The sequence below is a fragment of the Paenibacillus sp. E222 genome, assembly GCF_013401555.1.
Lineage (GTDB): Bacteria > Bacillota > Bacilli > Paenibacillales > Paenibacillaceae > Paenibacillus.
The window spans coordinates 2,479,869-2,595,211 of the sequence record NZ_CP058552.1; the positions used below are offsets into that span (position 1 = coordinate 2,479,869).

The following is a 115,343-nucleotide window of genomic DNA, read 5'->3' on the forward strand; positions in this document are numbered from 1 at the left end:
CAGTTGGCCCAAAGTCAGCAGATCATCCGATTCATACAGATAAACGCCGTCTTCTACGGTCAGCCTTACGCCGTTCTGCACTTTCTCAATGATTTCAGCCATTCTTTTGTCTGTGAACGGTGTTACCAATGTAGACATGTTGTATCCTCCTATTCTTAACCGGAATCGAGTTGTGTGTAGGACTTACTTACAGAACTACATAGAAAAGATGCGGTCATCTGCCGCTTCTTATTATGGACTAACTCTTATTTACCCGGTGCAGCCTTCGCTGCGTACGTAAAGCAAATTTTTCATCAAAATGAGTCTTGTGACTCTATATGCATTGGGGACTGCGAACAGTCTCGAAATGTGAAAAAAATTACAACTCTATATATGATCAACACTCGAATAAGTCATGACAAAATATCGACATTTCAAAGCGATCACCTACTCATTATAAACCTCGTGTCCCGGGGGTTCAATACACTGGGAAGAAAAAGGAGTTAAGGGGGAACGCGGAAACAGGCAAAGATGACTTGAGCCCCTTGACGGGGTGGAGTATAATTTAAAGAAGAGTTAACGAAAGTTTGTTCAAAAAGTACGCTTTTGATTACGAAGGATGCCTAGCGGCATCTCAGCGTCGAATATGGGATTCAGCCGAAATGTCCGTTGCTCACGTAGTTTTGCCTACGCTCCGCTACTCCATTTCTATCTTCATCCTATCTTCTTGGTACTGAAAAGCGCCCTTTTTGAACATGATTTTATATGAAAAAAGGAGAGTGACCTGGCATGATTAGCATCAGCGAAACAGCTGCAGACAGATTGAAAGAAATGCTTGCACAGCAAGAGACACCTGGTATGTTCTTGCGTCTGGGCGTAGCACCGGGAGGTTGTACCGGATTTTCGTACGCCATGGGCTTTGACGATAAAGAGTCCGATGAGGACCTCTATATGGATATTCAGAATATGAAGGTTGTTGTAGAGAAGGAAAACCTGAAGTATTTGAATGGACTGGAAATTGATTTTGAAGAATCCGGTATGTCCGGCGGTTTCACCATTCATAACCCCAACGCAGTAGCAACATGCGGCTGTGGTTCATCCTTCCGTACGAGAGAAGAAGCAGGCGTACCGGATAAAGATTGTTAATAGTTGTGAATCGCGACCTCTATAGCGGATTAGTCTTGTACTAATTACGTTATGGAGGTCTTTTTTTGCGTGGTGGTTTGGTATGTACTTTGGTTGTTCATATTAAGGGGGAACCTGGACGCTTTTTATAGAGAGGTGAAGTTGACAATTTATGTTGTAACTAATATAGTTACATTATGAAATTTAACAGAGCCTAATCACAAAGGAGAGATTATGATGAAGATTGGAATCATTGGCGCGACAGGCAAAGCAGGTAATTTGATTTTGAAAGAAGCGTTGGATAGAGGGCATGAAGTGACAGCAATCGTTCGTAATGCATCTAAGGTAGAAGATAAAAGTCTGAATGTACTTGAAAAGGATGTATTCGACCTCACGGCAGAGGATGCCAAATCATTCGACGTGATCGTTAATGCATTCGGTGCACCTGCCGGGAAAGAGAATCTGCATGTAGAGGCAGGACAAGCCTTGATTAACATTCTGAAAGAGGCGCCGAATACTCGTCTGATCGTTGTTGGTGGTGCAGGCAGTCTGTTCACGGATGAAACAAAAACATTGCGAGTAGTCGATTCTCCAGGATTCCCTGATGCATACAAAGCAACAGCAACCAACCAGGGTAAAAACTTGCAGGATCTGCAAGCTTCTTCAGGTATCCAGTGGACGTTCCTTAGCCCGGCGGGATTTTTTAATCCAGAGGGTGTACGCACAGGCAAATATCAATCGGGTAAAGATCAGATTCTGATGAACAGTGAAGGCAACAGCTACATCAGCTATGCTGACTATGCCATCGCTTTGATTGATGAGATCGAGAACCCGCAGCATCAGAACGAACGCTTTACGGTTGTAGGCGAAGTGAAGTAATTGAATTGAACTGAAAGATGAAAAATGGACGCCAATCATAATGATGATTAGCGTCCATTTTTTCTTATGAAGTTGTAGTTCAATAATTTTCGAAGCTAGTGAGGTGTAACATCATCTATATTTGGATTTGCTATCAATTCTACGGACTCTGCCGACTCGATACTTTCAACACCTTCTACAACCTCAACGAGTCCTACAGCCAATGTAGTGACTGCGGCAGCGGCAATTAGATTCTTGGCCCCGAGCTTTACTCTCTCCATATCCTCGTCTTTCATGCCAACAACCACATCTTTGCCACCGTTATACACATACTTAGCTGATAAAACTACGCCTTTAGCTGTATTAGAAACAGCTCCTCCAATATCGGCAAGTCCCGCATCTAACGTTGTATTGTCTTTTCTGATCACACCACTCGCCATATCATATGTACCGCTAGCAAGTTGTCCTACCGTTTTCCCTGTATTAATCGTAGCTTTTTCTACACCATTACCAATTTTTTTAATGAATGGACTCCCAGTAAGTTCTCCGGCCACTCGTACGGTGCCGCCAAGTACTTTTCCGGTAACTTCTCCAGCAAACTGACCCAATTCTTTTAAAAATCCCATATATTCCCCACCTTTGAAATAAGGTTGCACATGTGCTGTCTGAATCTTTTATCTTAATTATATAAGTATATGAGCGATAAGACTATTTACGTTCAGATTCATCAAGCGTTCCTAGTTAACAGAAACCAATCCAACGAATTCGATCTAACCTATCTAGCCGAACTGAACTAGCTTAACGCAACTACCCATACAAACTCACTACAACTATCAAAAAAAGGCGCTACTCCCCAACGGAAGTAGCGCTTTTTCTTTTTACTACCCCAAATTCCTACTTAACACATTTTAGAAGTGTCTCATAAGCAGCCAACGTAGTGAAGGGAACGGAATCGATTCTGAAGAAGCGGTAGCGTTCGCCTTTATCCCCGGATTTTGTCCTATGGAATAGGACATTCAAAAAATCGGGGGATAACAGTGATCGAAAGAACGATCCGTAACCGTAACGGCCACCTGCTGCTCACCAGTCACTTATTCCCGTGTTTAGTCGATAAATCCTTCCATTACTGCCGTTGGCATCATATTCGACTGCCATGCGCCTTTGCCGTACCCGCCGTTATAACCTGGTGTAGCCTGAGGCTCCCAGTAGAATACACCTTTACCTTTGCCATTAGGCAGGTTGCGGATTTGGTTTTTCATCGACGCAACGAAGCTTTTGCCTGCCGCTGCCTGATTATTATCCATGCCTATTTCAGAAACGATAATTTCCTTACCATACCGGTTGATCAGATCCTTGGCGTTGTTCACAGCATTGGTGACAGCGGTGTTCCAGCCGGAAGCGGAAGGATAGAGGGACATGGCAATCATGTCAAAGTTGGCACCGTTATTGATCAGTCCACCGATATTCCATACAAAGAGGGCATTATCATCTCCGCCCGCCAAGTGAACGATTGTTTTGGTGTTGGTGCTGATGGACTTCACGGCATTGTGGCCCGTGTTCACCAGCCATGCATAATTTTTCATGTTGGTGGATGCTTTTCCGTCTTCCCATAACATACCGTTGCTTGTTTCGTTACCGATTTGTACCCAGTCCGGGGTTACACCTTTGCTCTGCATGGCCATCATAACTTCACGCGTGTGATTCCATACAGCGTCCATCAGCTGCTGGAACGTGTAGTTTTTCCAGGCCGCAGGTTTCGTTTGTTGACCCGGGTCAGCCCAGGAATCGCTGTAGTGCAGGGTCAGCATGACACTCATGCCTGCATTTTTGGCACGCAGGGCCAGAGCAGCTGCACGATCTTTGTTCATGTAACCGTTTCCATAATCATTCGAAGGATTAACAAAGACACGAATACGAACGGAATTGATCTGGTAATCATTTTTCAAAATATCAATAATATCACGCTGCACGCCGTTTTTGTCTTTCCATTTGTAGCCTTGCGCTTCCATCCCGGGCACCCAACTGATATCGGCTCCTTTGGCGAAGCTCGGTGCTGCACTGGCATGCTGACCTGCGGGCAGCATAATGGAGGTGAATAACAAAACAAAGACCAGAGCGATGGATGTTTTGAAACCCCTTACATTTTTGAACATTACAATATGCCTCCTCGAATATGGGTTGAGTTGCAACCTAATTATAGCGAGTATTGTTTGCTCAGCTACAGGGTTCATTTCCAATATTTTGGTTGTTTTTTCAACCTCTCCCGAAAAAAGACAAAACAAAAAGCCGTCCGAAGACGGCTTTTCTACCCGTGGCGCTTTTTGAAACCTTGATCCGTATCCCGCGCCTCCACCAGAATCAGTTTATTTTGAGCTAGTGGATCGGGTAAGGGACACGTTCAACATGTGATTAGATATGTTGACGCACCTCCTTTCCTTGTGGCAAGAGTATACAACACTCTTTTCCGGAAAGCTAGTCTTTTTTTATATTTACGCAAAATTATTTTTCGGTTTGGAACATCGTGATATCCCGGTCATAATGGCTCTTCGTACCGTTATCGTTGCGAATTCTCACGCTGTCTTCGCTGATCTGCTCTACGATGCCACGACCCACTTCACAATATACGCCAGCCGGATCTTCCTGCCATGCAGTTACTGTGCATTGGGATAGTGCAGCTGTGAAAAACTCTATATTTTTTTGTAACGTTCTAGGTTTGTTCGATTTCATTATATACTCCTTTAACAAAAACAATTTTAGAATGTGGACAGTAACCGGACATTTTACACTGTAGATCACTTTACTCTGTCTCCTGCTCTTTGTAAAGGGATGGAAAAAGTTATCGGCATGAGGTATCATTTACATAAATTTTACATAGCGTTTACACTACGCTGACGCTTGTAGCCAATCACGAATAGTACAATTATATTAGCATCTATAAAAAATTGAACTAAACATTTACACGAGAACGGAGAGGACAGAAAAAACCTGTAGAAGCAAAGCGTTCGCCTTTATCCCCGGATTTTCTCCATTGAAAAAGGAAATAAAAAAATCTGGGGATAACAGCGATCGGAAGGTTGTTCTGTCATCGGAGTGGAAAGTGTAAATACTCTTTAGTTCAATTTATCTAACCAAGAATAGATATGTAACAAATTCGGAGGCCATACATGCATAGAGATGTCAAAACAGGTAACTACGTTAACCGTGATTTAAGTTGGGTGGAATTCAATCGTCGTGTGCTCCAGGAGGCTCAAGATCCAACGACACCTCTGCTGGAACGCATGAGGTTTCTTGGTATTGTTGCCAGTAATCTGGACGAGTTCGTAAGTGTAAGGGTAGCGGAGACGAAAGAGAAGATCAAGGCTGGATTTACGCAAAAGGATTTTACGGGCTACACCCCTTCCGGGTTGTACCGCAGATTGATTAAACGAACGGGGACCATGGTCGCCGAGCAATATAAAACCTATCGGGAGCTCATTCGTCTTCTCGCCAAGAAAGGCGTGCATTTTCAGGAATATACCGATCTGAATATGACGCAACAGCGAGCAATGGACCAATATTTTCATGATATCATTTTTCCGGTATTAACACCGATGGCGATCGATTCGAGCCGGCCATTCCCACTGGTACACAATAAGTCTGTATATCTTTCCGTGATGCTGCAGAAGGAAGAAGAGCAGGAGGGCGAGCCATTTTTGGCTATTGTTCAGGTTCCCTCTAATCTGCCGCGCGTGGTTCAGGTGCCTTTAAGGGCGAATAGTAAAAAGAAAACGTTCATTTTGATCGAAGATCTCATCAAACATCATATTCATACCTTATTCAGCGGATATGTGCCGCTGGCTGTTCAGGAATTCAGGGTGACCCGCAATGCGGATCTTTCCATTAATGAAGAAGAAGCCGAGGATTTACTTGAGGCGATCGAGAAGGAGCTGCGGCGCAGACGCCGGGGAGCACCAGTACGACTGGAAATTTGCAAGGATTTTCGCCCGGATGCGTTGCTGGAGCTGCAGGAAGAGTTCGATATTCAAGACCCTGTGTACGAGATCGATGGACCGCTGGATTTGAGCTTTCTGGCCGGGTTTGTAGATAGTTTGGATGGTTTCTCTCATCTGAAATATAGTCCGGTGCAGCCTGTGTATCCTCTGGAGTTTCTTCCTCGGGAAAGTCACTTCGAACTGCTGCGTAAACGGGACGTGCTCGTGCATCATCCATACGAATCGTTCGAACCGGTAACGGACTTTATTGTGGAAGCTTCGGAAGATCCACGCGTGATGGCGATCAAAATGACGTTATATCGGGTGAATGGGGATTCCCGTCTGATCCCTGCACTGGCTCATGCAGCCGAGAGCGGCAAACAGGTAACGGTTGTTGTTGAATTAAAAGCCAGATTTGATGAAGAGCGGAATATTGCATGGGCCCGCACGCTGGAGAAGGCAGGTTGTCATGTCGTATATGGATTGGTCGGCTTAAAGACCCATGCCAAGATTATTCTCGTCGTACGCAGGGAACAGAGTGGTCTGAGAAGGTACGTGCATGTTGGAACAGGTAACTATAATGAAAGTACAGCCAAAGTGTACACCGATGTAGGACTGTTTACCTCCAATCCCATCATTGGTGAGGACGCATCGGAATTGTTTAATGAGATTACCGGATATTCAGGACCCAAAGCGTTGCAGGCATTCCGCGTCGCCCCTGACGGCATGAAGGATGAACTGTTCGCGCTCATTCGTCGGGAAAGGGAACATGCCTTCAAGGGAAGACCGTCCAGAATTATTGCCAAAATCAATTCCTTATCCCATCAGGATATCATTGATGAATTGTATCTGGCATCTCAAGCTGGAGTGCAGATCGATCTGATCGTGCGCGGTGTATGCTGCTTGCGTCCGGGGGTAGAGGGACTTAGTGAGAATATTCGGGTGATCAGCATCGTGGATCGGTTTCTGGAACACTCCAGACTGTTTTATTTTGAAAATAGCGGGAACCCGGATGTGTATCTGTCCAGCGCAGACTGGATGACCCGGAATTTGAAGCGAAGAATAGAACTGATGTGTCCCGTGTTTGATCCGGAGCTGAAAAAGATGCTTGTCGACATATTGAATCTGTCGCTCATGGATAATGTGAAGGCCAGAGAGCTCATGCCTGGCGGCAATTATGTTTTTGTACAAAATGAAAAGCCCCCGCTGAGAAGTCAGACGGAGGCGATGGGCATTATCCCTTGGAAGCCTGCTGAATGGAGTGCGTTAACGTAACTCCCCAAGCTTCCTGTAAATCCTTGACGGCATCGTCAAGGCCACTGAGTTCCAGTAACGGCTCGGCTGTACAGATGAATTGCATCTGCAGCGAGTCGTTTTCTTTTGTTGCCTTTATAGCGGTAATACTTTCAGAACGATTAATCGCTTCAGTCACGCGCAGCAGAGAGCCTAAGCGATGGGCATGCCGTTCGTCCGAATCCTTGAGAATGTCCCTGTGCTTATGCAGCAGCTGGGGCGTTCTTTTTTTGGGATGATAATCGGCTGCAATGGCACTCAGGATGGTCTCCCGGTGAGATAGTCCGTAGATGCTTGCATTCATGATCCAATAGGCCGAGTGCTGGGGATACCGGAAGTAGTTAATCTGTTTTCCAGCCATGTGCAGCATGGAGACCGTGTACAGAATCCGGGCATCTGCTGGATCGGGAGCACTACCTTGCAGGGCAGTATACAGGGTGAGCGCATCATGGTGAATCCGATTCAGGCGTTTCTCCGGAATGGGTGGGCCAAAATGAATGAAGTTGCGAATGCTGTCCCGCAGCGCATCTGGCACGACCGGCTTACCTTCAGCCAGGAGATCCCTTAGCAAACCATCCCGTAATCCCGCTCCGCTCACGACATAACGATCCCCCTGGATGATTCGGAAGACCGTCCGCAATATGAGTACACCTGGAACAATAATGTCGGCACGATCCTTAGCCAGTCCGGGTACTTTCTTGCGCTGTGCCGAGGTTAGATGTGGCAAAGAACGAGCAATATTTTCCATCTCTTCTGCACCGATTTCATAATGATGCGTAACCGGTAATGAGTATTGCGTTCTCTTCTGCTCAATTTTGGCCAGTGTACGCATGGTGCCCCCAAGTCCAATAAGAGGTAGTCCGGGATGTTGTCTGATCCAATCCAGACCGCTCAATGCCTGTATAACTTCATTACATAGCGCAGCCGCATTTGCTTCAGTCCACTGATCTTCCCCACCATAACGGGCATGTGAGTTAACCGCACCGATAGGCAGAGAGATGCTGTGCAGTCTTGTTCGATTACGGAATACAGTGATCTCGGTACTGCCGCCGCCAATATCCACGACATAACCATCCGCGAGATCAATCGATTGGGTGACACCAAGGAAACCGTAATAGGCTTCCTGATCACCGGATACACATTCGATAGTAAGTCCCGTTTCAGCTTCCAACCAACCTATAATTTCTGGAGCATTGCCTGCATTCCGAATGGCAGCCGTCGCTGCAGCGCGGATAAGCTTGGTTTGATAAGCTTCGCAAGTAGCCCTGAATTGTCGCAAAATCGTAATGGCCTTGTCCAGTGAATGTCGCAGGATGGTTCCGTCTTGTTCAACCACATTGCTTAGACGAGCGGCATATTTGTCTTCATGAATGATACGGTAGGCTCCATCCTGATCGAGTTCATAAATAACCAGACGAATGGAATTGGAGCCGATATCGATAATTCCGAGTATTTCGTTATGTGTCATAAGAATCTCCTTCTACAGAGGTTAATCTACCCGATTTTCAGCAAGGCAGCCATGGCTTCCGGTGAACCCGGAGGCGTCGAGGAGAAGGGCGTGGTCAGCATGACCACAATGATGAAGACGATAAAACAAGCAAACAGAATACAACTTACAGCAAAACCGCGATTGCTTTTCTTCATAAACAGTCGAATACCTGTAACGAATAGAAGTACCGTAATGGCTACCAGAACGATAGAAATTGCAAAATAGGCTACGCCGTACAGTGATTTAAAAAATGATTCCATGTCTTCTGAACGCTCCTTAGATCCTCATATTTAAGCCTCTCCAAACCATTCCTTAGTAGCATACGATAGATTGATGCGTTTGAAAAGCAAACCAGGCGCCTGTTCCGGCCTTGAACCAAGCTGATGGACTATATCAACGGAAAAGGGGCCCCAGCCTTGGACAGACATCCAAGAAAGCACGGCTTCTGTTGAGTATGTATAAGGAAGGACTATTGTTCACGAAAGGAGATCAACCCATGTCGAGACAGCTTGCAAGCAAATGGCTGAAGACAGCGGCGCTGTTGAAATACCCGGTAGCTGCTGTCCACATTCCACAGACGAAGGCGTTCAACTCGGGGAATCTGCTAAACATGCTTAGTCATCATGGAATGGTGTATATCAAACCTGTTGTCGGTGGTGGTGGTTACGGTGTCATTAGAGTATCAGCAAGCGGAGGAACCTATCGGTACACCCATATGAAAATAACCCGTTCTTTTACTCAGTTTAATCAGATGTACCGCTCCCTAATCCGTGTAAAAGCCAGACGGAGATACCTGATTCAGCAAGGCATTCATTTGGCGACCATTCAAGGCAGACCTGTCGATTACAGAGTCAAAGTCGTCAAGACGGAAAGAGGCTGGGTATTCCGTTCTATGGTGGGACGGCTCGCTCGTCCAGGGCTGGTCGTGACCAATCTTAGCAAAGGAGGAACGATGCTGTCCGGTAGGAGAGCGCTCGCTCTGTCCCTACCTCATATTTCAGGAAAACATAAACGTCGCGAGATGCGTTCACTGACACTCACCTGTACGAATATCATGGAACGTCAGTTCCCGGGTGTGGGGCAGCTTGGTTTCGATTATGGACTGGATTATTCAGGGAAAATATGGATTTTGGAAGTGAACACCAGACCGCAATGAAAATGGTTCAAAAATCTAAAAAAATCCAAAGAAAATCCGATACTAATATAGTAGGAAACTAGAATGAAAAACGTTTGAATTTTAACAATTAAGGGTAATTTACTCGCATCAACTCTTGAAACTATGAATTTATTCTAAAAAAAATGCTCTGATAATCGTTCTGTTCGATAGGCTGCGGTCCTGTGTATAAATACTGTCCACACTATCCACGTTGATCAATCAACATTTTTACCATTTATCAACAAACTATACACAGGATTTCCACATGACATTGTGGATAACAAGAACGCTTGTTCTCTTTATAAATCTCTGATATGATAGTTTTGAGGAAAAAAAAGGAAAGGTTGTGGCGGGAAATGGCTATGTTATCCGATGAGATGTTGTTGGATTCCTACCATAAGGCGATTGAGTTGAATCTCGAACGAGATTTCATCGCACTGCTGTTGGCAGAAATCCATAAGCGCAAACTGGGTACCGACGTATCTGCCATTCTTCACTAGAGATCCTCATTGCAGGCAATGTTACAGGTTTCCGGACATGTCCCATAGATTGACAGGCCATAGCGTGCTTGTCTGACATTGGTGACAGTACATCATATGATTGCAAACGTTTTCGGCTTCGTCTGCCATGTCAGAGGAAGTGTGAATGACGTAGGGGCTGTACGGTCCGGTGTAATCGTCCAATTTGCCGCATTCTGACAGTCCCTGAAGGCAGTGGGGACAAGCCTGCTCCGGTACAACCAGACCGTTACACAGCGGGCATATATAAGACAAGGGTATCCCTCCTGATATTGAATTCATTCAGGAGTAAGATACCCTTTTTTGTGTCTTTTATGTTCTATATCATTCCATAAGGAATTAGCGCTTCATGTTACTGCTGTGTCCCGGGGACAACTTGGCGTCTGGGTCGAAGTAAACCTTGGCATTGTTAACTGCGGTTGGTGCTTCACCAAATCCGACAGCAATCAGCTTCAGCTTGCCTGGATAAGTTGTAATATCTCCGGCAGCATAGATACCCGGAATGGAAGTTTCCATGCGGGAATCGACTACGATGGAATTGCTATCAATTTCGATGCCCCATTCTGCGATAGGTCCCAGGGAAGAGACAAAGCCGAAATTGACGATTACATCATCGACTTCAATTTCCTGTGTTTCCTTCGTTTTGACGTGAGCCAAAGTAACCTTGGTAATGCTGTCTTCACCGTGAAGTTCCGTAATTTCGGTAGGTGTAACGATGTTTACCTTGGAATTCATCAGGTTTTCGACACTGTGCTCATGCGCGCGGAATTTGTCGCGGCGATGGATCAGGGTTACTTGCTCAGCGATCGGCTCGAGCATAAGCGCCCAGTCTACAGCGGAGTCACCGCCACCGCTGATCAGTACTTTTTTGCCGGCAAAGGCGTTCAGGTCACTGATGAAGTAGTGCAGATTGTTTTTTTCGAATTTGGCCGCACCCTCAAGCTCCAGACGACGGGGTTCAAATGCACCCACACCTGCAGTGATAATTACGGCTTTGGCGTGATATTCATTCACATCAGTTTTAACGACGAAGTGACGTTCTTCTAATTTCTCAACCGATACAACCTTTTCCTCAAGACGGATGTTCGGGTTAAAATGGCTCATTTGCTCCACCAGATTATTCACCAGCTCCTGAGCAGTAACTTTTGGGAACCCGGCTACATCATAGATGAATTTTTCGGGATAGAGGGCGGCAAGTTGTCCACCAAGTTGTGGCATACTTTCAACCAGCGTAACAGATGCCTGACGCATCCCTCCGTAAAACGCGGCGAACAGACCCGCAGGGCCGCCACCAATAATAAGTAAATCGGTCATGTCATGACCGGCAGTTTGTGCAGTCAAGAATCAACAACACCTTTCTTATTTTTAATAGGTAGGTAACAGAAATAATAAAGCCGGGTACGTATGGTAACCAGCGTTTGTTGCTGAACTGTCTTTCTCATTATAAACGGTGTAAACTGGGTTGCAAAGTTGGCAGTTTGATGAATCTGGGAACAATAGATGAAGATCAGGTGAGAATAGGATGAAATTGGAAATGAAAGGTTATGAAAAATAACAAAAAAAACCTTGATCTTTGCCAGAAATACAGATATCCTTGACCTGTACTATGTGTTTTTTTGTCTAATTTAGCCTCAATTTGTAATGTGAAGACAATACCCGCGTTTTGTTGAATCTTGTGTATAATTTCACAATTTTAATCGATAACTTGCATGCAAAAAGTTCAAATAAATTCGCGAAGTTAACATTTGTCGTCATAATGGATAAGACCTCATCAATATGGGTAAGTAAGAGCCTTTTTACAACAAAACAATCGAATGGCTGATGCAATGAAACCGGAAGGGGTATAGACATGAGCAGTATTCCCAAAATCGTCATCCTCGGCGCGGGCTATGGCGGGATTCTGACAGCCCAGCGGCTGCAGAAGGAATTGAACTATAACGAGGCCGATGTCACATTGGTGAACCGGCATGATTATCATTATATCACTACACATCTACATATGCCGGCTGCCGGCACAGATACCATTGAACATGCAAGGGTTCCGATTTCGAAGCTGATTGACGAGTTCAAGATTGATCTGGTCAAATCTTCGGTGAAGGAGATCCGCCTGCAGGATCGGAAGATTATTCTGGAGGATGGCACGTTATCTTATGATTATCTGATTATTGGATTGGGTGGAGAACCGGAGACCTTCGGTATTCCAGGCATGCTCGATCATGCCATGACAATTCGCAGCATTAACTCGGTCAGAATGATTCGCGAGCATATCGAATATCAGTTTGCCATGTACAAAAACGATAATAAACGTAACCGCATTCGTTTTGTTGTGGGTGGGGCTGGTTTCAGTGGTGTCGAATTCGTGGCTGAACTTGCGGATCGCATTCCTCAGCTATGCAAGGAATTCGACGTGAATCCCAAAAATGTGCACATCTATAATGTGGAAGCAGCGCCTTCAGCTCTGCCGGGCTTTGATCCGGAACTGGTTGAGCATGCAATGAACGTGCTGAAGAAAAAAGGTGTTACTTTCAAAATCGGTGTTCCGATCAAGCAATGTCTGCCAGACGGAGTCATTGTGGGCGAAGGAGAAAAAATCGATGCAGCAACGGTCGTATGGACCGGCGGTATTCGGGGAAATGCCCTGCTTGAGCAGGCAGGCCTTGAAGTGATGCGTGGACGGGTGAAGGTTGATGAATTCCTTCGTGCCCCAGGGCATGAGCATGTCTATGTCATCGGTGACAATTCACTGGTGTTCAACAACGAAGGGCGCCCATATCCACCTACAGCTCAGATCGCGATGCAGCAAGGTGTTAACTGCGCCAAAAACGTTGTCGCTGCCATCCGTAAAAAGCAGCCACAGCCTTTTGTGTTTACAAGTAAAGGTACAGTTGCGTCACTGGGGAAAGGCGAAGCTATCGCTGTCGTAGGCGGCAAGAAATACAAGGGATGGAAGGCGGCTCAGCTGAAAAAGCTGGTGGATCTCCGGTACTTGTTTATCATCGGTGGCATTCCCTTGGTACTGAAGAAAGGGCGGTTTTTTGGATGAGACATTGCAGTGTTCAGGTCAGAGGACTACTCACACGCGAAGAACTGGATCGGTACAACGCCCTGATGCAGGTTGGCGGTTATCTGGAGGAACAGGATCAGTATGATCTGGCTTATATCGTTCAGAAGGAAGTTGATATTCTCATTTTGCCTGCTATTGAGCGGCTTAAGGAGAAGGGACGTGACCGTGACCGGGCAACAGCTGAGTTTTTGGAGTCTCTGAAAGCGGTTGATGAAGAGGATCAGGATTAAGCAATCACGTTTATTCAAAAGAACCCGAGTCATCCATTTATGATTGAACATTTCATATTCATTCGAAAAAGTAAAAGCACCACTGACCCTATCCTTAATGGAGGTGTCGCGGTGCTTTTTGTGATTTATCCAATTTACAGCTTGAGCATATCTTCCAATGTTGCTTCGTTCAGCAGACTTCCCACATAGAACGAGCCGAATTCGCCATAACGGGCACTGACTTCGTCAAAGCGCATCTCGTAAACGAGCTTCTTGAACTGAAGTGCATCATCCGCAAACAACGTAACGCCCCATTCCCAGTCATCGAAACCAACGGAACCGGTAATGATTTGTTTCACTTTGCCAGCGTAACTGCGGCCAATCATGCCGTGGCTGCGCATCATCGTACGGCGTTCGTCCATCGACAGCATGTACCAGTTATCGTTCAGCTCACGTTTTTTGTTCATTGGGTAGAAGCAGATATATTGCCGCTGTGGCAGGACCGGTTTGAGACGAGCGATGATTTCCGGGTTCTGCATAGGGTCTTCGCCCTCTTTGCCAAGATAATTGCTCAGTTCCACTACACTGACATAAGAATATGATTTGGTGGTGTATTGGGCAAACATCGTTTTGTTGAACGCGTTCTCAACAGCCTTCAGATCTTCCAGCGTTTCACGCAAGTGCATCATGACAAGGTCAGCCTTCTGTCCCACAACGGTATATACGACAGTGCTTCCTTTGGATGAATCCTCTACTGCTTTCCATTCCTTCCAGAACGCCTGAAGCTCGTCCAGGGCTACGGCGCGTTCCTCATCATCGGCTGCTTTCCAGGCGGCCCAGTTAATCGAGCGGAAGTCATGCAGGGCGTACCAGCCCTCCAATGTTGATGCGGCTTCGTTCATTGAATTGATTCCTCCTGCAGGTTATATTTCCAAATCCCGGTAAGGGACGGTTGAGTACTTTATCGTCTTCATTGTATCCCAACAGGAAGCAGAAGGGCAAATGAAGAGAAGGTGAATATAGGGAAATTTGTCCAGAAAGTTCGTTGCTTCGCCACATTTTTTGCGGTACACTATCTACTATCCGTAGTAAGAGAAACCGATTCAGTGAAAGAAGAGGTGAACGTCACCCGATGCAGTTTATACCTGTGCTGGTATTGATGGTGTTATTTTTCGTTATGATGTTTGGTATCGGTTTCATTCTGAATATGCTGATGAAGACAACCTGGTTTCCTTCCTATCTGTTCATTATTGTCATTCTGCCTGTCGTCGTGTATTCCTTATGGGATCATACGGCATCGCTGATGTCGCATCTGGGTTCTTTCCATATTGTAGACTATATGACGGGCGTAGCTGGACTTGCTGGAGCGGTCATCAGTGGCTGGGCCATTCGCAAACTTCGCCTGGGTGGGTACAAAATGTTTTAATCAGCTACCCAAATGGCAGCAAACGCTGTACTGCATTTTCCATAAAGGTCTTGCCTTTGTCGTAAACGCTTACGAGTGCAAAGGGAAGGCTTTTTGGCATGCATCCCAAAAATGTGCATGATCATTCGGACATGTCTCATATATATGTGTATAACATTTTCTCCATATGTTCACTTGTGTTCTATGGCTGTAGCTTTTATAGTAATCTAGCAACTCTACGAAAACGTGAATGCTGTCGACCTAGGACGAAACGGAGCGAGAACAGGTCCGTTTTTTACCTGTTTTTGAGCATTTGAGGATCGGACATTTATGATAGAATAGATAAACATACTTTTGGGGAGAAGGAGATCAAGCTATGCGCATGAAGAATTTGCACCATTATACTGAACATCATCGCTATTGCGTATACAGGGAGTTTGGACTTAGTGCCCTGGATGACCGCATGCTCACCGGAGCGTATCAGCCAATGGTAGGTGCCTTTGCGATAGGCTTGTATCGATTGCTGTTTCAGCATCTTCCCGGTGAACAGGTCGGTTACTCGCCGCTTGAACAGCAACGGAGGCTGTTCATGACGCTGGGACTTGAGCCCAGCGAGAAAGGGCGCAAGTATTTGGTGGAGCAGGCATCCAAGCTTGAAGCCGTTGGTTTGCTTCAGACTTCACGGCTGTATATTCCGGAAAATGACGACTACATTTATGAATATGAGCTGCAGCCTCCGCTCTCTCCGGCAGAATTTTTCCGTACACAGCATTTGACACTGCTGCTTCGTGACAAAATTGGCAAGTTCGCCGTACTCTCACTGCGTTCCGGTTTTTCGGCGATAGAGAGCGGTGATGCGCCTTACCCGGCAGCGAATAAAGAGAATATTTCCGTTCCTTTTTACGATATATTTGAATTGAATACGCATGTCATCGATTATGAACTGGAGCAGGCGTTGTCGGAAGTGTCGACTTCGGCTCAGCGCAGCGGGATCAATGGAGCAGTTGAAGAGAACAGTCTGAATTATGCCGACATTATATTGCGTTTTCCGCGTGAGTCGGTCAATCGCCGTCATGTGGAGCAATTGCGGTTCGATCACGAACAGCTCGGCATTGTGAATTATGTCGTGAACAAATTCAATCTCAGCGTACAGGATGTATGTCGTTTGCTGGATGAAGATGATATCTTTAACTCACAAGGCCAGCTTGTGCTGGATGACCTTCAACACAAGGCAAGCCTGCAGTTCAGACAGACCAAGAAGCGACATGAGCAGCAGACGGTACAGGCAGCGAAGGTTGTTGCTCTCAGACAGCATATGGAGGAGCCTGAACGGAAAGAGGATTCCGGTGAACCGCCTGTTGAACATGTGGTACAGATGGAATATTACGTCGAAGTGCCTCCGCAATTTTCGACCAAGTGTGATATTCATCAATATAATATGATGCTGCGTAATGAGCCCTACACACGATTGCTTCAGACGTTCTTCCCTGGTGCCGTGCCGGACAACCTGGTGGACATTTTTGAGAAGATCGACCTCAGCTACAAGCTGCCAGGTGAAGTAATCAATGTACTGATTCATTACTTGATGGCATTGCTTGTATCCGGCGGCGAGCAAAGAATTAACCGTAACTTCGTTGAGGCTATTGCCTCCAACATGCTGCTCAAGCAGGTGAATTCCTATGAGAAGGCGGTACAATACATTCGAGACCAAGCCAAGGTCAAAGGCAAACAGGCTGCTGGTGCAGCTGGAACCCGTTCCCGTACATACGGCAAAGGAACCAAAGCCAAACCCGAAATTCCGATTGTACAAGACATAGGTGCCGACGGCGATGCCGTATCCGAAGAAGAGTTCGAAGAGATGATGAGGTTTGCCCAGCAGATGCAAGCAAGCAAACAAAAGGGAACTTCATAACAATTCATAATATACACCTAAAAGGCGAGTCACCTAAATCAAAGGAGACTTGCCTTTTATTCTTTCAAAGAAAAGAGGGACTCCCGATGGCAAAATGGGATAACATGCTGTCCATGCTTTGGATGCTGAGATCCGGAAGAAAGCTCACCGCCGCTCAGATCGCGGACAGTTTGGAGATTAGCGTCCGCACTGTGTATCGATATATCGACGCATTATGCGCAAGTGGCGTGCCGGTCGTTGCGGAATCGGGCCATGATGGTGGTATTCATATTCTGGAAAATTTCAAGGAAACGCCATTGTTCTTTAACGCTGTAGAGTTGAAGGCGCTTGTGGATGCGTTTAAATTTGCCCAAGGTGCTGGCTATCCTTATGTGCAAGAGCTGGAGTACGCGCTGAAGAAGGTGGAGAATGGACTGCACGAGGAGCAGCGCCACGATCTGTCACGCAAGCAGAGCAGCTTGGACGTGGTCTCTTCAGCGCGTCCGCCTTCAGTCGTTCCGTTGTTGCGGGAGTTGGAACAAGCGACGAATGACGGGCGAACGGTCCGTATCTTCTATCGGAAAGCGAATGCGGAGCAGGCTTACGAACGTGAAGTCGATCCATATGGGCTAGCGTATGACCGAAACGAATGGTACGCTGTCGCGTTCTGCCATCGGTCGCAGGCAATGCGGACGTTTCGCGTCGAACGAATCGAACGACTGGAGACAACCGAAGTTAGGTTTGACAAGCCGGAGACTTTCTCTGCGTCCGCGTTTTTCTGTGAGCAGTCCAACCAGAGACGGGAGGCAGATGGACCGTTGACGGTAATCCGTATTGAGGGACAGCCTGACACGCTTAATGCGGTTTGCGGCCACTGGCATCTGCGCCACTATTTGACGGAACGAACCGATCGGGAGGCACGGTTTCTGATCGATGCTCCGACGATGAACAAGTACCTTCCGACATATCTCATGACCTTCGGCACGGGCATTCGCATCCGCGAACCACTGGAGTTGAAGCAGCGGATTCAGGAAATGGCATACGGTATCGCCAAACATTATGAAAACGATGCGGATTGAATTTCTGGATGGAAGTTCGCTGACAACAGCTGTCAGCGAACTTATTATACGATTGAGTCAATTCTAAGGAAGCCAAGCGCCAAACCATGCGAAGAAGGGAAAGGTGAATTTATCGATGCTTCAACAACCATACCGACTGTATGACTATCATGTTTGGGCAAACGATCGATTGTTTGCACACCTGGAGCAACTCCCGAAGGAAGTATTCCATGCGGAAGTGACGAGCGTGTTCCCATCCTTAGCACAAACATGTGCACATATGTACTTGTTTGAACAGCTCTATATGCTCGTGCTCGCGGAAGTTCCGAACGAGGAGATTTTCCCGAAAATCTCAGGCTGGACAGAGGAAGCACAGGGCAAAACCGTGAATGAGATGCGGGAGCTGTTTGGCAGCGTTGCCGAACGTTTCCGCGATTTACTACGGCATACGCCTGACCCGGACAAAAAAATGACAATCGAGCATCCGAAATACGGTAAAATGGAAACACGTTTTTCCGACATTCTACAGCATGTTGTCAACCACGGGACGTATCACCGGGGCAATGTGACCGCGATGTTGAGACAGCAAGGTTATAGCGGTGTGCCAACCGATTATATATTTTATTTGTTGGAACAGCAGAAAGTTCAAGGGTAGTGCCAAACATAAATTAGGCCCTTCCGACTTCCTGTAGGGAAGCGAAAGGGCTGGATTTTTCTATTGTTTTCTCGGCGCCTAGAAGTCGGTTTAACCTTGTGACCTTTTATCGCAGAATTGTCGTTGCTTTATTGCCGGCATAATCTTCGATAACGAGCTTCAGGGAGCTGGTGCTGGACGCAGGCGTGAATGTCAGTTCGCTCAGCTTCGTTCTGCCCCGAATGATATAAGGGAATTTCTGTGAAACGTAAGTTACTCCGAATTCGCGTGCCACCTCATTTTCATAGACATAGATTTTGTACCAATCCTCCAAATCAGGCAATGCGAGGGTGTACTTTCCATCCTTTACCGTCACCTTTTCCTTGGCATATGGTGTAATCTGAGTATCTGCCAGTTGTCCGGTCGTTGTGACTGGATTCTGTTTGCCAATGGCAATATCCAGGACGTAATGTTCACCATTGGTCGGAAGGCCTGTCAGAATGGCAGACTGTTTTCCTTTTTTGACCTGAAGTGTCTTGGTGAAAGGTTCCTTCGTGTACTCCGTTTGGAGTGTAAGCTGAATCGGATCTTTACCTTGGTTCTTCTTCGGGTTTTTCCAACGGACAATAGCATCGCCATTGTTCTTGAATTTCACATCAATGTCCTGAACAGCTGCATTCAGATCATAGGACAGGACGGTTGCTTCACTCTCGGTACCATCTGCGCCTACAGCACGAATGGACAGTTCGCCAGCGGGATGTTTGAGCGTTTTAATATAAAATGTGGAGTCATACACGCCGCCGACATAAGCGCCGTTCTCATACAGATTATATTGCTTAACCTTCGAATAGTCCTCGATATCCCATTCGACAACCAACTCATCGGTGTTGGTCAGTGCTTTGGTAATATGGAATCCCGTTGGAGCATTCGGTTTGGCGGCAGAACCGTCGGATATACGAATCTCACCAATGTTCATCTGATATTTTTCAATCGTAGTGCCGTTAGGGTCGAAGGATAGACCAAAAGCTGCAACAGTCTTCCCTTGGTATGCACTCAGATCGAGTGAAGTGGTCTTCCAGCCTGACGTGTGCTGACCTGAATTGGGCACTTTGACTTTGACCACTTTGGTCGGTTCATCCTCGAAGATCAGTCCGATATACATGGAGGAAGCGTCGTTGACAGACGGTTTGTTATAGGTGAGTTCCAGTTTGGATTGGGCGTTGATCGACAGATCCGTCTTGTACAGACGAAGGAAATTGTCCGCATTTAGACTTCCGTTCACGACAAGAGAACTGCCGCCAGTGAACGCACCAACGGAATCATACGTATAACGAGAACCTTTTTCATAGGTTGGACCATAGTCAAAGTCAACAGTGAGTTTGTCACCTTGACTATCCATCCACCACTGCCAGGTGACCGGGATATCCTGAATATTAATATTGGACCATTCGGTTGCATTGGAGACGGTTCCGCCCTCATAATATTTCAGACCGTGGCCTGTATTGAAGTTGGTCACAAAATTGGAGCCATGAATAACGGAGCGTTCGGTGAGGTAAGCGGCGATGCCGTCCCACTTTGCACCAGAAGCATATACATCGGACAGATCGACGGATGCCGTACGGCGTGCGTTGGTTGGGTCCTGATTCGGACCTGACCACCAAGCGCGGTCACGCACAAAGGTCATCCATTGGTACTCATCTTCGGCTCTATGATTCGTGCTGCCATCGCCCATTTCTTCATCCAGGGCATTGTGGGTAAAGTCAGCACCAAGCGTTGCAATACTGTTCATAGGCTGACCGTTCTCGTCCAGATTGTTACGCAGATCGTAGAGCTGCTTCCAACGACCAAACTGGTCATTTCCACCTTCGACACCGGCAAATACCGTTTCCAGTGGATCAAGACCCAAATCTAGGGCATGATCGCGCGAATCTCGCAGCATGTCATGGTTCCACACGTAATTCAGGAAGATCGAATCGGAGACTCTGCCTAATGCAGAATCTTGCACAAAAGGACTGTTGAGTCCGTTAAACTGGTTTTGGTATTGAATTTTGCCCGTTGTATTGATGGTGAAGTCATACCACTGAACATATAGTCCTTCGTCTCTTAAATACTTCATGAATTTCTTGTAGGAAGCGATGTCTTCAGGCGCAACGCCTTTGGCAACCTCTTCCTGATTGAAGAAGTATCCGTCGTAATTATAATACTTTGCCATCTCGACCAGCTTTGCAGCGACAGGGAAATTCCCTTCTTCATCCTGCACAAGCATCTGCTTGTAGGTTTGTGGTCCACGATCATTGTCTGAGAAGAAGATGTTGGCGATGGAACGGACACCGTTTTTGTGTGCAGCATTGGTGTACGCTGGATTCGGAATGTTCAAAATGCCAAACTCAAAGTACTTTTCCGTCCATTCCTTATTGGGGTCATACAATTCCTCAGGCACGCCAGCAGAAGCCATACCATGCCAATAGCTGTAATAGTCTGTGTACTGCCAATAATTAAAGAGGTATTCGCTGAATTCATTGGTGTAAGGAGTGCTGCCAAAGAATGAATTGCCATAATCGCCACTCATCGTAAAGAGCTGGGTGTCCGGGCTGAGTTCGGGATAAGCCTGCGTGGCCGCAAAGGCATCGTTACGTGGCTGCAAAGGTACATGAGCACGAAGCAGATCACCATGGATATCACTTTCGGGTGTCCAATTCAGAATCTGGGCAGCGGTGTAGCCATGCTGGTAAGGCTGGTTTACTCCCTTGGCGCTATCACCTGTATAAGGGAGCGTGTCTCCGGCATAAACGGATGTGGCAATGACTTGTCCAAGTAGAGCCGAAGTGAGAACCATTGCGGTTACTTTGGGGATAAGGCCTTTGGGTTTGTGTTTGCGTGTCATGCTGTTCCTCCTTCAAGTCGAATAAGAAAGTAAGGTATTCTTTTACACAAAAATAAACTTATGGTTAACGATAGGGCATGAAAGCATTTTCAAATAGGGCGAAATTAAAGAAACACAGGTATAAACTAAAGAAAAGTTCCAGGTGACAAGTTAATGTCAGAAGGCAGATGATATACTTTAGACAGGAAAACAGCATCGGGGGGAACATGTGACTTGAGAATTGTTAGCGTTTACAAAAATTTCTTTAAAAATAATATGTTTATGAAGATGCTGTTCATCTTCTCCATGATTTCGATTGTAACGATTATTACCTTGTCCTATATCATTTTCCTGTCAGTGTCCGATGCCACGATTCGCCGAGAGCTGGCGATCCAGAAAGCGGCTATGGAGAGTGTTGACCGATATATTCATCAGCAGTATGAATCGGTGCAAAACATGGTGAGAGATATGCATCAGAATGAGGCCTTATCAGCCAATATCACCTACCTGATGAATCACACGTACGCCGAGTATGTACAGCATCTGACGAATGGCTATTATGCGAATCAGGATGATTATTCAGCTGATGTACTGAAACATTTTCAGAATATCATGGATCGCAATTCGGATATCAATCAAGTGATGTTATATAGTGCTGAGCGACAGGATCTGTCCAGCTTCAATCAACATAAGCAGTTCAGAAAGCTAAACACCAATGTGGCTCATTCCTATATTCCTGACGTGATGGCGATGGAGACACCGAATATCAGCGCACCAAACTATTGGATTCGTAAAGAAATTGATCAATGGGACCCGGCGCTGTATGCGATTCGGGTGCCTATCAACGATACACAGACCCTTCGAAATTTGGGACAGTTCCTTGTGTTCTTTGACTCAGCAGGTATTGGCAACGCTTTGGATAGTTATGAAAGTAATCTCAAGGGAGAAATTGTGGTGCTGTCAGCCAAGGGTACGGTATTGTTCGATTCCAACAGTAACTATTACGGCAAGAAGTACCCGTATATCAATGTGGCCGATTCCCTGTTTGATCAGACGGATATGGACTCGATGAAAAAGGAGCGAAATATGTATGTGAACAAGTTTGTCTCGGCGGATCAGGGATATGTGGTCGTTGGCACGGTTCCTGTGGATGAGATGGCTGAGGCCTACGCGGGTACACGCAATACAATCGTTTCGATTAGCATCATATGTATCCTGTTTGCGGTGCTGGTTCCGGCGTTTTTCATCATTAATTTTGCCAAACGCACCCGCAGAATCATTCGTTTCACCCAAAGGGTGAAATATGGCAACCTGACAGCACGCATCGATGATGCCCGTGATGATGAGCTCGGACAGATCTCGCACAGTTTCAACGATATGCTGGATGAACTTAATCAATATATTGAGCGCGTCTACAAAGCCGAGATCAAACAAAAGGAGACAGAACTGGTCGCTCTCCAGGCACGGATTAATCCTCACTTTCTCTATAACACGCTGGAAGTCATTCGAATGAGGGCGATTTCGCAGGGGGCGAAGGATGTTGGAGAGATGATTTACAGTTTATCCGTGTTATTCAAGAGCCTTGTTCAACAGAAGAAAAATTATACGCTCAAGGATGAGATGGAAGCTTGCCGTTTATATCTGGAATTGTTCCGAATCCGGTATAAGGATATTTTCATGTACTCTATTCAGTTGGACCCTGTGCATAACCAGCATCCGGTTGTCAAGCTATCCCTGCAGCCGATTATTGAGAACTATGTGGTGCACGGCATTCAGACAGAACGTTCGGATAATCAATTAACGATCGTTGTTGAAGAACTGGGAGACGCTTTGCAGGTAGAGGTCAGAGATAATGGCAAAGGCATTGAGCCTGAACGCCTGAATGAAATTTTAGAAGAACTGGAACGTCCGGAAGAGTCGGGTAAAATGTTTGGACTGCGCAGCGTACACACCCGTTTGCGTTTCCTGTATGGACCGGAATTCGGCATCACGATAGAAAGTACACTTGGAGAAGGAACCCTGATCAGGGTACGTTATCCTCATACAGAAGGGACAGGTATTTAATATGTACAAGGTATTTATAGTGGATGATGAACCGTTCATCATTGAAGGGTTGTACGATATTTTGGATTGGTCGTCGTTCGATATGGAAATTGTAAGCCATGCCGGCAATGGACAGGCCGCATTAAACGCCTTGTCCGCGCAGCCTGTGGACATACTGATCACCGATATTTCCATGCCATTCATGAATGGTCTGGATCTGATTCGGGAAGCAAGGCAATTGCAGCCTGACATCAAGGTAATTATTCTAAGTGGTTTTAATGAGTTTGAATATTTGAAAGAGGGCATGCAGCTGGGTATCGAAAATTACCTGCTCAAACCGATCAATGTGGAGGAACTGGAATCGACGCTTCGCAATACTGCTTCCAAGCTGGACCATACGTTGTCTCCTCAAACAGATGATGCTTATGGTGTTCAGATTCTGAAAGACAACATCCTTCATCGATGGCTGACGGGACAGATCGCGGCCACGGAATTCGAGGAACGGGCGCAGTTCTTGAATCTTTCGCTGGATGCACCTGATGTTGCAGTAGCAATACTGCGCACTAAAGGAGAAGCATCCGGCATGTTCGAGCGAGTGGAGGACATGCTGAAGGATAAGTCCTATGTGAATATATTCCATGACATCGACGGAGATATTGTCATTGTTGCCAATATGCATGCAGGCGAGGACGAGAAAAAGAAATTTATGGAGTGCCTTCAGGCATTATCCGCTGCGCTGTGTGAGACACATCCTGCTGTTCTGATTGGGGCAGGAAGTCTGATGCGCGGACTCCACCATGCTCCTGCAAGCTATCAGGAGGCGAAAAAGGCGCTCCAGTATGTGATGATCTATCCCAATCTCAAAGTGATCGATCATGCCATATTGGAGAAGGGTGGAAGCTCTGCTTCTTCCTTCTCGATCGATTGGAAGGAGTACGCGAAGCTCATTCTATCCCGTAATGCAGAGCTGCTTGCGGAGCGAATTCGGGTTGATTTTGAACAGCACCGCGACGGGGTTACTCCGGCTGAGTTGCAGAACATCGCACTGGAAGTGGTCATTCGCTTCAAGATGGAATTGGAGGGCATCAAACATTCCGATGAATCGGCTATTTACCAACGTGGTCTTCGCCTTGTATTGGACAGCGGAACCTTTGATGAACTCGTGCAGGCGTTGCAGCAGGTTGGTTCAGAGACGATACAGTCTCTGCTTCAGGATTTAAAGAATCCAATCGTCAACCAGGTGCTTCAACATATTGACAAACATTACGCAGAAGAGCTTTCCCTGAAGCTGCTGGGTGCTCACTATCATCTTCATCCGGTATATTTGGGACAACTGTTCCACAAGGAGACGGGGGAGACTTTTGCCGAATATATCAATAAATACCGGATCGAACGTGCCAAGGAACAGCTGCGCAATTCGAATCTGAAAGTGCATGAGATCGCAAGGAATGTGGGGTACTGGGAAACCGGATATTTCTATAAACAGTTCCGCAAGTATGTGGGAATTTCACCAACCGATTTTAAGGTTTTTGGATAATTTACAGTGGATCACCGATTGGACCAGTGGACTGAACTAAATGAGACATTCTGGGGACAGGAGGGCATGCAATGGAGTTGGTGCCAAATGTTACTCAGCATGTCTTTTTGATGTAAGCGATTTATTCAAATCGGTACAAATTCATGAATCGGTACTGATTTCTCTTTAATTTGTACCTCGAAATATTAAGTTTATCTTCTTTTTGAAAATGCTTTCATTCGATAAGGTTAAAGCAGTTAGTTTGTACAGCTAAAGGGAACACGAAAAGGGAGGATCAAGGAAATGAGTAAACAAAGAAAAAGTTTTTCTCTCGTTCTTGCATTGTTGATGGCGGTTACACTCGTTCTTAGCGCCTGTGGAGGAAGCAAGGATGCTTCAGAATCAGGGGAAGCAGGAGAGGCTCCTGTCGAGCTGATCTGGTACACCATTGGTACCCCTCAGAAAGATGTTAATAAAGTGATGGAAGAAGTCAGCAAGTACACGAAAGAAAAAATCAATGCCACAGTTACAATGAAAATGGTTGACTGGGGTGACTATCCGCAAAAGATGCAAGTTAACGTAGCATCCGGTGAGCCAATGGACATCCTGTTCACCTCTTCAGGCGGATTCGATTATGTTCAAAATGCTAGAAAGGGCGCATTCCTTGAGCTTGATGATTTGCTCCCTAAATATGGTCAGGACCTTATTAAAACGATTGATCCTGCATTCCTGAGCGGTTCGAAAGTAGACGGACACAATTACGGTATTCCGGCCAACAAAGAGCTGCCTCAACAAGAGGTATGGCGTTTCAACAAAACGCTGCTTGATAAATACAAAATGGACATCTCCAATATCCGTACGTTGGACAGTCTGGAGCCTTTGCTCAAAACGATCAAGGAAAATGAGCCAAGCGTGACTCCATTTGGAATGGATAAAAACTTCGTTCCTTATGTGCCTTACGACTACGTCATTCAGAACTTGCCAATGGCAATCAAACTGGATACGACGGATTACAAGATCGTGAACATTCTGGATACTCCGGAAATGAAAGCAGCACTCAAAACGATGAGCAAATACTACAAAGCTGGTTATGTATCACCAGAGGCAGCAACAACAGGCTCCACCAATGACCTGACCACATCAGGCAACTGGTTCCTGGATCGTGCACAGACACAACCGCTCGCGGACAACCAATGGTCAGCAAGCTACGGATATCCGGTAGTTTCCACACCAGCTAGTGACGCGATCATCACCAACACGTCTGTACAAGGTTCGATCATGGCTATCTCGGCCAACTCTGAATATCCGGAGAAAGCAATGGAGTTCCTGAACCTGTTGAATACAGATCCAGTGCTGCGCAATATGGTTGATTCCGGTATTGAGGGCGTTCACTACAAAAAAGTGGATGACACGCACATGGAAAATCTGGCTGAATCCAAGAACTATGATATGCCTTCTTACTCCCTCGGTAACAACATGTTGTTGTATCTGAACAACAATGACCCGGATAACAAATGGGATGAGTTCAAGAAATTTAATGCAGAGGGTGTAAATTCCCCAATTCTGAGCTTTAACTTTGACTCCAGCAAAGTGTCGTCGGAACTGACAGCAGTGCAGAATGTCAAAGAGCAATACTGGGCCGCATTGATGACAGGTACGCTGGACCCAGAGAACAATTTGGAGCAAGTGATTGAGAAGTTCAATCAAGCCGGACTTGAAAAAGTGATGGCTGAAGCCCAAACCCAGCTTGATGCCTGGAGAGCGGCAAATAAGTAAGGGTAAATTCAGGGATCGGGCCGCTGCTTGTTGCGCCCGATCCTTTTTCATTCAAGCCTGAAGGAGGATCTCCATATGACCGCATTTTTGAAAAATCTGATTAGAAACCGAGTCATGCTGTTCATGGTGCTGCCAGGCGCCATCTGGTTCTTCTTCTTCTCCTACTTGCCATTGGTGGGTACAGTAGCCGCATTCAAACAATATCGTTTCAGCCGCGAAGGCTTCTGGGCCAGTCTGATGAAGAGCGAATGGGTGGGTTGGGATAACTTTAAATTCCTGTTCAGCACCAACGATGCTTGGCTCATTACTCGAAACACGCTTTTTTATAACCTTGCGATTATATTTCTGGGGCTGGTATTCGCTGTAGGTTTGGCGATTCTGCTCTCGGAGCTGGTCAATAAACGATTGGCCAAATTGTATCAAACAGGTATGTTCCTGCCGTATTTCCTCTCCTGGGTTATTGTCGGTTACTTCGCGTTCAGCTTCCTGAGCATGGACCGGGGGATGTTGAACCAGATTATTGGGTGGTTCGGTGTGGAACCGATTCAGTGGTATTCGGAAGCGAAGTATTGGCCGTATATCCTGGTGTTCGTAGCTCTGTGGAAAACGATCGGGTACAACAGCATTGTCTATCTCGCTTCCATTCTGGGGATTGATCGGTCGCTGTATGAGGCAGCCATGATCGATGGAGCCAATAAGTGGCAGCAGATTCGCAACATTACGATTCCTTTGCTCTCACCGATCATTATTATTATGACGTTACTGGCTGTGGGTCGCATCTTCTATGCCGACTTCGGTCTCTTCTATCAGGTTCCAAGGGATTCGGGTACGTTGTATGCCGTTACCAATGTTATTGATACGTATGTGTATCGTGGCTTGAAAACAAGTGGTGAGATTGGCATGAGTACCGCTGCCGGATTGTATCAATCCGTTGTAGGCTTTGTGCTCGTTATCATTTCCAACTACGTAGTACGCAAAATCGATAAAGATAGCAGCCTATTCTAGGATAAGAGAAAGGAGTGAACCACTGTGGCTCAAATCGTAAAAAAACGCGACTTCTATCATGTATCCAATGGCTGGAATGTCATTATGAATATTTTGGCCGGACTATTCGCTTTAATCTGTGTATTTCCTTTCGTGTTTGTAGTGATCATCTCGTTCACGGACGAGAAAGCACTGGCCCGTGACGGGTATCGACTGATTCCGAAGGAATGGAGTCTCGCAGCCTATCAGTTTGTGTGGCAGAGTGGAGACACGCTGCTGCGTGCTTATGGGGTAACCATTCTCGTGACGGTGCTGGGTACCATCATCAGTCTGATTCTAATGTCGCTGTATGCTTATGCAATTTCCCGCAAGAGTTTCCGTTATCGGAGATTTTTCTCCATATTTGCCATTCTGACCATGTTGTTCAACGGCGGGATGATTCCGACCTATATGGTCGTATCCCAACTTCTTCATTTAAAAGATAGCATATGGGCACTGGTTCTGCCGCTTGCAATGAATGCCTTCTATATCATGATCCTGCGTACGTTCTATTCAACCAGTGTGCCGGATGCAGTCATTGAATCCGCGAAAATTGATGGAGCCGGAGAATTCTATACGTTTATGAAAATTGTCATTCCATTATCGCTGCCAGGGCTTGCGACAATCGGATTGTTCAGTACGCTCGGTTATTGGAACGATTGGTTCAATGCACTGTTATATATCGATAATCCCAACCTCGTACCGCTGCAATCGATGCTGATGCGGATCGAGTCCAGCATCCAGTTCATCCAGCAGAACTCGGCGAACAGCTCGATGAGTCTGGCGGCGATGCAATCCATCCCGCAGGATACTTCACGGATGGCCATGGTGGTTCTCGCCACGTTGCCGATTATTTTCGCATATCCGTTCTTCCAGCGTTACTTTGTACAAGGTCTGACGGTCGGAGCTGTCAAAGAGTAACCGAATCACTTCTATAGGGTGGAGGCGTTGAAGGATGATGATATATAAGGACAAAAGCAAATCCGTAGAAGAGCGAGTAGAACATCTGCTGAGCTTAATGACGACGGAAGAAAAGGCGGGTCAGCTCATCCAGCCTTTTGGTTGGCAGACATATACGAATGATCAGGGGAACATTACGCTGAATGAATCCTTTAAGCAGCAGGTGGAAAACGGGGGCGTAGGCTCCCTGTACGGTGCACTTCGTGCAGATCCATGGACGGGTGTTACGCTTGAAAATGGACTGTCTGCCAGAGAAGGGGCAGAAGCAGTAAACCTTATTCAGCGTCATGCTGTAGAGCAGTCCAGACTGGGGATTCCCATTCTGATCGGAGAGGAATGCTCGCACGGACATATGGCGATTGATGGTACGGTCTATCCGGTTCCCCTGCTCTTGGGAAGTACCTGGAATGTGGATCTGTACCGTGACATGTGCCGGGCGGTCGCTCGCGAGACGCGTGCTCAAGGTGGTGCGGTAACGTATTCTCCGGTGCTGGATGTTGTACGTGATCCACGCTGGGGGCGTACCGAGGAATGCTTTGGCGAAGACCCGTATCTTATTGGTGAGCTAGCTGTTGCTTCCGTGCAAGGACTTCAGGGCGAGCGTTTGGACCAAGAGGAAGCGGTAGCGGCTACACTGAAACACTTTGTCGGTTATGGCAGCTCGGAAGGTGGACGCAATGCGGGACCGGTGCATATGGGCTGGCGTGAGCTGCTGGAAGTAGATCTGTATCCGTTCCGCAAAGCTGTTGAAGCAGGCGCTCAATCCATTATGCCGGCTTATAACGAAATCGACGGTATCCCGTGTACGGTTAATACGGAGCTGCTGGATGACGTTCTGCGAAAAGATTGGGGCTTTGACGGTCTGGTGATTACGGACTGCGGTGCCATCAACATGCTCGCAAGTGGGCATGATGTGGCGTCAGATGGATTGGAAGCATCCGTACAGGCCATTCAGGCAGGTATTGATATGGAAATGTCCGGTGAGATGTTTGGACAATATCTGGTGCAAGCGATCTCGGAAGGCAAACTTGAAATGCATGTACTGGATCAGGCTGTCCGCCGTGTGCTGGCACTGAAATTCAAGCTGGGATTATTCGAGCAGCCTTATGTGGATGCCGATCGAGCGGCAGAAGTCATTGGCAGTGAAGAACATATTCAACTGGCACGCCAATTGGCTGCAGAAGGTGTGGTCTTGCTCAAAAATGAAGCTGCAACGTTACCTCTGTCGACGGCAACAGCGGGCCGAATTGCTGTTATTGGTCCTAATGCAGACCAAGCCTACAACCAGTTGGGCGATTATACTTCCCCCCAACCGAAGTCCAAAGTGGCTACGGTGCTGGATGGCATCCGCAGTAAGCTTGCTATAAGTGAGAGTGGGCAAGAAGAGGAGGACTCAGATGGACATTCGAATGCTGGTGATCAGGTGCTCTATGCACCGGGATGTCGCATCAAGGGTGATTCAAGAGAAGGGTTCGAGCACGCAATAGAAACTGCACGTCAGGCCGATACGGTCATCATGGTCGTTGGCGGCTCGAGTGCCCGTGATTTTGGTGAAGGAACGATCGATCTGAAGACAGGTGCTTCAAATGTGTCCGATAACTCATGGAATGATATGGAGTGTGGAGAAGGCATTGACCGCATGACGCTTGGGCTTGCAGGAGTCCAGCTGGAGCTGATTCAAGAGATTCACAAGCTTGGCAAAACACTTGTCATTGTTTATATCAACGGTCGCCCGATCACCGAGCCTTGGGTGGATGAACATGCCGATGCCATTCTGGAAGCATGGTACCCAGGCCAAGAGGGTGGGCATGCCATTGCGGACATCTTGTTCGGTGAAGTGAATCCGTCCGGCAAACTGACGATATCTATTCCGAAGCATGTGGGTCAATTACCGATCTACTACAATGGCAAACGTTCACGCGGCAAGCGTTATTTGGAAGAGGATCTGGAGCCTCGTTATCCATTCGGATATGGACTTAGCTATACTACTTTTGATTACAGTGAGCCGAAGCTAAGTACAGAATCGATGACGGCCGACGAGACTGTCACCGTATCAGTGGAAGTCACCAATACGGGTTCTTGCAGAGGTGCAGAAGTCATTCAGATGTATGTATCTGACGTGGTCAGCCGTGTAGCACGCCCAGCCAAAGAACTGAAGGGGTTTGAAAAAGTGATTTTGGAACCTGGAGAGACGAAGACGGTAGCCTTCCATATTGGAGCGGAGCAGCTGCAATATATTGGTCGTGATCTCACGCCTGTCGTTGAACCAGGACAATTCCATATTCATATCGGAAGACATGTGAACGATACGCAGTTCGCCGAGCTGACGGTAGAGGAGGCGTAAGGAAATGGAACGCATCAGACGATTTATTCGCGAGTTGTCCGAACGTCAGTGGTTGGAGCAAATGGAGCTGCGCAGCTGGGACATCAGCCGCGCTTATTATAAAGTACCAGGACAATACGAGGATCAGAAGGCTTATCCAGAAGGGGAGGGATTGAATCGTTTCCCGAGTGATCAGGGAACGACTTATTTCTTCCGTACACGGCTGGATGTACCTGCCTCCTGGCAGAAAGAACCTTACGGACTTGTATTTGAATCCGGTGGGGAAGGCTTGCTTCGGGTGAATGGACATTCCTATCAGGGGCTGGATCGTAATCATACGTATGTCACACTCGACCCTTCCCGAATAGGGGCTCAGCCTGAACTTGAGATTGAGTTATTCGATCCGGTACCCGAACCTGTTGATCCATTGAATCAACAGGCGGTTATTCAGCCGCCGATTACATCGATCAGAAGTTTGCTGGTGCGACCGAATGAACCTGTTCGCAGTCTGATGTACACGGTCACCATTGTGCGTGATTCCGCGGTGCTGCTGCCGGAAAGTGATTTTCGCCGGGTGCGCCTGCTGGAAGCGATCTATCGGGCGATGGATCAATTTGTAGGCCTGGCAGAAGAGGCTGTCAAGCAGGGGAATGACATCCACAGTATCGAAGATAGATTGATCCATGAAGTGCGGGAGATTGGTGGAAACGCCGAAGGCTTGGAGCATATGGTGGGGCAATCGCACATCGATATTGCCTGGTTGTGGCCTGTACGTGAGACGGTGCGCAAGACCAGTCGTACATTCTCCACGGTGGATGCACTCATGAATGAATATCCGGATTATGTTTATTCCCAGAGCCAGCCTTTGCTGTACGCTTTTCTGAAGGAGCATGATCCCGAGCTGTATGAACGGGTGAAGAAACGCATTGCGGAAGGACGCTGGGAACTAGTTGGCGGGATGTGGGTTGAGCCGGATCTGAACATTCCGAGCGGGGAATCCCTGATTCGTCAGATGTTATATGGTCAGCGCTTCTATATGGAGGAGTTCGGCAAAACATCACAGATTGAATGGCTGCCAGATACATTTGGTTATTGTGCTTCCCTGCCTCAGATCCTGAAGCATGGCAATGTGGAGTACTTCATGACGACCAAGCTCGGATGGAATGATACGAACGTATTTCCATATGATCTGTTCCACTGGGTAGGCATTGATGGCACGTCCATCCTGTCTTATCTCAATCATGGTGTTAACGAGCATACCTTGCCGAAGGATATTCATGATCATTGGCAGTCATACCGTGAGAAGGCGGCGCATCCTGAGCATATGCTTCTGTACGGGCATGGCGATGGTGGCGGCGGCGTGACGCGAGAGATGTTGGAGTACGTGGACCGTTCCGAGTTGATGGTGGGCCAACCGAAGAATGGTTATAGTACCGCCGGAGCCTTTTTTGACGGAATCGAGAAGGCGCAGCCTGATCTTCCGAAGTGGCATGGCGACTTGTATCTGGAACTTCACCGGGGTACCTATACGACCCATGGCCGCAATAAGCGCAACAATCGGAAGGCTGAGGTGCTTTATCGCGAAGCGGAGCTCTGGAACACACTTGCCCTACCGGATATGGAGCCGCAGCAGGATGCTGAAGTACGTTCGGCGCTGCATGATGGATGGAAGCTGATTTTGCTGAATCAATTCCATGATATTATCCCTGGTTCGGCCATAACGGAATCCTATGTAACGTCGGATGAGGAGTATATTCGGGTATTCGAATTGGGTAGAGAAGGACTGAATCAAGGTGTTGCTGCATTAACGAGGGGAATTAATACGCAGGGGCCAGAGGGTTCTGTTCCTTATGTTGTGTTCAACAGCCTTGGCTGGAATCGAAGTGAAGTCGTTCAACTTCATATGCACGATGGATTGGATCGCTACGTCATTGATGAAGAAGGTCAGCGTTTGCGCATGGATCGGGAAGATGGCGAAATTTCGGTTCTGGTGACGGATATTCCAGCCTTTGGTCATAAGACGATTTGGCTCGTACCGGAAAATGCAAAAGAAACAAATGTACGGGAAATGGCGAGCATTGCTGGGCAAAAGAACTTTACAGATACATGGGAAACCGAGTATTACCAAGTTCAGTTTAACGAGCTTGGCGAGATATCCCGCTTGTGGGACAAGACAGCAGAACGCGAGATTCTGAAGCCAGGTGAACGCGGCAATCAATTTCACTTTTTCCATGACCGTCCGACGCTCTGGGATGCCTGGGATATCGACAGCCGTTATGAGGCTCAGGTTGCTGGAGAAGTGGAGCTCTTGGAGAAAAAACTGGTTTTGGCAGGTACTACGAAGGACGTACTTCGTTTTCAGTGGAAGCTTCATCAGTCTGTGATTACACAGGATATGGTGTTCTATCATGACAATCGACGGATCGATTTCAAAACCCATGTAAGCTGGAATGAAGATCATAAATTGCTCAAAGTGGGCTTCCCGATCGATATAGTGACTTCCAAAGCAACCTATGAAATTCCATTTGGTGCATTGGAGCGTCCAACTCATCGCAACACGAGTTGGGAGCAGGCTCAGTATGAAGTGTGCGGACACCGCTTCGCAGATGTCGCCGAGCACGGATATGGCGTCAGTCTACTTAATGATTGCAAATATGGATACGACGTACAAGGAAGCACGATTCGCCTTTCCTTGTTGCGTGCACCGAGATGGCCTGACCGGACTGCGGATATTGGAGAACATGATTTCACCTATTCCCTGTATCCACATGAAGGCGACTGGAGAAGTGCACATACGGTACGTCAGGCAGCCGAATTGAACCATGAAGTGCCTGTGCATCAAGTGGAGCAAATGCAACAGCCGCAGCAAGTGCAACCGATGAAACAGGTGCAGCAGAGTCAGAGCAAAGGGGCTGAAGTCGAACCAACAGTAACTGTGGCATACTCACGCCCAGCAAGTGGCTCATGGATTAATTTCGACAGCCAACATGTCATTCTGGACACGGTCAAACCGGCAGAGGATGGACACGGCACCGTACTTCGTTTCTATGAGTCATCAGGCAAACGCGAAAGCATCACATTACAATGGCCGCATGCCTTTGAGCAAGCATATCACTCCAACGCTCTGGAAGAACCGATCAAACCACTGGCCCATACCAAAGGCCAGATTACATTATCTTTTAAACCTTACGAAATACAAACCGTGCTACTGCGGTAAACCTTTTTGAAATATTTTGAGCTATATAGGAGTAAACGTATTTACACGATAGAGGGCAGAAAGAATTCGAAGAAGCGAAGCGTTCGCCTCAAAAGCTTTCTGAAAGAAAGCTACATCGGAAGCATACGCTATCCCCGGATTTTACCCTTTAGAAAAGGGAATCAAAAAATCTGGGGATAACAGCGATCGGAGGATATTTCTGACCGCGCAGTGGTCCCGTGTAAATTTTTTGTTTCATCCTCAATAGCTACACCATTCAATTTGTTTAAGGAGTGCACTCATTCATGGAACAATTCAGACTACCCAAAATACCGATGCCACCTGTTGCATTGCCACAAGCCGTACAGGCTGTAATGGAAGAAGCAGAGCAGAAGCTGGCGCATCGACCGAAGCTGCTTCAACTATTCAAGAACTGTTTCCCGAATACGATTGAAACAACAACGAAATTAATGGATGACGGCACAACCTTTGTCATCACTGGCGATATTCCAGCTTCCTGGCTGCGTGATTCCGTGGAGCAAGTGGTGCATTACATTCCATTTGCCAAGGAAGATCAAGACCTGCAACGCATTATTGGCGGTCTGATCAAGCGTCACATCCAGTACGTTCATATTGATCCATATGCTAACGCCTTTAACGAGACAGCCAATGACTGGCACTGGAACACCACCGACGTGACCGAGATGTCACCTTGGGTGTGGGAGCGCAAATTCGAAATTGATTCCTTGTGCTTTGTCGTGCGTCTCGCTTATTTATATTGGAAAGAAACCGAACTGACGGATATTTTCGATTCCAGCTTCAAAGCCGCCATGCGCAAAATCGTAGATCTGTTCAAGGTGGAGCAGCATCACATGGAGCAATCACCATACAGCTTTACCCGCAATAACGGTATTGCTACGGATTCAATCCGCAATAACGGACGAGGCATGCCCGTCAATTACACAGGCATGATCTGGTCTGGTTTCCGTTCCAGTGATGATGCGTGTGATTTCCATTACAACATTCCAGGCAATATGTTTGCCGTCGTTGCCCTGCGTCAGATGCAGGAGTTCGCGGAGTGGGTATTCCGGGATATGGAGTTCCTGCAGGAACTTAAGGATCTGGAAGCCGAAGTAGATCATGGTATCCAGCTGTACGGTATTTACCGTCATCCTGAATTTGGCCCGATCTATGCTTATGAGACGGATGGATTCGGCAACTACTGCCTGATGGACGATGCGGGTACACCGGGACTGATGTCTATTCCTTATCTTGGTTACGTCACAGCGGATGATCCGATCTATCAGAATACGAGACGTTTTGCGCTCAGCAAAGAGAATCCGTTCTATTATGAAGGCAAAGTTGCCAAAGGAATCGGCAGCCCGCATACACCGCCGGATTACATCTGGCATATGGGTCTGTCCATGCAAGGATTGACGGCCCAGTCTGCTGAAGAGAAGCTCGAAATCATTCGGATGCTGGAAGCAACGGATGCGGATACAGGATATATGCATGAAGGTTTCCATGCCGACGATCCGACGATTTTTACGAGAAAATGGTTTGCTTGGTCCAACAGCCTGTTCTCCCAGTTGGTCTATAAATCCATGAAGGATGGTTTGCTATGAGCAGCGCACAGGTGAAGAGAACCAAGTTGATTATTTTCTCTGATCCAACGTTTCCAGTGGAGGGTACTTTGCCAACGCAAGGTGCTCTTGATTCATGGAAAGCATCGGAAGAGATCATCGTTGTGGGCGCGGATGAATTGGCTTCGGCTTTGAGCACAGCGGCAGGTGAAGGGTGTTTCGTGAACCTGCATGCGCCTTATTTTCCAAAATCCGCTTGGACCGCAATTGCAGCTTTTCTTCATCAGGGCGGAAGCCTGATCAGTGTTGGCGGTGCACCATTCAAACGTCCTGTTCGTCAGGAGAATGGGGCATGGATTTCCGAGTCGGAACAAACGGCGTATCACCAGGAGCTTTATATTCATGAGGCATTAAAGGTATCCGCAGCCAAAGTGGATTCACTAATTTCCTCAGAAGATATTTCACTCCTTGCAGGCAAAGAGGGACTGTTCGAGAGTGCGGATACGTGGAATCTGGTACCTCATACAACCAAAACAAGCGATTTGCCACATCAAATGGGTTCCTCAGGTCCGATGAGCACGCAGATTTCTCCGCTGCTTCGCGGCCGCAGCAAGGATGGTCGCAGCATCGCTGCCCCAATCGTATTATGGGAAAACTCCCGCAGTACGTTTGCCGGTTCGCGCTGGCTGTTTGTGCATCTGCCTTTGACGGCTGCTTTCTGGGAACAGAACGGAGCAGCTGAAATGGTGAACTGGGCGCAGTATTGCGCCAAAGGTGTAACCGAGCTATCTCTGAAGCCGAACTATGCTGCATATGATTTGGGTGAACGAGCCTCACTGATCCTCCAAACCCAAATTCTACAGCGTGCGGGCAGCAGAAGAAGTGAGCCGGAACTTTGGACCATTGATTTAACCGTTGAACGGGAAGATCGCACAAACGGCACGGTAGAGAAGGTATGGAATCATCAACTGGAGATGGAACTTTCCGGCGAACAGCGTTTTGAACGGATTCTTCTTCCGTTTTCAATCGAGAGCGGGCTGTACCGAATCATCGGTCGTGTTCAGGCACCGGATGGAGAAGTTCGCATACTGCGGCAGGGCTTCTGGGGTCAGGACGCAGCTTTGCTCGCAGAAGGGGGAGTCATAACACGCAGCAGAGATTATTTTATCAAAGACGGTCGTCCGCTGCCTGTTGTTGGTATGACCTACATGACCTCGGACGTGGCACGGAAATTCCTGTTCCTTCCCAATGCGGATGTATGGGATCGGGATATGGCACAGATGGCGAAAGCCGGCATTAACTGGATTCGGACCGGAATTTGGACTGCCTATCGCAACATGATGCAGGTGGATGGTCATATGTCCGAGGATGTACTGCGTGCTATTGATGCGTTCCTGTTAACGGCAAAACGGCATGGCCTTCAAGTGACGTTCACCTTTTTCTCTTTTACACCCGAGACGTGGGAAGGAACAAATCCATATTTGGACCCGCAGAGCGTAGATGCACAGAAACGCTTCATTCGCAGCATTGTGAGTCGTCACAGACATTCCACACATGTGGACTGGGACTTGATTAATGAACCGTCGATGTTTGATCCTGTGCGCATATTCTCCGATGGGCCACGTTCGGCAAGAGATTCATATGAGCAGCAGGCGTTTATCGCGTGGCTTCAGCAGCGGCATCAGACGATTGAAGCGTTGCAGGAGGCATGGAACATGTCACCTAAGCAGCTCCCTGACTTTACAGCAGCAGTCATTCCTGAACCGGAAGAGATCAATTTCGATGTACAGGATATGCACAAGGCTAAAAAAGGAACACGCTGGCTTGATTACTGTCTCTTCTCGATGGAGATGCATAATGTTTGGGCGAGAGAGCTTGTAGGCACGATCAAGGATCTTGTTCCCCATCATCTGGTTACCGTGGGACAGGATGAAGCTCTCGGAGCACAGCGGCCTTCACCGTTCTTCTACGAGAGTGAAGTGGATTATACAACCGTGCATTCCTGGTGGCTCAACGATGACCTGATCTGGGACGGTATTTTCGCCAAAACACCACATAAACCCAATCTCATTCAGGAGACAGGCATCATGTATGTGGAAACCCCGGATGGCCGGGCCAAACGCACAGAGGAAGAGCTTCACAGCATTCTGGAGCGCAAATACGCCTATGCCTTCTCAACAGGCGGAGCCGGAGCAGTGCAATGGATCTGGAATACGAACTTCTATATGGATAATGCCAATGAATCTCATATTGGAGCGCTGAGAGCGGACGGTACAGAAAAACCTGAAGCCGATGTGTCTTACGATTTTGGCCGATTCATGGAGCAGATTCGAGACCTGTTTACTGATCGTGAGCTGGAGGACATTGCGGTGGTCTTCCCGTATTCCAACGACTTCTCGAACCGTTCCCTGGCCTACGATGCAACCACAAAATTGACGCGTGTGATGGCTTATGAGCTGAAGCAGCCATTCCGGGCTGTATCCGAGTATCATCTGGAAGCATTGAAGCAGCAACCTCCGAAGCTGATCATGGTTCCGAGTCCTCACAACATGGACAGCGATGCGTTAAGCGAGCTATTGAACTTCGCGGAGAATGAAGGAGCTACGCTGCTTATTACGGGCCCGCTCGGGTTGGATGCTTATTGGAAAACAAGTGATCGGGTAGATCATCTTGTTGGCCAGCGCAGTCTGGGCAACGTACAGCGAGAAGAAATGCTGAATATTAACGGGGTGAATCACCGCGTCACGTATGGTCGTCGCCGGATTGCCGAGGTGGCGAAGGAAACGTTGCTTCATGCGGAGAATCATACACCTGATGAAGTAGTCGTACTACCATTAGGCAACGGCAAGTTGATCTGGAGCCCGCTGCCGCTGGAGCTGAACAGCCGGGATGAGCCGCTGGCTGACCTGTATCGATATGCGTCAGAAGTGGCTGGTATTGAAAATGAACTGGAATGGATATCTGGCGGTGATCTGGCAGGGATTTATGGACGGAAGCTGAGCTTTCCGAAAGGCAATCTATACGTATTTGTATCGGAGTTCGCTTTGAATCATGAGGTGAAAGTCAGAGATACACGTACGGGAGCCATATATACGTTCCTGTTGGAGAAAAATCGCTCCGTGCTGTTTGCCACAGATGCGGCCGGACAGCTGCAAGCCGTATATCGACCGGATGAAGTAGAGATTGTACAACAAGAGGTAGAGGGGGAATAATACAATGACCAAACCAACAAGCAAATCGAAAAGAGCGCATATTATTTCTCATACGCACTGGGATCGGGAATGGTATTTGCCGTATGAGAAGCATCATATGCGATTGGTGCAGCTGGTGGATGCCTTGCTGGATCAGCTCGATCAGGGGCCGGATTTTAAAAGCTTTTACCTGGACGGCCAGACAATCATCATCGATGACTATCTTCAGGTTAGACCGGAGCAGAAGGAACGGCTGGAGAAGCATATTCGTGATGGCCGGATTGTCATTGGGCCCTGGTATATTTTGCAGGATGCCTTCCTGACCAGTGGTGAAGCAAACGTACGTAATATGCAGGTCGGACATCGGGATGCCAAACGTTACGGAACACCTTCAAAGGTCGGATACTTCCCGGATACGTTCGGGCTTGTAGGACAGACACCGCAGCTTATGCTGCAATCGGGCATCGATAATGTCTTTTTCGGGCGAGGCGTGAAACCAACGGGCTTCAACAACATGGTGTCTGACGATGGATACGAATCCAGTTTCTCAGAGCTGATGTGGGAAGGTCCGGATGGATCTAAAGTGCTTGGTGTTTTATTCGCCAACTGGTACTCTAACGGGAATGAGGTTCCGGTGGACGAAGCTTCAGCTCGCAAGTTCTGGGAAACCAAGCTGGCTGACGCGGAGAAATATGCATCGACCAATGAATTGCTGTACATGAACGGATGTGATCACCAGCCAATTCAGAAGGATCTGCCTGAAGCCATCCGTATGGCTGAACAATTGTATCCCGATATCGAGTTTGTTCACTCCAACTTCCCGGACTATCTGTCCGCGTTGAAAGCATCTGCGGTTCAGGAGCTGTCTGTTGTAAAAGGAGAGCTGCGCAGCCAGCGTACCGATGGCTGGGGCACTCTGGTGAACACCGCTTCTGCACGCGTTTATCTGAAACAGATGAACCAACTGGGCCAAGCCATGTTGGAAAAAGTAGCTGAGCCGCTGGCTTCGTTCGCGCATCTGCTAGGTCATCCATATCCGCATGATCAGTTTACCTATGCGTGGAAAACGTTGATGCAGAATCATCCGCATGACAGCATCTGTGGCTGTAGCGTAGACGAGGTGCATCGCGAGATGGTCACCCGGTTTGATAAGAGCCGTCATGTGGCTGAGGCCCTGATTGAGGATAGCACCAGCCAAATCGCTGCAGCTGTGGATACTTCAACATTTGAACGATATGGTGAGGAAGCGCGGCCTGTGGTTGTGTTTAACACATCGGGATGGGAGCGCAGCGGTGTAGTTCAGATTGAACTGGATGCGGCCCGTTTGTACTTCCGCGATGGTTTCTCATTGGAAGATATGGCAGCCAAAATGAACGCCATCGACCTGGCAGGTCGTATATTGGTGGATGAAGAAGGCAAACCAGTTCCGTGTACGGTAGAGGATCTGGGTCTGCAATTCGGCTATGATCTGCCGGATGATCGATTCCGTCAGCCATATAGCTGCCGTCGGGTCAGCATTACGTTTGAAGCAGAGAATGTGCCTGCACTTGGCCTGAAGACGTATGCTTTGGTTCGTATGGACAGCAATGCTGCGAGTGATTCAAATGCTGCTGGGGAGTCTGTGGATAACACTACGAATTCAAATACACTGCTGCGTGGTGAACGTGGCATGGAAAATGAATATTTTATCGTAAATATTTCAGACAACGGGTCGTTTGAACTTACAGATAAACGGACAGGCCGGACGTATAAAGATCTTGGCGTGTATGAAAATGTCGGTGATATCGGCAATGAGTACATGTTCAAGCAACCGGAAAATGAAGTGGCATTGACTACGAAGGATCTTCGGGCAGAAATTCGGGTTATTGAAGATGCGCCTTACAGAGCTTCGTACGAAATTGTTCATCATTGGGAAATTCCTGAATCCGCTGATGAAACGCTTGATCGTGAGCAGCGGGAACTGATTTATTATCCACATCGTAAAGCGCAACGTTCCAAACAAATGATTAGGCTCAAGATCCGAACCATTGTGTCGTTAAGCCGCAGTGGAAAAGGTATCAAGCTCGAAACAACTTTCAACAATCAGGCGAAGGATCATCGGGTACGGGCACTCTTCCCGACGGATCTGACATCGGCTGTTCATCACGTTGACTCGATGTTCGAAATTGCTACTCGCGATAATACGCCTGCACCGGAATGGCAGAATCCGAGCAATACCCAGCATCAGCAAAGTTTTGTTGATGTGAGTGAGGATCAGGCTGGATTGGTTGTAGCCAATCTGGGTCTGAATGAATATGAGGTTCTTGAGGATGGACGGAATACGATTGCCGTAACACTGCTTCGTGCCGTGGGAGAACTTGGAGACTGGGGATTGTTCCCTACACCGGAAGCTCAGTGTCTCGGTGAGCATTCCTTCCAGCTGGAGATTATCCCTCATGACGGGAACGGAGCAACATCCGGAGCGTACATTGAAGCTTACCAGTTCCAGATTCCATGGACTTTGGCTCAGACGACCGTACATCCGGGATTCCTGACACCAAGCAACACACCTTTTGCGTGGCAAGGGGACGGTCTTGCGTTTTCTTCACTGAAGGTGAACGAGGATTCGGGTGATCTGATGTTGCGTTGGTATAATATGGGGTCCAATACAACTGAGTTGAAGTTTGCTGCTTCTGAGTCCATCCCGCAAGCATTGGAAGATGCATATCAGAGCAACATTCTGGAGGAAGAGACAGGCAAACTGAATGCTTCGATGGTAAATGAATCTTCCACTGCCTTGACTAGCAAAGAATGGGCTCTTCAAGCGGGACCTTGTGAGATTGTTACGGTGGGGCTGCGTCGTTAATTTTCCAAGCGTGATCGGATCAATTCTTTGTGTAGTGTCTAACCGAAGTTCTGCGTACTGTCATGGAATGGATAATGCTTTTTCCAGCTGAACATGTTGAGTTATTCCTCAAGTTTATATAGAATGAACAGTAGAATTACAAGCGATCGAAGGTTACCCTGCCATCATGATGGTCATCGTAAAATTCAATTGTTCATTCTATATTGAAACTATTAAGGGGGCTTGAAGCCATGGAATCCTTGGGAGGACTGCTTCAGCAGCTGAATCCTTCCTTTCGTGAACAGTCGCGGCGGATTGCGGCGGATTTGATGGAAGATCCGTACGTACGCGAATTCCGCACAGGTCATCCTGAACTGAAAGATGCACAGCTTATTACCGATCTGAGCAAGCTGTATCAGTATGCCAAAGATTCGAAGAACTGTGCGAACTGTCCGGGGCTCGACAACTGTCCTAACGATTTCCAGGGTCACTTTTGCAAACTGGAAGTAGAGCATTTTAACGGTAAACCCGAAATTATAGATAAAAAAGCACCTTGTTCCAAACATATCGCCCGGCAAAATGAGCATGTCATCAAGCAGAGAATCCGCAGTTTCTATGTGGACGAGCGTGCGCTCAATGCAGGATATAACGATGTGGAAATTATGGGCAAGGATCGGATGCGTGCTCCGGCGGTGAACCAGGTTCTGCGTTATATTAACGACACCAAGGAGAATGGATTATCTCCGCAAGGACTGTTTTTGGAAGGATCATTTGGAACGGGCAAGACGTTTCTGATGTGTTATCTGCTGCATGAACTCGCGGTTGTGGGCCACACAGGTGTTATTATCTACATGCCTGATTTTGTGGAGGATCTGAAATCCATGATTAGTGAAGGAAACAAGCTGAAGGAAACGACGGATATTCTGAAAAGCTGTGATCTGCTCATCTTTGATGATATTGGGGCAGAGAATCTGAACCCATGGGTTCGGGATCATGTGATGGGTTCCATTCTGAACTACCGTATGAATCGCAAACCTACATTTTACACGTCCAACTATAACTTGGATGGGCTGGAGAAACATCTTAGCTTCACCAGCAGGGATGGCGAGGAAATGAACAAAGGCCAGCGTTTGATGGACCGGATTCGTCCGTTTGTTGATGTCATCTCGGTTCGGGGTGAGAATCAACGGGGCAAACGTTAATTTCTATTTATGTTACCGATCTGATCTATTTTTTACTCCTATAGTCCAAAAAAAGCCTGGCTTTCGCATTGTAGCGAAAACCGGGCTTTTCTGGCCTGCGTGCAGCCTGAAGTTCCTATTCGGTGATAAATTTGAAAATAACCATTCCGAAAAAGATAACCGTCATCAGGCCGGCCATGCCAGCAACACCCGCGATCAGATCAAACAGATCGTTACGGGGTTCCTCGTTCACATGTTCACGCGGGTCGTTGATCCGCACATTTGCATCCATGGTATTGCCTCCTTATGGGGATAACAGCTTGCCCTTACAGGGAGCTGAAGCCCGGAGTAATTTTAGTATACTTGGAAAAGAAAGCGTTTGTAAAGATTTTGCAGCGAACCTGCAAGTTCTTCAATTGTGAAGATTTGATGTTGGGAAGATGAACATTGATCCGTTCATTTCACAACATTAGAGTAGCTGTGTTATACTGGAAGTGTCGTTCGCGACGTTACAGGTTAAAATAAACCGTAAGTATATATAAGGAGGACAATTTCATGGCTATTGTTAACGTATCCGATCAATCCTTCAACGCTGAAGTCGAAGGCGAAGGAACGGTTCTTGTTGATTTCTGGGCGCCTTGGTGTGGTCCTTGTAAAATGCTCGCTCCAATCCTGGAAGAGCTGTCCACCGAAGTTGGCGATGCAGTGAAAATTGCTAAAGTCAATGTGGACGAAAATCCGGAATCCGCTTCCCGCTTCGGCGTAATGAGCATTCCAACATTGATCTTCTTCAAAGATGGTCAACCGGTTGATAAAGTGGTTGGTCTGAATTCGAAAGATGCTCTCAAAGGAATTATCGAAAAACACCAATAATTGACCAAGATTTCACATACGCCTCCGGTTATGCGCCGGGGGCGTTTTGCGTCGAAACCTTTCATATAGGACAATATAAGATATAATTATTTTTACATGATAACGTAGGTGCAGATCCGATCTGTAGAACCGCAGTGCATGTATTTATCCCAAGACTTGTTTTCCCTTATATATTAATGGAACTAATTATTTACACAGTAACGGAGAAGACAGAAAAAACCTGGAAAAGCGAAGCGTTCGCCTAAAGCTTTCTGAAAGAAAGCTGCATCGGAAGCATTCGCTATCACCGGATTTTCCCTTTGCAAAAAGGAATCGAAAAAATCTGGGGATCACAGCGATCGGAAGATGGTAGTGCAATCGGAGTGGTAACAGTGTAACCTTTTATTTATACTTTTTTCGGGAAGGAGGACCCACCGAATTATGGATGAATTCATTACAAACGTACAGGAGCAGGAGAAGGCACTGGAGCAGATCCGCCACAAGCTGGCTTTGCTGCCTGACATGTCTGGCTGCTACCTGATGAAAAACAGTGAAGGTACCATTATCTATGTAGGTAAAGCGAAAGTGCTGAAGAATCGCGTAAGATCATATTTTATCGGCAGTCATAATGGGAAGACACAGCGCCTGGTGTCCGAAATCCGTGATTTCGAATATATCGTTACCGGCAGTAATATGGAAGCACTCATTCTGGAGTGTAACCTGATCAAGAAGCATATGCCGCGGTATAACGTGTTGCTCAAGGATGACAAGACATTCCCTTACCTTAAAATTACGAATGAAAAGCATCCCCGTCTCGAAGTGACCCGGCGGGTGCTCAAAGATAAAGCCAAATACTTCGGACCTTATCCGAATTCATATGCGGCACACCAAACGAAAAAGCTGCTTGACCGGATGTATCCGTTACGCAAATGCGGCGTGATGCCGAAGGAAGTTTGCCTGTATTATCATATGGGACAGTGCCTCGCTCCCTGCGTGCAAGAAGTGGGCAAGGAGCAGTATGATGAGATCTCCCAAGAGATCAGTTCATTTTTGAGTGGCGGGCATGAGGAGATCAAAAAGGATTTACAGCGTAAAATGCAGGAAGCGGCTGAGGATCTATATTTTGAACGTGCCAAGGAACTTCGGGATCAGGTCATTGCCATTGATGCGATGATGGAAAAACAGAAAATTACGATGGCGGATGCCAGAGACCGCGATGTGTTTGGTTTTGCCATTGATAAAGGCTGGATGTGTGTCCAGATTCTATATATGCGTCAGGGGAAAATGATCGAACGACACGTATCAACGTTCCCGTTTTACGGTGAGGCATACAGTGACTTTATGTCTTACGTGACCCAGTATTACAGTGATAATCCAGCGTTGCCACAGGAAATCTTACTGCCGGAAATGCCAAAAGATCTGGCAGCGGGTGACAGTGGTGCGGATGATATATCCGATGCTGATGGAGCGGTACCTGCGGCGGTGACAATCGAGTCAGAAGAGGCAACGGGATTGGCGCAAGATTCTGCGGTTGAGCTGCGTGTAGCCGAGTCCCGTGCATCTTATGGTGATATCCAACCCGAAGCAGCGACGGAAGAAGCTGCGATGGTTAACCAGGACGACGCTGTTGCTCAGGAAGATGTATCGGCTGATAAACAGCCTCCAGGCTTCGAAGATCCTTCTCAGGTCGCAGCAGCATTGCAGGAATGGCTGGAAATTAAAGTCCATATTCCGCAGCGTGGATTGAAACGCCAGATGATCACCATGGCCGTGGATAACGCACGTGTTGCACTGGAAGAGAAGTTCCGCCTGATTGAGCGGAATGAAGAACGGACATCAAAAGCTGCGGAAGGACTGGGACGCTTTATTGGACTGGATCAGCTTCACCGTATTGAAGCGTTTGATAACTCGAACATCCAGGGAACGAATCCGGTATCTGCCATGATTGTATTTACGGATGGTAAACCGGATAAGAAAGAATATCGGAAGTACAAGGTACGTTCGGTTGAAGGCCCGGATGATTATGAAACGATGCGTGAGGTCATCCGTCGTCGTTACGAACGGGTGTTGAAGGAAAACTTAACCCAGCCTGACCTGATCGTGGTCGATGGAGGTAAAGGTCAGATTTCGGCAGCCGTGGACATTCTGGAAAATGAATTGGGATTGTTTATTCCGGTATGTGGACTGGTGAAGGATGCGAAGCACAAGACCTCACAGTTGATGATCGGCAACCCGCCGGAAGTCATCTCCTTGCCGCGTGACAGTCAGGAGTTCTACCTGTTGCAGCGGATTCAGGAAGAGGTCCACCGTTTTGCGATTTCGTTCCATCGCGAGCAGCGTGGGAAATCGATGGTGACTTCCCGTCTGGATGCTATTCCGGGGATCGGAGAAAAGCGGCGCAAGCTGCTGCTGAAGCATTTTGGCTCTTTACGCAAAATAAAAGAGGCCAGCGTCGAAGACTTCCGGCCTCTATCTATTGGTGACAAGCTTGCGAATCAGATTATTGCAGCACTTCGTGATGAGGAGTCGTGACATACGGCTTCTCTTTTTGTTTTGGATTCATTTTGTAAATGACATAACCAACGATGGCCGGAAGCACAATCCAGAAGAGTCCGGCGGAAATGTTCAGAGCATCACCCATGAAGATCAGGCTTAGCCCCATCAACAGGCTGTCAAAGATAACATGGGCGAATACAACGGCGATGAAGCCGTGACGCAGCATGATCAGACTGAACAAGAGTCCGATGACCGTAAGCTCTATTGGACGTGTGATGACCGGATAGATCGGGTACAGGGTGTGTCCCAGAGCCCAGATCAATGTTGGGATGAGGCAGGCAATGAACGTATTGCGTACAACCTTCTGCATCATGCGAATTCCGAACAGACGATAGACTGCTTCCTCACCAATCCCGGCCATCCAGGCCATAATCGGGAAGATCCAGGCATAACTCATGTTATAAGTGGACTGGTCAGCCGATGTTGTTGACCAGCTTCCAATACTGCGCTCCAAAATAAAGAACAGTACGGATTGCACACCCAGCAGAATCAACGCCCATAAGTAACCTGTATACATACTGTGCAGCACATATTTGCCGTATCCGGGTTCTTTGGCCCGAGGCCAAGGATTCAGACCAATTTTGCGCCACATGCCGTCACCGGCAACGAGTGACAGATAGATGGTTGCACTCATGACCAGCGTTATCCCAGCCTGCATTACCATCAGGAAGGTCAGCATAAAGTTAGACAGCCCTTGCGCCTGAAAGAGTGGAATCATGTTCAGTGTGCCAATCACAGAAGCCGCAAAGTATATCAGAGACAGAACGATTCCGCGTTTGAACGAGGTATGTGCTCTGGTCAGAATACTGTAGATGATCGCGAGCACGCCAAGCACAAAGGTAAGAAAAGCATAACCACCGTAAGTCATCCAGTTGGCTTGCCGAGTCTGATTTTCTACATAGTCGGTATGGGAGGTAGGGACTGAGAATACCGATTCGAAGGAGCGAACGGCTCCGTTTTCAAATGTAAAGTTCAGTTCCAGCTTGGAATCCCCAATTTGCTTTTCATTATCCGTGTATTTCAGCCCCGCTTCTTCTTCACGGGTGTCCAGCTGAAGTTTTGGCACATTATACCCGAATTCGCCAAGGACGCCAGCGGCAAGCTGCTCTTTTTCATTTAAGGAAAGGTTATCTTCAGCTAAACGTTGGGCAGCATTCACTTTGCTTTTGTCCTGCTCAGCCTCAATGGATGCATACAGGGAAGAAGGGAGTTCGCGCTTGAAACCGACAACTTTTCCTGTTCTCATATGTACGTCAACATTCAAATAACCGCCTTTGTCCTGATCAGGCAAACGAACGCGGTACACATCGTAAGGATAGGTTGTTTCCCATTTCTTGTTATAGGTTTCTAACTGTTTGGTTTTCGCCATATACCCATAAATATCGGAATGGGTTTGGTACGTCACAAGCTCGTTTCCGGTATTCGTCGGAAGGGTATAGTCAGGTAGAGAAGCTGCAAAAGATCGTGCCGACTCCGCTGCTTTCTCCTTGCTTATGAAGGAAGTAGACTGGATATCAGTCGTTTGCGATGAGGTGGCAGGGAAGATTTGAAAAACGAAAAACAGAATCAGGCCAATCGCCGCAAGCAACCCTAAACGCTTGAAGTTAGCTTTGAGTACCAAAGGCTGCCCTAAGGGATTCATTTAATGTTGTTCCTCCTTTATTAATATGGATATTAAAGTAAAGATAGCACAGCCCAAGCTCCGAATGCCAATGGCGAAACGAGAAGCGGTGCAAATGCATGAAAACGAATGAAAATGACCGAAACAATCCGATCTATCCGTCGCCATATCTGAGTTTTTCCCTTTTTGACGGAATTCGATGCTATTTACACAAAAATCGTTTTGTATACAAACGTCACAGCGCTTATAATTTTGAATCAAATGTCCCATATTCCGCATGTCTTTAGGCGAACAAGGGAACGAATAGAATGTATCAAAGGTATTCCAACCTAATGTATATGTATTACAGCGAAAATCATACATGTTTACGCTCCGAAATGGGCTTTCCAAGTGCTTGGCTATTCCGTCAAGTGATATGGAAAAGCGCTTCGGAGAAAGGCTCCACATCGTGGAGTCATTTTCTTTTTGGCAGAGGTGGATGATACTCAAGTGAAAATGAATGTTCAATGGATGCGTCTATCACCACCCCGAATTCTGGTCCTGGGGTTCGCGGGTATTATATTGCTCGGGACACTTCTGTTGATGCTCCCGGCATCCAGTCGAAGCGGAGTCAGCCTTCCTTTTATTGATGCACTCTTTACTGCGACTTCCGCAGTCTGTGTAACGGGGCTGGTTGTAGTGGATACAGGTACTCATTTTTCGACGTTGGGTCAGATCGTAATTGCAATCCTGATTCAAATTGGCGGGCTTGGCTTTATGACGATGTCGACACTGGTGGCGATTGCATTTAAACGCCGGATCTCTCTGCGTGAGCGGTTGATTTTGCAGGAAGCGATGAACCAGAGTACGATGGAGGGGATCGTCCGCCTAATTCGCAAGGTTGTGATGTACTCGCTCATACTCGAAGGCATATGTGGCACGTTGTTCGCCATTCGCTGGTCGTTCGATATGCCAATGGGGCAGGCCATCTATTATGGATATTGGCATGCGATCTCCATGTTCAACAATGCCGGGTTTGACATGTTCGGAGAATTCCGCAGCTTTACGGGGTATGTGTATGATCCGCTCGTGAATTTTACAGCCATGTTCCTGATTATTTCAGGCGGTATCGGTTTTGTTGTGCTGTCCGATCTGGTGGAGTATCGGAGGACGAAGAAGCTGTCGCTGCATTCCAAAGTGGTGCTGTTGACAACCGGTTTGTTGATCGTATTTGGAGCACTGGTGATCTTTGTGTTTGAATTCAGCAATCCCCGGACATTGGGTGGTCTGAACTGGGGGGGCAAAATTCTCGGTTCGTTCTTCCAGTCGGTAACCCCGCGAACAGCAGGGGCGAATACGGTAGACATTGCTGGCCTGAGGCAGGCAACGCAATTTTTCATTATTATATTGATGTTTATTGGTGCTTCCCCCGGTTCTACCGGAGGCGGCATTAAAACAACCACGTTCATGATTATGGCCGGAGCAGTTATTGCCATGATGCGGGGACGGGAAGATATCGTCTTTTTCAGATATCGGCTTCTACAGGAACGCATTTTCAAAGCACTGACGATTACGCTGCTTGCTCTGTTGCTCATTATTGCCGTTACGATGGTGCTTAGTACGACGGAAGACAGCAGTTTTTTGATGATATTATTTGAGACGACATCCGCCTTCGGTACTGTAGGTTTATCTATGGGGCTTACACTGAAGCTGACCACGATCGGCAAACTTTTGATCTGTTTCACCATGTTTGCAGGGCGTCTTGGACCGATTACGCTCGCGTATGCACTCGGACAGAAAAAGGGTAAAGAATTGTACAGGTATCCGGAAGGCAAAATGATTATTGGATAAGGGGTTCGTGAAGAACAATGAAAACACAGCAGTTTGCGGTAATTGGGCTTGGGCGCTTTGGCTCCAGTCTGGCACAGGAATTAATGGAGCTTGGGTATGAAGTGCTGGGGATCGATAAAAATGAAGAAGTCGTCGAAGACATGAGCGAATTGGTCACCCATGCCGTCGTCGCGGATTCCACTGATGAGGAAGTGCTGCGCTCCCTCGGCATCCGTAATTTTGACTGCTGTATCGTTGCCATCGGGGCTGATATCCAGACCAGCATTCTCACTGCTATTTTACTGAAGGAACTCGGTGTAAAGACAGTTGTGGCCAAAGCCATTTCCGTTCTTCACGGACGGGCACTGGACAAGCTGGGAATCGATCGTGTGGTTTATCCTGAGCGTGATATGGGAATCCGGGTTGCCCATCAGCTTGTTACCCCGAATCTGCTGGATTATATCGAATTGTCCGATGATTACAGTATTGTGGAGATGAAGGTTCCAGCCTGTCTGCATAATAAAACGCTATCCACTCTGAATGCACGGGTACGCTTTGGCTGCAGCATTGTAGCCTTGCAAAAGGAAGCCGGAGTCATTATTGCCCCGACTGCACTGGACTCGCTTCAGATGGGTGATATCATGGTAATTATCGGCATGAATGATGACATTGACCGTTTTGAGGAAGAAGTGATCAGCCAGGAGAGCTAGATCTGAATCTATGAATTGGAATGCTGAGCATTGAACTCGGCTGATTGATATGAATGCTAAGGCGTCGTTGTCCTCCGTGAGGGCAGCGGCGCCTTTGCTGTAAAGAGGGCAGCCGTTTCCCTGACCCACTGTCTGGAGGTCTGGCTGAGGTTTTCCTTTTCCCCATAGATCATGCAGGTTGTGCGCCGTGTCTGTTGCAGCTGCGGCAGATATACCGAGACGAGGTCATTGTCCGCAAGCAATTGAGGGCGGAGGTACGACTTGGGCAACAGGGCTGCTGCTTTGCAGGTAGGCAGAAGACGGACAATCGCTTCAAAGGAGTCAATCTCCATGCGAATATCCGGCATTACGGCGCAGCGCTGGAACAGGTCGTCGGTTAATTTGCGATACCAGGTTCCTTTGGAGAACGTAATCATCGGCAGATCTTGCAAATGCTCCATTCCGGCTTCTTTACCCGATAGGGGATGCGTTAAAGGCACAACCAGCTCCAGATGATCATCAAAGAGCGGCACACAGTTCAGCCCGGCTTCACTAATAGAAGAGGCAACGATGCCTACATCAGCTTTTTTATCCCGCACAAAAGAGACAATTTCATGCGTTTTCCCCGTCACCAGTTTGATTTCCGCATTCGGATGTTTCTCCATAAAGGCATTTACCAGCGGCGGCAACGTGGTTTGAAGCGTTGTCAGACTGGCTCCAAGTGTAATGGAGCTTTGTTCTTCGTCCTTGTACTGGGCCAGCATGGTCAGAAATTTTTGTTGCTGCTGTTTCTGCTCTACCGCGAAAGTGTAGGCGAACTGGCCTACGCTGGTTAATTCGAGTCGTTTACCACGGCGATGAAAGAGCGCTACGCCGAGCTCATCCTCCAATTTGGAGATTTTGCGAGACAGCGCGGGCTGTGACAGATTCAGCAATTTCGATGCACGGTTCAGACTGGACTGCTCTACAACCGCCGCAAAAGCGTTTAATTCCTCGAACATGAGCACTAACCTCTTTTCTAATGAACGTATGAATGTACTTTGCGTGAGGCATCTCCTTGTCAAATATTTCTTCATGTTGTATGGCCTGCACGACCGATGTTTATAACTTATACCTATAGGTTATAACATTTAATAATTATATTGCAATTCCCTTATAAGAAAAAAAGGAGTAACATGAATCGTGACACAAGTTGTTCACACCTGAAGAAAACGGAACAATTTGTCGAACCTTTCCTTGGGAAAGGTTTGTGTCATGATAAGCGAATTTTATTTATGAAAACGTTGTATTTAGCGAAAGGGGATCGACATTTTATGAAAGGGTTTTACTCCAGAAAGCTGCACTCCTTGCTTGGCGTCATTCCGCTCAGTCTGTTTTTCATTGAGCATATGGTGACGAACTTCTCGGCAGTTGAAGGCGGCAAAGAAGGCTTTAACGATGCAGTTGCATTTCTGAATGGCCTGCCGCTCGTAATTGTACTTGAAACGCTTCTCATCTGGTTGCCGCTGTTCTATCACGGTGTATATGGTTTGTACATTGCCTATCAGGCCAAGCCTAACGTGGGACGTTTTGGCAATGAGCGCAACTGGCGCTATACGTTGCAGCGCGTCAGCGGTGTCATTACGTTTGTGTTCGTCATCTGGCATATTTGGGAGACTCGTTTCCAGGTTGCGCTGGGGAATGTCACACACGAAGAGCTTGGCGGTGTCATACACGGCATCGTGATGAACCCGGTAACGTTTATTTTGTATCTGATCAGTGTGGTTGCGGCATCCTATCACTTTGCCAACGGTTTGTGGTCGTTTCTGGTTAGCTGGGGAATTACCGTCGGTCCGCGTGCGCAGCGTGTATCTTCCTACATTTGCATGAGCTTGTTTGCTATTGTAGCTCTCATGTTTATTGCATCGCTGCTTGCTTTCCGGAGCATGGATTTCCAGGTAGCCACTTCGATGATTGACGCAGTTAAAACAGTTCTGATTTAAGCATTTGGACTTTAAATGCTGACTTATAAGGGAGTGAACAGCAATGGCATCATCTAATGTAATTATTGTGGGCGGAGGTCTCGCGGGATTGATGGCGGCGATCAAATCGGCTGAAGCCGGAGTCCATGTTCATTTATTTTCACTGGTTCCCGTTAAAAGATCCCACTCCGTATGTGCCCAGGGCGGTATCAACGGTGCTGTAAATACCAAGGGTGAGGGCGACTCCCCATGGGTACACTTTGACGATACCGTATATGGCGGTGACTTTTTGGCGAATCAGCCTCCAGTCAAAGCGATGTGTGAAGCGGCACCAGGCATCATTCACTTGATGGACCGGATGGGCGTAATGTTTAACCGGACACCGGAAGGTTTGCTTGATTTCCGTCGTTTCGGCGGAACGAAGCATCACCGTACAGCGTTTGCCGGTGCAACGACAGGACAACAATTGCTCTACGCGTTGGATGAGCAGGTGCGTCGCTGGGAAGCGGCCGGTCTCGTGACCAAGTATGAGAACTGGGAGTTCCTGCAGGCAGTTATTGATGACGAAGGCATCTGCCGCGGGATTGTAGCACAGGATCTGAAAACGATGAAGGTACAAACGTTCCCGGCAGAAGCAGTTATTCTGGCGAGCGGCGGCCCTGGCATTATTTTCGGTAAAACAACCAACTCGGTTATCAATACAGGTACTGCCGCAAGTGCGGTGTATCAGCAAGGTGTAAATTACGCGAACGGTGAGTTCATTCAGATTCACCCGACAGCCATTCCAGGCGATGACAAGCTGCGTCTGATGTCCGAATCGGCTCGTGGTGAAGGTGGACGGATCTGGACGTACAAAGACGGTAAACCTTGGTACTTCCTCGAAGAGAAGTATCCGTCATACGGTAACCTTGTTCCGCGTGATATCGCGACGCGCGAAATTTTCAGCGTCTGCGTGGATATGGGCCTCGGCGTGAACGGCGAGAACATGGTCTACCTTGACCTGTCACACAAAGATCCGAAGGAGCTGGATGTGAAGCTCGGCGGAATCATTGAGATCTATGAGAAGTTCATGGGTGATGACCCACGCAAAATCCCGATGAAAATCTTCCCGGCAGTGCATTATTCCATGGGCGGCATGTGGGTAGATTATAACCAAATGACCAACATTCCAGGACTGTTCGCAGCTGGTGAATGTGAATACCAATATCATGGTGCGAACCGTCTCGGTGCGAATTCCCTGGTATCGGCAATCTACGGTGGTATGGTGGCTGGACCGAAAGCGGTTGAATATATTAAAGGACTCAAAAAATCGTCCGCAGATATCAGTTCTTCTGTATTCGATGGTTATGCCAAGCGCCAAACTGATAAATACGAAGGCATCCTGAACATGCAGGGCAATGAAAATGCTTATGTCATTCACAAAGAGCTTGGCGAGTGGATGACGGCGAACATGACGGTGGTACGCTACAACGATAAGCTGGAAGCGACTATCGGCAAAATCAAGGAATTGAAAGAGCGCTACGGCAAAATCAACATGTACGACACTTCTGGTTGGAACAACCCGGGTGCAGCATTTACCCGCCAGCTGTGGAATATGCTTGAACTGGCAGAAGCGATGACGTTGGGCGCACTGCTGCGTAACGAAAGCCGTGGAGCGCACTACAAACCGGATTTCACCGAACGGAATGACGAGGAATTCCTGAAAACAACGATCGCAAGTTGGTCGAAGGAAGGTCCAAAAATTTCGTACGAGCCTGTAGACGTTTCCCTGATCCCACCACGGATCCGGGACTACTCGAAGGATTAAGTAAAGCGAAATTTCGGTCTATTAATAAAGTTAATGACTTAGCAACTTAACGGAAAAGAAGTAGACACATAGAGGCAAAGCGTACGCGGAGCTTCTCAATGTTACTACTAACCAGAATGAATTATGGCTATTTTCAGTAAAGCGCCTTGCGATGCTTTAGAAACTAAATACTGCATCCAGTATGAATGGAGTGCAGTTTCCAGCAAAGTGACCCTGCTTGCACGACGTAGCGGAGGAAGCGGAAATGCCCAGAAGAAGCGAAGCGCTCGCCTTTATCACCGGATTTTAACCCTGGGAAGGGTTGATCAAAAAAATCCGGGGATAACAGCGATCAGAAGGGCATTCCGCTGCCGGAGCGCCACCCGTGCACCAAAAGAGTAACTTTGCGCATCAGCAACACCAATCATCGTCACTCAAAGGAGGGGACAACGATATGACGGACACAGCTACAGCAAAAAAAACCGTCAAGTTTATCATCACCCGTCAGGACAGCCCGGAGTCATCTTCGTACAACGAAGAGTTTGAGCTTCCGTACCGTCCCGGCATGAACGTTATTAGCGCCCTGATGGAGATCCAGCGGAACCCGGTTAATACAGAAGGCAAGTCCATTGCCCCTGTCTGCTGGGAATCGAACTGTCTCGAAGAAGTCTGTGGAGCATGCTCCATGGTCATCAACGGCAAACCGCGTCAAGCGTGTGCTGCCCTGATCGACAAGCTCGAACAGCCGGTTCGCATTGAACCGATGAAAACCTTCCCGGTGGTTCGTGACCTCGTCATCGACCGTACCCGGATGTTTAACGCCCTGAAACGGGTTAAAGCGTGGATTCCGATTGACGGTACCTATGACCTCGGTCCAGGTCCGCGGATGCCTGAGAAGAAACGTCAGTGGGCTTATGAGCTGTCCAAATGTATGACATGTGGTGTATGCCTCGAGGCTTGCCCGAACGTCAATGAAAAGACAGACTTTATCGGTCCGGCTGCTCTTTCTCAAGTACGTCTGTTCAATGCTCACCCAACAGGGGAGATGAACGCTGAAGACCGCTTGGAAGCACTTATGGAAGACGGAGGTATTGAGGGCTGTGGTAACTCGCAGAACTGCGTACGCTCTTGTCCAAAAGGGATTCCATTGACAACTTCCATTGCCGAAATGAACAAACAAACGACCAAACATATGTTTAAACGCTGGTTGGGCGTGTAATCTATTCATATCCATTGCAGAACATCGAATCTGCACCATTACAAGAAGTCGTGATCCTGGGCGCATGAAGCCTAAGATTACGGCTTCTTTTTCTGTACTCGCAAAGGATCCGGGCTAGTCACATAGAATATGGTATACTAAGGGGATGGATTTGGGCGGAAGAAGGAGGGGGACGCATGGGAGAAACACCGCGTGAGGGCAGCAAGATCTCGCCGCCCCAGCGCTCACAGTATGGATCTGATTCGGAGAACCCCATTTTTCCCGGGGAGGAAAAGGATCATGATCCCTCCCGGCGAAGTTTTTTGCTGCGCATGATCTTCATGACGGCGAGTGCCAGTTTGCTCACAGGAGGATACGCCTGGTTATGGGAGCCTCGTCATCTGGAGATCAAGCATGTTGAATTGAAATTGCCCAAGTTTCCAAAAGCATTCGAGGGACTGCGTGTAATTCAGTTCAGTGATGCACATCTAGGATTCCATACGGGGCTGAAACAAATGGAGAAGCTGGCTGAAACGATACGGGAGCAGCAGCCTGATCTGATTTGTTTTACCGGAGATATGGTTGAACGGGAAGCAGAACCGATGCGTGAATGTATTCCTGCACTGGCTTCAATGCAAGCGAAGTATGGCAAATATGCCGTATTGGGGAACCATGATTACCGAGGCCATCAGCAGCATGAAGTGGAGCTGATGTTTAAAGAGGCCGGGTTCACGCTTCTTCGAAACAGCCATGTTCTGATTGAGCGAGGGGATTCACGTATTGCGATAGCAGGTTTGGATGACGCGCTTACGGGCAGACCTGATCCTGTTGCAGCCATGAAGGGATTGAGTAGAGAGGTCTGGAAACTGCTGCTTATGCATGAGCCCGATTATGCAGACATTGCAGCACCTTATGGTTTCGGACTACAGCTCTCTGGACACAGTCATGGCGGGCAGGTGCGTTTTCCCTGGATTGGGGCACTGACTACACCAAGAGGTTCACTAAAGTATATTCAAGGGTTATATTACGCAGGGGATAAGCATATGCCTGTCTATGTGAACCGTGGCTTTGGCATGACCCAACTGCCGATTCGCTTTTTGTGCAGGCCGGAATTGACTGTTTTTGAACTAAAGGGTTAACAACATAAAGAATATAGAGCATAAAGGGAGGTTAGCCAGATGGAACGAATTGCGATTGTATCCGATATTCATGGCAACATGACTGCTTGGGAAGCGGTATTAAAAGATATTCGAAGTCGCGGATTGAAGCGAATCTTTTGTCTTGGCGACCTCGTTGGCAAGGGGCCTGATCCGGTACAGGTTGTAGATCTGGTGAGAGAGACATGTGAGCACGTCATCCGTGGCAACTGGGATGAGTTGGTTGCGGTTAATCAGGACAACGAGAATTTTACTTGGCAAGCGAAGCGGCTGGGTAAGGAGCGATTGGCATATCTGGAGAGCTTGCCTTTTAGCCACCAATTAGAGCTGAGTGGTCGTACGATCCGCTTGGTGCATGCCTCTCCTCAAAGTGTATATCACCGTGTACAGCCGTGGGATGAGATCGAGAAAAGGTTAGCGATGTTCGAGCCTCCGGCAGATGAGCCTGAGTTCGGTGTGGCGGATGTCGTGGGATATGGCGATGTGCATAACGCATACTTGCAGTTTATGAATGGGAAAATGCTGTTCAATGCAGGCAGTGTGGGTAACCCGCTTGATTTTACCCAGGCTTCTTATTGTATCCTTGAAGGAGAGGACAGCAATGATCGGAATACCCCGTTCAATCTTCAATTTGTAAGGGTTCCTTATGATATTGAGCAGGAAGTAAAGGCTGCTCAGCAGGCTCAGGTGCCTTCGCTTGATTTCTATATCCGAGAGCTTCGTACAGGCGTTTATCGCGGGCTGCAAACGGATTAGTTAGGTCAGGAATAAACCGCTGTAATGAATTGGCATACTAATGTTCGGGCTACTGAGCGTAGTATTGTAGAGCATAGTGATGTTTCATCGTTTATCCATGTATTTTATTTGCGCCGGATCTACCTCAGAGCATGCTTGTCTTACCGGACTAGAACCCGTTAGGCAAAAGGAGCGATTGTCATGCTGACCCGAAAAATGCTGGGCCAAGGATTGCCTGCTTTATGGACAGAGCGCCTTGTTCTTCGATCATTACGTCAGAGTGATTACAGCACATTGTCGGAGCTGTTTTCCGACCCGCAGGTGATCCGTTATGTAAACAGGGGGAGTCAGCCCACACCAATCCGGGCTCGGCGATTATTGAATCAGATTCGCAGCAGCAGTGCCAAGCTGGATTCACTGCATTACGGCATCTGCTGGAAAGGCAGCGAACAGATCATCGGCATCACTTCATTTCAGCATTGGAACGAACAGAACGGTACCGCACAGATCGGATATATTCTGAACAGGTCCACCTGGGGTAAGGGAGTCGCGACTGAGGCAGTACAGCGTTTGCTGGAATTCGGTTTTGCCGAGCTTAATTTGTGCAAAGTGGAAGCCCGCTGTTACGAGGCAAATGTATCATCCGAACGGGTTCTTTGCAAAAGCGGTATGATTTATGAACGGACCCTGCCCTCGTTTGTTTTGAATCATGAGGATGGTGAGACGCCGGATACTCTGCTGGATGTTAAGGTGTACAGTTTGTATCGTGAACAGCATGTTCGTTCTCATTGGGAGAATCGCCTGCAAACGTTGGTATCCGACAAGCACGAGTAACATAGAATAGAGCATATTGCATCAATCCAAAGAGCGCCTTTCAATCAGAAAAATATAGATCGAAATGTTTCTATTGCCGAATAAAATGAAACAGCAGAGGTTTGAAACGAACTTCAATCATTTGTTACACAATTGAAATATAGCTGCAATTGAACTCTAACAGACAGCGGGTAAACTTATCTCATGACCCCCTTTTTGATAATAGATTATGCTGTTGGGACCCGCGCTTAGCGGGTTCATTTTTTTTGTCTATATAAGTTTAACTATGGAATTTCTACACCAACACTCCGATGACAGAACTTATATAACATCTTTTTTTTATATTAGGATACAAAGAAAACCCCCCACAGCGTTTTTACGCCGTGAGGGCTATTTTGGTGCTCTATGTTTAAAACGGTACAACTTGCATTTGTTTCTGCTTGAAGTATACCCATTCAGTGAATCCAATCTCTTGCAGACGTGTACGAACGTCATCCAGTTCATCGGCAACACGCTGCGGTTTGTGGGCATCTGATCCGAAGGTCACCTTCACTCCGTAATGATGCGCACGCTCCAGAATGGCATCGGACGGGTACCAGCCACCACTAAGCTTGGTTTTACCCGACGTATTAATTTCAATAGCCACGTTCGATTCTGCAATGACCTGCAGCGTTTCATCAATGGCTTGATCTGCGATAATGTCCGAGAAAGGTGGGTAATTTCCTTTCATGGCATCAATATGTCCGAGAATCTGGAACATGCCGCTTCGGGCTGATTGCCGAATCAATGCATAGTAACGCTCTTTCACTTCAACCTTACGTGCAGCACTTAATCCGTTCCAGCGGGTTTTGTTGAATATGCTGACATCTTCCGTATGATGAACTGAACCAATAATATAATCAAAAGGATATTGCCCCAGTGTATTGCGATACAATTCGGCATGCACAGGGAAATAGTCGGATTCAATGCCAAGAAGCACATCAATTTTGCCTGCGTATTCTTCCTTCAGAGCCAGTACTTCTTCCACGTAATGACGCAATTCCGACTTGCCCATCGCGATCCGGGGAAATGCCTGCTCCTCGTCACTGCCGAAGTAAGGTGTATGATCCGAGATACCGATGACCTGAAGTCCAGACTGAATACCTGCCTCGATATAGTCGCGAATATTGCCGTCTGCATGACCACAACGAAAATGATGGGTGTGAAGATCAAATTTCATATGGAAATCCTTCCTTTCTCATGGCTCATTTATCATTCTGAACTGATGAACTGGGTCTCCGGCATGCCTTTGAGATCGCTCAGGAATTGCTGCATGGCCGAATTCACATAACGACTTGATTTGTAGATGACTCCGACAGGGTGACTGACCTCCAGTTCACTGAGTGGAATCATGCGCAGTGTGCCTTGCCGCAACTCATGGGCAACGGATTGTTTGGATATAACGGCTGCCCCGAGATTGATCTCAACCATCCGTTTCACTTCCTCGCTGCTTGACAACTCCATAACGATATTGGGCTCAATATTATGTTTTTTGAAAATGCCTTCCGTAAAGCGGCGCCCCACCGTATCCGGAGATAGCAAAATCAGAGGTGTGCTGCGCAGAACATCCACCGCGGCATGCTTTTGCTTCGCCAGTGGATGGAAAGGAGATACCACAAGCTCGAAAGTGTCATAATACAACACGGACGTATTCAGGTTAGGATTACGCTCCGTAAGATAACCGATACCGATATCGACCATACCATTCTCGACCTGGGTATAGATCTGTGAAGAAGGCAGGGATTGGATACTGGTCTTGATGAGTGGAAATTGATCCTGAAAGTAGGATAAGACCCGTGGCAAAATCTGAATGGCAATAGATGTGGTTGTACCGAGTCTGATATGTCCCTGAGGGGTCTCATCGAGATCCATCAGCTTCTGTTTCAGCTCTCCCACGATGTCCAGCATTCGTTCGGCATGTTGAAGAAATACCTGTCCGCGATCGGTGAGGGTGACCGGTTGGTTCCGATCGACAAGAACGGTGCTGAATTCATCCTCCAGGCTCTTGATCTGGGCCGAGACGGCGGGCTGGGTCAAATTTAGGAGTTCTCCGGCTTTGCGGAAACTCATCGTTTTCGAGATGGTAATCAGCGTCTCCAGTTGACTGATATTCATGTATGGCCTCCTTGCACGCAAAATGTCTTCTGTCTATCCATAGGTGGAATCCCGTAACTGGTCATTATTCCGTTCCTTAAATTATAGGTGATTCAGGACAGCAGGGCAATGAAGGGAACATCATGGATTTGGGGAGGTCCATTAGAACGAGAAATTAATTTTATTTCAAGAAATTAAATTTTTAACATTTTAAGAAACAGTAAAAAAGTCCTAAATGCCTTTTGCCATGCCTCTTCATGGCAATGGTTCTTGCAACAGATGCGAAAAGCCTCGATTTTTCGCTAGAATCAGCTATAAACATTTGCTCCGCGGATGACGATAAATTATAGTACACATGCCTTGCCGAATTCTTGGTGAATTCTTGTACGTGATAAAGTATAATAAATTTATTGAATATGGGACTTTTGGTGTGTGACCAATAACCCAGTGTAAGGGGGACAATAGACAGTGAAAGCGGAAGTGATTAATCCTTTCCTGGAATCCGCACGGAACGTATTCGAACAGCTCATCCAGGTTTCGCCTTCCACCGGGAGTCTTGGCGTGAAAAATGTGGAGTACATTGCAGACCATGTCTGGATCGTGATCGGAATGACTGGACAACTAAGCGGAAACATCGTGTTTGGAATACAAGAGTCGGTTGCATTGAAAATCGTTTCTGCCATGATGGGCGGCTTTGTCATTACTGAAATGGACGAAATGAGTAAAAGTGCTATTTCGGAACTTGGCAATATGATTAGCGGCAATGCAAGTACCATCCTGTCCAATCAGGGTGTCGTTGTTGATATTACACCTCCGCAAGTGATGAATTCTGAATATCTGACTTCCTTTAGTGCAACGAAGGCATTGAGCATTCCTTTGATGATGGACGGAATCGGTGAGATGGATATTCAAGTGATGATCTCGTAGAATAGAACCATACGCCTCTAGGGGCAATATGTGTTCAATACGGGAGGACGTCGGGTATGCTAAAAGATCAGGTTGTTTTTATCACGGGTGCGTCGAGCGGAATTGGTGCGCTCTGTGCACAGATGCTGATAGAAGAAGGAGCCATCCCGATTCTGGCTGCCCGCTCGTGGGACAAGCTGGAAGAGATTGGTGCTTCGCTGAAAGGGCAGCATGAACTACTCACGTTAGACGTAACGAATAATGAGCAAGTTCAGATAGCCGTGGATGCGATGTTGCAGAAATACGGACGAATCGATATTTTGCTGAATAACGCTGGTTACGGAAAATTTGCGGCCATGACGGATATGTCTGTGCAGGAATTCGATGAGATGATGGACGTTAATTACATGGGCATTGTTCGCTGTACCAAGGCAGTGCTGCCGCAGATGTTACAACGAGGCAGAGGACAGATCGTGAATGTAGCTTCCATGGCTGGCAAGATCGGAACTGCAAAATCTGCTTCATATACAGCAACCAAACACGCCGTACTTGGCTTCAGCAATGCCCTGCGCCAGGAACTTCGCAAGACCGGAATCACGGTAACGACCATTAATCCCGGACCCATCGATACACCTTTCTTCCAACGGGCTGACCCCTCCGGTAACTATGTTAATAATGTACGCTGGATGATGCTGAAGCCGGAAGAGGTTGCAGGGCATATGATCCGGGCGATGAAGAAGCGCAAGGAAGAAGTGAATCTGCCCAGACTGGCTTCGGCTGGAGTGTGGCTGTATCAGCTATTTCCGCGTCTTGCTGACAGGCTGTCGCACGGTGTAATGAATCAGAAGTAAGATGCAACAATGGGCATCATATATCGGATAAGAGAAGGGCTCCGCCGAGGGGCTTTTCTTTTTTTTGTTAAATGTGAAAAACCGCCGCCTTGCTCTTCATCATTCAGAGCAAGGACGGCGGTTGGGGAGGATCTTGGCGGAGTGACCAACGGTTATGTGTTATGCCTCTTTCAGCAGTCCGTTAGAAAATGCTATCGGGAACGTAGTATATTTTCTGCCCGTTCGCTTTATTGCCTGGATCGGTAACGATGGTGAAGTATACGTTCCCGTTCTTGGTCTGTACGCCCTCAATTTCATGTTTCCCGACATTTGTTATTTTCACAAGGGATTGGTAAGCACCTGAACTTGAAATCTTGGCAATCTGAGGAGTTTCCCCTTCTCCCCCGCCTGATGTAAATATTTGCGTTTTGCCCAGCAGGTCTACTCCCTGAAACGATCCGTTGGGTCTGATAATGCCACTGCCCGACTGCGTGAAGCTGGAAACAGCGGCCTTCACCGCAGCTGCGCTGTCCATTCGAACCTGCTTGTTATTATCCAGAAGTTTGTTTAAAGCGACCGTGTCATAAATGGACCAGGTGACGGTGGTTTTGTCCTTCGTTTGTACGCGAAAAACGGTATAATTGCTATTGCCGCCTCCGTCCACACGCCGGGTTTCACCCAATTTCGAACCGGTTTTGTTGGCGTAATTCATATACGTGAACCGATGTAGATCGGTATAATCCACGGTTTTGCCTGCCGCGTATTGCAGTCTGGCTACCTGTAGTGACCAAAATTCAGGTTCCGAAGGATCGGCTTTTGAACTAAAATAAAAATAATTGGACCCATTGTACGTATACATATCCAGCGTTTGGCAATGACCGCTGTTCGTGATGGTCATTTTATCCACGTATACAGCGTCGCTGCCCTTTATGAGTAATCTGGAGAGGTGACATGTCCCGTCCACACGTTGCGTAACGTACACGTATTTATCCGCGATGTATGCCTTTTGCACAACACGGTCATGCTTGAGTCCTTTGAGATGGTATGCCAGTTTTGCCGAGGCGTTTACGGTTTTTCCCGGAGATGCGGCCATTGCAGGCAGAACAGACAAGCCAAATAACAGTAGTGCAAGAACAAAAGATGTTGTTATTTTCCATTTTCTTTTCTTTAAGCTCAAGGATCGATTCTTAAACATAGGTATACCTCCTTTAGAAAGATAATATGACTTTAAATATAAGCACCTCTAAAAACTATATCAAATAAATAATACTATATTTTCCAATTTAAAGAATCATTCTAAAACAAAAATTTCTGTCCCTGAATAAGATTTGGTCCACAGGCTTTTTTCGCATATAATGAAAGGTAATGTGATGACAGGCTTCGGTTTTATTAGTACAAGCATGGATATATATGTTCAACTAAGCATTTACACGATAACGGAGAGGACAGAAATAATCTGAAGAAGCGAAGCTACTTCGAAAGCATACACTTCGCCTAAAAGCTTTCTAAAAGAAAGCAACATCGGAAGCATACGCTATCCCCGGATCTCCCCTTTTCAAAAAAGGATTCATTCAAAAAAATCTGGGGATAACAGCGATCGGAAGGTTGTTCTGTCATTGGAGTGTTAGTGTAAATATTGTTTAGTTGAATGTATATAGCGTCATAACGAATAAATTTAAAGGATGGACATACATGACGAATCAAACATTTGCTTCAATTGGCGTAGAACAGGATCTTGAGGCTGTACTCGCCAGACATGGCATCAACGAACCTTCACCGGTACAGGCACAGACGATCCCGGTTATTTTGGAAGGTCGCGATGTGGTTTCGAAATCTCAGACGGGAACAGGCAAGACGCTCGCTTATCTGCTGCCACTGCTGCAATCCATTAAAAGTGACGTAAAAGGGACACAGAAGCTCATCATAGCTCCTACTCAAGAGCTGGCGATGCAGATTGTCCGCGAGGCACAGCGCTATGGAGAAGAACGCAAAATTGGCGTTCTGGGGTTAATTGGCGGCGCAGCTGTAAAACGTCAGATCGAGAAGCTGCGTGAACACCCGGAACTGGTCGTGGGTACACCAGGACGACTGAAGGAATTGATCACGCTGAAAAAGCTGAAAATGCACAACGTCTCCACGATCGTTATTGACGAGGCAGATCAGGTATTCCAGCTCGGCGGGGTAAGTGATGTGGACTTCGTATTGCGCAGTGCCCTGCGCGACCGTCAGCTCATTTTCCTGTCAGCGACGATCGATGAACATACTGCAGGACTTGCGAAGCGGGAGATGAAAGAGCCGGTACAGATCGGAATCGAACCGGACCGGGCAACTGCGGCGGGACTGGAGCATTTTTATTTTGTGGAAGAAAATCGCAACAAAATTGATATGCTTCGCCGTCTGGTTAGACAGTATAACCCGGATCGCGCCATCGTCTTTGTGAATGCTACCGAGGATATTGGCGAGGTTGAAGCGAAAATGAATCACCTTGGATTCTCCGCAGCTGCACTGTATGGAGATGCCGACAAGGTGACCCGCAGCAACGTGCTATCCGCTTTCCGTAACGGGAAACTGCAGCTGCTGATCGCGAGCGAGGTTGCAGCCAGAGGACTGGATATTGAAGGTTTACCGATGGTCATTAACTATGACCCTGCATTTGATTCGGAACACTATGTTCACCGTGCAGGAAGAACAGGTCGTATGGGTCGCAGCGGTATCGTGTTGTCGATCGTGGACGAAACGCAAATTTTCATTATGCGCAAGTTTGCGCGGGAACTTGGAATCGAATTGCCGGAACGTGTATTGTTCGGGGGGAAAGTGCTGGAGGCTGATCCGCGTCCGGATACGCGGCCTGAAGGACATTCTTTCTCCAGAAAACCAGGACAATCCCGGGATCGTAAACCTGGTCAGGCCAGCCGCAATGGCGGCGCCAGAACGGCTGCTTCGAATCAACGTCCGGGGGGCGGCAAGCCAGCTGGCAATACAGGCAGAACAGAACGGGACCAGGATCGCAAGAACAAGGGCGCTCCCAAATGGAGCAAAGGTAAAGAGCCACGCTCTGAAGAATAAAACCTGACGAAAGAGGTGCAGGGATAGATGGATAACGTTCAACCAACCGTACTGAAAATCAACGGGCTAAGCGGAGGATACAGTGCCAAGCGGCCAGTCCTCCACGGCATCGATCTGGAAGTTGGACGCGGAGAAATGGTCGGACTGATCGGATTAAACGGTGCTGGAAAAAGTACTACAATGAAGCATATTTTAGGATTGATGACCCCTCAGCAGGGAGAAGTGCGAGTCATGGGCAAGAAGCGTGACGAAGACCCACAGGTATATCAATCCGCCATGGCCTTTGTACCGGAATCACCTGAACTGTACGACGAGATGACGGTCATGGAGCATCTGGAGTTTACGGCCAGAGCCTATGGTGTTTCTGAGGCTGATTTCAAAAAGCGTACGGAGAAACTGCTGGACTTGTTCCGCATGAATGAGAAAAGTACAAGTCTGTCGACCCACCTGTCCAAAGGGATGCGGCAAAAGGTCATGATCATGTGTGCTTTTGTGGCAGGTCCGCCACTCTATATCATTGATGAGCCTTTCCTGGGACTTGACCCCCTCGGAATCCGCTCTTTGCTTGATTTTATGCTTGAAATGAAGGCTTCGGGATCATCCATTCTGCTCAGTTCACATATTCTGTCCACCATTGAAAATTACTGTGACCGTTTTATTGTCCTGCACCGAGGACAGGTCATTGCTCAAGGGACGCTGAATGAGCTGCGTACTCAATTCGGGGAATCGGATGCCACGTTGGAGCATATGTTCTATTCCCTTGTACAAGGCAGGGATTAAGCATGGATCTCAAGCAGCTATGGAAGCAAAGACGCACGGGATTCTGGAATGGAATTCTTCCTTATCTGGGTTATGTCATTCAGAGCGGCGTAGCCATGGTGTTCTTATTTCTCGTCATTGCGTTCTCCGCCTGGTATACATCGTTTGTACAGCACATCCCGGCGGGATTTCCGATTCGTTGGATTACGTTGCTGCTGCTGGCACCACTGGTGCTGTTTAGCAGTTATCGTACATATCTGCATCCGGCAGACATCGTATTTTTACGTCCGCAGGAATATCGGATGCACGAATATCTGAAAAACAGCTTCGCTCGTGGCATGATTTATAAAACCTTGGGTATGCTGCTCGTATTTGTAACGTTATGGCCGCTCTATGTTCGAGCAGATCAGGATGCAAGGCCATTTGGCTGGTTTATCCTGCTTCTCCTGTTGTGGAAAGGGCTATCGAGCTATGGGGCTTGGCAAGAACTGCGCATGGTGCAAATCGGCGCCGCCAGAGGATATCGTTTGCTTCGATGGGCATTGGCTGTACTGGCGATTGCCGCCTGGTTGTGGCAGCCTCCACAGCGCAGCATCTGGTTCCTGCTGCTGCTGGCCGTCGTTTATATCGTTGCCCTGCGTATCCCTCTGAAACATCGGGTTTCATGGGACCGTCTCATTCAGGTGGAGCAGGGCCAGGCTGGCCGAGTGATGCGCACGCTAGGATGGTTCGTCGATGTACCTTCATCAGGCCAAAAAGTAAGTTCTCGCCGCTGGCTCAGCAAATGGGGGAGTGGTCTCCCGTGGAATGCAGGGAAAGCTTATCGCTATCTGATTACCAAAACGTTCATCCGAACTGAAGTGTTCTCCATCGTTGTGCGCTTGGTTGTACTGGGCATGCTGCTGTCCTGGTGGACGGCAGGCAGTTATTTCGGTATTGGTGTATACCTGTTCTTCCTGCTGCTTGTGGGTGTGCAGCTGGGTGCGCTGCGACGCAGTCATAGTGAATCGTTCTGGATTATGATTTATCCCATCTCGGGAGAGAGTCGTCGCTCCCAGGTACTGGGATTCATTTCGAATCTGCATGCACTGGCTGCCTTGTTTATGTGGCTGCCGATGCTGGCTGCGGGATGGAGTGGACTGAGCATGACCGGAGCAGCATTGGTCCTTGGTGTGCTGGTCATCTACTTAATGCGACGTTCTCAGGGCAACAAGTGGTTGAAGGAAGAAGAGGATGAATGAACGGTCGGACGTCTGACCACTTAGTGTTCAATGGCAGCGCTGACCAGGGCTCTTGCGTAACGTAACCAAAGAAGGGTATTCCGAGCTGTATCCCGGAATACCCTTCTTTGTGCTGCAGTCAGCTTACCTTGTTCCGACTCCTGGTGAGGACGTATGGACTAACAGAGGAACGATTTAGTGATAATGACGAGCAGGATAAACAGAACGAGAATGGCACCTGTATTTGTAAATCCTCCGTAACCGTAACCGCCGCATCCATAACCGCCTCTTGTTTCTTCAACTACTCCAGACATGGTCATTCCCCTTTTCAAGTGGTGTTGGGCACGCCCTTGCGTACATCGTATATTATGTGCCTTGGGGATAGGCTGATTGGGCCGTTGCCCGGTAGAGCCTGAAAATTATCGTTTTGGGCATTTGCCCGTCAAGATCGCCATACGTCTTCAAAGCGGAACACAAAATACCCCTTTATATCGAGAGACATTCGTCAGGATACAAAGGGGATCATATTCGTCAGGAAACGGACGCAAGTCCGCTCCCTGACTTATTTACTTGGGTAAGCATTACTGCATATGAATTAAGTAGTCTGTAGATCCAAAACGCCACGATAGATCGTATCGAACAAATCTTCCAGTCCGGATTCTTCAATACAGGAGAAGGCAATTCGCAGATCAGCTTCACCCAGCGCGATGGTACCTACGCCGTATTGCTGCAGCAAATGGGTCCGGAGCTGCTCTGCGCCCACATCCTTCAGCTTCAGGCACATGAAGTAACCGGAGTTGAACGGATAGTAATCCCATACTTCACCGTATTTACCGCTATCGAGAATGGCTTTTACTTTGTTGGCGCGGCCTTTCATGATTTCAAACTTCTCCAGCTTCTGTGCTTCAAACTCAGGTGCTTTCAGCGCATCCAGCACAAACGTTTGGGAAGGATGAGGGCCACTGGAGATGGTTGCCCGGATAATACCGAGTGTTTTTTGCTCCAGAGCATGGAGAACCGCAGCATCTTCATGGGCGTACGTGATGAATCCAACGCGGAAGCCCCATACGAATTCTTCCTTCGTAGCACCGTCAACTTTGACAGTCAGCACGCGTGGGTGAAGGTTCGCCAGCTTGCCAAACAGGGATTCGTGAATGGAATCTTCGAAGAAGAGACCAAAGTAGGCATCATCTGTCACAGCAACGACGTTCACACCAGCCTCAGCCGCTTGACGGATCGTGTCCACGATTGCATCTGCTTCTTCCGCTCCAGGCGTATAACCTGTCGGGTTGTTCGGGAAGTTCAGCAGCACGATGGCTTTGCCTTTGTCCTTCTGCGCAAGCAACGCTTCGAGCAGGCCTGCACTGTTGAAATTCAATTGATCATCGAACAGGGGATAATGAACTAACTCGCCGTGGCGACGAATTCCAAAGGTCAGCTCATAATTTTCCCAGTTTTTATCCGGATATATAACAGCGTCCCCTTCTTCGGCGAACAGGTCGGCTACGATACTCAGTCCATGCGTTAATGCGTTAGTCACAATGGGGTTACCAAACGTTTTACCTTCAAGGGAAGGTGTTTCCTTCAGCATCTTGTCTCTCCATACGGTCCGCAACTCAGGCTTCCCTGCAGGCGGAGCGTAAGGGTACAAATCCTTCGGTTGGTATGCGGACAGCTTATCCTGAATAACAGCTAAGTGCATCGGCACACCGTCCTCCAGAGCAATACCAATCGTAGCATTGTAGGTTTTGGCCAGACTTGCTGCTTCAGCAGACTGACTCAAGATACCTTCTTTTGGAAAATAGATTTCTTTGCCGAGCTGCGACAGCATGGAGTAGACGTGACTGCTGCCTGCCTGAATACTTTCGTTCAACTGTTCAGCCAGTGGATTCATTCTTTTCATCCTTCCAAGTCTTTGGGATTCAACTGCCTAACATTATAACACCTTGCCTTGCCCCCGTCACGGAAATTACGCATAATGACAGTTTTATCACTTCACCGCGTTGTTGCGGGTGTTTTTGGGTTAGGTTAATGTCACTTCTCCCTTTTGATTATACGATGGAAAATGAATGTTATTTCTGATGAAAAGGACAGTATTTCCGCATCATTTCGGCAGTTTCAGCATCGCGTCCTTCGTTACGCTGTTCCAGTTCACCGCTAATATGATCAAAGCGTTCAGCCGAGAGGTTCTGTCCAAATTTGAATTTGGCAGTGACCCGTTCAGGAACAATGCGGACCACAGCCACGGCTTTGAGATTACCCTTGTAGCGGGGATCATCTGCATCAATGGGGAGATATCCGCCCTGCGGCTGGAGTTTCTCCATAAAACGTTGCAGAACCTCGCCCTTGATATCCAGATCCTGAACCGGCTCTGCCTGTCCGAATGCCATTACACTTTTGAAAAAAGACGTTGCCGGACAAGCTAACTCGGGATCACTGAAATAAGATGGAATCAGGGAAAACTCTTCTGCTACGGTAAAACTGACGGAGGAATCCTGCTTGATCTGCTTCATCTTCTCTCCGGCAAGACTGCCGTGAAAATAAAAACAACCGTCCATATATACAAAGTTTAGCGGTGTCACCCGCGGCTGCCCGTCCGGACTGACCGTTCCCAGAAAACCAAAGGAGCACTGGGCCAGAAATGTTATCATTTCCTGCTCTTCATCTACATTGAATTCTTTTCTTCTCATCGGTGTTCCCCCTTGAATGGCATGTGGAATAAATCGCTGTACCTTAGCCATAACAATAGAACCTACATTGACATATAAAAAGATCCAATTTACATTCACTTTAATAGACCAATTTATTTGGAAAAAGAGGTGCACGATGGAATTGTGGCTGCCTATGGATTCATACGAGCTTCAACACCGCTACAAATACGAGGCATTGTACCATGCTTTGCGTGACGCCATTCATGCTGGGACGCTGGTTGGAGGCACAAGACTGCCTTCCACCCGAGAGCTGGCACGTCAATATGAAATGTCACGCAGCTCCGTGGCCCAGGTATATGACATGCTGCTCGCCGATGGTTACGTGCGAGCGCATAGGGGAAGAGGAACCTTTGTTTCGGATACCATAACAGCTCAGGAACATGCAGAGCGGGAGGCAATCATTCAACTTTCTCCATGGGGAGAGCGGGTGAGTACGCTGAATATTCAGAATCAAAAGCAACAACCGTCAGCCCTTGCACCGGAGCAACGAGTCATCAACTTCCACGTACAGCGTATGCCTGCCGAGCATTTTCCACAAGCGGAATGGAAAAGTGCGCTGGCCGCCGTTCATCGGAGCGGGTCGCATGAACAAAGTGGTGCTGCCGGAGACCCTGAACTGCGTGAGGCCATCGCTTCACATCTGAGGTGGACGCGGGGCATTCAGGCTGAGGCATCACAGATTGTGCTGTTTAGTGGCTCCATGCAGGGCATCACTTTGCTGACACAATTGCTCATCCCTGAAGGGGCTGCAGTTATATTGGAAAACCCGGGTTATCAGGGAATTGCCCATGCCGTTAAGTCCTGCGGAGGAAAAATTATTCCAGCGGAAGTAGATAACGGAGGAATTATTCCGCAGTCCTGGGAAGCACAGACGTTATTTGTAACGCCAACCCGCCAGTTTCCTACAGGAGCTGTCCTTGGTCTGGACAGACGGAGAACCATACTTGAATGGGCCTCGGAGCGAAATGCCGTCATTATTGAAGATGATTATGACAGTGAATTTCGCTGGGGAGGCAGGCCGATTGAACCGCTCAAAGTACTCGATCGTGAACAACGGGTTATCTATGTCGGATCATTTTCACAAACGATGGTTGCATCCATTCGGCTTGGTTACGCGGTTCTGCCACCAAGTCTGGTACAGCCACTGATCGCTGCAAAAGCATTGTACGAACCCGTACCTCCTGCCCTTCTGGAGCAGCGTGCACTCGCGAAATTTATGTCCCGAGGAGGGTATTTGCGCCATCTAAGAAGGCTAACCCGACTCTACGGGGAACGGCATGCTTATTTTGTCAATGAGATGAAGCGGGAATTACCGGAACCCTTCCTCATGCAGCCTGGGGATGCTGGATTGCATATTTATGCTTCGTGGAAAGGGGATATCGACAGTTACAAGCGGTTCAAGGCACTGGCTCAGGAGGAAGGTGTCATATTCCGCGATGCGGTCCGTTATTGGCTGACTCCAAGTCCCCCGGCTGCGTGTTTTGGCTTTGCACATCTGGAGAAAGAGGAGATTCAAGAGGGGATAAGGCGAATGCGGTTAGCATGGGAGAAGTGCACATTTTCGTTTCGGTGAATTCCGCTGTATAATGGGATAAGACGTTTCGCTCCAGCAGGAGCAGAAATCATATTATACAAACACATATCGCATCATGATGGATGCAGTATGCAAAAGAGATTAACTTTCAAGGGGGAGTGGCGACATGCTGCAGGCATCGCCGTCATCTTTTGTTATTTTGCCCGCCGTCGCCAAAATTGTCTGCGAACCGGGATGGAAGTGGCAGAAGCGGGAAAAACCGATGCAAAACTATGACTTATTTTATGTATGGAGTGGTGAAGGGACCGTTGTGCTGAATGACCGGTCGTATGAAGTAGGCAAGGGTAGTTGTTTTCTGTTCAGGCCAGGTGATCATCCTACTGCAACACATAATAAGCAAAAACCGTTGGTACTTACGTATATTCATTTTGATGTAGATATACCCGTTAATGATGTTCCCCAGTCCTATCGTGAGGTACTGGAAACGGTGGAATTCGAGCACTTGCTGGCTCGGTATGTAAGACTGTTCCTATCCGATGTATATGGGCGGGATGAGGAGAGCCGGTTGATTCTGAAACAGCTGATGATTCATTTGCTGCGCGCGGACACGGAAGCTCCTGTGGAGAAAAAGGTAAGCAATCAGTTGTCTGATGTCATCCAGGAGGTTGCTAACTATGTACGTCAGCATCCGGGGATAACACATCGCGTGGAAGACCTCGCTGCAAGGGCTGGATTATCGCCTCGATACTTCTCGATTAAGTTCAAGGAATTGATTGGTTCGTCCGTGCAATCCTATATCATTCGCATGCGCATTGAGCGGGCCGAGCATCTTTTGGTGCACACTGGCATGAATGTGACCGAAGTGGCAGATGCCCTTGGGTACCGCGATATCTTTTTCTTCAGTCGTCAGTTCAAGCAGTACACCGGCAAAAGTCCGTCCGAGATTCGATAGGACATCTCGCTGTCCGGTAGAATATGGCAACGTTTCAATTCTGGGAAGCAGGGGTAAGTATGTAGCATTCCAGACGATCGAAAGGGGGAACTTGTGATGAACGGAAAACGTCGCGTCCGCAACCGGGGATGCTCCACCAAGGGCTTTAATATTTTCCGGAACCGCCTGCGCCGCGCCAAACCGGCAGAGGAAATGCAGGATGTATGGTTTTAAGGAATGGTTAGAAAACCAATATGACGAAGCTTAGCTTCGTATTGCATGTATACATGAAATGAGAATGGACATCATCCTGACTTCTACATCGCTCTGAAGCGGATAATTGGATTCTCTGATTAGCAAAAGGTACTCATAGCCTGGACACTTTACCCTAAAAAGGTGTTCCGGCTGCGAGTACCTTTTTATGTAGGCCACAAAGTTCTATGTGATCTCTTTCTTGAGATCAAAATTAAAAAAGATGACTCCTGTTATTCAGGAATCATCTGTGTATTGCTCAATGGATGGGTTTTAACCGACCGAGCAATTCTCCCATTTTGACGGAGTCGCCAGGCTGCAAGCCTGGTTTCGGTTCGAATGTACCGCTCTGCGTTAACAGTACGACGGTGGAACCGAATTCAAAATATGCGAGATCATCGCCTTGTGCCCATGAACTTACATCCGCACCTGCGTATTGTATGCTGCTCACATTCATTGCGCCTACTTTCACGACAGCAACCTCTCCAAAATCATGAGCAATATACGTAATGAGCCGTTCGTTTCGACTCAGCACTGATTTCATATGGGTCAGACCAAAATCATTTACGGGATAAACCTTGCCTTTAATATGCTCACTCTCAATGCGGCGACCGCTAACAGGCGCATGAATGCGATGATAGTCGCGTGGGCTGAGATACAGGACAAAGGCATAACCGTGCTTGTACTTCTCCAGATGTGGTGAGTGGTTTAATAATTCAGCAAGTGTATAATTTTGTCCCTTAACATTCAGGAGTGTTCCAGCAGATACAGGACCGGCTGCCGTGATTTTGGCATCTACCGGACTGATCAGTGCATGTTCTGAAAGTTCAAGCGGGCGCATGCCCGGTTTAAGTTTACGGGTAAAGAAATCATTCAAAGAACGATATTCCTTCCAGTCTTTCTCAGCTTCCTGAACAGGGATGTCGTAGGTCCGGACAAAATAAGGGATAAATGCCTTGCTTCCCCGGCTCTTGGAGAAGGCTCCCACAGTCCGGGAGATCCATTTGCGAGAAGAAAGCTCGGTCATTAACCGCAACAGCGTTTTTGCCATGAATATCCCCCTTAGGGTTAGTGCGAACTTCAAGGCCGGCAGGACCGGCCGTTCTGCATAATATTGACACAGAATGCCCACGAAATCAATACAGGCCGCGATCATACGTCTGGGGTTGCCTTGGTATGCGCGAATTCTGCTCCAGCAGCAGACGTCCGTAAGCCATAGGATGCCGGTAGCTGGCTTTCCAAGTCTCCGTCATTCCGGCCTTGCGGAAACCGTAGCGCTGATCCCTTCCGTTGCATTCGATAAAATAAATCTGGCCCTTCTCTGTTATCCCCAGATCAAGTCCGAGGTCTGCAAGATGAGGCAGGCTCGAAGCCAGCGTCCGTGCGATTCGTAGCCCGACAGACCGGATTCTGGTATCCAGTTCAAGAACATACCAGTCGGTTGACGGCAAGTTAAGGGCTTCGGCCAGCGTCATGACTTTGCTGCCTTGAGCGATATTCGTGACAAACGTATGCGCAGGAGCCACCTTGGCGAATATACCCGTGATCCCCCACAAACCGTCACTTCCACGTTGCACGGATACCCGCAGATCTACAGGTCTTCCTTCATAACGAACCAGGGGGATGCGCTCTTCAATGAGATAGGCATGCCGAAAAATACGGCGCAAGGTGGCTGATGGCAGTTGTCCCTTATTCAGTCGAAAGGTGGCCCATCCCTTGCGTGAAGTTCTTGCCTCACATGTCAGTTTCCATTGACCGTCCTTTTGGAATATCCGCATAATGCCGTGACCGATGCTTCCGCTGCATGGCTTGATCACCAGATCATCGTAATGTTCCATCATATATGCCAAAGAATCAGGTGTAGCTTTGACCGCACGGGGGAGATATTGCCTGAGACCGGGGTCCTGATAAAGGATCTCGTGAATGTGGTCTTTGCGGTATCGATTGCGAACATTATATACCTGTATGCCCTGCAACAGCAGTTTGGTCACCTGATGCTGCTCCGAACGCCGAAGCTGGAGAGCACGGTTATGAATAACGGGGGGCAATGGCATCCTTTGACGCACGTATATGCCCTCTTTTTTTACATAGGCCATACAGGTTTTGGTATCCAAATCCACGTCTTCCAGCCGCAAAAAACAAGGGGTTAATCCATAACAGGCCGCTGCCTGTTCAACATTCTCGAGTGATTCCTGCCCCGTTCTTCCAGCCGGTATCCCCCGGTACATGCGTGAATCGAACATAATACCGATCGTTTCTTGTAGCATGACCGTTCCTCCTTCGATGTTATCGCAATCATGGATGTCCATCCATGGAATGCCGGCCTGTCACCGCATGGATGGACATCACGATAACGCAGACCGGAATCATGATGCATCGATATGCATCGACATGTACTTGTTAGCCTTCCGCTTCCATGCAATCCAGGTAGAGGTGGGTCGCTGTGCGGATGGAAGTCATTTTACGGATTTATACAAATGCTTATGGATTATCGTATGACATTGCTGGATCAGGGGCGTGGACAGCCGCCTTTCATCTAAAGCCGTGCACAGCCTATTTCGCCATGGACAAGTAAATCACTCGTATGTTGACTCCTACACTCATCCAATGTTATCGGCAAAAGTCGTGATTTGAAGTGGCAGATGCCTATATCGAAGCATATGATGCCGGAGACGAACGTTAGAGGAAGGAGCTAGCTGCATGAGTAAAAAAGGCAATAAGAAGGTTCCTACGCCAAAACTGCGGCATGTGAGTCCCAAATTTAAGGAACTGGATCTGGCCAATCGACGGTCAGACACAATGGACTCAGGTTTCACTTCGAATAGGGAAGAACGCTTGAATACAAATAAACGGTATTCGAAGGCCATTCAGGTATCAGAAGAATTCCTATCCGAATCAATGGAGCTACCTGCTTCAACGAACGAGCTGGAAGACCTGGAGATCGTAACCAAAGTCATCAAGCCGGAACCCGTAGAGTCTGATAGCGAGAAAGTCGTCGAGACGCAAGATAACCTGGAAAAGCAGATACAGGTCAGCAGCGTGGCTCCGCTTGTTCTGGAAGAAGAGGTGGGTATCATCAAGCAAGAAACAGCAAGCAGGGACCGGCTGCAGATCCTGAACCAGAACCAGATGCCTGGTCATACCGGACACTATATCTACACGGACGACTTGAGTGAATTTGCTGTTACGGAGAGCAAACTAGCTCCTTTCTCTGTGGATGCCTCCAAGCTGAAACCGGATGCGGTTGGCAGTGAAGCATTGCAGGATTATGCGGTGACCAGCATTCACATTGCAGACGGGGCCATTGTTTCCGCGAAACTTGCGGAAGCGTCTGTATCTGAGGAGCACCTGATTGATGGCTCTGTGTCTGGTCACAAAATACGAAATGCTTCTATTGCCGGTGAGAAAATCAGAGATGGCAGTATTACTTCTCAGAAGCTTGGCAACCAGGCCATCGATTCGGCCAAAATTGCCGACGGTTCCATCAGCACAAGACATCTCAGCCGCATGCTGGTAACGGAGGAATTAATCAAGAATCATGCCGTAACTGGAGACAAGATCGCGATTAGCGGCGTGGATACAAGGCATCTTACGGGAGGAGCAGTGAATACCTCCAAACTGGCTGACGATGCAGTGACTACATCCAAAATTCGTGAAGCTGCTGTCACAGGCAGCAAAATCGAAGAACACTCCATCGAGTCTCACCATATTCAGGCAGGTGCTGTTAAACAGACACATCTGGCAGAAGGGTCTGTCGGTCGTTCACAACTAACTATTGGTAGTATTGGAAGTGACCAGATCGAGGATGGATCCATACAAACAAGACATTTAGCTGAGGGTTCGCTAAGCGGAAGACATCTGCTGGACGGTTCAATCGGTTCAAGCCAGATTCGCGCTCATGCAGTGGGCAAGGAGCAGATTGGCAATGGAGAAGTGGGCAGTGAGCATTTGACAGAAGGTGCAGTAACCAGCAGCAAACTGGCAGACCAGTCGGTTGGAACAGCAAAATTGCTGGAGCAGTCCATTACGGCCTCCAAAATCGCTGATCAGAGCGTCATTTCTTCCAAAATTGCGGATGAGGCTGTACAGGGTAAACATCTTGCCAAAGGGTCCATTCGAGGGGAACACATTGCGAATCGGGGAATCACGCCGGTACATGTGGATAATTCCGCAATTCACTCCATTCACATTGCAAGTGGAAGCATCGAGGCAACTCATTTGTCTACCGGAAGTGTGTCCGGAGATGCTCTCGCAGATGGCGTGGTAACTGAGCGGCATCTGGCAGAGTCAGCTGTAGGTACGTATGAATTGCAGGATGCTGCCGTTACAGACGCCAAGCTGGCGGATGAAAGTGTGACAGCAGAAAAGCTTGGAACGGCATCGGTTAGCAGCAGAGCGCTTGCTCCGGGAAGTGTTAGTTCCTCGCATCTTGCGAGTGGTGGAGTCACAGGTACACATCTGGCACCAGGCAGCGTGGGTTCCGAGGCCCTGAGACCATATGCAGTGAAATCGGAACACCTGACAGAACATGCCGTGGGTGTACCTCATCTTCAGCCAGGCAGTGTTGAAACGGATGCTATTGCACGGGCTGCGGTCACAACAGACAAAATGGCTCTGGATAGTGTAACTTCAGCCCAGTTGGCTGACGGGTCCATTTTTCCGCCTCATCTAACAGATCATGCGGTTACCTCCCCCAAGCTCTCACCAGAGAGTGTTGCTACGGATAAACTGGCGGATTTTGCTGTCACGTCAGCCAAACTGGCAGACGGAAGCGTGACTTCTTCCAAGATTATGGCAGAGAGCATTAATGCCAAGCATATTCCAGCAGGAACCATTCGCGTGTATCACCTGAAGCAGCATGCCGTTTCACTGGAACATTTGTCGGAGGAAGTACGTTCACCGGAATTATTTGCTGATGGCAGTATTACGGGCAACAAACTTCGGCATGGGTCCGTAAGTGCGGACCATTTGACAGCAGACTCGGTATCCGGGACAGAACTACAACAGGCTGCTGTAGGTAGCGAGCACTTGCAGACATCCGCTGTACAATCCGTCCATCTGGCAGACGGAAGCGTGAAATCTGAACATTTGGGAACGCAAGTCGTGAGCTCACAGCATCTGAAGGCAGACATCATTTGTGAGGAGCATATTGCTGAACAGGTGGTCACATCGCATCACTTGGCACCTGGATCTGTTGAAACAGACCATCTGGCACCTTTATCCATTACAGCGGCTCACCTTCAGCCAGGTTTGATTAGTGGTTTGCATCTTCAGGCAGAGTCGACAAGTGCTGTTCACCTGCAGCAAGGAGCTGTGCATTCCCGTCATATTCAAGATGGTGAAATTCTTCCTCATCATATCCATGAACGCAGCATCGGAACGTCTCATCTGGAAGAAGAAGCGGTAAGTACGATTATTTTGCAGGATGAATCTGTAACACGCTCCAAACTTGCGAGTGGTAGTGTAGATGGCAGCAAATTAGCAGCAGGTGCAGTATCGGCTACCCACATAGCAAGCGAAAGTGTGCAAACCCATCATATCCAAGCAGGAGCAATCCTTGCTGATCATATTCAAGAGTGCAGTATTGGCTCAGTTCATCTCGAAGAGGAGTCTGTAAGTGCGGTTCATTTGCAAAATGGATCTGTAACGAGTGCCAAACTGGCGGATGGCAGTATAAACGGCAGCAAGTTACTCGAAGGTGCGGTATCGGGGATTCATATTGCATCCGAAAGCGTGCAATCCGGGCATATTCAGGCAGACGCCATTCATGCTGACCATATTCAGGAGCGAAGCATCGGCACAACCCATCTGGAAGAGGAAGCAGTAAGTGCCGTTCATCTGCAAAATGGGTCCGTCATCAGTGCCAAACTGGCCGACGGCAGTGTAACCGGCAGCAAGTTGGTCGAAGATGCGGTGTCGGGAATCCATATCGCGTCTGGAAGTGTGGAGCCCCGCCATATCCAGGCAGGAGCGATCCTTGCTGACCATATTCAGGAGCACAGCATTGGCATGTTACACTTGGAACAGGAAGCAGTAAGTGCCATTCATCTGCAAAATGGATCTGTAACAAGTGCCAAGTTGGCCGACGGCAGTGTAACCGGCAGCAAGCTGCTTGAAGGAGCAGTATCGGATATCCACATTGCAGACGATAGTGTGCAATCCCGTCATATTCAAGAGGGAACAATCCTTGCTGATCATATTCAAGAGCGGAGCATCGGCACTGCACATTTGGAAGAAGAATCGGTAAGTGCTATTCATTTGCAAAATGGATCTGTAACGAGTGCCAAACTGGCGGATAGCAGTATAACCGGCAGCAAGTTACTTGAAGGTACGGTATCGGGGATTCATATCGCATCGGAAAGTGTGCAATCCGGGCATATTCAGGCAGGAGCCATTCATGCTGATCATGTTCAGGAGCGAAGCATAGGCACAACCCATCTGGAAGAGGAAGCAGTAAGTGCGGTTCATTTGCAAAATGGGTCCGTCACAAGTGCCAAATTGGCTGACGGTAGCATTAACGGCAGCAAATTGCTCGAAGATGCTGTATTGGGGAGCCATATCGCATCGGAAAGTGTGCAAACTCGCCATATCCAGGCAGGAGCGATCCTTGCTGATCATATTCAGGAGCACAGCATTGGTACGTCCCATCTGGAGGAGGAAGCCATAAGTGCGGTTCATTTGCAAAATGAATCCGTAACGGGTGCTAAACTGGCCGATGGCAGTGTGAGCAGTAGTAAACTGCTTGAAGATGCGGTGTCGGATGTCCATATTGCCAATGGAAGTGTGCAATCCCGTCATATCCAAGAGAGAGCCATACATGCTGACCATATTCAGGAGCGCAGCATTGGGATCTCCCACCTCAAAGCGGAATCGGTAAGTGCGATTCACCTGCACAATGGTTCCATAACAAGTGCCAAAATAGCGGACGGCAGTGTAAACGGTAATAAATTGCTTGAAGGTGCGGTATCGGCTATCCACATGGCAGACAAAAGTGTGCAATCTCGGCATATTCAAGAAGGAACGATTCATGCTGATCATATTCAAGAACGCAGTATTCGCACAACCCATCTGGAAGAGGAAGCAGTAAGCGGAATCCATCTGCAGAATGGATCCGTAACAAGTGCCAAATTGGCCGATGGCAGCGTGAATGGCAGCAAACTGAGTGAACAAAGCATTACCTCCAATCACTTGAATGCGGGAATTGTAGGTCCGGCCCATTTGAGCGAAGAGATATGGAATGCGATTCGTCAGTTCAGTGGAGAAACGCTCGAACAGCTGGCAGCGATCAAAAAACAAGAGGCATTGCTTCAAACAGAAAATGAGGCTGTACCGCCATCACAACCGGCAATTGTCCTGGAACCCTCAAGTGTCGATCTGGAGGAAACGCAGTTTATCCAGACGTCGGGTCAGGAGCTGGGGCTACAACAAGAGGATCCATTGCAAGCTAACCAGCTTGGAGATTCATTGACGACAGCTGGCACGGTCCAGCCACAGCTACCGCAACCACAGTCTGAATTTTCACATGAGATCGAAGGAATTAAGGAGTTCGAGCTGAGGGAGCAAGCAGTTAAGCAGGAGCATTTGAGTGATGGAGCTGTTGGAAGCAGCCAGTTGCAGCATGGATCTGTGGGTCCTGAACACCTGTCATTCCAGCCCGTACGAAGTGTCAGCCGACAGCCTGTGGTGCAGCAGTTCGGTATGGAGGCCTTTATATTGCCTGAGGATGAAGAGTGTGTGGAAGTAACGGTAGCCTTTGAGGAGTCGTTTATATCGGAGCATTATGTGATTGTAGCCATGTGTAATGATCGGGGATTCCAGGTGTCGCTCCTCTCCCAGAGTGAAGATGAAGCCGTACTGGAAGTGTCACGTACTGCGGGCTCTACACACACCTACGGATTGTTGTCATGGATTGCCGCTGGGCCTTCCTTGTAAGAATGCGAGATCATGTGTCCTTCTTCAAGATAACTGTAGAAGAATGATTTCACATGTTTAAATAGACAAAAGCGGTTCCCGGATATGTCCCGGGACACCGCTTTTTTTCATAGATAAGCTTGCTCCGTTCGGACGATGAGGGGTGCCTGAACGAATTTGATATGAGTTCAACAACAAATGGATTCTTACAGTCCTACAGCTTGATAAGCTTTGGTAATCGCAGTAACCTCAGCGGAAGTTGCACCGTACAGATCTTTGGCTGCTTGGATGGTGGCTGTTTTGGCAGCAGCAAATTTGGATGTTGGCGTCAGATAGTTCACGAGTGTGCTATAGAAGATTTGAATGGCTTTATCGCGTCCAATTCCAGTTACAGTCACACCGTTATGCGTGCCACCTTGAGCTGCAAGATAGTACGCTTTGTTGATGATACTGCTGTTGGTATGAACGCCTCCGTTGTCTGATGTTCCAGTGTAACGGTCAGCGTATTTGTCAGGTTGTCCATACAATGTAGGGTTGGATAGGGAGCGCAGTGCATCACCTGCAATGTTAGGGGTGTAGACATCGTCGCCAAGCAACCAGTTTTTGCTTTGGATCGTATTTCCGAAAATATCAGCGAAGGCTTCATTTAATGCACCTGGCTCATTGCGGTACTCCAGATTGGCTGTATACTCAATGACACCGTGAGTCAATTCGTGGCCAACTACATCCAGATCACCAGATAGGGAGCGGAAAGTCGTTCCATCACCGTCACCAAATACAATCTGTACTCCGTTCCAGAAGGCATTATTGTAGTTGGAGCCGTAATGCACCGTGGATTTAATTAGCAAACCGTTGCCATTGATACCGTTGCGGTTGAATTTGCTTTTGTAGAAATCATATGTGGCAGCAGCATGGGCGTGAGCATCTACGCCGGCACGATCAGTCCATACGTTATCTGAATCTGTCAGGAGTGTACCTGGAGTGGAAGAGCCATTGTTTGCAGTGTAAGTTTCAATGCCATTGCCGCGAGTGGTATCTTTCAGTTGGAAGGTACTGCCGGATTGGGTAGTTGTAAGAGTTTTGGTATCACCTAGTACGCCTGTACCTGTTCCTGTTGCGAAGTTGATGATGTCAAACTGGGATACGATGCTGCCGTCAACGGCATTCACGAAATATTTGGTGCGCAATGGAGCTGGTTCAAGCACATTGACTTCGGTAATGTAAACAAGGTAGGTTTGGTTGTCCTCTTCATTGTGGTAAATGTTCAACTCGGCTTCAGGGGTTTTCTGTGGTTCGCCAAGCTCACCAACACGGGTAGTGGCTTCTTCCGATGCAATCTTGATCGCATCTTCTGCGCTGATTTCAGCGATACCGTCATTAGGGATAGCTTGTTCTTCAATCGGTGGGAGATCTCCAAGTGCGGATGAAACCTGGCCTGTTTTGTCTAAGTGGATCGTTTGCTCGGCACCGTAAACTGGAATTCCTTTAATGTACTGTTTCAGGCGGAAGTGTCGTACACCAGAGGTGTCCGTAGTTCTTTTAATAATTTTGAGTTGGGATTTCACGTCGGAATTCAGGAATTGTTCCTGTTGTCCAAGGAAATTGAAGATCGTTTCGTCAGAGCCGCTGTTCAACTGGATACCCTCCTCGGAGGCATAAGGGGCCTGCAATGGAATGGACTGATCAGACAATGGAGCTGCAGCAGCAGAAGATACGGAAGCGAGCAAAAGAGCTCCTCCAAGAATCGTTGGCATAACTTTAGCAAATTTCATAGTAAACTCTCCCATTCTCAATATGATTTTTTTGGAAAACACATCATTATGCCAATCTCGGTTGGAGTTCCGTCTGCAACTTGGGCAGCGCGGAGTGTGAGGCTGAATCTGAAATGCGGAATATGACAAGAAACGATAAGGAACAAAGTCGGCAGAGCCTGTATGCCTGTGGTAGGGCGTGTCCAAGGAGTACCGTTTATCCGGTTCAGCCAAGAGGCTTCATCGTTCATTGTGGTTCCTCTTTCAGAAGCCAGGGGTCTTGTCCACTTGCGAAGCAGAAGATGTTCTTACGGAGCCGGGGTGTTCGTTCCGGGTTCACATAACAAAAGCTGAATTACGTATTGAACGGCATCACTCCTCTCAAGGTACATGCAACAAAGCAAAAACAGTCTCCTGCATCATCCTGCATGCATAATTAACCTAAGGTCAATTAACAGGAATGAAAAAGGATTGATAAGGAACGTGCGTTCCTTGAAAGGATTTTTTTGTCAATCCACTGCTTTGCAACGTATATTATCACAATGCCAAAGTTTGGAAAAGATGCAATTTTAAATTTTTTTTAAAATTGTGTCTGAAGTAGGGGAGCCGTAGCATATTTCGCATATTTTGACGAATATTGTCTAAATAAATGGATTGACTGAGCCTGTTAGCAGACAGAACCTGCTCGGTTCAAGGACATACGCCGTTTCCACTGCTTCATGAATACATAGAATAACGTGTACTCCCTTTGCATGGCGATGATGTACACCCGGGAGGTGACTGTGTTGCAAAAACGCGGCAATACAGCTTTTTATGCAGCCAAATTGAATCTGGCACAAAGAAAAGCGCAATTAAAGAAGCGTCGTTTGAAAAGGGCTTACAAAAAGGGTACAAAGGCCTACAAGTACGTAATTCCACCCGTGGAGCAAACGGAATTGCCAGCATTCGGAGCTGAGCATGCGATGAGAGATACACTTGCACAGGGTTCGACGGACTCAGATAAACCACTGCTTTCGGTCATTATACCTGCCATGAATGAAGAGCGAACCATCGGTGCAGTCGTCCGTCAGGCGCTGCGTATATGCCGTGATGCTGAAGTGCTTGTTATTGTGAATGGTTCAACGGATGGGACGGCAGCAGCGGCAAAAAGGGCGGGGGCACAGGTGCTTCGTTATGCCGAAGCTTTGGGACATGATGGAGGAAGAAGAATGGGTGCAGCGGCAGCTCGTGGCAGGGTGCTGTTGTTCACGGATGCAGACATTCCAATTCCGGCAGAACATCTCGCGCCTTATGTGCGAGCGATTCTGGATGGGACGGATGTGGCGCTTAATGATTATAACGGACCGGTGGCGCGTATCCCTGTTCACCCTGTCATAGAGGCCAAACATGCGCTGAACAGCATGCTCGCCCGACCTGATCTGCAAGGGGCCTCCATGACAGCCATACCGCATGCATTAAGTCGCAAAGCACTTGAAGTGATTGGTACGGACACACTGGAGATTCCACCGTTGGCACATGCAAAGGCGGTTACCAGCGGGTTAAAGGTGCATGCCGTTCATCATGTGCCTGTAGGTAAAATGAACGCAGTTCGAGTCAAGAAACGAAAAGGACCTGACCCGCTCAGTCAAGTGGTATGGAATGATCATCTGACAGCGATCAGGTGGATAACCGATACGCTTGGCCCGCGCGGAGGACACTCCGATCTGCAGCGTGTTCGTATCCTGACGAGGTGAGCATGTTGCTTAAAACAGAAAGAAACCTCGTCAAAAGATACAGCATGCTGGAGGTGAGGAAATGAAGGAGCGTTCAGGGGGTGTCCGTCGTCAACGGACAGCAGGCAGACGAACAACAAGGAACAGAACCAGAACGATGGGCAGGAGGAGCCTGACTAAATCGCCGTTAAAGAGTTCGTCAGCGAGCCGGTCGGCTACGAACAGCTCCGTATTGCAAGAAGCATTCCGCGCAGGGCAGCGGGCAGGACGCAAGGCGATGGAAAATGAGCAATCAATCGAACAACATGCACGTTCATCGTGGCAGGAGCTTGAGGCTGCGATCTCAGCGGAGCTAAGGAGTTATTCTGCTGCGATGCAGGCAGGGAAAGCATTCATGCAGGGTTATGCTCACGCTGCGGGACGTTCATTGAACATCATTCCCCTTGCCCTGAATAAAACTGCCGCTGCAGTCGTCTGTGCATGCAATGAGGAACTTACGCTGGGGCAAGTGCTTGTGCAACTGAAACGGTTACCCCTGACGGATATTGTTGTGGTGTTGAATGGAACAACGGACAACAGTCTGACACAGGTGCTTGAACAGCCTGGTATCACGCTGGTCTATGAACCTGACCGGGCGGGACATGATGTAGGCCGCGCTTTGGGGGCCAAAATGACGGAGGCGGAGACCCTTCTCTTTGTGGATGGGGATATGGTCGTCCCGGCAGAGCAGCTTGCACCGTTTCTGTATGCGGTCGACCGGGGAGATGATGTCGCACTGAACAATCTTTCATCCCTGTTGCCTCCATTTGCCCGCCAGGATGAAGTGAGCCGGATCAAGGCCTATCTCAACCGTGTGCTCAATCGTTCGGATCTGGGTTCCAATTCGTTGACGGCTGTACCTCATGCCCTCTCGCGTAAGATGATCCAGATCGTAAAACCGGAGGCGCTGGCCGTTCCTCCCAAGGCGCAAAGTCTAGCCATTCAGCACGGACTAAAAGTGACTGCGCCCAGTCAGGTGGATGTCATTCGTTCCAACCGCCTGCGTTCCACCAATACGGGCAGCGGCAACGAAGTGGCCCGATTGATCATTGGCGACCATCTGGAGGCGATTGCAACCTGGCTGGATATGGGTGGTAACAAGTCACAAGCCCGATCTATTTCCCGTGCTGAAGTGGCCTATAGGAGGAACGCCAGATGACACTGACGAGTATTATTATTCCGACGTACAACGGGCTGGATCTGCTGAAGCCATGTATCGATGCCATTCGAAAATATACCGATCGACATACAGCGTATGAAATCATCGTTGTGGATAATGGCTCGGTTGATGGAACAGCAGCTTATTGTGCCCGGGAACGAATTCGTTTTGTCCGGTTACCGGACAATCGGGGTTTCCCCGCGGCTTGCAATGCCGGGCTCCGTGCAGCCTGTGGCGATGAGCTGTTGCTGCTGAATAATGATGTTACAGTTACCACCCGCTGGCTCGAAAATCTGCGGACAGCCCTCTACAGTGAAGCAAACATTGGCATTACAGGTCCGGTGACCAACTATGCAAGTGGTATCCAACAGGTGGAACTTGAGTTCCGGGACATGGCACATTTTCAGGAACTGGCTGCTGCCAACAATATAGTCGATTCTTCCAGATGGAAGGAAGTCAGACGCATTGTCGGCTTATGCATGCTCATGCGGAGAAGTGTGATGGAGGACATTGGTGTGCTTGACGAAGTCTATTCGCCGGGACACTATGAAGATGACGATTATTGCTACAGGGCCTGCCAGAGAGGGTATCGTTTGCTGGTATGCGGGGATGTCCTGGTACATCATCGCGGCAGCGCGAGTTTTTTGAAGACCGATCCTGTAGCTTGGAAACAGTTGCTTGAGCGCAATCGATCCATTTTTATCAACAAATGGCATGTCGATCCCCTTAAATATATTGAGACATCCGATGAAGGAGGGATAGTGGAATGAAAGGTGTAATTCTTGCTGGCGGAACAGGAACACGACTGTATCCTCTGACCCGGCTGATTAACAAGCATCTGATTCCAGTAGGCAAGCATCCGATGATTATGTATGGCATCGACAGACTCCGCCAGGCAGGCATTGAAGAGATATTGATAGTGATCAACAAACATTCCGCTGGGTTATACACAGAGTATTTGGGTGGTGGAGCAGATCATGGCGTCAAGCTCACGTACCGGATTCAGGAAAAGGCAGGCGGGATTGCCGAAGCATTGGATCTGGCGACATCGTTTATCCTTCCTGGAGAGAAGTTCGTTGTGCTGCTGGGAGACAATCTGTTTAGCGACGATTTGAAGCCATATGTGGATCGGTATATGCAGCAGCCTGCGGGTACAGCTCGTGTCTTGCTCAAAGAAGTGGACGATGCACGGCGGTATGGGGTGCCGGTGTTTGATCCACAGCATCCGGAACGAATCGCATACATTGAGGAAAAACCGACTGATCCGAAGACCTCTTATTGTGTTACTGGCATATATATGTATGATGACCATGTATTCAACCTCATTCAGAACATTTCACCTTCTGCACGCGGCGAACTCGAAATTACGGACGTGAACAATCATTATGCAGCAGCTGGAGGACTGGAATACGATATTTTGCAAAAATATTGGAGTGATGCAGGGACGTTCCAATCGCTTCAGGATGCAGCCATCCGCATGAAGGGGCAATTGCCCTAAAATATATGCGCCTGATGTTGCCGCTGTGAGAGGTCCCATGAGAGCAGAACAACCTGCGCCGGAGCCGGAAGAATGCTCCGGCGCTTTGTGCAGCGGCGGCACTCCTCGTGCATGCCAAGGGAGGGAATGCCGTGAGAGTAGCAAAACGCAGCGACTTGGGCAGGAAGAAGACACTGGGCGGTCATGCCGGCTCCTTGTACGTATCTGTGGGAGTGCAGCCCAAAGCAAGTTCGAATCACGAATGGGGAAACCAAGGCGCGAAGCAGGGGAATGTGGAACTCGCAGGAATAGAGCGCAAGCTTCTTGCAGAACCGAAAGGCAAAGCCAGCGGGCGCACCGGCGCAAGACGTGGTGCGAGCGCTGGAGCACGAACCAAAACGGGAGCGAAAACAGGCGAAGGGCGTGGCATTGCAGGCACCCGTGTGAAATCAGGCGAGCGTGCAGGTGTGAGCCGTGGCCGTAAAGGAGCGCGAGCCAAAACGGGCAAGCGCGCAGTTGCGGGCCGCGGGCATGCTGCGCCGCGGGGCGGGCCGCCCGCCCGCGCCCGCGCCAAACAGCGCACGGCTGCGCAGCGTGCGCCCGGACCAGCACCGCCGCAAGTGACACACCGACACGGTGGTGTCGCCCCCGCGGGGCGGGAAGGCGCTGCCGCGCATGCTGGCAGCGCAAGGGCACTTGCGCCTGCGCAGCCGGCTGCAGCGCCCGAGAGCGGCTACGCCGAGGGCTTCCGCGACGGCGTGTTCGCGGGCGGGGAGGCGCTGGTGGCGCAGCACATCCCGCCTGATCATATTCTGCCTGCCGTGGCGGCGGCAGATCTGATCGAGGCGGGATTCCGCCAATATGCGCCCACCCTTACCCGGCTGGCCAGCCCTCATGAGATGGCTGGCCATATCCTGGGGGCGCTGGATGCGCAGCGCCCCCTGTCCGTCGTTCGCCTCGGAGATGGCGAACTGCTGACCCTGGCAGCGGATACGGTGCTGCCCGGGGAGCAAGTGCAGGAGCTGGCACCGTTTCTGCCTTATGCAGGGGTGCCACGCTCCACCCCGGACATCCGCGCTGAGCTCGCGGAAGCCATTCGCGGCGCAGATTGGATCGGTGTCCCCATCTCGCGTGCGCCTACTTTTCAGGGGCTGTTATTTCCAGTATTACGCCATTTCGGCATCGACTGGTCCCGTCTGAATCTGACCAGTTCCACGATTAACTACAGCCTGCATCATTCGGGTCTGTTGTTGCCTGTGGTACAGGGGCGTCGGGTGCTGCTGATTGGAAGCCGAGCTGCAGAGCTTGGGGGGTTATTGATCGGCCGCGGCGTTCATGTCACAGGCATCATAGGTACAGTGGAGGGAGTTGCGGATATCCCGAGAGTGATGCAGCAAACTGCGGAGCATTCGTTCGATATCGCTCTGGTAGCTGCGGGAATTCCGGCTGTCATTCTGTGTCGCCGAATTGCTGGTGAGCTGGGGCGGGTTGCCATAGATTTTGGACATTTGGCTGACAAATTGGTTACAGGAGAGCTTTATCTCTAATGGACGATCTGGTGCGACGTTCATCGTAACGCGCATTTGGATGAGGGGAAATGGAGGAAGCAACATGAGCACATCAGGCAGAAATTCAAGACAGCGGAAAGCATCGTCATCCGAAACCGTTGTTTTGCACTCAGCTCGAAGCCGTAGTGGAGGGAAGATGAGACGCCAAGGCTCAGGTAAACGGGCAGCCAAGAACGCAAAACTGTATAAGCAGGGGTACCATAGAGGCTATGATGAGGGCGTGCGACAGGGGGAAAGCTCATTCGGGCTGGTATTCGAAGGCGTCAGCATTATTATTCCGACGTACAACCAGCGCGAATATGTCCTGCAATGTGTATCCAGTATTGAAAAGCATACACCGGCCCCCTTTGAAATCATTGTTGTGGATAACGCGTCCAAGGATGGCACGGCGGAAGCCATGCTTCGCAAAGGTGGCATGGTAAGGGTCGCTGCGCTGGATAAGAATCGTGGTTTTGCCGGCGGTGTCAATTATGGACTGATGATGGCAAGGGGACGACATATCGTGGTGCTGAACAACGATACACTGGTCACCCCGGGCTGGCTGGAAAACATGATGACCTGTCTTGACAGTCATCCCGAGATGGGAGTCGTGGGTCCGGTTACGAATTACATCGGAGGGGATCAGCAGATTGAAGTCCCGTACAGGGACGTGGAGGACATGTGGTCTTTTGCTGCCCGACATAATCGCCCGGATGCCACGAAACATAGGGAGACCGACAGGCTGGTCGGATTTTGCTGGCTGTTCTCCCGGGAATTGCTGGAGCGGGTAGGTTATCTTGATGAAGGTTACGCCGTGGGGAATTTTGAAGATGACGACTGGATCATTCGGGCGAAGCTGGCGGGATACAGGCTGGGGGTAGCCGGGGATGCCTTCATACATCACTACGGAAGTGTAAGCATGAAGTCGCTGGGAGAACAGGATTATGAAGTCGTGAACAAGGATAACGAACAGTTTTATACTCAAAAATGGGGAGATCCCCATGCGTTGATTGCCGATACTTCCCGGCTCTCGCTGCGTGCCAAGGAGTCGACCAGTCAGCAGGAGAACAAGACGTCCCTAGGCAAGACAGACTCCCCTGACCTGCGACAGCGCATTTCCACCAAGGGCAGCAGCGATGTAACGCATAAGCTGAGACGCAGCACGGACTTTTACCCGGAGGGCTGTTACATCTCTGATATTAAGGGTGATGTGTATCGACTGATGCGTGGACAGCGACGCAAGCTGGATATCCCGGTTCCACGCGGCATTTCTCCTGTTTTGGTTGCGAAACCGGATCTGCTCGGCGTATCGGCAGGTGAGCCACTGATATCTGCGAATGAGGTACAGGGCTGGCCTCTGGAAAAAAGTCATGTTCATGCTGAGCCCGTTCAGAGCAACCGCGATGCGCTGGAGGAAGGCATGATTGTTGCCGCGACGAATGAGCGGGATATATGGTATCAGATTAGTGGCAGTAAACGCAGGAGGTTTGCAACTCCTTATGCTGCGGAACGATGGGGAGTGCAATCCGGGCACGTCGTTCATGTATCTGCGAACCAATTGCGTACAATCGAAGAGGGCTGGCCCATTATTGCTCCTCCCCAGCTCTTGAACGAAGATTTGTAATGACTGGGTTCGGCTGCCTTGTATATCGGCACGACAGCATGATGCGGAATGTGATGTACAGCGTATCGTAATGCTATACATCTTTCCGCATCAGAACTTTTACATATATCACGAATCATGAAATGTAACGATAGGGTGATTTAAATTTAATCTTTCTATCCTCTTATAGGTTTATTCTATTGGGAGATCCATTGACGCTTGAAGAGGTGAGGAGTACATTTATAGCCATAATTCTTATTTAACAGATAGGAATTAATGGTCTGGGTGGTAATCCATCCTGATCTGACAATGAATCAATCAGGAGGTATGCCGATGTCTTCTACATCGAAAAAAGTAGTGCTCTGGAGCAAAACAGGCTGTCATTTCTGCGGGGAGGTTAAGGCATTCCTAACGGCCCGCAACCAGCCTTTTGAGAACATCGAAGTGCAAGGCAACGATGTGCTGAGGGACGTGCTTGAAGCCAAATACGGCATTCGACATGTACCTGTTATTGAGGTGGGTGGAGACGGCAAGTATGAAGCATTGCTGGAGCCTGATTTGGAGAAACTGGCGGAGCTTCTCGCCCAGCCCGATGAAGCAGCAGTCTGACCGGACCTGGCGGATCTCTTGATAAAGCAGTTTCCGGCTGCTAAAGGCTGTCATATCAGTGTGCAGCAGCTGGGGACTTTTATAAGCCATAATTCATCCTCTTATTCAGATATCCAATCCTTATATAGAAAAGTTCTATAAGTAACGCTGTTGACCGATGTGCGGGGCAGTGATAAGATTTGTGAAATTAAAGCTGACCAAACTCATAGGAATAGTTAACTTTTTGGTTTTTCTTCATTCGTAATCCGTATCAGATCGAACTTTAGAAAATTCTTATATATCCTAATCCAAGGAAGGCGGAATGTAATATGACGGCTCAGCGCAGTTTGAAATTTGGAGCGATTGTCCACGGTGTCGGAGGCAGTATGACGACTTGGAGACACCCGGAGATTCAATCGGATGCCAGTGTGAATTTTGAATTTTACAAACGCCAGACGTTGAAGGCAGAAGAAGGCAAATTCGATCTCGTTTTTATCGCTGACGGTCTTTATATTACCGAGAAATCCATACCTCATTTCTTGAATCGATTTGAGCCAATCAGCTTGTTGTCCGCCCTGGCCGCCATTACGTCACGGATTGGTCTGGTTGGAACACTCTCCACCTCCTATAGTGATCCATTCACAGTTGCCAGACAGTTCGGTTCTCTTGATCTGATTAGTAATGGCCGTGCGGGTTGGAATGTGGTTACATCCCCGCTTGAAGGTTCAGCCAAAAACTACAGTAAAAGCAACCATCCTACCCACCCCGAACGTTACCGGATTGCAACCGAATATTTGCAGGTGACCAAGGGCTTATGGGATTCATGGGAAGACGATGCCTTTGTAAGAGACAAAGAAAGCGGCGTTTTCTTCGATCCTTCCAAGCTGCACACACTCAATCATGAAGGAGAGTTCTTCTCCGTACAGGGTCCACTTAACATTGCACGTTCAAAGCAGGGGCAACCTGTTATTTTCCAGGCAGGTTCTTCAGAAGATGGCAAGACCCTTGCTGCCAAAGAAGCGGATGCTGTTTTCACAGGACATGATTCAATTGAGGATGCACAGGCCTTCTACAAAGATGTCAAAACCCGCGCAACAACCTATGGACGTTCCACACAGGATATCGTCATTTTGCCAGGGATCAATCCAATCATCGGACGGACAGAAGAAGAAGCAGAACAGAAATATCAGGAGATTGCCAGCCTGGTGACTATTGATAAAGCGCTGGACTATCTTGGACGTTTCTTCGAGCATCATGACTTCTCCCAATATCCGCTGGATGAACCATTCCCTGAATTGAATGGCATTGGCAGCAACAGCTTCCGCAGTGGTACGGACAAAATCAAGCGGGATGCCAAAGAGCAAGGATTGACGCTGCGTGAAGTAGCCCTGCGGGCAGCAACACCAAAGAGCAAATTCCTTGGCACACCGGAGCAGGTGGCTGACAAGATCCAGGAATGGTTCGAAGCTGAAGCGGCGGATGGATTCATTATTCATTCTGAACTGCCAAGTGGATTGGCCGATTTCGTGGAACTGGTTGTTCCGATTCTGCAAGAGCGCGGCATCTATCGAACCGAATACGAGCATGACACCTTGCGTGGCAATCTGGGTGTGCAAATTCCGGTGAATCGTTACACGGCAGCCCGGGAGCAAGTGGGAACCGAGGCTTAAGAAACTGGGAAGCTGAAATTCGGCACAGTCAAGGAATGAGGCGTCCGGGTGAACTACTCGGATTGCAAATGCGGAAGGTGCCCAATGACGCTGTAAAACCAAGTTAACAGATAGGTTATGTTAATAATCTATAATTCATTAAATCATCAAATCATCAAATCATTAATTCAATGAATCAATGACACCTGTATACACAGAGGGGGAAGCTATATGAACAGGTCTATCTCATGGATGAAATATATGGCATTGGCGGCAGTATTGGTGCTGGTATTATCCGGTTGCGGAGCGGCAGGTAACTCGAACAGTGCAGTTCAGGCTTCCGGTGGGGAGCAGGCGGCTGGGCAAGCAGAAGGTGGGAACCTGACCTACGCACTCGCCACATCGCCGGATACGCTGGACCCGCATCGAAGTGGCCTTGCCGTAACCGTACGTGCGATCCGAACGATCTATGACAATCTGGTGGTACAGCTGCCGGATGGCTCCATCAAACCTTGGCTCGCCAAGGAGTGGAGTGTATCGGAGGATGGCAAAAGTTATACGTTCAAACTGCGTGAAGATGTGAAGTTCCATGATGGCACACCATTTAACGCGGAAGCTGTGAAGTTCAATCTGGATCGGGTAATCGATCCGACCACCAAAGCCGCCAATTCCCTTGCCCTGATTAGACCTTATAGCTCCTCGGAGGTTATTGATGAATACACCATCAAGGTGAATCTGGAACAGCCTTCGCAAGCTTTTCTCGGTAACTTGAGTCAGGCCCTGCTGGGGATTGTATCTCCTACGGCCGCCAAAAAGTATGGCGATCAACTGGGTAAAAATCCGGTGGGGACCGGTCCGTATACTTTCGTGAAATGGGATGAAAATGCGGATATCGTTGTCGCCAAAAACAGGGATTACAACTGGGCTCCTGCAACCGTTGAAAATGAAGGTGCTCCTCATATTGATACGATTACGTTCAAAATTGTACCGGAAGAAGCAACGCGCATCGGCAGTGTACAGAGTAAGCAGGTGCTTGCCGCCGAGACCGTTCCGCCGCAAAATATTGCAGCCCTGAAGAACGATCCGAACCAGCAATTGCTGCAGGCCAATACCGTTGGTTTGCCATATACCCTCTTCTTCAATCTGCGCAAAGCGCCTTGGGATGATGTGAAAGTCAGACAGGCGGTGCAATCTGCAGTTGATGTGGAATCCATCGTGAAGACACTGTATCTGGGCAACTACGAACGCGCGTGGTCTGCACTGTCTCCGGGAATCCTCGGTTATGACGCCTCCCTGGAAGGAAGCATCAATCCGGATATCAACAAGGCCAATCAGCTGCTTGATGAGCAAGGTTGGATCAAGGGAGCAGATGGCATTCGTGAAAAAGATGGTAAGAAGCTGACTCTGCATTATGTGGACGGTTCGCCGAACCGGGAGAAACGCAACGACATTGCAGCGATTATTCAGCAGCAGCTCAAGCAGGTGGGTATAGCTGTTGAGGTTGAAATTACGAAGGACGTTGCTACGGTCATCTATCAGAACTGGGATTATGATCTCTATGGCAACAGCCAGGTTAACTCTGATCCGAATGCACTCTATGCTTTCTATCATACAAGTGCAGAAGGTGAACGTCCGACCTTATCAGGCCTATCCGATCCGAAGATCGATAAACTGCTGGAACAGGGAGCGGTGGAGACTGATTCGGATAAACGCGTGGATATCTATAATCAGATTCAACAATATCTGATCGAGCAGGCTGTAATTCTACCGATCTATGTGTTCCCTTATACGGTGGCTGCATCCAAGTCGGTGCAGGGTATCAAGTTTGATTCACTTGGGTATCCGTTGTTCAATGATGTTCGGATTCAGCCATAACACGAAATGTCAATTATGCAGACAGGAAGGAGACGACCCGGTATGGTTCAAACGATACTGACAAGACTTGCTACATCGCTTCTGGTTATTTTCGGAGCTTCGGTGCTGGTGTACTGCATCATGTATCTGCTGCCGGGTGATCCGGTCCTGCTTATGCTGGACCCGTCATCGGCAACACCCGAGATGATTCAGAACCTGCGGGTCCAGCTGGGTCTGGATCAGCCGTTTTATATCCAGTTTGCCAACTATTTCGGAGACATGCTGCGTGGGGATTTCGGCAAATCAATGATCAATTCCGACCCGGTGCTGCCCAAAATACTGGAACATTTCCCTGCCACACTGGCGCTGACCGCGCTCAGCTCAATCATAGCGATAACCATTGGCATTACGCTCGGCGTACTGTCGGCCATTCATCGTAATGGCGTGATTGATTTTATCGCCCGGCTCGTTGGATTGTTTGGCATCTCCATGCCTACCTTCTGGACCGGCATTCTGTTGATCCTGTTGTTCTCGGTTCAGCTTGGCTGGTTCCCGGCGATGGGCTCCGACGGATTCAGTTCATTGGTGCTTCCTGCTGCAACACTGGGCCTCGTAGGTGCGGGTTTCATCGTACGGATGGTGCGTAACAGCATGCTGGAAGTGGTGAACGAACCTTTTATCATGGCATTACGAGCAAAAGGTCTTTCACAGCGGACCATCATGTACGGTCATGCGCTGCGTAATGCACTGATTCCTGCGGTGACGGTCATCGGCATGTTGATTGGTGATTTGCTTGCAGGAACCGTCGTGGTGGAGACGGTCTTCTCCAGACAGGGCATCGGCAGAATTATCGCGGATGCATTGATGGCCAAAGACCTGCCTGTTGTGCAGGGCGTAGTCTTTTTTACAGCAATTATTTATGTCGTGTTGAATTTACTGGTGGATATCTCTTATGCGTACATTGATCCCAGAGTTAGGCGTGCAGTCCGAACGTGAGGACGGATGGAACAGTCTGAAACATCTGAACGCGTAGTGAGGAAGGAGGAGTCTTATGAGCATGAAACCATTGGTGGGTGATGAAAAAGGTTGGACGGCCAGAACAGGGCGTTTACGCCTCTGGAGTCGCCGTCCCCTGCGTCACCGCGTCTCATTCGCGGTGTCCCGTTTATTCTTTTATGCAGCTTTGCTGGTCGTGGTGTTTACCGTCACTTGTGCAATCGTGCCGGGCTGGATTGCTCCTTATGATCCAACTCAGATGATGACGGATGCCATCCTGCAGGCTCCCTCTGCTGCGCACCTGTTTGGGACCGATTATTTTGGCAGGGATATTTTCAGTGTGGTTGTGCATGGCAGCAGGGACTCACTGCTGATTGGATTTGCCTCGGTGCTGGTGGGTGGTCTTGTGGGCAGTGCTCTTGGCATTATTGCCGGCTATGCCGGAGGTGTATTGGATACCATCACTATGCGGGCCGTCGATATTCTGATGGCTGTTCCAGGCGTGTTACTGGCATTATCCGTTGCGGCAGCGTTGGGGCCTGGACTACTTAACATTGCACTGGCTGTTGCGGTATCCTCCATTCCGGGATATGCACGGGTGATGCGTGGGCAGGTCATGTCCGTTAAAGGTTTGCCTTTTATTACAGCTACACGTTCACTTGGGGGCTCCAATGCCCGTATTTTCTGGAAGCATGTACTGCCTCATTCGTTGTCACCGTTGCTGGTTATGGCGACGTTGGGCGTGGGTACCTCCATTCTGACAGGCTCGGGACTCAGCTTTCTAGGACTTGGCGTGTTGAAGGAAATTCCGGACTGGGGAGCGTTGCTCTCGCAAGGGAGAGGTTATCTGACGGTTGCCTGGTGGATCTGTACCTTCCCGGGACTCGCAATTACCATGTTTGTACTGGCGGTTAATCTGATTGGAGACGATATTCGCGATCGGCTGGACCCCAAAGTAAATGGAGCGGATTGACCGCTATTCCAAGGAGGAATCATGATGTCACATGTCGTTATTATTGCCGGATCGCCTTCCAGACGTTCGCGTCTGACAGGCCTTACGGATTACAGCAGCAATAAATTAAGAGAGGCTGGCATTACCGTTGAGGTAATTCATGTAGCCGACCTGCCCGCGGAAGATCTGGTACAGGCGAAGTTTGATAGCTCTTTCATTCGGGATGCGCTCGCTGTTGTCGAAGCCGCGGATGCAGTCATTGTGGCAACACCTGTATACAAAGCATCGTACTCCGGTGTGCTGAAGCTGTTCCTGGATCTGATTCCACAGGAAGGACTGCGGGGCAAGCTGGCTCTTCCATTAGTCATCGGCGGCTCGATTGCCCATCTGCTCGCCATCGATTATGCATTGAAGCCTGTTCTGGCAGCACTTGGCGGAAGGCATATTCTCGGCGGAGTATACGCAGTTGATCAGGGAATTGATCGACTCGATGATGGAAAATATGCGCTTTCGGCAGATATCACTACACGATTGGATCGTTCTCTGGAAGAATTGATATTGACTCTGGAAAAGAATGGTATTACGATATAATAAAACCAAGTAAATACATTGGATAAATAGATATAAATAACGTCTGCGGACGTGGATTCGGGGGGCGCTTATGAATATTGAGAACATTGAAGCGTTTGTATATATCAATCATTACGGAAGCTTCAATAAGGCTGCCGAGGTACTTTTTTTGTCCCAACCTTCTGTCACCGCTCGTATTCAGTCCCTTGAACGTGAACTCGGCTGCAAATTGTTTGACCGTCTTGGCAAACAGATTGTGCTCACGGAAGAGGGGAGAAAGTTCCTTCCCTACGCCCAGCAGGTGCTGCAAGTGATTCAGAAGGGCAGACAGAAGATACAGCAGCGTCGTACAACGCCCGATGCACTTCGACTCGGCAGTACGGTATCCGTATCCAACTATGTCATTCCAGACTTTCTGCCCAAAATCAAGGAAGCTTACCCTGAGGTGAACATCAAACTGACTACAGCGACGACGGATCAACTCGTTGCCAAGCTGCTGGGTCAGGAAATCGATCTTGCTTTTGTGCGGAAAGTCATGCACCCGGCGATCCGTACGGTTGCTTTTTACGAAGATCCAATCCAGCTATACGTGTACAAAGGCCATCCATTTATTGAACGCGGGCATGTGAGCATGGAGGCAATCAGGAATGAGCAGCTGGTCTTTTTTGAATGTGGTTCACTGGACTGGCTGCGCATTCACCGGGCCTTTGACTCGCTGGAACACCCGCCGGATATTACATATCACGTGGATAATTCGGAAACGGCGAAGAAGCTGGTGAAGCAAGGAGCAGGTATTGCGTTTCTCCCAGGTCTGACAGTGCAAAAGGAAGTGCAGGATCAGGAGCTGTTCCCCATTCAGGTACATGAGGTTGCAGGTGTATCGTTGCAGATCAGCGTCGTTACGTTAAAAGAAGAACATTCGCCTTTTGCAGAGCCTTTCGGGGAACTGCTGCGGCAGCTATAGAGACTTATTAATGAAGTAAGCACAGATTTAAAAAGTCAGGTTCGGCATGATCGAAGGAGGAGAATGTGATGGGTATTCGTGTTGGCATATTGGATCAAACCCCGATCTATGAAGGGGAGACGCCGATTGATGCTTTTCGGCATACGATTGAATTGGTACAGCGGGCTGAACAGCTTGGATTTCATCGTTTCTGGGTATCGGAACATCATGATTCAGGTCATGTTGCCGGCTCCTCACCGGAAGTGCTCATTTCCCACTTGCTGGCGCATACGGAGCGGATTCGTCTCGGTTCTGGCGGGGTGATGCTGCAACATTATAGTCCCTACAAAGTAGCCGAGAACTTCAATGTGCTTTCGGCACTTGGTCCGGGGAGAATTGATCTGGGTATTGGACGTGCACCTGGAGGATTACCCCGCTCAACACAGGCACTACAGCAAGGGATTCAGGAGGCCGCTTCACTGAAGGAGAAAATCAATCAGGTGAAGCAGTTCATCTATAATGAACCGCATGAAGATGAAACACATCCTTTGGCCGGCTTGAGCGCTGCGCCCGTATCCAAAAACCCGGCCGAGCTATACGTACTTGGGGCAAGTATTGATAGTGCAGGCATGGCAGCAGAACTGGGACTGCCTTATGTATTTTCATTGTTTATTAATAGCAACACGGAGGTTGCTCTGGAGGCTCTGCGTACTTACCGGGAACAATTCGACCGCTCACATGGACGGGAGCCATATGCCATCCTCGCTATATCATTAATTGTGGCGGAGAGTGCGGAAGAAGCCGAAGGACTGGCAAGTGAACATATGCTGGTCAAGATCCATCTGGAGAATGGCAAGGTATTGACGGTTGGTTCCGTTGAGCAGGCAGAAGAATTCGGACGGCAATCGAACGAGAAGTATCGGATCGAGATTCTGGAGCCAAGTGTGACGAGAGGTACGAAGGAAACGGTTGGTTCGGCACTAGCGAAATTTCAGCAGGATTTTGCCGTGGATGAACTGATTGTTACCACGGCCACACGTGATTTTGCCAAACGAATTCGTTCATTTGAATTATTGCGTGAAGCGCTGGATGAGCAGGGACTGGGCGAATTTACGAATGAGTCGACACCTGCGCAAGCAGTGATCGGTTAGGCATATACATGGTATAGAGCATACCTTTTGAAGTGAAGTGACCCCCGTGTATTATATTAATCCATCTTACATGGCACAGACGATGATAAAAGGAGGCAATGTCGTGAGCAGTGATCTGAAACAGCCTGAGCAACAGGCAAAGCAAGAAGAACAGAGCCGCAAGCATGAACTTTACGTTGGGCAGGATGAAGGATTCGCAGAGCACTTAACCGCGATTCGGCGACATTTGCATCGTAACCCCGAGCTATCCGGAGAGGAATGGGAAACGACAGAAGCCATTCGGGGCTGGCTGGTGGAGGAAGGGGTTCGGATTGCAGATGAATATTCACTGCGAACGGGCCTTATCGCTGAAATTGGGCAGGGCGATGGCCCGGTAGTGGCCTTGCGCGCAGATATTGATGCCCTGCCGATCCAGGAAGAAACCAAGCTGGAGTATGCCTCGCAAGTCGCTGGGCGAATGCACGCCTGTGGTCATGATGCACATACCGCCATTCTGATCGGTGCAGCACGATTGTTGAAACAGATTGAGTCCCGGCTGCCGGGCAAGGTCCGTTTGATTTTCCAGCCTTCGGAGGAGAAAGCGACGGGGGCACGACAGGTTATCCAGAGCGGAGCGTTATCCGAAGTTCAGTCTATTTTCGGGTTGCATAACAAACCGGATCTGCAGGTCGGTACGGTAGGTATTCGTGAAGGAGCGCTGCTCGCAGCAGCAGATGGTTTTGTGGTTAAAGTGGAGGGTGTCGGAACCCATGCGGCAGTGCCGGAAGCGGGCATTGACCCGATTGTGGTGGCATCTCATATTGTGACTGCATTACAGGCCATCGTGAGTCGTAATGTCGGAGCACAGGAGAGCGCCGTGATCAGTGTGACCAAAATTAACAGCGGCACCGCCTGGAACGTCATTCCGGAAGAAGCCATATTGGACGGCACCGTACGTACCTTTGACGAGAAGGTTCGTGCCCGGATTCGTGAGCGTTTCAATCAGGTAGTTACCGGTGTCGCAGCAGCCTACGGGACACGGGCTACCGTGCGCTGGATTCAGGGACCACCTGCCGTGGTCAATGATGCGTCACTGGCTGCTGCGGCGGAGCAGGTCGCGAGCGAGGTGGGGTTGAACAGTATCCGGCCGATACCTTCCCCGGCGGGCGAAGATTTTTCCTTTTACCAAAAGGAGGTTCCGGGTCTGTTCCTCTTCCTCGGAACGTCAGGCCCACACGAATGGCATCATCCTGCATTCGATGTGGATGAACGGGCACTGCCGCTTGGCGCACACCTTCTGGCAGCGCTGGCTGAACAGTCATTGCAGAAGTTGCAGTCAAATGGCGAGTAACCGATAACCGTTACGTGAATAAGTGATTAATTTAATGGTTAATTAATGAGTTAATATGCTAATACAATAGCGAATGGACGCAAAAAATGGTGACCTCAATCAGGTGGCCGTTTTTTGCTGTTTCCGTTTTTTTTAATTTCAGTATGAAATGAACATGACCTATCTCTTTGTCGCACATGATCTTCAGGCCGTGGTGAATCGGTGTGATCGGTACTTTTTCTGTATCGGGGAACGATCGTGGAGGAGCTTGAACGGAATTGTCTCTCGGATGCAAAGAATGAATATGCAAAAGCATTGCGGGCATCCGTTATGCCTTTTAATCGTCACTGATGTATCTCTAATTGCAAACGTTGGGCTAAATTGAGTTGACGCAAATACGTCAGATCCATTCCCGTTTACGCATGAAATTACAGTCATAATGCTCACTTTTTGGTATGGAAATATTTGTTGACGCTCTCAAGTGGGATGTGCTATATTTTTCTCGACTGTTAATCGTAATAATTACTATTAAAATTATTTTATATAAATTAACTACACTTTTACACATGAACGTAGAGGACAGAAAAAACCTGAAGAAGCGGAGCTAAAAGCTTTCTGAAAGAAAGCTGCATCGCAAGCATACACCTCGCCTTTATCCCCGGATTTTCCCCTTTGAAAAAGGGAATCAAAAAAATCTGGGGATAACAGCGATCGGAAGGTTGTTCTGTCATCGGAGTGGCAAGTGTAAATCTTCTTTAGTTCAATTTATATAAGCTAAGTGAGCTCAGGCTTAATTCCATCCCAAGAATAGGAGTAGCGGCTGCGATGAAACAGGAGATTGATTTTATCAAGTTTAATCCCACACAAAATATGACGGTTCTGGTGAGTACGCATCATCCAACAGAGACATATCCACACATCGCCGCCCAAATTATGTCCTATGACAACGTATACGCCGAACAAGTGGGGTTCATTGGCGGAGCGATAAAACCGGAGGCGGCTGCCCATTTGGAAATGGCCGGTGGAGAGTTCTGCGGGAATGCCTGCATGGCCCTGGCTGCGTATATCGCATCCGAGAACGAGCTGGAATCCACTGATTTCACAGAAATCGTCTTGGAGGTTTCCGGGACAGATCAATTAATCAGGTGTCAGGTGAAGCAGCAGCAGAATGAATATTTTTGCCAGGTAACGATGCCAATGCCTGAGCAGATTGAACAACGAACCGTCAAATATGAGGGAATCGATATGGATATGGTGATCGTGCGATATCGGGAGTTCATCCATATCGTCATCGAAGTGGAAGCGTTTGATGAAACGATGAGAAAGAGGGCACAGGCACTGGCGCGATTATTAGGCTTAACCTTGGGGGATAAGCTGATTGGCATTTTATTATACAACTCCCAATCGGAGGAGCTGGCACCGCTCATATTTGTCCCGCAGCTGGATAGTCTGATCTGGGAAAGGGGGTGCGGTTCGGGTACAGCCTCGGTGGGAGCCTATCTGGCCTGGAGCAGGCAGAGGGAGATCGTTCAGCATATCAAGCAGCCTGGTGGTGCGATTAAAGTGATGGCTGAGTGGAATGGAGCAGACCTTGAACGAATTACAATCGAAGGATCGGTCGGAATCGTGGCCCAGGGCAAGGCATTTATAGATGCATGATCATGACGAGTTAGAGGAGGAAGAGGAATGGAGACATTGATTGATTTTCAAGCATGCTTGAGTGAATTTTCTGAGAAATTCGATGAGCTGGCAGGCAGATATGATCATACGGTTCAGCACAGCTCAGAGCTGGAGGCTTTAATTGATGACTATTCCACGTTTGTAACGGACAAGCAAAATGAACGAATCTGGGAACAGCTCGATCAGCAGGAATCAGCCAGCATGCATCAACTTGTCCTTGATCTGCGTGATAAATCTGCACGGTGTGTGGCGGTCATGGAGAAATATCGGGCATTGAAGCTGCAAGACGGAGAGATTGAAATCGCGGATTATTTCAGAAATATAGAAGAATGTATTGAAAAAGAGTTTGGCAGCTTTCATGTCACCTCGGATTCCAAAGTGCTGCTGGTAGGCTCCGGGTCATTTCCGATGACGCCTTTGTTTATCGCCAAGCGAACAGGGGCAGAGGTGATGGGCATCGATATTGATGCAGAAGCCATTACACTCGGGCAGCAGGTTGTGGAGAAGCTGGGTGCGGGCTTGAACATCCATTTGGAGCAAACATTGGTGCAGGACCTTGCTTTTACAAGAAAAGCAACACATATCATTTTCAGTTCCACGGTTGCCAATAAATATGATCTGCTCGATCAATTGCACGCATTGACGAATGAACATGTGGTGGTGGCGATGAGGTACGGTAACCAGTTAAAGTCGTTGTTCAACTATCCGATGAGAGAGACCGACAGCAGCAAGTGGAGAATGGTCGACAATATTCTGCGTCCGGATGATGTGTTCGATATTGCGTTATACCAAAAAGCATAGCTCGCTTGAGCTTGGGAAAGAGAGGTCCAAATGAGCGGATTTCAACGAGTGCTGTTGCTCGGAACAGGCCCTGCATCCATTCAGATGGCAGTAACGCTCAAACAGGAATTCAGTTGCACCGTAGGCATAGCGGGAAGAGAATCGGTGCGCTCACAATCTTTTTATGAAGCAGTTCGGCAGAGCGACGGATTCATTGGAGCAAGCATTCAAAATGAAAAGCATCGACCGTTGGCAGGTGAATGCTTCGTCGATCAGGTGTTTCAGGGATATGAGGCCATTGAAGGCGAATGGGATACGCTTATTTTCGCCGTGACAACCGATGCTTATATCGATGTATTGAAGCAAATGAAGGATAACTTCATCAAACAAGTGAAATGCATGATTTTGGTCTCTCCAACCTTTGGCTCCAACCTGCTGGTAAGTCATTATGTGAGGCAGCTGCATGCGGATACGGAAGTGATCAGTTTCTCTACCTATTTGGGGGATACCCGATGGATGAACGACCAACCGTCCAATCATGTCATCACAACTGGAGTGAAGAAAAAGGTCTATATCGGTTCTACTTCAACGCCCTCTGAGCATGTGGGCAGACTGTGCAGGATGTACGAGCGATTGGGTATTGTGCTGGAAGTTTTGCCATCTGCACTCGAGGCGGAAACGAGAAATATTTCTTTATATGTACACCCGCCATTGTTCATGAATGACTTCTCATTGGATGCTATCTTCGGTGTATCAGACACTCGGAAATATGTATATAAAATTTACCCCGAAGGTCCTGTAACCCAATATTTGATTCGGGACATGCGGACACAGTGGAACGAAATGATGACGATCACGGATAGACTCCGTATTCAGGGTGTCAATCTGCTTCAATTCATGACGGATGATAATTATCCGGTACGAATGGAGAGTTTATCACGCCACGATATAGAGAACTTCAATCAGTTGCAGGACATTCATCAAGAGTACTTATTATACATACGGTACACCTCGTTGTTGATTGATCCCTTTTCGGAGCCCAACCCCGAGGGCAAGTATTTTGACTTTTCGGCCGTTCCCTTCAGAAAAATGTTTGTCAATCAGGATGGAGCGTTGGACATTCCCAGAATGCCCAAGGAGGATTATTACCGAATCAAAATCATTCAGGGCATTGCGAGATATTTGCAGGTAAGCTGCCCAACCATCGATTCGTTTATTGCCACCTATGAGGCGAAAATTCAAGAGATCGCTCGCGCTCACCCGGATCAGCATCTATCCAATGCATTTGTCGTTCAATCCTTCTATGAGGACATTCGGATGATCTGCACTGGGCTGGCGAACACCGAGGTTTAATTATATCTCAATCTAGGGGATAAGAGCGATCGGAAGATGGTACTGCAATCGGAGTAGCACGATGTAACATTTTCGAAGTGAACTTATATATATCTTTTATTATCAGGAGGAAATGTTGTGAAAAAGGGTAGTGCTTTTGGTTTAATGTTGCTGTTATTGTCTGTTATTACCGTGCTCGCAGGATGCGGGCAGGATAAGGGGACAACAACGGAGTCTGCGAATAGCGAGGTCAAGTCGGAACTCATTTATGCATCCGCCAAGGATATTAATGATATGAATCCTCATTTATACACCGGTTCCATGCCCGCACAAGGGATGGTTTATGAATCCCTGGTCGAAAACACGGTCGATGGAATCAAGCCATTACTGGCAGAATCGTGGGAGATTGCCGAAGACGGGAAAACGTATACGTTCCATTTGCGACAGGATGTGAAATTCCATGATGGTGAACCGTTTAACGCCGAGGCGGTCAAACAGAATATCGATGCAGTTCAGGCGAATGCCGAAAAACATGCCTGGATCAAGCTGTCCACCAAAATTGTAAGTACAAAAGTTATGGATGAATACACATTTGAACTGGTGCTTTCCGAGCCCTATTATCCAGCTCTGGTGGAGCTGTCCATGACCAGACCATACGTATTTATATCACCCAAGGATTTTACGAATGGTGGCACAAAGGACGGGGTAAGCGGCTATCACGGCACAGGGCCCTACAAGCTGACAGGACATAAAATCGATGAGAATGCGACATTTGAAGCCAATGAAGAATACTGGGGCGGCGCACCTGAGATCCAAAAAATTACGTCCAAGGTTCTCCCGGCAGGGGAAACGACATTGCTGGCATTACAGAAGGGCGAAATCAACTTTATCTTCACCGATGATCGGGGTGCCGACAGCATTGATGTTGAAGCCATGAATCAATTGGCTGACTCGGGTGATTTTCAAGTGGTCCGAAGCGAAGCAATGAATACGAATATGATCGTAGCCAATAGCAGCAAGATGGATAATCCTGTCCACGAAACGGCTGTTCGTGAAGCGATATGGGTTGCCATTGATCGGGAAACGATCAGCAATGACATTTTTAACGGAACGCAGACCGTAGCGGACACCTTATTCTCGTCGAACGTTAATTATGCCCATGTTGAATTGAAGAAGCGGGAGTATAATCCCGAGACCGCGAAAGAGCTTTTGGAGACAGCAGGTTGGGCATTAACAAACGGTAAGACAGTGAGAACGAAGAACGGTCAGCCATTAGCTCTGACCTTGTATTATGACAGCAATTCATCTTCGCAAAAAACACAGGCGGAATTGATCCAGCATGCCTTAAAAGGATTAGGAATTCAGCTGGAGATTGTTGGTGAGGAATCCACTTCCATCGCGAACAGAAGGGCAACCGGGGAATATGATCTGCTGTTTAATCAAACCTGGGGACTGGCGTACGATCCACAGAGCACCATTTCAGCGTTTACCTCGGATTCCGCCTATAAACATACAACAAGCGGCATAGCTCAGGCGGATGAACTATATAAGAAAATTGATGAAGTCATGGTTTCTACAGATGAGGCATCCCGCCAATCCCTGTACGCCGATATTATGAAAATAGTCCATGATGAAGCGGTATTTATTCCGATCACCAATGGGCGGGTTACAGTCGTGGCTCCCCAAAATCTGGATGGCATCTCATTCAAACAGACGCAATATGAATTGCCATTTGAGCAAATGAAATTTAAATAGAGCGGGGATGGATATGGGAAGTTATATAGTCAAACGGATATTTCTCGCCATACCCTTGCTGTTCGTCATTTCATTGATAACGTTTGTACTCATTAATCTTTCGCCCCTGGACCCCGCCGTAGTTGTATTACAGGCACAGGAGGTTCCTCAGATCACGGATGAATTAATCGCCCAAACGAATGAAGCATTGGGGTTCGATAAACCGTTCGTTATTCAGTATGTGAATTGGTTGATGGCCTGTATGCAGTTGGATTTTGGCAGCTCGTATGTATCCGGTGAACCGGTGTTGTCCCTGATTGGTCCTGCATTCCTGAACACATTAAAATTAACGCTGGTATCATCGGTGTTCATTATTGGATTCTCCATTCTGCTGGGTGTGATCTGTGCCATGAGAGAAGGGAAAGCCGTTGATAAATCGGTGAGAGGCCTCTCGTTTGTCCTGACCGCCATGCCATCTTACTGGCTCGCAGCCATCATGATCTCGACTTTTTCCGTCAAGCTGGACTTGTTGCCTACGAGCGGAATGGATTCGTTGAAAAGCTACATTTTGCCGGTGATTGTAATCACGGTGAGTTATACAGGCATTTATTTTAGGACAGTCCGGAGTTCCATGTTAAGCAACATGAATGAGGATTACGTGCTCTATGGAAGGGCAAGCGGCTTAACTGAGCGGAAGGTGACCCTGCATATTTTGCGAAATTCGCTGCAAGTGGCGGTATCCATATTTTGCATGGCGATCCCCATCGTGCTCGGCAGTACCGTTGTGATTGAAAATGTGTTCGCCTGGCCGGGACTTGGGAGGTTGAGCGTACGGTCCATCCTCAATCGGGATTTCCCGATTATTCAGGCGTATGTTCTTATTTTGGCCGTAACCTTTGTGCTGTTTAATACGATTTCTGACGTGATCAATGCGGCGATGAATCCCCGATTAAGAAAGGATCTCTAATGCGATTATTAAGAAATTTGAGTAAAGACAAGCTTGCGATGACATCGCTCGCTGTTATTGTGATCATTATTGCTGTGGGCGTATTTGCCCCGTTGTGTGCACCCCATGACCCGGAGGAAGTGAATATGAAGCTTCGATATGCTTCCTCCTCCTGGAGTTATTGGCTAGGAAATGATCACTTGGGCAGATGTGTGTTATCCAGACTCATTTATGGTATTCGTCCCAGTGTGCTATGGGTTTTGGTTGCCCTGATGATATCTGTTCTGGTCGGAGCTGTTGTCGGATTTATCGCGGGGTACTTCAAGGGGAAGACAGATGCCTGGATCATGAGACTTTGTGATGTCATGCTGTCTTTCCCGGGATACGTCATGACACTGGCGGTGGTCGGTATTTTGGGTGCGGGACTTGAACATATTCTGATCGCGTTTGTAGTCATGAAATGGGCGTGGTTTGCCCGCGTTATTCGCACATCCGTGATGCAGTTCTCCGAGATGGAGTATGTGAAATTCGCCAAAGCCTCTGGCATTGGCAGCTTCAGAATTATAACCAAGCATATCGTTCCGGTAACATTTGCCGATATTGCGGTGATTGCCAGTGGTTCCATGTGTTCGATGATGCTGCAGATCTCGGGACTTTCTTTTCTGGGTTTGGGAATTCAGGCCCCTCATGCCGAATGGGGGATGATGTTGAATGAGACAAGGGAAGTCATGTTCTCCAGACCGGAGTTAATGCTGGCACCTGGACTAGCCATTGTGATTGTGGTGTCGGCCTTTAATTTTTTATCGGATGCACTTCAGGTCGCGTTGGACCCCAAATTAATGACTTCCCAAGGTAAGCTTCGTAAAAAAGAGGTGGGAAAAGCCGTTTATGAATATCGTAGAGGTTAAACATTTGAAGATCTGGGACGCCCATACGGACAAGGTCATTATTCATAACAGTTCATTTCAGGTCAAACAAGGAAGCTGTCTGGCGATTGTCGGAGAAAGCGGAAGTGGCAAGTCCGTCACATGCAGGTCCATTATGCGTTTGAATAAACCCTGGATTCGCCAATCCGGAACGATTCTCTTCAAAGACGAGGACATGGGCCGGCTTTCTGAACAAGAGATGAGACGAAGAAGAGGCAAAAACCTGTGTATGATTCTGCAAAATGGCATGAGTGCGTTTGACCCTTCTTGTGTAATCGGTGTCCATATCCGGGAGACGCTACAGACGCATTTTGACTGGAGCAACAAAGAAAGCGAACGGAAGATCATGAGCGCCATGGAAAGTGTCATGTTAAAGAATCCGCAGGAAATCCTGAATCAATATCCACATCAGCTATCCGGGGGCATGTTGCAGCGCATTATGATTGCATTGGCACTTGTGCTGGAGCCGGATCTGATCATTGCGGATGAACCGACAACGGCGCTGGATACGATCTCTCAATATGAAGTGGTTGAACAATTGATTCGACTGCGCGAGCGAATGGGTTGTTCCATGCTGTTTATATCCCATGACCTCGGTGTGGTCCAGAAGATTGCAGATGAAGTGATGGTCATGAAAGACGGTGCCATTGTGGAAAGTGGGCATATTCGTTCTGTTTTTACGAAGCCGAAGCATGACTATACGCAATATTTGGTTTCCACCCGGCTGGAGCTGAGCAATCATTTCAGGAAACTGATGCAGGGAGGGGATACAGATGCTCAAGGTGGATGGGATCGAAAAGTCCTATAAACAAGGCGGATTATTCTCCAAACAAAGACAGAAGATATTGAAAAAAGTTTCATTTGAATGCCAGCATGGCGAATGTCTCGGCATCATCGGCGAAAGTGGGAGCGGCAAGTCCACGTTGGGGCGTCTGATCCTGGGCATCGAGAAGCCGGATCGCGGGCGTATTTTATTTGAGGGGAAAAACGTGAATGATCGCCGCGTGAGAAGGGGCAGCATCAGTGCCGTATTTCAAAATTATACGTCCTCCATTAATCCGTTTCTTACGGTGGAGGAAGCCATCATGGAGCCTTTGAAAGCTCAAAAAAAAGTGGAGCCGGGTATGCAAATCAAGGTGGATACGCTGCTGCATCAAGTGGGATTAGACTCGTCCTACAGGCTCAAATATCCGCATGAACTATCCGGTGGAGAGGCTCAGAGAGTATGTATTGCGAGAGCCATATCGACTGAACCCCGATGCATTGTATTCGATGAAGCCATCAGTTCTCTGGACGTGTCTGTGCAGATTCAGGTGCTGCGATTGTTAAAAGAATTAAAGCAATTTTATCAGATGAGCTATGTGTTCATTACGCATGATATTCAGGCAGCAGCTTATATTTGCGATAGAGTTATTATTTTCAGGGACGGTCAGATTGAGGAAATGGTGCCTATTGAGCAGCTGAAGCATGTTCAGTCCGATTATGCGAGGAGATTATTAACCTATTTAATTACGTTTCAGGGGGAGGATCAGGGATGAGTGGAGCGATGTCATGGCCGTTTCTGCGTTTGTACATCCTGGTTCTTCTGTATTTTAGTGCAAATGCAATTCTTAATGTCATTATTCCTTTACAGGGTGAATCCCTGGGGGCGAGCAGTACAACCATCGGGCTGATTATGGGCGCCTATATGTTCACAACCATGTTTTTCAGACCATGGGCAGGTCACATCATTCAAAAGCGCGGACCGATCAAAGTCCTTCGTTTTATTCTGATTATCAATGGATTTGCCCTGATTTTATACACGTTTACAGGGCTTGGAGGCTATCTGCTCGCTCGTATTTTACAGGGGGTATCAACCGCTTTCTTTTCCATGGCGCTGCAGATTGGCATTATTGATGCCCTGCCGGAGAAAGACCGTTCCCAGGGCATTTCCTATTATTCGTTGTTCAGTTATATTCCCGGCATTGTGGGACCTGTCCTGGCGCTAGGGATTTGGCAGACAGGCGGGATGGATTATTTTACAGTGGTTCTGATCGGTATTGCGATCTGCACAGGCGTCTTCGGATATACCGCCAAAATGGACAAGAGCAGGGAGCAGCATCCTGCTGAAAATCCATCGGAGCAGCGCGTAAGCATGCTTCAATCCTTTCGTCAATTGGTGCAAAATCCATTCTTGTTTAGATGCAGTGTACTGATGCTAAGTGCTTCCATTGTGTTTGGTGCTATCACGACCTTTATTCCGCTATACGCCAGTCAATTGCCAAGCGGCAATGCGGGTGTCTATCTGATGCTTCAGGCAGGAACTGTGGTGCTCACCCGGATATTGTTACGTAAAAAAATCCCCTCCGATGGCAGGTGGCACGCACCTTTTATCATGGGAACGATGCTGCTGTTGGCAATAGCCGCACTATGTGTGAGCTGGGCAATCACAGGAGGAGCTGTCCTTTTGTATGTGGGGGCCATCTTGATGGGGATCGCTCAATCCATTCTCTATCCAACGTTAACCACCTATTTATCCTTTGTGCTGCCGCAGTTGAATCGGAATGTGTTAATTGGTTTATTCATTGCGACAGCAGATCTGGGCGTATCTCTGGGCGGTGTGTTGATGGGACCGGTCGCTGATTTATCCTCCTATTCGTATATGTACATGATTTGTGCTATCCTAGGGGCGGTAATGATTGCTTTTGCCTATCAACGAAGAAAACCCGTCACAGATATGTCTGTGGGTTAACTGCCAGAAGAAAGTGGGGTAACGGTTTGGAGTCATCTGTAACGGCGAACGGCAAACTAAACCCGGTATCCTTTTCATTTATCCGGTTTTATCTGTTGGCCTTTTTATTTTTTGCCGCCAATTCGGCTTTGACGATTATTCTCCCTTTGCGGAGTGAAGCTGCAGGATTGAACCAGGCCGAGATTGGCCTGATGATGGGGGCTTACATGTTTACGTGTATGCTTCTAAGGCCTTTTGCAGCGCAGCTTCTGGGACGTTATGGCCCGCTGCGTGTGATGCAGTGGCTGTTGATTTTGCATGCCGCAACACTGCTGCTGTTTGTTGGTTTTGGTGTGGAGGCGTATTTGTGGCTGCGGGCGCTGCAAGGTGTAGCTACGGCGTTCTTTTCCATGACCATGCAGGCGGGCATTGTCGAAAAGCTGGAGGATAAGGACCGGGCTCAGGGATTGTCCATGTATACCCTTTTTACGATGGTCCCGTCTCTGGTCATTCCCATACTCGCTATCCAGATCTGGGAAAATGCCAGCGACATCTGGTTTACTATGCTAATGATCGGTTTGGCGGCTCTTCCACTCCTGATCGGCTATAACGTGGACTTGCCCCGAAGCACGGTACAGAATAAATCGTATACGCTCGGGGATATGGTGCGGTCATTCGGCGGCATCTGGCGCAGCACACCACTGTTGATTAGCAGCATAGTTATGCTGTTTGCTTCATGTGTATTTGGAGCCACGGCGACCTTTCTTCCGTTGTATTTGGTATCGACCGGGAAGGCGAGCGCGGGGGTGTTCTTAACTATCCAGGGATTGGTCGTCATCTTGTGCAGATTCATTCTGCGTAAAAAAATCCCTTCCGACGGCAGCTGGAATACGTGGCTGATGGCGGGGCTGCTGTTATGTGCGGCACTGGGAACCCAGCTGCTTGCTCTGTCGGAGACGATCGGTCCGATGGTATACCTGTCTGCGGTGTTCAGTGGGTTTGCCGTGGCCTTGCTGTACCCGACATTAACCACGTATTTGTCATTTGTGCTGCCGACCGATTCCCGATATGTACTGATGGGCATTTTCATGTCCTCGTATGATCTGGGCTTCTCACTGGGCGGGCTTGCGATGGGGCTAATTGTACAAATAAGCTCGTATTCAACCATGTTTACGATCTGCACGCTGCTATCCGTTGCGGCCATGATTCTCGTCGTGGCTTTCAGGCAACGGATGGAAGCAGGCAATAGGGTTAAATCTGTGGTGATGACGTAATTGTATCCCATCTATAAGAAAAAAATTAAAGGCGTATGGACTGACTTTTCTGGAATTGTATCATTATGATGCGAAGCTGCAGGAGGTTGGCCATAGGCCTTTTTTTTGCTGGGGTTTGCGGCAGTAGCGTAGGGAACGGAATCGATCTGAAGAAGCGGTAGCGTTCGCCTTTGTCTCCGAATTTCTAACCTTTGAGAGACTAAATTAAAGAAATTTGGAGACAACAGCGATCGGAAGACGATCCGTGACCAAAGCGGCCACCTCGCGCGAGAAAAACAAAAAAATGATTTGACAACAGCGTGCAACAGGATTATAGTCATTGTTGTTAATCGTAAAAATTACTATTAAGGTCGAAAGTTTATTGACCACAACCATAAGGAGTAGATACACATGACACAAAAGCAGGTTCCGGTAACTGTTCTTAGCGGTTACCTCGGTTCAGGTAAAACCACCGTTCTTAATCACGTACTGCACAATCGACAGGGGCTCAAGGTCGCGGTCATCGTTAATGACATGAGTGAGGTGAACATTGATGCCGCTCTGGTGAAGGGTGAGGCGACATTGTCACGCACCGAAGAAAAGCTGGTGGAGCTGTCCAATGGCTGCATCTGCTGCACCTTGCGAGATGATCTGATGCAGGAGATTGAGAAGCTGGTGAATGAAGGCAGGTTTGATTATATCCTGATTGAATCCACAGGCATCAGTGAGCCTGTGCCGGTAGCGCAGACTTTTACATATGCCGACGAGGAGTCGGGTATTGATCTGACAAGTCTGGCAAAGCTGGATTGTCTGGTAACCGTTGTGGATGCCCATCGATTCTGGCATGATTTTGCCTCAGGACAGAGCCTGCTGGATCGGAACCAGGCCACGGGTGAGGAAGATACCCGCGATGTTGTGGACCTGCTGATTGATCAGATTGAGACATGTGATGTCCTGCTGCTGAACAAATGTGATCTGGTCGATGACGTGGAGCTGAACAAGCTTGAAGGTGTCATCCGCAAGCTTCAGCCTAATGCCAAAATCATTCGGACTGTGAACGGACAGGTCAACCCGTCTGGAATTTTAAATACAGGTCTTTTTGACTTCGAGAAAGCAAGCATGTCCGCCGGATGGATTCAGGAGCTGGAGAAGGAATCACATACACCGGAGACCGAGGAATACGGTATTGGCTCCTTCGTGTATCGTCGTCGTAAACCATTCCACCCTTCTCGTCTGGCTGAATTCATGAGCTACTGGCCGGAAGAAGTGGTGCGTGCCAAAGGGCTGGTCTGGCTCGCGGCTGAGGGGGATTTGGCTGCAAGTCTGAGTCAGGCGGGATCGTCGATTCAGTTTGGCCCTGCCGGGCATTGGGTTGCGGCATTACCGGAAGCGGACAAGGAAGAAATTTTGCGTACAGAGCCAGATGTACTGGAAAAGTGGGATGCACAGTGGGGAGACCGTCAGACTGAGCTGGTCATGATCGGGATTGAAATGGAGCGCGCCATCATTGAAGAAGAACTGGACCAATGTCTGCTCAGTGATGAAGAAATGCAGGCCGACTGGGGACATTTCGACAATCCTCTGCCGTGGCCAGTTGAAGCCGTATAAAAACTAATTTATAAAAGGAGCTGTAAACCGTGGCCAAAAAATCAAAAGTGGTACGTGAAAAACAACGTCAGGCAATCGTAGCGAAATATGCGGAGCTGCGCCGGGAACTGAAAGAAAAAGGGGATTATGAAGCGCTGCAGAAACTGCCGCGCAATGCTTCTCCGACCCGATTGAAAAATCGCTGCGAACTGACAGGCCGCCCGAGAGGATATTTGCGCAAGTTCAAGGTTTCGCGGATTGTATTCCGTGAGCTGGCTCATCAAGGGCAAATTCCGGGCGTCACGAAGTCAAGCTGGTAAGACGCATGCATGATGTATTTGATTATGATTGTGTAATTGTTGGAGGGGGGCCAGCCGGGATCGGCATGGCCTCTGTCCTGCAGGATCTGGGAATGCCTCGTTTTACCGTGCTGGAACGCAGTGAGGTGGGGGCAACTTTTCTGGCGTGGCCGGAGGAAATGCGTCTGATCACCCCTTCGTTCACAAGTAATGCCTACGGCATGATGGATCTGAACGCGGTGGCTTTGAATACGTCTCCGGCGTACACACTGGGAACAGAACATCCGACAGGCCTGGAGTACGCGAAATATTTGCAGGTGGTGAGCCAGTACAAGAAATTGCCTGTGCAAACGGGATTAGATGTTTCCGAGGTTATTCCGGAGGAGAATGGCTTCCGGGTCGTGACATCCAATGGACAACTGCGCACACGCTTTGTCATCTGGGCAGCAGGTGAATTTCAATATCCGAGACTGGACCTGTTTCCTGGGGCTGAGTATGGTGTGCACAGCAGTTTGTTTTCCAGCTGGACGGCGGTTCAGGGAGAAGAATGTGTCATCGTTGGTGGCTATGAGAGCGGTGTGGATGCAGCCATTCACCTGAGTAAACTGGGGAAAAACGTAACGGTAATCGACCGAAACGGACGAGGACTCGCCAAGGGCAGCAGTGATCCCAGTGTGGAGCTAAGCCCCTATACGAAGGATCGCCTGCGCGCGGCAATGATGGATAAGCGAATACACTTGATGCAAGGTTATGAGGTCAAATGGATTGAACCGGATGAACCAGGTGGTTATGTTCTCTATTGCGAGAACGATTCCGGAGAGTCCCGCTTGCTCAAGACGGGGCAGCCTCCTGTTCTGGCGACCGGGTTCCGCAGCAGTCTGCACCTGATTGAGAATCTCGTCGAGCGGAGCAAGGAAGGTCAGCTGCAATTGGGAGCGGCGGATGAATCGACGATTGCCCCCGGCCTGTTCATTACTGGACCCCAGGTCATGCATGGTCAACTCCAATTTTGCTTCATTTATAAATTCAGACAGCGCTTTGCGGTGGTGGCCCAGGCCATGGGTGAGAGACTTGGGCTGGATCTGGCTCCGCTGGAAACCTATCGCAAAGAAGGCATGTTTCTTGATGATCTGTCCTGCTGCGGTGAAGACTGCACATGCTGAATTCGGTTGTGGAGCAGCCTGAAGAGCTTCGTAAAGTGGTGCTGGTTGGCTTCGAATCCGCGGGCAAATCGGCTCTGTTTCGAGGACTTACGGGCAGAGATACAGGCGAGGAATCCAATGTTCGGGGCTCCACGGTAACCGTCCGCAGGGCGGAGCTGCTTGAGCACCAGCTTGAACTGCTCGACACACCTGGAATCCGGATGAAGGATGATAGTGTCACGACCATGCTGACGTTAAAACAGCTCGCAGCCGGTGATACAGTGATCTTGGTCGTCCGCGGCACGGATGTGGTGCAGGAACTGCCTTTACTGCTCGGCATGCTGGATGTCACAGGCAAAAATGCTGTACTGGTGCTTACGTTTGCCGACAAGTGTGGTCCCGGATTATCGGCTCAGGTTGACTATTACCGCAAAGGTCTGGGCATTTCTGTTCTGCCGCTCAATACAAGGGAAATGGATGGAAACGCCCAAGATCTGATATGCCGAGCGATTGTTGCCGCCAGACCCATGAAGAGGCATCTGGAGCTCGCATCACCTCCTGAATCGCCTGTGATCGAACCGCAGACAACGATGTTTGAGCATACGGTTTGGGGACGTTTTGTGGCTTTGGCCGCATTGGTATTACTATTTGCAGCACCAGTGTATGTGGCCTATCTGTTCTCCGGCTGGATACAACCACTTGCAGATGCCTGGATTCTTGAACCGCTCTATCGCATGACTGTGGGATTATGGAATCCGCTGCAGGCGATAATGCTTGGAGATTACGGCATAATTAGTCTGGGCTTGTATTCGTTTATATGGGCATTTCCGGTCGTATTCCTGATTGGGGTCAGTGTGGCAGTAACGGAGGAAAGTGGACTAAAAGATCGGATTACCGACTCGCTGGATGGGTGGATGCGCAAAATCGGCTTGAACGGCAAAGATCTGATTCCAGTCCTCAGTGGTTTTGGATGCAATGTTGTGGCTGTGTTCCAGAGCCGTACCTGCAGCTCCTGTACACGAAAGGCCTGTGTTTCAATGATCTCCTTCGGTTCTGCATGCAGCTACCAGATTGGAGCTTCTCTATCCATATTCA

General features: G+C 48.4%; 91 protein-coding genes (2 of these 91 cut by a window edge). 69 read left to right on the forward strand and 22 right to left on the reverse strand.

Features of this window, described 5'->3' with window-relative positions; translation table 11 throughout:
• A protein-coding gene (gene mqnE / locus HW560_RS11065; RefSeq protein ID WP_090904520.1) for an aminofutalosine synthase MqnE crosses the window boundary here: on the reverse strand, positions 1–138 show its 5' end (the start). The gene continues 969 nt to the left of window position 1, outside the view; the window shows 138 of its 1,107 coding nt (coding positions 1–138); the start codon lies at positions 136–138; the stop codon falls past the left edge of the window.
• Positions 139–768: 630 nt separating this feature from the next.
• Here mqnE and HW560_RS11070 point away from each other — a divergent pair.
• Together HW560_RS11070 and HW560_RS11075 are read left to right on the forward strand one after the other, a co-directional pair.
• Positions 769–1,125 (forward strand): HesB/IscA family protein, encoded by a 357-nt coding sequence (locus tag HW560_RS11070; protein WP_064635713.1) that lies wholly within the window; start codon positions 769–771, stop codon positions 1,123–1,125.
• A gap of 216 nt (positions 1,126–1,341) precedes the next feature.
• Positions 1,342–1,983, forward strand: coding sequence for an NAD(P)-dependent oxidoreductase (locus HW560_RS11075; protein WP_090904519.1), 642 nt, complete (start codon positions 1,342–1,344; stop codon positions 1,981–1,983).
• A gap of 95 nt (positions 1,984–2,078) precedes the next feature.
• On the opposite strand, the gene HW560_RS11080 is transcribed toward HW560_RS11075, so the two are convergent.
• The 3 genes from HW560_RS11080 to HW560_RS11090 all read right to left on the reverse strand — a co-directional run bounded on the left by HW560_RS11080 (position 2,079) and on the right by HW560_RS11090 (position 4,689).
• On the reverse strand, positions 2,079–2,588 hold the full coding sequence (locus tag HW560_RS11080; protein WP_090904518.1) for a hypothetical protein: 510 nt from the start codon (positions 2,586–2,588) through the stop codon (positions 2,079–2,081).
• Between the two features lie 477 nt (positions 2,589–3,065).
• On the reverse strand, positions 3,066–4,115 hold the full coding sequence (locus tag HW560_RS11085) for a glycoside hydrolase family 53 protein (RefSeq protein WP_090904517.1): 1,050 nt from the start codon (positions 4,113–4,115) through the stop codon (positions 3,066–3,068).
• 346 nt (positions 4,116–4,461) lie between these two features.
• Positions 4,462–4,689 carry a hypothetical protein gene (locus tag HW560_RS11090; RefSeq protein ID WP_072735535.1) on the reverse strand — a complete coding sequence of 76 codons (228 nt, stop codon included), beginning with the start codon at positions 4,687–4,689 and terminating at the stop codon, positions 4,462–4,464.
• A gap of 437 nt (positions 4,690–5,126) precedes the next feature.
• Here HW560_RS11090 and ppk1 point away from each other — a divergent pair, with 437 nt between their 5' ends.
• Positions 5,127–7,208, forward strand: coding sequence for a polyphosphate kinase 1 (gene ppk1, locus HW560_RS11095; protein WP_090904516.1), 2,082 nt, complete (start codon positions 5,127–5,129; stop codon positions 7,206–7,208).
• Here ppk1 and HW560_RS11100 read toward each other — a convergent pair.
• Both HW560_RS11100 and HW560_RS11105 read right to left on the reverse strand, forming a co-directional pair.
• Positions 7,168–8,694, reverse strand: a complete 1,527-nt coding sequence (locus HW560_RS11100; protein ID WP_090904515.1) for a Ppx/GppA phosphatase family protein — start codon at positions 8,692–8,694, stop codon at positions 7,168–7,170. The two genes, ppk1 and HW560_RS11100, sit on opposite strands and share 41 nt — an antisense overlap.
• A gap of 26 nt (positions 8,695–8,720) precedes the next feature.
• Positions 8,721–8,975, reverse strand: a complete 255-nt coding sequence (locus HW560_RS11105) for a hypothetical protein (protein ID WP_090904514.1) — start codon at positions 8,973–8,975, stop codon at positions 8,721–8,723.
• Between the two features lie 236 nt (positions 8,976–9,211).
• On the opposite strand from HW560_RS11105, the gene HW560_RS11110 reads away from it, so the two are divergent.
• Positions 9,212–9,871: a YheC/YheD family protein gene (locus tag HW560_RS11110; protein WP_090904513.1), complete on the forward strand. Its 660-nt coding sequence runs from the start codon at positions 9,212–9,214 to the stop codon at positions 9,869–9,871.
• 356 nt (positions 9,872–10,227) lie between these two features.
• Positions 10,228–10,371 carry a sporulation histidine kinase inhibitor Sda gene (locus HW560_RS11115; RefSeq protein ID WP_017692430.1) on the forward strand — a complete coding sequence of 48 codons (144 nt, stop codon included), beginning with the start codon at positions 10,228–10,230 and terminating at the stop codon, positions 10,369–10,371.
• 21 nt (positions 10,372–10,392) lie between these two features.
• Here HW560_RS11115 and HW560_RS11120 read toward each other — a convergent pair whose 3' ends face one another.
• Positions 10,393–10,644: a hypothetical protein gene (locus tag HW560_RS11120; protein ID WP_143067092.1), complete on the reverse strand. Its 252-nt coding sequence runs from the start codon at positions 10,642–10,644 to the stop codon at positions 10,393–10,395.
• 84 nt (positions 10,645–10,728) lie between these two features.
• Positions 10,729–11,703 (reverse strand): NAD(P)/FAD-dependent oxidoreductase, encoded by a 975-nt coding sequence (locus HW560_RS11125; protein ID WP_218834998.1) that lies wholly within the window; start codon positions 11,701–11,703, stop codon positions 10,729–10,731.
• Between the two features lie 535 nt (positions 11,704–12,238).
• Here HW560_RS11125 and HW560_RS11130 point away from each other — a divergent pair.
• Both HW560_RS11130 and HW560_RS11135 read left to right on the forward strand, forming a co-directional pair.
• Positions 12,239–13,432 (forward strand): NAD(P)/FAD-dependent oxidoreductase, encoded by a 1,194-nt coding sequence (locus HW560_RS11130; RefSeq protein ID WP_090904512.1) that lies wholly within the window; start codon positions 12,239–12,241, stop codon positions 13,430–13,432.
• A complete protein-coding gene (locus HW560_RS11135) occupies positions 13,429–13,683 on the forward strand; it encodes a hypothetical protein (RefSeq protein WP_024632648.1) in 255 nt (84 codons plus the stop codon). The genes HW560_RS11130 and HW560_RS11135 overlap by 4 nt, the downstream gene beginning before the upstream one ends.
• 134 nt (positions 13,684–13,817) lie before the next feature.
• On the opposite strand, the gene hemQ is transcribed toward HW560_RS11135, so the two are convergent.
• A complete protein-coding gene (hemQ, locus tag HW560_RS11140; RefSeq protein WP_090904511.1) occupies positions 13,818–14,564 on the reverse strand; it encodes a hydrogen peroxide-dependent heme synthase in 747 nt (248 codons plus the stop codon).
• Positions 14,565–14,794: 230 nt separating this feature from the next.
• Here hemQ and HW560_RS11145 point away from each other — a divergent pair, with 230 nt between their 5' ends.
• The 4 genes from HW560_RS11145 to HW560_RS11160 all read left to right on the forward strand — a co-directional run bounded on the left by HW560_RS11145 (position 14,795) and on the right by HW560_RS11160 (position 18,671).
• Complete coding sequence (locus HW560_RS11145) at positions 14,795–15,088, forward strand: YuiB family protein (RefSeq protein WP_053783239.1); 294 nt, start codon at positions 14,795–14,797, stop codon at positions 15,086–15,088.
• A 355-nt stretch (positions 15,089–15,443) separates the two neighbouring features.
• On the forward strand, positions 15,444–16,979 hold the full coding sequence (locus tag HW560_RS11150) for a replication initiation and membrane attachment family protein (protein ID WP_090904510.1): 1,536 nt from the start codon (positions 15,444–15,446) through the stop codon (positions 16,977–16,979).
• 86 nt (positions 16,980–17,065) lie between these two features.
• Complete coding sequence (locus HW560_RS11155) at positions 17,066–18,037, forward strand: helix-turn-helix transcriptional regulator (RefSeq protein WP_179263077.1); 972 nt, start codon at positions 17,066–17,068, stop codon at positions 18,035–18,037.
• Between the two features lie 115 nt (positions 18,038–18,152).
• The gene (locus HW560_RS11160; protein ID WP_179263079.1) at positions 18,153–18,671 is read left to right on the forward strand and encodes a DinB family protein; all 519 of its coding nucleotides are present in this window, start codon (positions 18,153–18,155) and stop codon (positions 18,669–18,671) included.
• A 106-nt stretch (positions 18,672–18,777) separates the two neighbouring features.
• On the opposite strand, the gene HW560_RS11165 is transcribed toward HW560_RS11160, so the two are convergent.
• On the reverse strand, positions 18,778–21,534 hold the full coding sequence (locus HW560_RS11165) for an endo-beta-N-acetylglucosaminidase (RefSeq protein ID WP_179263081.1): 2,757 nt from the start codon (positions 21,532–21,534) through the stop codon (positions 18,778–18,780).
• Between the two features lie 255 nt (positions 21,535–21,789).
• Between HW560_RS11165 and HW560_RS11170 the strand changes: the two genes are divergently transcribed.
• The 11 genes from HW560_RS11170 (at position 21,790) to dnaI (ending at position 43,150) form a co-directional block, all read left to right on the forward strand.
• Entirely contained in the window at positions 21,790–23,577 is a 1,788-nt protein-coding gene (locus tag HW560_RS11170) for a sensor histidine kinase (protein WP_179265775.1), read from the forward strand.
• 1 nt (position 23,578) lies between these two features.
• Positions 23,579–25,093, forward strand: a complete 1,515-nt coding sequence (locus tag HW560_RS11175) for a response regulator transcription factor (RefSeq protein ID WP_179263083.1) — start codon at positions 23,579–23,581, stop codon at positions 25,091–25,093.
• Between the two features lie 282 nt (positions 25,094–25,375).
• On the forward strand, positions 25,376–26,848 hold the full coding sequence (locus HW560_RS11180) for an ABC transporter substrate-binding protein (protein ID WP_076290896.1): 1,473 nt from the start codon (positions 25,376–25,378) through the stop codon (positions 26,846–26,848).
• Between the two features lie 75 nt (positions 26,849–26,923).
• Positions 26,924–27,853 (forward strand): ABC transporter permease, encoded by a 930-nt coding sequence (locus HW560_RS11185; RefSeq protein ID WP_076290895.1) that lies wholly within the window; start codon positions 26,924–26,926, stop codon positions 27,851–27,853.
• An 84-nt stretch (positions 27,854–27,937) separates the two neighbouring features.
• Complete coding sequence (locus tag HW560_RS11190) at positions 27,938–28,792, forward strand: carbohydrate ABC transporter permease (RefSeq protein WP_205525065.1); 855 nt, start codon at positions 27,938–27,940, stop codon at positions 28,790–28,792.
• 34 nt (positions 28,793–28,826) lie between these two features.
• On the forward strand, positions 28,827–31,175 hold the full coding sequence (locus HW560_RS11195; RefSeq protein ID WP_179263088.1) for a glycoside hydrolase family 3 N-terminal domain-containing protein: 2,349 nt from the start codon (positions 28,827–28,829) through the stop codon (positions 31,173–31,175).
• Between the two features lie 4 nt (positions 31,176–31,179).
• Entirely contained in the window at positions 31,180–34,371 is a 3,192-nt protein-coding gene (locus tag HW560_RS11200) for an alpha-mannosidase (RefSeq protein WP_179263090.1), read from the forward strand.
• A 284-nt stretch (positions 34,372–34,655) separates the two neighbouring features.
• Positions 34,656–35,975, forward strand: a complete 1,320-nt coding sequence (locus tag HW560_RS11205; RefSeq protein WP_090904502.1) for a glycoside hydrolase family 125 protein — start codon at positions 34,656–34,658, stop codon at positions 35,973–35,975.
• The gene (locus HW560_RS11210) at positions 35,972–39,145 is read left to right on the forward strand and encodes a beta-galactosidase (protein WP_090904501.1); all 3,174 of its coding nucleotides are present in this window, start codon (positions 35,972–35,974) and stop codon (positions 39,143–39,145) included. Before HW560_RS11205 ends, HW560_RS11210 begins: the two co-directional genes overlap by 4 nt.
• 4 nt (positions 39,146–39,149) lie before the next feature.
• Positions 39,150–41,969, forward strand: coding sequence for an alpha-mannosidase (locus tag HW560_RS11215; RefSeq protein ID WP_179263092.1), 2,820 nt, complete (start codon positions 39,150–39,152; stop codon positions 41,967–41,969).
• A gap of 230 nt (positions 41,970–42,199) precedes the next feature.
• A complete protein-coding gene (gene dnaI / locus HW560_RS11220) occupies positions 42,200–43,150 on the forward strand; it encodes a primosomal protein DnaI (protein WP_179263094.1) in 951 nt (316 codons plus the stop codon).
• Positions 43,151–43,265: 115 nt separating this feature from the next.
• Here the strand turns inward: dnaI and HW560_RS11225 are convergent, their stop codons facing one another.
• On the reverse strand, positions 43,266–43,421 hold the full coding sequence (locus HW560_RS11225) for a YqzM family protein (protein ID WP_090810527.1): 156 nt from the start codon (positions 43,419–43,421) through the stop codon (positions 43,266–43,268).
• Positions 43,422–43,684: 263 nt separating this feature from the next.
• Between HW560_RS11225 and trxA the strand changes: the two genes are divergently transcribed.
• On the forward strand, positions 43,685–44,002 hold the full coding sequence (gene trxA, locus HW560_RS11230; protein WP_036605788.1) for a thioredoxin: 318 nt from the start codon (positions 43,685–43,687) through the stop codon (positions 44,000–44,002).
• A gap of 420 nt (positions 44,003–44,422) precedes the next feature.
• The gene (gene uvrC / locus HW560_RS11235; RefSeq protein WP_179263096.1) at positions 44,423–46,513 is read left to right on the forward strand and encodes an excinuclease ABC subunit UvrC; all 2,091 of its coding nucleotides are present in this window, start codon (positions 44,423–44,425) and stop codon (positions 46,511–46,513) included.
• Here uvrC and HW560_RS11240 read toward each other — a convergent pair.
• On the reverse strand, positions 46,482–48,179 hold the full coding sequence (locus HW560_RS11240; protein ID WP_090904497.1) for a CPBP family intramembrane glutamic endopeptidase: 1,698 nt from the start codon (positions 48,177–48,179) through the stop codon (positions 46,482–46,484). The two genes, uvrC and HW560_RS11240, sit on opposite strands and share 32 nt — an antisense overlap.
• A 474-nt stretch (positions 48,180–48,653) precedes the next feature.
• Here HW560_RS11240 and HW560_RS11245 point away from each other — a divergent pair, with 474 nt between their 5' ends.
• Together HW560_RS11245 and HW560_RS11250 are read left to right on the forward strand one after the other, a co-directional pair.
• Positions 48,654–49,988: a TrkH family potassium uptake protein gene (locus tag HW560_RS11245; RefSeq protein WP_373564997.1), complete on the forward strand. Its 1,335-nt coding sequence runs from the start codon at positions 48,654–48,656 to the stop codon at positions 49,986–49,988.
• Positions 49,989–50,005: 17 nt separating this feature from the next.
• On the forward strand, positions 50,006–50,677 hold the full coding sequence (locus HW560_RS11250; protein ID WP_076290888.1) for a potassium channel family protein: 672 nt from the start codon (positions 50,006–50,008) through the stop codon (positions 50,675–50,677).
• A gap of 56 nt (positions 50,678–50,733) precedes the next feature.
• On the opposite strand, the gene HW560_RS11255 is transcribed toward HW560_RS11250, so the two are convergent.
• On the reverse strand, positions 50,734–51,657 hold the full coding sequence (locus tag HW560_RS11255) for a LysR family transcriptional regulator (protein ID WP_090904496.1): 924 nt from the start codon (positions 51,655–51,657) through the stop codon (positions 50,734–50,736).
• A gap of 312 nt (positions 51,658–51,969) precedes the next feature.
• Between HW560_RS11255 and HW560_RS11260 the strand changes: the two genes are divergently transcribed.
• The 6 genes from HW560_RS11260 (at position 51,970) to HW560_RS11285 (ending at position 58,327) form a co-directional block, all read left to right on the forward strand.
• Positions 51,970–52,638 (forward strand): succinate dehydrogenase cytochrome b558 subunit, encoded by a 669-nt coding sequence (locus HW560_RS11260; protein WP_076290972.1) that lies wholly within the window; start codon positions 51,970–51,972, stop codon positions 52,636–52,638.
• A 43-nt stretch (positions 52,639–52,681) separates the two neighbouring features.
• Complete coding sequence (gene sdhA, locus HW560_RS11265; protein WP_090904495.1) at positions 52,682–54,424, forward strand: succinate dehydrogenase flavoprotein subunit; 1,743 nt, start codon at positions 52,682–52,684, stop codon at positions 54,422–54,424.
• 433 nt (positions 54,425–54,857) lie between these two features.
• Positions 54,858–55,622: a succinate dehydrogenase iron-sulfur subunit gene (sdhB, locus tag HW560_RS11270; protein ID WP_053783217.1), complete on the forward strand. Its 765-nt coding sequence runs from the start codon at positions 54,858–54,860 to the stop codon at positions 55,620–55,622.
• 176 nt (positions 55,623–55,798) lie between these two features.
• Positions 55,799–56,740, forward strand: coding sequence for a metallophosphoesterase (locus tag HW560_RS11275; RefSeq protein WP_090904494.1), 942 nt, complete (start codon positions 55,799–55,801; stop codon positions 56,738–56,740).
• A 39-nt stretch (positions 56,741–56,779) separates the two neighbouring features.
• On the forward strand, positions 56,780–57,514 hold the full coding sequence (locus HW560_RS11280) for a metallophosphoesterase family protein (protein ID WP_090904493.1): 735 nt from the start codon (positions 56,780–56,782) through the stop codon (positions 57,512–57,514).
• Positions 57,515–57,694: 180 nt separating this feature from the next.
• The gene (locus HW560_RS11285) at positions 57,695–58,327 is read left to right on the forward strand and encodes a GNAT family N-acetyltransferase (RefSeq protein ID WP_179263098.1); all 633 of its coding nucleotides are present in this window, start codon (positions 57,695–57,697) and stop codon (positions 58,325–58,327) included.
• Positions 58,328–58,715: 388 nt separating this feature from the next.
• Here HW560_RS11285 and HW560_RS11290 read toward each other — a convergent pair whose 3' ends face one another.
• Positions 58,716–59,525 carry a histidinol-phosphatase gene (locus HW560_RS11290; protein ID WP_179263100.1) on the reverse strand — a complete coding sequence of 270 codons (810 nt, stop codon included), beginning with the start codon at positions 59,523–59,525 and terminating at the stop codon, positions 58,716–58,718.
• 32 nt (positions 59,526–59,557) lie between these two features.
• Positions 59,558–60,460, reverse strand: coding sequence for a LysR family transcriptional regulator (locus HW560_RS11295; protein WP_053783212.1), 903 nt, complete (start codon positions 60,458–60,460; stop codon positions 59,558–59,560).
• Between the two features lie 447 nt (positions 60,461–60,907).
• On the opposite strand from HW560_RS11295, the gene HW560_RS11300 reads away from it, so the two are divergent.
• Together HW560_RS11300 and HW560_RS11305 are read left to right on the forward strand one after the other, a co-directional pair.
• Positions 60,908–61,366 (forward strand): chemotaxis protein CheX, encoded by a 459-nt coding sequence (locus HW560_RS11300; RefSeq protein ID WP_090904490.1) that lies wholly within the window; start codon positions 60,908–60,910, stop codon positions 61,364–61,366.
• A gap of 56 nt (positions 61,367–61,422) precedes the next feature.
• Positions 61,423–62,196 carry an SDR family NAD(P)-dependent oxidoreductase gene (locus HW560_RS11305; RefSeq protein WP_179263102.1) on the forward strand — a complete coding sequence of 258 codons (774 nt, stop codon included), beginning with the start codon at positions 61,423–61,425 and terminating at the stop codon, positions 62,194–62,196.
• Positions 62,197–62,377: 181 nt separating this feature from the next.
• Here HW560_RS11305 and HW560_RS11310 read toward each other — a convergent pair whose 3' ends face one another.
• A complete protein-coding gene (locus tag HW560_RS11310) occupies positions 62,378–63,370 on the reverse strand; it encodes a helveticin J family class III bacteriocin (protein ID WP_090904488.1) in 993 nt (330 codons plus the stop codon).
• Positions 63,371–63,867: 497 nt separating this feature from the next.
• Here HW560_RS11310 and HW560_RS11315 point away from each other — a divergent pair, with 497 nt between their 5' ends.
• The 3 genes from HW560_RS11315 to HW560_RS11325 are packed head-to-tail and all read left to right on the forward strand — an operon-like array spanning position 63,868 to position 67,241.
• Complete coding sequence (locus HW560_RS11315) at positions 63,868–65,241, forward strand: DEAD/DEAH box helicase (protein WP_179263104.1); 1,374 nt, start codon at positions 63,868–63,870, stop codon at positions 65,239–65,241.
• A gap of 27 nt (positions 65,242–65,268) precedes the next feature.
• Entirely contained in the window at positions 65,269–66,021 is a 753-nt protein-coding gene (locus HW560_RS11320) for an ABC transporter ATP-binding protein (RefSeq protein WP_179263106.1), read from the forward strand.
• A 2-nt stretch (positions 66,022–66,023) separates the two neighbouring features.
• The gene (locus tag HW560_RS11325) at positions 66,024–67,241 is read left to right on the forward strand and encodes an ABC transporter permease (RefSeq protein WP_090904486.1); all 1,218 of its coding nucleotides are present in this window, start codon (positions 66,024–66,026) and stop codon (positions 67,239–67,241) included.
• 158 nt (positions 67,242–67,399) lie between these two features.
• On the opposite strand, the gene HW560_RS33485 is transcribed toward HW560_RS11325, so the two are convergent.
• The 3 genes from HW560_RS33485 to HW560_RS11335 all read right to left on the reverse strand — a co-directional run bounded on the left by HW560_RS33485 (position 67,400) and on the right by HW560_RS11335 (position 69,910).
• Positions 67,400–67,534 carry a YjcZ family sporulation protein gene (locus tag HW560_RS33485; protein WP_208642755.1) on the reverse strand — a complete coding sequence of 45 codons (135 nt, stop codon included), beginning with the start codon at positions 67,532–67,534 and terminating at the stop codon, positions 67,400–67,402.
• Positions 67,535–67,815: 281 nt separating this feature from the next.
• Positions 67,816–69,114, reverse strand: a complete 1,299-nt coding sequence (locus HW560_RS11330; RefSeq protein WP_090904485.1) for an aminotransferase class I/II-fold pyridoxal phosphate-dependent enzyme — start codon at positions 69,112–69,114, stop codon at positions 67,816–67,818.
• A 178-nt stretch (positions 69,115–69,292) separates the two neighbouring features.
• Positions 69,293–69,910, reverse strand: a complete 618-nt coding sequence (locus HW560_RS11335) for a pyridoxamine 5'-phosphate oxidase family protein (protein ID WP_179263108.1) — start codon at positions 69,908–69,910, stop codon at positions 69,293–69,295.
• A 136-nt stretch (positions 69,911–70,046) separates the two neighbouring features.
• Between HW560_RS11335 and HW560_RS11340 the strand changes: the two genes are divergently transcribed.
• A complete protein-coding gene (locus HW560_RS11340) occupies positions 70,047–71,504 on the forward strand; it encodes a MocR-like pyridoxine biosynthesis transcription factor PdxR (protein ID WP_179263110.1) in 1,458 nt (485 codons plus the stop codon).
• A 127-nt stretch (positions 71,505–71,631) separates the two neighbouring features.
• Positions 71,632–72,417: a helix-turn-helix domain-containing protein gene (locus HW560_RS11345; protein ID WP_053783204.1), complete on the forward strand. Its 786-nt coding sequence runs from the start codon at positions 71,632–71,634 to the stop codon at positions 72,415–72,417.
• 490 nt (positions 72,418–72,907) lie between these two features.
• Here HW560_RS11345 and asd read toward each other — a convergent pair whose 3' ends face one another.
• Together asd and HW560_RS11355 are read right to left on the reverse strand one after the other, a co-directional pair.
• A complete protein-coding gene (gene asd, locus HW560_RS11350; RefSeq protein WP_076290875.1) occupies positions 72,908–73,699 on the reverse strand; it encodes an archaetidylserine decarboxylase in 792 nt (263 codons plus the stop codon).
• 85 nt (positions 73,700–73,784) lie between these two features.
• Positions 73,785–74,915 (reverse strand): YheC/YheD family endospore coat-associated protein, encoded by a 1,131-nt coding sequence (locus HW560_RS11355; protein ID WP_090904482.1) that lies wholly within the window; start codon positions 74,913–74,915, stop codon positions 73,785–73,787.
• A gap of 433 nt (positions 74,916–75,348) precedes the next feature.
• Here HW560_RS11355 and HW560_RS11360 point away from each other — a divergent pair, with 433 nt between their 5' ends.
• Complete coding sequence (locus HW560_RS11360) at positions 75,349–80,580, forward strand: WIAG-tail domain (RefSeq protein ID WP_179263112.1); 5,232 nt, start codon at positions 75,349–75,351, stop codon at positions 80,578–80,580.
• Positions 80,581–80,765: 185 nt separating this feature from the next.
• Here HW560_RS11360 and HW560_RS11365 read toward each other — a convergent pair whose 3' ends face one another.
• On the reverse strand, positions 80,766–82,331 hold the full coding sequence (locus HW560_RS11365) for a M4 family metallopeptidase (protein ID WP_179263114.1): 1,566 nt from the start codon (positions 82,329–82,331) through the stop codon (positions 80,766–80,768).
• A gap of 761 nt (positions 82,332–83,092) precedes the next feature.
• Here HW560_RS11365 and HW560_RS11370 point away from each other — a divergent pair.
• The 29 genes from HW560_RS11370 to HW560_RS11510 all read left to right on the forward strand — a co-directional run.
• Positions 83,093–84,043, forward strand: a complete 951-nt coding sequence (locus tag HW560_RS11370; protein ID WP_257031848.1) for a glycosyltransferase family 2 protein — start codon at positions 83,093–83,095, stop codon at positions 84,041–84,043.
• A 61-nt stretch (positions 84,044–84,104) separates the two neighbouring features.
• A complete protein-coding gene (locus HW560_RS11375) occupies positions 84,105–85,220 on the forward strand; it encodes a glycosyltransferase family 2 protein (protein WP_257031849.1) in 1,116 nt (371 codons plus the stop codon).
• Positions 85,217–85,990, forward strand: coding sequence for a glycosyltransferase family 2 protein (locus HW560_RS11380; protein ID WP_179263116.1), 774 nt, complete (start codon positions 85,217–85,219; stop codon positions 85,988–85,990). Before HW560_RS11375 ends, HW560_RS11380 begins: the two co-directional genes overlap by 4 nt.
• A complete protein-coding gene (locus HW560_RS11385; RefSeq protein ID WP_090904476.1) occupies positions 85,987–86,718 on the forward strand; it encodes a sugar phosphate nucleotidyltransferase in 732 nt (243 codons plus the stop codon). Before HW560_RS11380 ends, HW560_RS11385 begins: the two co-directional genes overlap by 4 nt.
• A 761-nt stretch (positions 86,719–87,479) precedes the next feature.
• On the forward strand, positions 87,480–88,244 hold the full coding sequence (locus HW560_RS11390) for a GT-D fold domain-containing protein (protein ID WP_257031850.1): 765 nt from the start codon (positions 87,480–87,482) through the stop codon (positions 88,242–88,244).
• Between the two features lie 64 nt (positions 88,245–88,308).
• Positions 88,309–89,868, forward strand: coding sequence for a glycosyltransferase family 2 protein (locus HW560_RS11395; protein ID WP_177185894.1), 1,560 nt, complete (start codon positions 88,309–88,311; stop codon positions 89,866–89,868).
• Between the two features lie 312 nt (positions 89,869–90,180).
• A complete protein-coding gene (locus HW560_RS11400; protein ID WP_063566643.1) occupies positions 90,181–90,456 on the forward strand; it encodes a glutaredoxin family protein in 276 nt (91 codons plus the stop codon).
• Positions 90,457–90,764: 308 nt separating this feature from the next.
• Positions 90,765–92,105 carry an LLM class flavin-dependent oxidoreductase gene (locus HW560_RS11405; RefSeq protein ID WP_064635749.1) on the forward strand — a complete coding sequence of 447 codons (1,341 nt, stop codon included), beginning with the start codon at positions 90,765–90,767 and terminating at the stop codon, positions 92,103–92,105.
• Between the two features lie 210 nt (positions 92,106–92,315).
• Positions 92,316–93,959, forward strand: coding sequence for an ABC transporter substrate-binding protein (locus HW560_RS11410; RefSeq protein ID WP_090904474.1), 1,644 nt, complete (start codon positions 92,316–92,318; stop codon positions 93,957–93,959).
• Between the two features lie 42 nt (positions 93,960–94,001).
• On the forward strand, positions 94,002–94,934 hold the full coding sequence (locus HW560_RS11415; protein ID WP_179263120.1) for an ABC transporter permease: 933 nt from the start codon (positions 94,002–94,004) through the stop codon (positions 94,932–94,934).
• Positions 94,935–94,989: 55 nt separating this feature from the next.
• Positions 94,990–95,907 carry an ABC transporter permease gene (locus tag HW560_RS11420; RefSeq protein ID WP_090904472.1) on the forward strand — a complete coding sequence of 306 codons (918 nt, stop codon included), beginning with the start codon at positions 94,990–94,992 and terminating at the stop codon, positions 95,905–95,907.
• A gap of 24 nt (positions 95,908–95,931) precedes the next feature.
• Positions 95,932–96,477 (forward strand): NADPH-dependent FMN reductase, encoded by a 546-nt coding sequence (gene ssuE, locus HW560_RS11425; protein WP_179265779.1) that lies wholly within the window; start codon positions 95,932–95,934, stop codon positions 96,475–96,477.
• A 70-nt stretch (positions 96,478–96,547) separates the two neighbouring features.
• On the forward strand, positions 96,548–97,420 hold the full coding sequence (locus HW560_RS11430) for a LysR family transcriptional regulator (protein WP_063566647.1): 873 nt from the start codon (positions 96,548–96,550) through the stop codon (positions 97,418–97,420).
• A gap of 68 nt (positions 97,421–97,488) precedes the next feature.
• Positions 97,489–98,550: an LLM class flavin-dependent oxidoreductase gene (locus HW560_RS11435; protein WP_179263122.1), complete on the forward strand. Its 1,062-nt coding sequence runs from the start codon at positions 97,489–97,491 to the stop codon at positions 98,548–98,550.
• A 214-nt stretch (positions 98,551–98,764) separates the two neighbouring features.
• Positions 98,765–99,880, forward strand: coding sequence for an amidohydrolase (locus HW560_RS11440; RefSeq protein ID WP_256222493.1), 1,116 nt, complete (start codon positions 98,765–98,767; stop codon positions 99,878–99,880).
• A gap of 804 nt (positions 99,881–100,684) precedes the next feature.
• Complete coding sequence (locus HW560_RS11445) at positions 100,685–101,518, forward strand: histidine racemase CntK family protein (protein WP_090904469.1); 834 nt, start codon at positions 100,685–100,687, stop codon at positions 101,516–101,518.
• A gap of 27 nt (positions 101,519–101,545) precedes the next feature.
• Positions 101,546–102,340: a nicotianamine synthase family protein gene (locus HW560_RS11450; RefSeq protein WP_179263124.1), complete on the forward strand. Its 795-nt coding sequence runs from the start codon at positions 101,546–101,548 to the stop codon at positions 102,338–102,340.
• Positions 102,341–102,370: 30 nt separating this feature from the next.
• Positions 102,371–103,672 (forward strand): opine metallophore biosynthesis dehydrogenase, encoded by a 1,302-nt coding sequence (locus HW560_RS11455; protein ID WP_179263126.1) that lies wholly within the window; start codon positions 102,371–102,373, stop codon positions 103,670–103,672.
• Positions 103,673–103,816: 144 nt separating this feature from the next.
• Positions 103,817–105,406 carry a staphylopine-dependent metal ABC transporter substrate-binding lipoprotein gene (gene nikA, locus HW560_RS11460; protein WP_179265780.1) on the forward strand — a complete coding sequence of 530 codons (1,590 nt, stop codon included), beginning with the start codon at positions 103,817–103,819 and terminating at the stop codon, positions 105,404–105,406.
• A 13-nt stretch (positions 105,407–105,419) separates the two neighbouring features.
• A complete protein-coding gene (opp1B, locus tag HW560_RS11465; RefSeq protein ID WP_179263128.1) occupies positions 105,420–106,352 on the forward strand; it encodes a nickel/cobalt ABC transporter permease in 933 nt (310 codons plus the stop codon).
• Positions 106,352–107,239: a staphylopine uptake ABC transporter permease subunit CntC gene (opp1C, locus tag HW560_RS11470; RefSeq protein WP_179263130.1), complete on the forward strand. Its 888-nt coding sequence runs from the start codon at positions 106,352–106,354 to the stop codon at positions 107,237–107,239. Before opp1B ends, opp1C begins: the two co-directional genes overlap by 1 nt.
• A complete protein-coding gene (locus tag HW560_RS11475) occupies positions 107,220–108,065 on the forward strand; it encodes a staphylopine uptake ABC transporter ATP-binding protein CntD (RefSeq protein ID WP_179263132.1) in 846 nt (281 codons plus the stop codon). Before opp1C ends, HW560_RS11475 begins: the two co-directional genes overlap by 20 nt.
• The gene (locus HW560_RS11480) at positions 108,031–108,795 is read left to right on the forward strand and encodes an ABC transporter ATP-binding protein (RefSeq protein WP_179263134.1); all 765 of its coding nucleotides are present in this window, start codon (positions 108,031–108,033) and stop codon (positions 108,793–108,795) included. The genes HW560_RS11475 and HW560_RS11480 overlap by 35 nt, the downstream gene beginning before the upstream one ends.
• The gene (locus HW560_RS11485; protein WP_179263136.1) at positions 108,792–109,988 is read left to right on the forward strand and encodes a staphylopine family metallophore export MFS transporter CntE; all 1,197 of its coding nucleotides are present in this window, start codon (positions 108,792–108,794) and stop codon (positions 109,986–109,988) included. Before HW560_RS11480 ends, HW560_RS11485 begins: the two co-directional genes overlap by 4 nt.
• Before the next feature lie 26 nt (positions 109,989–110,014).
• A complete protein-coding gene (locus HW560_RS11490; RefSeq protein ID WP_179263138.1) occupies positions 110,015–111,241 on the forward strand; it encodes a staphylopine family metallophore export MFS transporter CntE in 1,227 nt (408 codons plus the stop codon).
• Positions 111,242–111,631: 390 nt separating this feature from the next.
• Positions 111,632–112,828: a GTP-binding protein gene (locus tag HW560_RS11495; RefSeq protein WP_179263140.1), complete on the forward strand. Its 1,197-nt coding sequence runs from the start codon at positions 111,632–111,634 to the stop codon at positions 112,826–112,828.
• A gap of 29 nt (positions 112,829–112,857) precedes the next feature.
• A complete protein-coding gene (gene rpsN, locus HW560_RS11500) occupies positions 112,858–113,127 on the forward strand; it encodes a 30S ribosomal protein S14 (RefSeq protein ID WP_090904459.1) in 270 nt (89 codons plus the stop codon).
• A gap of 5 nt (positions 113,128–113,132) precedes the next feature.
• Positions 113,133–114,269: an NAD(P)/FAD-dependent oxidoreductase gene (locus HW560_RS11505; protein WP_179263142.1), complete on the forward strand. Its 1,137-nt coding sequence runs from the start codon at positions 113,133–113,135 to the stop codon at positions 114,267–114,269.
• Positions 114,263–115,343: the 5' portion of a nucleoside recognition domain-containing protein gene (locus HW560_RS11510; protein ID WP_179263144.1), read on the forward strand. 590 nt of this gene lie beyond the right edge of the window; only the first 1,081 of its 1,671 coding nucleotides appear in the window; its start codon is at positions 114,263–114,265; its stop codon lies beyond the right edge, outside the window. Before HW560_RS11505 ends, HW560_RS11510 begins: the two co-directional genes overlap by 7 nt.

Excerpts from the sequence above, each read along its gene's own strand:
- HW560_RS11070 (WP_064635713.1), top strand. The coding sequence starts at position 769 with ATGATTAGCATCAGCGAAACAGCTGCAGACAGATTGAAAGAAATGCTT.
- HW560_RS11075 (WP_090904519.1), top strand. The coding sequence starts at position 1,342 with ATGAAGATTGGAATCATTGGCGCGACAGGCAAAGCAGGTAATTTGATT.
- HW560_RS11080 (WP_090904518.1), bottom strand. The coding sequence starts at position 2,588 with ATGGGATTTTTAAAAGAATTGGGTCAGTTTGCTGGAGAAGTTACCGGA.
- HW560_RS11085 (WP_090904517.1), bottom strand. The coding sequence starts at position 4,115 with ATGTTCAAAAATGTAAGGGGTTTCAAAACATCCATCGCTCTGGTCTTT.
- HW560_RS11090 (WP_072735535.1), bottom strand. The coding sequence starts at position 4,689 with ATGAAATCGAACAAACCTAGAACGTTACAAAAAAATATAGAGTTTTTC.
- ppk1 (WP_090904516.1), top strand. The coding sequence starts at position 5,127 with ATGCATAGAGATGTCAAAACAGGTAACTACGTTAACCGTGATTTAAGT.
- HW560_RS11100 (WP_090904515.1), bottom strand. The coding sequence starts at position 8,694 with ATGACACATAACGAAATACTCGGAATTATCGATATCGGCTCCAATTCC.
- HW560_RS11105 (WP_090904514.1), bottom strand. The coding sequence starts at position 8,975 with ATGGAATCATTTTTTAAATCACTGTACGGCGTAGCCTATTTTGCAATT.
- HW560_RS11110 (WP_090904513.1), top strand. The coding sequence starts at position 9,212 with ATGTCGAGACAGCTTGCAAGCAAATGGCTGAAGACAGCGGCGCTGTTG.
- HW560_RS11115 (WP_017692430.1), top strand. The coding sequence starts at position 10,228 with ATGGCTATGTTATCCGATGAGATGTTGTTGGATTCCTACCATAAGGCG.
- HW560_RS11125 (WP_218834998.1), bottom strand. The coding sequence starts at position 11,703 with ATGACCGATTTACTTATTATTGGTGGCGGCCCTGCGGGTCTGTTCGCC.
- HW560_RS11130 (WP_090904512.1), top strand. The coding sequence starts at position 12,239 with ATGAGCAGTATTCCCAAAATCGTCATCCTCGGCGCGGGCTATGGCGGG.
- HW560_RS11135 (WP_024632648.1), top strand. The coding sequence starts at position 13,429 with ATGAGACATTGCAGTGTTCAGGTCAGAGGACTACTCACACGCGAAGAA.
- hemQ (WP_090904511.1), bottom strand. The coding sequence starts at position 14,564 with ATGAACGAAGCCGCATCAACATTGGAGGGCTGGTACGCCCTGCATGAC.
- HW560_RS11145 (WP_053783239.1), top strand. The coding sequence starts at position 14,795 with ATGCAGTTTATACCTGTGCTGGTATTGATGGTGTTATTTTTCGTTATG.
- HW560_RS11150 (WP_090904510.1), top strand. The coding sequence starts at position 15,444 with ATGCGCATGAAGAATTTGCACCATTATACTGAACATCATCGCTATTGC.
- HW560_RS11155 (WP_179263077.1), top strand. The coding sequence starts at position 17,066 with ATGGCAAAATGGGATAACATGCTGTCCATGCTTTGGATGCTGAGATCC.
- HW560_RS11160 (WP_179263079.1), top strand. The coding sequence starts at position 18,153 with ATGCTTCAACAACCATACCGACTGTATGACTATCATGTTTGGGCAAAC.
- HW560_RS11165 (WP_179263081.1), bottom strand. The coding sequence starts at position 21,534 with ATGACACGCAAACACAAACCCAAAGGCCTTATCCCCAAAGTAACCGCA.
- HW560_RS11170 (WP_179265775.1), top strand. The coding sequence starts at position 21,790 with ATGTTTATGAAGATGCTGTTCATCTTCTCCATGATTTCGATTGTAACG.
- HW560_RS11175 (WP_179263083.1), top strand. The coding sequence starts at position 23,579 with ATGTACAAGGTATTTATAGTGGATGATGAACCGTTCATCATTGAAGGG.
- HW560_RS11180 (WP_076290896.1), top strand. The coding sequence starts at position 25,376 with ATGAGTAAACAAAGAAAAAGTTTTTCTCTCGTTCTTGCATTGTTGATG.
- HW560_RS11185 (WP_076290895.1), top strand. The coding sequence starts at position 26,924 with ATGACCGCATTTTTGAAAAATCTGATTAGAAACCGAGTCATGCTGTTC.
- HW560_RS11190 (WP_205525065.1), top strand. The coding sequence starts at position 27,938 with ATGAATATTTTGGCCGGACTATTCGCTTTAATCTGTGTATTTCCTTTC.
- HW560_RS11195 (WP_179263088.1), top strand. The coding sequence starts at position 28,827 with ATGATGATATATAAGGACAAAAGCAAATCCGTAGAAGAGCGAGTAGAA.
- HW560_RS11200 (WP_179263090.1), top strand. The coding sequence starts at position 31,180 with ATGGAACGCATCAGACGATTTATTCGCGAGTTGTCCGAACGTCAGTGG.
- HW560_RS11205 (WP_090904502.1), top strand. The coding sequence starts at position 34,656 with ATGGAACAATTCAGACTACCCAAAATACCGATGCCACCTGTTGCATTG.
- HW560_RS11210 (WP_090904501.1), top strand. The coding sequence starts at position 35,972 with ATGAGCAGCGCACAGGTGAAGAGAACCAAGTTGATTATTTTCTCTGAT.
- HW560_RS11215 (WP_179263092.1), top strand. The coding sequence starts at position 39,150 with ATGACCAAACCAACAAGCAAATCGAAAAGAGCGCATATTATTTCTCAT.
- dnaI (WP_179263094.1), top strand. The coding sequence starts at position 42,200 with ATGGAATCCTTGGGAGGACTGCTTCAGCAGCTGAATCCTTCCTTTCGT.
- HW560_RS11225 (WP_090810527.1), bottom strand. The coding sequence starts at position 43,421 with ATGGATGCAAATGTGCGGATCAACGACCCGCGTGAACATGTGAACGAG.
- trxA (WP_036605788.1), top strand. The coding sequence starts at position 43,685 with ATGGCTATTGTTAACGTATCCGATCAATCCTTCAACGCTGAAGTCGAA.
- uvrC (WP_179263096.1), top strand. The coding sequence starts at position 44,423 with ATGGATGAATTCATTACAAACGTACAGGAGCAGGAGAAGGCACTGGAG.
- HW560_RS11240 (WP_090904497.1), bottom strand. The coding sequence starts at position 48,179 with ATGAATCCCTTAGGGCAGCCTTTGGTACTCAAAGCTAACTTCAAGCGT.
- HW560_RS11245 (WP_373564997.1), top strand. The coding sequence starts at position 48,654 with ATGAATGTTCAATGGATGCGTCTATCACCACCCCGAATTCTGGTCCTG.
- HW560_RS11250 (WP_076290888.1), top strand. The coding sequence starts at position 50,006 with ATGAAAACACAGCAGTTTGCGGTAATTGGGCTTGGGCGCTTTGGCTCC.
- HW560_RS11255 (WP_090904496.1), bottom strand. The coding sequence starts at position 51,657 with ATGTTCGAGGAATTAAACGCTTTTGCGGCGGTTGTAGAGCAGTCCAGT.
- HW560_RS11260 (WP_076290972.1), top strand. The coding sequence starts at position 51,970 with ATGAAAGGGTTTTACTCCAGAAAGCTGCACTCCTTGCTTGGCGTCATT.
- sdhA (WP_090904495.1), top strand. The coding sequence starts at position 52,682 with ATGGCATCATCTAATGTAATTATTGTGGGCGGAGGTCTCGCGGGATTG.
- sdhB (WP_053783217.1), top strand. The coding sequence starts at position 54,858 with ATGACGGACACAGCTACAGCAAAAAAAACCGTCAAGTTTATCATCACC.
- HW560_RS11275 (WP_090904494.1), top strand. The coding sequence starts at position 55,799 with ATGGGAGAAACACCGCGTGAGGGCAGCAAGATCTCGCCGCCCCAGCGC.
- HW560_RS11280 (WP_090904493.1), top strand. The coding sequence starts at position 56,780 with ATGGAACGAATTGCGATTGTATCCGATATTCATGGCAACATGACTGCT.
- HW560_RS11285 (WP_179263098.1), top strand. The coding sequence starts at position 57,695 with ATGCTGACCCGAAAAATGCTGGGCCAAGGATTGCCTGCTTTATGGACA.
- HW560_RS11290 (WP_179263100.1), bottom strand. The coding sequence starts at position 59,525 with ATGAAATTTGATCTTCACACCCATCATTTTCGTTGTGGTCATGCAGAC.
- HW560_RS11295 (WP_053783212.1), bottom strand. The coding sequence starts at position 60,460 with ATGAATATCAGTCAACTGGAGACGCTGATTACCATCTCGAAAACGATG.
- HW560_RS11305 (WP_179263102.1), top strand. The coding sequence starts at position 61,423 with ATGCTAAAAGATCAGGTTGTTTTTATCACGGGTGCGTCGAGCGGAATT.
- HW560_RS11310 (WP_090904488.1), bottom strand. The coding sequence starts at position 63,370 with ATGTTTAAGAATCGATCCTTGAGCTTAAAGAAAAGAAAATGGAAAATA.
- HW560_RS11315 (WP_179263104.1), top strand. The coding sequence starts at position 63,868 with ATGACGAATCAAACATTTGCTTCAATTGGCGTAGAACAGGATCTTGAG.
- HW560_RS11320 (WP_179263106.1), top strand. The coding sequence starts at position 65,269 with ATGGATAACGTTCAACCAACCGTACTGAAAATCAACGGGCTAAGCGGA.
- HW560_RS11325 (WP_090904486.1), top strand. The coding sequence starts at position 66,024 with ATGGATCTCAAGCAGCTATGGAAGCAAAGACGCACGGGATTCTGGAAT.
- HW560_RS33485 (WP_208642755.1), bottom strand. The coding sequence starts at position 67,534 with ATGTCTGGAGTAGTTGAAGAAACAAGAGGCGGTTATGGATGCGGCGGT.
- HW560_RS11330 (WP_090904485.1), bottom strand. The coding sequence starts at position 69,114 with ATGAATCCACTGGCTGAACAGTTGAACGAAAGTATTCAGGCAGGCAGC.
- HW560_RS11335 (WP_179263108.1), bottom strand. The coding sequence starts at position 69,910 with ATGAGAAGAAAAGAATTCAATGTAGATGAAGAGCAGGAAATGATAACA.
- HW560_RS11340 (WP_179263110.1), top strand. The coding sequence starts at position 70,047 with ATGGAATTGTGGCTGCCTATGGATTCATACGAGCTTCAACACCGCTAC.
- HW560_RS11345 (WP_053783204.1), top strand. The coding sequence starts at position 71,632 with ATGCTGCAGGCATCGCCGTCATCTTTTGTTATTTTGCCCGCCGTCGCC.
- asd (WP_076290875.1), bottom strand. The coding sequence starts at position 73,699 with ATGGCAAAAACGCTGTTGCGGTTAATGACCGAGCTTTCTTCTCGCAAA.
- HW560_RS11355 (WP_090904482.1), bottom strand. The coding sequence starts at position 74,915 with ATGCTACAAGAAACGATCGGTATTATGTTCGATTCACGCATGTACCGG.
- HW560_RS11360 (WP_179263112.1), top strand. The coding sequence starts at position 75,349 with ATGAGTAAAAAAGGCAATAAGAAGGTTCCTACGCCAAAACTGCGGCAT.
- HW560_RS11365 (WP_179263114.1), bottom strand. The coding sequence starts at position 82,331 with ATGAAATTTGCTAAAGTTATGCCAACGATTCTTGGAGGAGCTCTTTTG.
- HW560_RS11375 (WP_257031849.1), top strand. The coding sequence starts at position 84,105 with ATGAAGGAGCGTTCAGGGGGTGTCCGTCGTCAACGGACAGCAGGCAGA.
- HW560_RS11380 (WP_179263116.1), top strand. The coding sequence starts at position 85,217 with ATGACACTGACGAGTATTATTATTCCGACGTACAACGGGCTGGATCTG.
- HW560_RS11385 (WP_090904476.1), top strand. The coding sequence starts at position 85,987 with ATGAAAGGTGTAATTCTTGCTGGCGGAACAGGAACACGACTGTATCCT.
- HW560_RS11395 (WP_177185894.1), top strand. The coding sequence starts at position 88,309 with ATGAGCACATCAGGCAGAAATTCAAGACAGCGGAAAGCATCGTCATCC.
- HW560_RS11400 (WP_063566643.1), top strand. The coding sequence starts at position 90,181 with ATGTCTTCTACATCGAAAAAAGTAGTGCTCTGGAGCAAAACAGGCTGT.
- HW560_RS11405 (WP_064635749.1), top strand. The coding sequence starts at position 90,765 with ATGACGGCTCAGCGCAGTTTGAAATTTGGAGCGATTGTCCACGGTGTC.
- HW560_RS11410 (WP_090904474.1), top strand. The coding sequence starts at position 92,316 with ATGAACAGGTCTATCTCATGGATGAAATATATGGCATTGGCGGCAGTA.
- HW560_RS11415 (WP_179263120.1), top strand. The coding sequence starts at position 94,002 with ATGGTTCAAACGATACTGACAAGACTTGCTACATCGCTTCTGGTTATT.
- HW560_RS11420 (WP_090904472.1), top strand. The coding sequence starts at position 94,990 with ATGAGCATGAAACCATTGGTGGGTGATGAAAAAGGTTGGACGGCCAGA.
- ssuE (WP_179265779.1), top strand. The coding sequence starts at position 95,932 with ATGTCACATGTCGTTATTATTGCCGGATCGCCTTCCAGACGTTCGCGT.
- HW560_RS11430 (WP_063566647.1), top strand. The coding sequence starts at position 96,548 with ATGAATATTGAGAACATTGAAGCGTTTGTATATATCAATCATTACGGA.
- HW560_RS11435 (WP_179263122.1), top strand. The coding sequence starts at position 97,489 with ATGGGTATTCGTGTTGGCATATTGGATCAAACCCCGATCTATGAAGGG.
- HW560_RS11445 (WP_090904469.1), top strand. The coding sequence starts at position 100,685 with ATGAAACAGGAGATTGATTTTATCAAGTTTAATCCCACACAAAATATG.
- HW560_RS11450 (WP_179263124.1), top strand. The coding sequence starts at position 101,546 with ATGGAGACATTGATTGATTTTCAAGCATGCTTGAGTGAATTTTCTGAG.
- HW560_RS11455 (WP_179263126.1), top strand. The coding sequence starts at position 102,371 with ATGAGCGGATTTCAACGAGTGCTGTTGCTCGGAACAGGCCCTGCATCC.
- nikA (WP_179265780.1), top strand. The coding sequence starts at position 103,817 with ATGTTGCTGTTATTGTCTGTTATTACCGTGCTCGCAGGATGCGGGCAG.
- opp1B (WP_179263128.1), top strand. The coding sequence starts at position 105,420 with ATGGGAAGTTATATAGTCAAACGGATATTTCTCGCCATACCCTTGCTG.
- opp1C (WP_179263130.1), top strand. The coding sequence starts at position 106,352 with ATGCGATTATTAAGAAATTTGAGTAAAGACAAGCTTGCGATGACATCG.
- HW560_RS11475 (WP_179263132.1), top strand. The coding sequence starts at position 107,220 with ATGAATATCGTAGAGGTTAAACATTTGAAGATCTGGGACGCCCATACG.
- HW560_RS11480 (WP_179263134.1), top strand. The coding sequence starts at position 108,031 with ATGCTCAAGGTGGATGGGATCGAAAAGTCCTATAAACAAGGCGGATTA.
- HW560_RS11485 (WP_179263136.1), top strand. The coding sequence starts at position 108,792 with ATGAGTGGAGCGATGTCATGGCCGTTTCTGCGTTTGTACATCCTGGTT.
- HW560_RS11495 (WP_179263140.1), top strand. The coding sequence starts at position 111,632 with ATGACACAAAAGCAGGTTCCGGTAACTGTTCTTAGCGGTTACCTCGGT.
- HW560_RS11505 (WP_179263142.1), top strand. The coding sequence starts at position 113,133 with ATGCATGATGTATTTGATTATGATTGTGTAATTGTTGGAGGGGGGCCA.